Genomic DNA, 90,612 nt, shown 5'->3' with positions numbered 1-90,612 from the left:
AATCAACAGTTTTATATTCCTCATCTTGTTCTTCATTAATGGTTACTATACCCAAAAAGCTATTATAATCTTTCATAATATAGAGGTTACCATCTTCTATATCCTTTAACATTACTTCTTCATTGGGATAATTTTCATCCCATTGAAATATATTATTTGCTCTCATATTATTAACACAGTCATTAATTAGTTCCATAATATCAGCTATATCATCTATTTTTGCTTTAGTTATCTCTGCCATAATAATTCAATCTCCTATTCAATTTTGTTATATCAATTTTACGTATAACTCATGAGTTTAACATTTAAGCCTTCAATTAAACATATCATAAAAAATTATACCACAAAAATAGTATAGATTATAACTATTATTATCATATACTAAAAACATAATTTACCATATGAGTTGATTATTGTACTTGGTATAAATAAGAAATAAATACAAAAACTATATCTATATTTTGAAATAAGGTGATAATGTGAAAAAAGGTTATGTATTAATAACTGGTGGAAATAAAGGTATAGGATTAGAATTGGCTAAAATATTTGCAAAAAATAATTACCCATTAATATTAGTTGGTACTGATATCCTTGCACTCTATGAAGCTAGGAATACTATAAAAAAAACTTATAAAGTTCCAGTTTGTCTAATTCAGAGAGACCTGACCAAAAAAAATGCCGTTGATGAAGTGTATAAAATAATAACTGACAGGGAAATCCAAGTAGATATATTAGTTAATAATGCTGGATTTGGAACATATGGTCCATTCATCGAGACAAATCTTGATAAAGAATTAGAGCTAATCGAGCTTAATATAAGAGCCGTTACCCATATGACAAAACTATTTTCAAAAGATATGGCTAAGAGAAGACATGGAAGAATATTGAACATTTCGTCAACAAGTGCCTTCCAAGGTGGTCCTTACATGGCTGTATACTTCGCTTCTAAGGCTTATATTTTACACTTTACAGAGGCAATTCACAATGAACTCAAACCATATGGATTAAGAGTTACCGCTCTATGTCCTGGTCCTACTGATACTAATTTTACTGATTGTGCGAAAGGTTCAGGCAAAGCACGTATATTCCAATCAATGCTGTCTTCCAAAAGAGTTGCGACTGCCGGTTATAATGCTTTGATGAAAAATAAATTATTCAAAGTAGTAGGCATCAAGAATAATATCTTAAGACAGCTTAACAGGATTTTACCAAGAGAAGCAGCAATTAATATTGCTCAATATTGTTTATTGAAAGAAAAATGACAGTTAAAATAATAAGGCTGGAGTATTCTTAATATCCCAGCCCACTTCAATTCATTTAATGTTTTCAACTATCTTCGAGATAATTTCATCTCTATTTTTATATGCAAATGATGAGCAAACCTCAACAGTCCATAATTGGTCATCTATATAAATATAAGTATTATAAACAAGGCCATCTACCAAATATTCCCTACCATTAATTTCTCTTTTTTCAACATTATCAATATTCCTTTCTATTGAAAATTTATTATTAGAGATCGTAATACTTAATTCCGAAAAATTCATTTGTTCACTTTTTAGCTCTTCAGATTCCTTTTTCCTATAAATTAAAAACACATCTTTTAGATTTTCAGTTTTAATATCTTTAGAAACATCCAATTCTTTATAATAATACTCTAACCCCTCTGCTTTAGCCTCATTAAATAATTTATTGAATAAATCTTCATTACATTTTTCGTCAAAACACACACCCATATTTTCATGATAAAAATACATTCTACTTTTACTAAATGAATATTCTTTAGGGATATAATGTGGTTCAGGAAATTTTATATTACTCTTAATCATATCTTCATGACTATGGAATATTTTATTGCCTCCAAAAAAACGTGCACTATGAGGTAAATATGAATTATAATTTTTAACAGGTATAACTAATGCAAATTTACCATCTGGAATTTGTTGTTCGATAGAATTGTAAAACTTACTAAATATTTTATATGAATATACCCTAGATTCAAATTCATCTTTATCTTCCTTATATTTTCTCTCATCAGTAATACCATATTCCAATATTATATTACCATTTTTATCCTTAACATTTTTTCTTAATAATCCAAATCCTTCTGTTGCTATTGCTACTGAAGTTATAGATATGAATAATATAATTGCCGTACATGCTATTGCCATTTTTTTAGAAATTCTATAAGTTTTTTTATTTATATCTTTGTTCAACTCTTCTAGTATGTAAGATTTATGATTTTCAAATGGAACATTTTCTTGATTTAGATTGTCTAGAATATCATCCATAGAATGAAACTTTTCCTTCAATTTTATTCACTCCCTTCTTATTTAATTCTTTTTCCAATTTGTATTTAACTCTTTGAAATTGTTTCCTTACTGTAGTTTCTTTTTTATTTAATATCATTGAAATTTCATTGAAAGATAATCCATTTACTGTCTTTAATAAAAGAACACTTCTTTCATAATTACTCAGTTTCTTTAATATACTTTCCAATTCATAGCTATATTGATTATTTAAATATTTGTCTTCAGTAGATATCTCATAATTATCATCTTGTAATAAATTCTTGATAAATAAAATTTCTCGTCTTTGTTTTCTTAGAGAATCAATACATTTACTATGTGCAATAGAATATAAATAATTTGTATTATAATATTTTCTAGTGCACAACTGATAATATTTTATAAATATTTCTTGGGTCAGATCTTCTGCTGTTTCTTTATTTCTAACCATTTGATAACAATATTTATATATTGGAAATTGATATTTATCTATAATTATTTCAATAGACTCTGTCTTCAAGATTACACCTCCAATTTTATCATTAAATTTTTACTATACTTATATAACGAATTCTATCAAGTAAACGTGACATTATTTAAAAAAATAATTGTTTATCATCTAAATTCTATCATATATTATAATAAATCATTTACCTATTATAAAAAAAGCTGTTTCATATTATATTTTTGATAATATGAAACAGCTCTTAATATTATATTAACTTAAATATCTCCATTGAATTCCTTAACCGCGTTAAACATAGCAATAATATTTTCAGGTGGCACATCTGGCATTATATTATGCTCTTGATTGAATACAAAACCCCCATCTGGTGAAAATATCTCCAGATTACTAAGCACATGTTTTCTAACTTCTTCTGGTGTTCCTCTATTAAGCATCCATCTTGTGTTACAGCCACCACCCCAAAAAGTAATATCTTTTCCAAATTCTTTCTTTAGGGTAGCAGGATCCATTCCATTAGCAGTTGTTTGTACTGGATTAATCACATCATATCCAGCTTCAATCAAATCTGGAAAAAGTGAAGATATGGAACCGCATGAATGCAAAAATGTTTTCATATTACTATGTTTATGTACATACTCGCACAACATGGTGTGTCTAGGTTTGAACAGTTTCCTGTAGACATCTGGTCCTATCAATGGTCCACTATCCATTCCTAAGTCATCTCCAAAACGCAATATATCTACTATATCTCCAACAGACTCACATACTTTTTCTAGTGTATTAAGATGTATTTCCATTAGCTTATCCAATAATTTTTCAACATTCACTTGGTCTATATAACAATCCATGAGGAAATTATCAATACGTCTAAGAAAAGTACCCCATTCCAGTAGATTACAACCACATACTATCATTATGGCTTTGTCAGTAGAATTTCTTAAATCTATTGCTTTTTTTCTTAGATTCTCCCAAAAATCAGGCTCACCAGCATGATCCCAAGGACTATGAACTAGATATGACCATAGAACCTTATCCATAGCTTTATCTATATCTTTATAATTATCTGGATATCCATCAATATATGGAAAGATGGTTTGGTCAAAAAAAGTTGCTCCCTGAGGCATCTTTGCAATTAGTGTACCATCTGAGTGGTATGCTGTATAACTGCCATTAACCTCTTTCTTAGGTTGAAACCACTTAGGATATTGTGCTGTTGAACCATCAGCTAGTGTATAATCATACCAATCTTCATCTTTCTCATTGTAGACTCTGCCTAAGTCAACAACATCTACAGAAAATCTATCAATAATATCATCTTCCGGAATAACTACTTGTTGTACAACATCATATACTCTTGTATGACCTTTTTTTATATCTAATTTCTTCTTCAAATTATTATATGCTATCGCAGAAATATTAGAGCTAGGTGTAGCTCCTAGATCTACTGGTACTTTATCTGGTTGTTTATGGTTTATTGCTGCTAATATTCTCTCTCTAGAAGTCATTCTGTCACCTCCTTAATATTAATCTTGATGGAATACTTCTTCCATATCAGCCCACCATTCTCCTTTTTCTCTTGTTTCCAAAGGTTCTTGGCATGGTTTACACAGTTCCCACCATTTCTGTGTAACAGAATCCGCTTCCATCTTAGCTATATCCTCTTCATAGTTATCTCCAGTATACTCATAATAGCTGAACAAGTACCCGTCTTTATAATAAATGGAATAATTATCTATATTACATTCTTTTATTATCTTCAATACAGCTGGCCATACATTTCTATGTAGCTTTTTATACTCATCCAATTTTTCTGATCTTACTTTTATTACTGAACCATACCTTTTCATAGTATCAACCTTTCCTAATTACTGTTAAGCTTTTCATCCAACCTCTTTATTTCAGCACTTATCTTATCTAAATCTAGAGGATATTCTCCATATTCTCTAACTACTTTCAGTGCATAATGGTAACTCTCTGGTTCAACATCATTACTGATTGAATGGTCTGATTGAAAAATCCATCCACCTGTATTGGAAGCCTGCATCTTATATAGAACTTCACGTTTAATCTCATCAAGGTTATTTCTCTCTAAGACTCTCATGTCAATATTTCCACAAAAACCTAACTTGGCCCTGTATTCTTTTTCTAATTCAACCACATCAAGATCAGCCTTAGCTTCAAGAGGATTATAAAAATCCAATCCTAATTCAATCATATCCTCATAGATGATAGAAGCATTACCACATCCATGATAAATAACAGTTAGATCATTAGCATGACATATATCAATAAGCTGCATAGTTATAGGTTTAAAATATTTTCTCCATGCTTCTGGGCTGAACAACATACCATTACGATAGGCAACATCTCCCCATATTATCATTCCAGAAAGTCTTCCATTACCTTCTTCTATCTGAGCTTTTGTGAACTCAACTAAGAATTCTCCTACTCGCTTCATAAAATCTCCAAATAATTCTGGCTCAGCTAACATCCACATCAATGAATTTTCTGTTCCGACGATTCTCCAAACATATTCATACCCTTCACAAACAGAACCAAATACAGGTAATTTATCCACATAAGCATCTACACGTTCAGACCAAGCAGGTATATCTCTTAATAAAACATCTCCAACACCATTAATCTGGTCATCAGAGGCATTATGAAATCTTCTTTTGTCAGTAGGATCATCAAAAGTAAACTCTGCCATTTCTTCTGGTTCTTTTATGGAAAAGCTATCATAATGAGGCATTACAATATCTCCTGATCTATGAATAATAGCTTCAAACCCCGTTCTAATATATATGTCCTCACCATTTTGCTGAACTACCTCAAATGATTTTATATGAGGGTCCATATTTGGAGTTATAGGTATATAATCTAAATCAAAAAATAGGTATGGATCAAAATCTTTACCCCATTTATTAATACATTTATTTTTGAATCCTGTCCAGAAAAATTCTCCAACTGGTATTTTATCGCACTTATCACTGAACTTTGCAGCATTTTTGATTCTATTCAACTTCTTAAGAACAACATCATTTTTCTCCATAATCTCATATCCTCCTCATTCAACTAAGGTATGAGGCTATCTCACTTTAGAATAGTAAGACAGCCCCTACCTATTTCTATTATTTTACCATTGAGCTGGCATGTAATTGTCTACATCATCTGCTGTAATAATATGTCTTGGTAGATAAGCAACTGGATCCATCTCTTCTCCATTGAAATATCTAACTGCTGTAAATAATGCTATAGCTCCATCTCCCTCAGCTGATTGATATGTAATACCTGAACATACTTCATTTTTAACTGCATCCATACCAGTTTTACTGTTTCCTGCTGCAACTACTACGATATCTTCTCTTCCTGCATTTTTTAGAGCTTCTTCAGTACCAGTCATACTGAAACCATCACCTGCAAGAATCAATCCTTTTAATTCATCTCCATATTTAGTAATCCAATCAGAGACAAGCTGCATTGTTGCTTCTGCTTCCAAGTTAGCAGTATCCATAGCTAGTAATTTCATATCTGGAGCATAGTCAACTAACTCAGTTATAGGTGCAAATGTTCTAGCGAAATATGGTGATGAACCAGGCATATGTCTTACTATGGCATATCCCCCTTCTTTACCCATTTCATCAGCAAAATATCTAGCCAACATTCTAAATTGTCCCCAATCGTCTGGTCCAGTCCATGCTGTGCAATATTTCATGGCTGCTTCTGCTGGTATTGTATTTGAAGCAATTATTGGTATACCTGCTTGATTGATTTTTCTCATGAGTGGTGCACAAGCTGTAGCGTCAACAGGTGCAAATATAACAGCATCAGGTTTTTCATTAATGGCTTGGTCTACTTGTTGAGATTGTAAATCCATGTTCCAGTTACCATTCAGTATCTTTACTTCAATATCATAAGCTTCTGCTATTTGAGTAAAACCATTAACATACGCTGTCCAGTATGGATGGTCTCCTGCCTTTAGAAGTACTACTTTTTTACCTACAGCACCGTCTGCTGGTGACTTTGGTAAATTCTCTTTTTTTGTAGTCCAACCAGCATATTCAATATCCCACCAATGTCCTGCATCTTCTTCAGCCAAAGCTTTTGGGTCTTCTGGCCGATCTGGTACTTCTTTTTTCTCAGTTGGAAGAATCAATGGTTGACCATCACTACCTATTATGGAGAACACATCAATTTCTTTAGATTTTTCCAAGTTGGATTTTTCATTAGTACTGTCACTGACGGAAGCCTTATCACTATCCGACTTCTCTACCTTTTCCTTAGAACCACACCCTACAAACAAAGTAACTAGTAAACTCATAACTAAAATAACACTAAAACACTTTTTAAACATAATGTAACCCTCCTAGTATTTATAATTTTATTTTATTACCTACTACCGTATACTCTGTGCTTCCTTCAATAATTCTGGCCTCTGTCCTTTTAACAATTCATGTCTATAGTTTGTATAAGCTTCATAGAAAACCACTACTGCAAGAATTAGCCCATTAATGAATATCTGAATCTCAAAGCCAAGACCAAAACAGCCTATCATGTTGAATAGCACTTGAAACATCAGTACGCCAAAATAACTTTTCAGTATATTTCCTTTACCTCCAGTTAATTGTGTACCTCCGATTATTACTGCTGCAAGAGATGTCATGAGAGCTTTTTGAGCAAATATGAATCTAGCAGTCATTGAGCTTAATCTCATTGCGAATATTGAACCAGCCAAAGAGGCAGTAATACCACATATCACAAAACCTAGTATTATGTACATATCCTTGTTTATTCCAGCTAACCAAGCAGTTTCAGGATTACCACCCACTACATAGAATCCTTTTCCAAATCTAGTATGGTCAACCAAAAAAATCCCTATTGAAATAATGATGAAAGTTATGATTACTATTGGTGAGAATAATTTTGTAGTTAACCATAAGATAATAAATACTGCTGGAACTACTATGGTAGTTATTCCTTTTATTGTTTTCACATCAGGTCTGCTTAAAACAACAAATAGGATTATAGCCCCGATAACTATGATAATGAACCATATGGGGAATTGTCCTGTTTCTAAGAATTCACCTAATGAATAATTGTCAATGCTTTTTGTTCCTCCATCGCTATATAGATGGAGTACTCCTCTAATTATTGTCATAGTACCTATGGTTGCTATGAAAGAGTGTATCTTGAACTTTACCACTACTATTCCATTGAATAATCCGATTAAGGCACCAGCCAAAACAGCAATGATCAAACTCATAGTCCAACCTAATTCAGGTTGTAGTCCAACACACAACATACCGCAGAATTGAGCTGTTGCACCAATGGATAGATCTATCTGTGCCAGAATGAATACTAATGTAAATCCAACAGAGATGATGGCTAGCATACATCCAGAAATTAATATAGTGGATAAATTCATTCTATTGGCAAAATTAGGAGCAAATATTGCTGAGAAACAAGTTAATAAAATAAGTAATAATACTGCCCTATTTTGATCAATAACAGAAATAATATTCTTACTTTTATGCATAGTCTTTACCCACCTTTCTTAACTTATATGTATGTAGAGCAACAACTGCGATGAATACTAATCCAACAAATACATTCTGTACTGCTGTAGGGATACCTATGAATGTCAGTATGTTATTCAACAATCCCATTACCAACACACCACCAAGTACACCCCATATATTTCCTCTACCGCCTGATAACGCCATACCACCTATTACAATAGCTGTAACACTTTTGAAGTCATACCCTTCTCCTAGATAGAATACACCAAGCTTATTCATTGAAGTAATAAATATCCCAGCAATAGAAGCGGTAAGTGAACTTATTAAGAATGAATACAATACAGTTCTCCTAACATTGATACCTGTACATTTGGCAACATCATATGCAGAACCAACCAGTTTTAATTGATTACCGAACTTTGTCTTCTTCATGACGAAATTAGCAGCTATGTATAAAATAATCATGACAATGATCAGTAGTGGCACAGGACCAATTTCCATTCTGAAAATATTAACGAAAGCCGCTCCTGATGTACCTGGCTCCAAATCTGGATATAATTGATTACCAGACCAAACATATCTCATAATCCCTTCCATACCAAACTGCATAGCCAGAGTCCATAAGATTGCATTGGCTCTAAAATACCCTACCACAATTCCATTCACCAGTCCTATTAGCATTCCAAACATTATTCCAAGAATCAGAGCCGGTATAAGTCCAAAATGTAAAAACTGTACAGTTATTATCCCTGAGAATGCCATAGCTGACGGCACGCTCATATCCGCCATTTGTGAACTGTAGATTACAAAGGATAATCCACAAGCTGTAATACCTAACATTCCAACGGCTCTTAAAATATTTAACATATTATCCGGTGTCAAAAACTTGGTAGGTGCCACAATTATTCCTAGAATAATCAATAATAGAGCTATTACATATACACCTGCTTTGTCAAATAACTTACTGATACCATTTTTATCATCAACATCATTAAATCTGGATTTCACCAAAACTGTATTATCCTTAGCAGACATCGCATACACTCCCTTCTCCGTTAGCTGCAAGCAGTGCTGTTTCTTCAGTTAATTTATCTTTGCCTATTTCTCCTATAATATGTCCGCCTCTAATTACATAAGCCCTATCAGATAATCCAACAAGTTCTGGTAGATCTGAAGTCATTAATAATACTGTTGTTCCATTATCCGCTAACTGAGTAACTACATCATGAATTACTTGTTTAGCACCAACATCTACACCTCGTGTTGGTTCATCCAGTATCAGAACATCAGGTTCAGTGGCAAGCCATTTACCTAATAATATTTTTTGTTGATTACCACCTGATAAACTTCCAACTCCAACCTTAGGATTCGGAGGACTAACCTTCAACTTTTCAATCTGCTCCATAACAATATTGCCTGCATTACTTTTTTTATAAATACCACTCTTAGAATATTCAGGAATCAGAGCTGATAATATATTTTCTTCATTGGTCAACCTAAGAAATAGTCCTTGTGATTTTCTATCCTCTGATAGATATGCGAATCCTTTGTTAATACCGTCATCATAATTTTTTGGTGTCACATCTTCTCCATCTTTCATCACTTTTCCTTTATCTATGGGGTCAATACCAACTATACATCTAGCTAACTCCGTACGTCCTGCTCCAGACAAACCCATAAACCCTAGGATTTCACCTTTTCTTGCCTTAAATGAAATATTATGTACAAACCCATATCTAGTCAAATCCTGTACTTCTAGATAAGTATCACCTATTTTACCTTTTCTCTTACTATAGAATTTATCTATTGTTTTTCCTACCATCATCTGAACGAGTTCTTCTGGTTTAACATCATCTATACTTCTTGTATCAATTTTCTTTCCATCCCTCATTACAGTGACTCTATCAGCTATCCTGAATATTTCTGGAATATGGTGAGAAATATATATAATCGCCATACCCTTATTCTTCAAATCAGTGATAATATTGAATAACATCTCTACTTCTTCTCTTGATAATGCAGATGTGGGCTCATCAAACACTAGTATGTTAGGGTTATTTCCCATTACTTTTGCAATTTCAACTAGTTGAGCCTGGTGCTGACTTATCTCAGATATATTCTTCTCTGGATCTAGACTTTCCAATTTTACAGTTGCCAGACATTTCTTGGCTTCCTTTATCATTTTACTTTTGTCAAGAACGACTCTATATTTAACTGGTAATCTTCCTACTAAAATATTTTCTGCAATACTAATAGGTCTTGCTAGACTTAACTCCTGATATATCATACCAATGCCATTTTTCTTAGATATTGATGGAGAATGAAGTAATTTTTTCTCTCCATTTATCAAGATATCACCAGTATAATCATTATAAGAACCTGCAATCATTTTCATCAGAGTTGATTTTCCAGCTCCGTTTTCACCCATAAGAGCATGCACTTCACCTTGGTGAAATTCAACGCTGACATTATCTACAGCAAGAGTTCCAGGAAATCTTTTACTAACATTTTTAACTTCTAGTGCTACTTTGCCTGCCAAAACGTATCCCCACTTTCTTATATTTAATTAACTTATCCTGCCTAATTCTCCCAAACCATATTTTCTTGCTTCATTAAACATGGCAATAATATTTTTTGCTGGAACTTCTGGTAACAGATAATCATGAGAAGCCGCAACAATATATTTACCTTTACTACCTAATATATCAATTATTCTTTTGGTTTCTTCTCTAACTCTCTCTTCGGATTGATTTAATAAAATATCATTCTCATCAATACCACCAAAAAAGGTTATATCATTACCAAATTCATTCATCAACTCTTGCGGGTCCATATCAGAAGCATTAACCTGTATAGGATTAACTGCATCAAAACCAACATCTATTAAATCTGGAATGAGTTTTCTTATTGCTCCACATGAGTGAACAGCAGTTACAGCATTATTACTATGGGCTAAATCAACTATTTTCCTTATCCTAGGTTTAAAATATTTTCTCCACATCTCTGGAGATAATAATAATGAACGCTGTGTTCCGAAATCATTACCCATAAAAAATATATCAATCACTCCAGGATTTTGTTCAAAGCTTCTTTTGGTTAATTCATAATAGAAATCGAAACATTTTCCAACAAGAGTGTCTATAACTTTTTCATCTGTGTACATTTTGATAAAAAATTCTTCCATACCAATCAATTCAGTAGCATCATGAAAAAAAGGAGACCAAGTTCCACCGATGATTGTATATCCTTCTGCATCACGTAATTGTTTTTCAGTGATTTTACAATTATAATCATCAATATCAGGAAAGGGATAATCCATGATGTCTTTAACTGACCTTGCATATGCTAGAGGATGTGTAATTGCTTGCCCATAATGAAGCCCTGCTCTTCGTATACCCCAATCAGTATCAAAACTTCCATCTTCGTATATCTTGAAAGGCTTCCCAACATATTTAGGTCTAATAGTTTTATAATCAATATCTAATATGTCATATAATGCTTCATTTTCATCTTTTGCCCCTAGAGCTGCAACAATATTTTCAGTGGTCTTCGGGTCACCACCATACCACATTGGAAATCTATCCATGGTCTTATTCTTAATTGGAGCAACTCCTCTTTCCTTTGAAGTCATGAAATCCCTCCCTTACCATTGAGCCGGCATATATTTATCAACATTTTCTTCAGTTATGATATTACTAGATAGATAGTATATATCATCTATCTTCTTTCCATTCAACCAATCAGCTGCAACCTTTATAGGAAGTGCCCCATCTGCCTCTGCTGATTGATAGGTTATAGCAAACAAATCTCCTTTTTTAACTGCATCCATTCCATTTTTACCATTACCAGATGCTACAATAACTATGTCATTTCTTCCTGTTTCCTTACAGGCATCAATAGCGCCGATTGCTTGTATCGAATCATCACTACAAACGATACCTTTTAATTCTTCACCATATTCATCAATCCACTTAATTACTATTTCCTTAGAAATATCATAGTCAAAATCACAGTCCTTACTATCAAGTGTCTTAATATCAGGTGCATACTCCCTGAGCTCCGTAATAGGTGCCCAATTCCTTGCATAATACGGCGAACCGCCTACTGGTGTATGCCTAAGATAACAGACACCACCTTCTTTACCTAATTCATCAGCCAAACTCCTTGCTAACATACGAAAAGTTTCCCAATCATCTGGTCCAGTCCATGAAAGGCAATATTTTAATGCCTCAGATTCTGGTAGTGTATTGAAGAATATTAGCGGTATACCCTCTTCATTGATTCTTATAGCTTGAGATACAGCTTCTTTTTTATCAATGGCTGCTAATATAATCATGTCAGCACCATCTTTTATTGCATAATCTATTAATTGATTCTGCTTTAATATATCTCCATTTGGATTTAACATTCTAAAATCTATCCCATATGCATCTGCTACCTTTTTAGCTCCAATGCCAACAGCTGTCCAATAAGGATGTTCAGTAGTAACGATTACATATATTTTCTTACCTTTAGCTCCATCAGCAGGTGACGATGGTATATTAATTTTGTCTTGTACCCACCCAGGGAATCTAATATCATACCAATGCATAGGATCAACTAAAGGTAACAATTCAGGATTAGAAGGTCTTTCAGGTATTTCTTTTATTTTGGTTGGATAAATAAGTAACTGTCCATCATAGGACTTCAAATTTGATATATCAACCTGTAAATCAGTATTACCCTCATTTACTGATTGATCATTTTCAGAGAAATTGTTATCTTGGTAAATATCATCATTATATTTACAACTAATAAATAAAGTTGCTGCAAGAAAGATTGTTATAACAAGTGCTAATAATTTCTTCAAAAAACTCCTCCTTAAAAGTATTTATTATTATTGTTAATATTAGCACATCACTTACGATAGATACATTATAATTTGCTTACAGGAAAAAGTTAATTCAATTTCTTAAGATGTTTTGGTCCATTTATTAACAATACTTGTAAGCATATTGATTTTTTAACTATATGATGATATGCTTTTTTTAAGTTCTTAAAACTAAGACAAAAAGGTGGGGCATATATGTATAAACTTTTGATTGTCGATGACGAAAAATTGGTTCGTTCCTCTATAAGTACTATCATTGATTGGCATTCTCTTGGATTCACTGAAGTATATGAAGCTGAAGACGGAGAACAAGCTCTAGAAATAGCATTAGACAAAAAACCTAATCTTATACTAACAGATATCAAAATGCCTTTTATGGATGGTCTTGAATTAACCAAACAGGTCAGAAAATATCTTCCTACATCCTATATAGTTATATTAAGCGGCTATGATGAATTTGAATTAGCTCAAGATGCCATAGCTCTTGGGGTAAAAGACTATATCTTGAAACCAATAGGTGCAAAAACTCTATATAATAAAATTGCTCAACTATGCAAAGAAATCAATCTAGAAAATGACCAGCGTAATTACTTGACAAAAATGAAAACTCAATTGCATCAAAGTCTTCCTTTATTAAGAGAACGATTATTGAATATGCTCATATGTACTCCTGGCAATAATGACAGGATTATTGATCGACTATATTCCCTTGGAATAGAATTCAACCTTGCACCATATACAATATGTGTAGTAGAACCTGATCTGAATAGTATCCTGCCCAAAGATTCAGAGATATATTATTTTGCAGTAAAAAATATAATCTACGATACAATAGGAAAAAGCTATTATGTGTTTTCTGATAATAACAATAGAATAATAATTGTTTTCAACAGCAGTCAATATTTGAGCCCTATGGAAAATCGTAGCATCATATCAGTTACCCTTCAAGTAATACAAAACAACGTCAATTATCATCTTAACATACCTTTAACATCTTCAATAGGAATTACCGTAGACAGTATCTACAGGCTCTATTCATCTTATACAGAAGCTTTATCTGCACTTGAATGTAAGTATACATTAGGAAAGAATAATACCTATGATATTAATGACCTGGATTATATTCAACCAGAATTCTATTATCCTTTTGATACTAGCGGATATTTATTGGAAGCAATAAAAGCTGGTGAAGTAAATAGTATCAAACAAACATTATCCAACATATCTACTTTATTGAAAAATCAAGAAACCCTAACATGGGTTAATATCAAACTCATATTTATAGAAATAATTACAAGCATACTGAAAGTGGTAGTTAAAACCAGTGATGTTTCTTCCTCAACATGGGAAGAAGGTATATCTCTATATGATACTATTGAAAAAATGGACACAATAGATGAAATTGTTGCAAACGTTCAATCTTTTTGTATAAAAGCATCTGAGAAATTGGCATTAACCAGAAACAATAGTAATTATAATATCATAGCCAAAGTAAAAGACTATATCGACAATAATTATGAGCAAGAAGAACTTTCCCTTAACTCAGCTGCTGATTATGCCTCTGTAAGTTCTGTTTACTTAAGTTCTCTGTTCAAGAAAGAAACTGGAATCAATTTTAAGACCTACCTGATTAATAAGAGAATGGATAAAGCTATACATTTAATAAAATCCACTAATTTTAAGACTTATGAGATAGCACATTTAGTTGGATTTTCCAATCCCCATTATTTTAGTGTTTCCTTTAGAAAATACACTGGTAAATCACCTACTGACTATAGAAAATCCTTGGAGGAATAATAATGGTAATAACTAAAAAGTATCTTGAAAAAATAAGACATATCAGTATACGTACTAAAATACTATTATCTTTTTCTTTGGTTATTATTTTATTAATCAGTTCAACACTTATCTTTGCACTTAGTAAATATAATAATAAGCTCCTTAATAACAATATTGATTATTCCAAAAAAGTTACTTCATCACTTGTTGTCAATCTGGATGAATATATCTACCAGATTAAGTATATTTCTAATATAATTGCTTATAATCAATATGTACAAAAATACCTTAATAAACATGATTCTTATTATAGTATTGATTCATCTGATAGTTTTCAGCGTACACTGGAATTCCTATCGAATATTATCACTTCTCGAAGTGACATTGACTCTATACTGATTTTTGATAATGATAAATTATCAGTATTCAAGAGCACACACCTTGACCTTAATACCAATTATGATTATAAAAATCAGTTATGGTACAAAGACATATTAAAATCAGGCGTTACCCCTAAGATATCAGGTCCTCACAAACAAGAGTACTTAGATAATCCAGAAATCAATGTATTTTCGGTTAATAGAACCATTCAAAGATATGACGGACTAAAAAAGACAGGAGTTATACATATAAGTGTTAATCTATCAGAATTAAAGAAATTCTGTGAATCAGAGATATTATATAAGAATGGATTCATATTCATAGTCAACGATAATGGAGAAATAATCTATCAACCTGCTAATAATATTACTAACAGCAAAAAATTCACTTCATTGGGGAAGGATGTAACCAACATATTACCCAAACTAACTAATAATAAGATTAATATCTTCACTGATACAATATATGATGAAAAATATCAAATCGTATCAAAATATATGAGTAATGCTAATTGGTATATAGTAGCTGCAACTCCATACAAATCTATTACCGAGGATGCTGAGCATATTAAGAACATTATTGTTTCCATGGGACTATTATCTCTGATATTAGCACTTGCAATAACCTATATCCTATCAACTGCAATAACAAAACCAATACTCAACTTGCGAAAATGTATGGTTGAGGCTACAGAAGGAAATCTTACTATCAGGTCAAATATAAAATCAAAAGATGAAATAGGTATATTATCCTCCAGCTTCAATGGTATGTTATCTCAGATTGAAAAGTTGATGCGGCAAGCAATATCAGACCAAGAACAAAAGCGCAAGCTTGAATTGAAAACCCTTCAAGCTCAGATAAATCCTCATTTTCTTTATAATACACTTGATTCAATAATATGGATGGCAGAAAGTAAAAACGATAATATAGTTCCTATGACTGAATCATTATCCAAACTTTTTAGAATAAGCCTTAGTAAAGGTAATGATATCATACCTCTATCTTCTGAAATTGAACATGTCAAGAATTACCTATTTATTCAAAGCATGAGGTATACTGACAAATTTGACTACTCAGTATCAGTAAAACCAGAATTATTGCGTTATAAAACCATAAAACTTATTCTTCAACCCATAGTTGAGAATTCTATCTATCATGGAATAAAAAACAAAAGGGGTAAAGGTAACATCAGTATCAATTGCTGTATCAATGATTCAAAATTGTTAATTACAATAACAGATGACGGTATAGGAATGGACTCTGAGACCTGTACCAAAATATTATTTCCTTCTTATAAAACCCATGGACGCCTTAGTTCTGGTATTGGCGTACATAATGTTAATGAAAGAATAAAACTATATTTTGGGAATCAATATGGTCTTAGATATGAAAGTACTATTTCTGTTGGTACAACAGTTTACATTGACTTACCTCTAATAGAAGATTAACAGCAAGTAGATTAACGCTGTATGGCTCCATGGCCAAACAGCGTCAATCTCAATCTATTAATTACTATATTCCTCAGCTATTCTCATAGCGATCTTTTCCCATTCCCATAGTCTTTTTGGATGATAATTGACAGTAGATATATCCTTCATGATAAGTTCTACATGGCATTTTCTCTCTGTCCTGTCCATGAATTCTCTTATTTCTTTTTCAGCTTGTTTTACGGACCAGTTATTTTCAATAAATATTGCAGGATTTACTTTTCTACTCATAACATAATCTGTTTGTACTTCTTCAATTATTCTATCAATATTACACCATGGACTCACAGATAGTTTTCTAAGATTGGGTATTCTTCTAAGGAGATTCATCTTTCTATCTAGAGGTTCACAACATCCGTAATAAGTATGTCCCCATCTGCTTAACCATCTCATATCATGTTCAATAGCAAAATCCCAATGCATCTGTGGAGATACTTCACTGAATATCTGTGCGTTAGAACATCCCCACATATTATGAGGTTTTATATAATCAGGGTCATAATCTTCGCCTGGAAGAGAATTTATATAGCCATAACCACCTGAACCTATTCTTGTATTATTACAATCAAGTGATAATAGATTTTGGTCTACAAATTGGTCTAACTCAACCATCCAAGCATCAACCATCTTTTCTACTGCATCATGAACCATATCTGGTCTCATGACCAAATCCATCATTGCTTCCTGCACACCCCACCATCTGATTAGATAATCCCATGGAGTAAACCATATGTGTGTCTGTCCAACCTTCTTCACAGGAATTATACCTTCAAATATATCACACATTGCTTTATAAGCATATTCTGTAGCTTCTTTATTATGAGTTATTTTTGGCAATTTGATCTTTTCTATATCTTCAGGTTCTTTTATCTGGATTTTGAAATGCCTTGAATATATTCCATTGGCTTCATCTGTTTTTATGACATCTACTTCTTCTTTTATTCCGAAATCAGTGCTGTGAATAACCAATGGACATTCAATATATGGATTTACAATCATATCTCCTGGCATATGATTCCATTGATAAATAGTCTTTCTTAAATTATCCTCAAGATTCCTTGCCCACTCATGTTCACATTGTAAAGTCAATTCATCATTGACATTCATTTCATGCCAAGGTATCTCGTTAATCCATACCATTGGTCTAGCAGAATCAAGGTCATTAAGTTTCGTCCATAATACTGCTTTTTCTTTATGTATTGGTAAAGATGAAATTTCTGCAATTCTTGCCCCAAGTTTTCTTAATACCTCTTTATCTTTCTCCTTGAGTACAATCTCTTGTGCTACAGGTGGCATAGTATGATGACTCGGATCATGCAACATATGAATCTCCTCCTTAATATATATAATATTGACTTTTAGCAATTCACTATTTATACTAATAATATAATATACTTAACTGATTGTGAATTAATAATCTAAACTAATATATACATATTATTAACTTAAGGAGTTGTTTATGTGGATAATCTTAACATTAAAATTATAAGTGGAGGATATAATAATTGTTCCCCCAAATGGAGTTCCAAGGTTACAAAAGATAATTGTTACAAGATATATTTTCCTGTTCATGGAAAAGTCAATCTAATGCTAGATAATAATATTTATAATATTATTGCAGGTAATGTATACTTTATTAATGGATATAAACTTCAAGAACAGATTTGTCCTGAGTATATGGATGTATATTGGATTCATTTTCTGCCTAGCTCACTATTTTTAAATAAGATATTGGATTACCTTCCTCCTGTTTATTGTTGGGAAAAAAGCAGCAAAATAATAGATAATATCAACTACAAAAGTATTCCTGAGTTATTTGATAATCCCAGAAACGCTAGAAATAACGTGTTGGAAACAGCACCTTTAAGTTTGCCTATCTATATTAATTCTTTTATTCTCCTTTTGATATCAGATATGATGGAAAACCAGAAAGAATTGGTTGATAACATATCCTACGTTGAATATGAAAAACTAAAACCTTCCATAGATTTTATTAATAATAATTATGATAGGACATTAACTCTAGAAGAGATTGCAGGAAAAGTTTATCTCAACCCTATATATTTTCTTAGATTGTTCAAGAAGAATTTCAATATAACTCCCCAACAATATATTATGAAAAAAAGATTAGATGAAGCATGTAGTCTCCTTAGGGAAACAGAATTAACCATCAATGATATTGCCAACCAACTAGGGTTCTGTAACCAGTTTTACTTTTCTAAAATATTCAAAAGAAATTTTAACAAAACACCTTCACAATATAGGAAATTATTAATATTACCTTAAATTAATAAAGGATTCAAGATTTATTCATATACTGTTCATTATTTTGGTTTATACTTATAAGAAAGAAATGAGGGCTTGAAAATGAAATTTACATTTGGAAAATTACTTTTAATCTTTACAATAGTACCATTTGTTGAGTTATATATATTATTGAAGCTGGCTAACATAACATCTGCTGGCATTACATTACTTATAATAGTTATTACAGGTATAATAGGTGCTTATTTTGCTAAACACCAAGGAAGGGCTGTAATTCAGAATATACAATATGAAAGTAATAGTGGTCGTATGCCTGGTAATGAACTACTACACGGATTATGTGTTTTGATAGGCGGTATTTTATTAGTGACTCCAGGGATAATAACAGATTTAGTTGGATTCAGTTTACTGTTGCCATTAACTAGAACATTTTATGTTAATTTTATTAAAACATATTTCCGAAAAAAATTTGATGCAGGGAATATTAACATATATACATCGAACAAATTCTAAGTTAGGGGCTGTTTCATGATACATTATTTATATTGAATGTATTATGAGACGCCCCTTCATTATTGTATAATCTACTTATTATAATGTTTTTTACATTTTACCTAGTTTATACTTCTTCCAAGCATGCAATCCAAGTGATACACCTATTACCCCATATACTACAAATGCTCTGAAGAACTCACCTATCTGAGCATCTCCAAATAGTGCTTTACCAGCTGTTGGAGAAACAATGAATATCATGTGAAATAATACAACTCCCGTAATTGCATGACTAATCTTAGCATTGGTTACTGAAGCACCACCTATCAATATTGCTGCTATTGAGAACATAGCCACCTGCATATGACTGCCGTATGTGTTCATTGTACCTATATTTTGCAAGAATATTATTTGTCCCCATGAAGCAAGGACTGTTGATATTATTACCGCTTGTATTCTGGTTCTATTAACATTAATACCGGCTACCTTAGCAATATGCTGGCTATGACCTACTGTTCTGAAGTTCTGACCAATCTTAGTTCTCATTATGAGCTTATTGAACAAGCATAAAACAGATATTACAATCCATGTAATAAGTGGTATCTTAAGATTCTTGTACATATTATCCCCTAATAATATTAGTATACTGATAACTATCAACACTATACTTGAAACTACATATACTATATAAGTTTCTTTTGACTTCTTGACTATTCTATCTTTTTTGATTCTCTTTAGATTATATAATGAATAAATAATTAATAATACTGCTAGAATAATGATGAAATAGAATAAATTTAGCCTAAAGATTCCATCTAGAGCATATTTTATACCTCCATCCCCATTAACACCATTGAGAGCTATGGTATTCCTTAAGCCTATTCCATCAGGTTTTATCATAACACTATTTTTCATAGGAATAGCAGTACCAACCATGACAAGGAGTAAGAATTGATATAAGCCATTAGCAAAGAAACTGACTATAAGCCCTGCAATCATTTCTTGTCCTTTTGTAGCATTGAATAATCTTCCAGTCAAATATCCGAACAATATGGAGATTGGTAATGCCAAAACTATACATAGTAAAAAACCTAAAATCCCATCTACCTGCCAATAAGTGACTGCTATAATTGATAATTGTCCTGCCATGGCTCCTATTACTAATCCAAAGTTAAGTCCAAGACCTGCTAGGATTGGTATTAATAAGGATAATACCAAAAATGAATTTCTTGATATCCTATTTATCAATTCATTGAAGATATATACGGAATTGAGTTCTGATAACATCATGCCAATAAGTGAAAGTGCAATAAAAATAATAGATACAATATTACTTAGAACCAACTGCTTGATTGACGCCTTATTAAAGAATCTAGCCAACATATTTACCCCCTTTCACCTTAGTTAAAGCATATAGAATTATCCCATTCTGAACTACCATTCTTATCATTTCAGAAATATTTCCTTCTGGGAACATTTCATTCGCTACAGGCATAGAACTAGCTAATAGTCCTTGGAATAGTAGAACCCCTATAATAACATGAGATATTTTTGCTCTTTTAGCAGTTGCACCACCTATTAGTATTGCTGCTACAGCTGGAAAAGCCATCATAAGAGGTGCTCCATATAGTTGTACAAATCCGTAGCTTGAGGAATATATGATTATACCAATTGCTCCAAGAACTGTTGACAGCATATTTGCTATAATCCTTCCTCTATTTATGTTAACGCCAGATGCTTCTGCAAAATTTGGATTCATACCTGCTGCAAGGATAACAATACCTGTTTTACTCTTAGTAAACAAAAATACCAAAAAGCACATTAATAAGAAAAATAATATTAACCCTGTAGGAATATGTACACTGCCAATATGAAAATCCCAAAAATCATTCAATACATGACCAAAAGTAGTTTCTAATGTAAATGTATTTCTAAGTCCTTTACCTATAGGCCAAACCATTTTCTTGTTACTGAAGGGTAAGGCTATCCATGCTATACACATTAATTGAACCATTGAAAACCCTGTATATGTAGCTATAGTCATTTCAGAACCTTTTACCACATTAAGAAGCTTTCCATATAAATATCCAATCAGTAGCGCTATGGGTATAGCAAATAATATTGCAGCAATTAAAGCAATAAATCCCTCAAAACCGAATTCAACGCTTAATACTGCTCCCATTAATCCACATAAAATTCCAATAGGCAAAGCGAAATTAGGTCCTACACCAGATTGAATGGAAGGAACCATTGCCAATACTAATATTCCATACATACCAAATCTTTTTATTATATCAGTTAACAGCATACTCATAGGCAGTCCTTGAAACTTAGCTGCTACTAATACAATGATAAATAGAATAGAGATAATTAATCTGGGAATACCAATTTTTTTAATGACCTTCTTCATTGTTACGCCTCCTCTTCCATTATTTTATTTAATGGAATACCCGACATAAGTAATCCAAATTTTTTATTAGTATCGGAAGGTCTCAATATTCCAGCTAATTTCCCCTCGCTTATAATGGCTATTCTATCTGCTATACTTCTTACTTCTGCTAACTCAGAGGAAGTCATAATAATGGTCATACCTAACTCTTCATTAAGTTTTAATAAAAGGTCTAACACTAATTTCTTAGCACCTATATCTATACCTCTTGTGGGTTCTGAAACAAACAAGACATCCGGTTCTTGAGTAAGTGCTCTGGCAATACATACTTTCTGCTGATTCCCACCACTTAATCTTCCTACATGCTGTCTACTACTTGTACATCTAATATCCAGTTCTTTTATCCTTTTCATTGAATATTTTTTAATCTTGGTGAAGTTCTTCAGCTTAAAGAATCCAAGATTGATCAAAAACTGCTCTTTTATATTGAGTGCAGTAAAGATCATGTTAAGTTCAATGGATTCATCAAGAATTAAACCAACATTCTTTCTATTTTCTGATACAAAAGCAAATCCTTTTTTTAATGTATTTTTTGTATCGTTAAGTATTAATTCTTCTCCGTTATACAGGACTTGACCTTTTGATGGATACAGACCCATTATACCGTTAGCTAACCCTATCTTACCTTGACCTGCAAGTCCACCTATTCCAAATATTTCACCTTTACGTATCTGTAGATTGATTCCTTTCACTTTTTCTCCTGGCATATCAACATATAAGTTCTTGATATCCAGTATAATTTCCTGTGTAAAATCTTCACTAACCTGTTTGTTTTGTATATCTATCTTTCTTCCAACCATAAGTTCAGCCAGTTCCCCAACATCTGTTTCGTCTGCTCTTTTATTACATACTCTTACTCCATCTCGTAGAATAGTGACATTATCGGCTATTGATATAACCTCATCAAGCCTATGTGTAATAAAAAGAATGGCAATTCCAGAATTAGCAATCTTCTTCATGGCTGTTAATAGATTTTTTGCTTCACTCTCTGCTAAAACAGCTGTTGGTTCATCAAAGACAAGGAGTTTTACATTTTTTTTATCAATCTCTCTGGCAATTTCAATAAATTGCATATGTCCAACAGGTAATCCAGCTACTTTTATCCATTCATCAATATTGATTTCCAGTGTATCAAGAGCTTTTCTAGCATCTTTATTCATTTTTCTGAAATCTACTGTTTTTAGCTTTTCCCCTAGAGCACGGCTTACTAAATTGTCTTTCAAGATTTCTCTATTCAACTTTATATTTTCTGTTATAGTGAATTCTGGAATCAACATGAATTCTTGGTGTACCATACCAATACCTAACTGCATTGCTTCTTTTGGAGATTTCACATCTATTTTTTCTCCTTCAAAGTATACTTCTCCTTCAAATCCACCTGTATTATGAATTACTCCCATTCCAAAAAGTATATTCATCAAAGTAGATTTACCTGCACCGTTTTCTCCAACTAAGCAATGTATTTCTCCAGGTTTTACTTTTAGTTCTACATCTTTTAGAACCTGATTGCCTGAATAATTCTTACTTATATTTTTCATTTCAAGTAAATAATCACATTCCATTGTTCTCCTCCTATATTTTTAATTAGATAATAAAAAGAGCTGTCTCATAATACTTTTAATGGGTAAACTCTTGATAGATGTATTATGAGTCAGCTCCTACCTATATCAGTAATATTTTCTATAAGTCTATATAGTCTATAAGAACTAAGAAATAATTATCGAATTTCTTACCGTTTTCTTCTAGTAGAGTAACATTGATATCAATGTCATCACCATAATTACTTGTATAATCAACAAAACATTCTTTTAATTTTTCGTTATCTATCTTATCCCCCCATTTACCTTCAATCCACTGTGACGCATACTCTGCACCAGCTTCAATAAACATCATATTAACAGGAACAGGCCAAGTAGACATTCTGCCTGTCATATTGTTTTCAGCATTGATTCTTCTTATTTGTTCAATAACATAGTTAGCATCGCCTTTTTTGTCCTCTGGGATTTCAATTTGTAGAGCAGAAGGAAATCCATGATATGGAGATGGACAACAAGGTTGAGGATATATACCATGTTGTTGGTATATAGATTTTATCAATGGTGGCTGCATAGAACAGTTGGTTGAGAAGAATGCTGTATCTTCTCCATACTGCTTAATCTTTTTAGGTACATCTTCCAGGATGAATTGCTGTGCACCAGATATTCCTGCATCACCAGTTGGATCTGGAGCAGTAGCGTCAACAAATTCTATACCTTCTTTTTTACAGTTCTCTTTTAGTAGGTCTCTCCTTGCTGCAAGTAGAGCATATGACATATGTCTTGGGAATGAATAATGAACCAATGTCTCGGCTCCCTGTTTTTTTATCTGCTCAACTATAGCTGTGCCCATTCCAACTTCATCCATTTGGAAACATATATCTGCTCTGTCAGCTATCATGTTAGGATCTTCTCCTGATGTAGCAGCAATTATCAACAGATCATCTCTTGTCTCGAGAACCTTATCTATTGCTGCTGATGTACCAGGAACCGCTTGACATATAACAAGAGCCTTTACTTTTGGATCAGCTGCAATACCAGCTATATTGGCTATAACAGTTTCTTGTTCATCCATGAATTTTTCTGGATAAGTTTGAAGGATGACTTTATCTTCGCCATATCTCTCCATGAATACTTCTTTTGTCCTCTGTGCAGCCCTATATTCTTCCTCATTTTGAGCAACTGTACCAGTAATGATACCTATCTTCCAGTCACCTGAAGATTTTTTACCACACCCTACAAACATTGATACACCAAGGGCTAATACTAGAAAAATTGAAAACAATCTTTTTAACTGCTTCATTAATAATACCTCCCACAATCTCTTTTATTAATTGATAGTTAACTTATAGATAATAGTACCTATATAAAATCTAGTAACAAGTTGTCTAAAATCTGCTAAAAAAAATAACGTTGATTAATTTATCTCGTGTATCTTATTATTAATATAATATATTTTACTGGACATAGTATTATGTATGTTTTCAACAAAAATAATGAGGTATATAATAATTATCTTTATACATAATAAAAAACTCCTTAATCAATAATTTTAATTAAAGAGTTCTCTTGTTATAATTTATATTATTTTAGTTTTCCATAAACACTATAAGTTCCTTTTTCAGCCATATCGTCTGGAGAATTGCTATTGTTAATAATAATATTACAATACCATAAACCTTCTGATATCTTCACATCCACACAATCCTCGTAGTTGCTTCCGCTTTTTGTATATAGGATTTCATTTCCCTTATCAATAATCTGAATTGTAATATTCCCCTGTTCTACAGATGCACTACATTCAAATTTCAATATGGAATCTTTTTTGACATTGAAAGGTATAAATATACTGTCTGTGTACTTTCCAAAATCCACACTTTCCTCAAACGCCGCTTTGGACGTATGTTGTCTATTCATTAAATTGAATACAAAAATAAATGATATACATATCACAGTTAAGACCAATAATAGTTTTGTATCTCTTTTCATAGGCTTTCCCCCTATAACAATTTACAATCAGATATTATTTAATTACTTCACCATAGCTTCCATAGGATATATTCTATATGTCTTAAGTTTAATCAGAACATACTTGATGATTATAATAAACAAGCAAAGCCCTGCCATATATATGATGACTCCAGTATCCATAGAATATATGTTCATCTCATATCCTAAAAAACTAGTTGCACTACTATTCATTGCATTCAAGATCAAGGACACTAATAAAATGGAAATGACAAATACTCCTCCTACGACTATAGATAATCCTCCTACAAAGATTTTATTGATATATCTATTGGATAGTCCTAGAGCTTTTAACAAACCTATCTTTTTGGATAAGCCTTTCATCAGATACGATATCAATAAGAAAACTATAATAAAGTTGCTGACAAGCATCATAACAATATTTATTATTATGTTCCTATGCTTATTATTATTAGATTTAAAATTGGAAGATGTACTTCCCACATTATATTCTCCTATCATGTTAGTAAATTCAGAAATAGTATTTTTGTAGGTATTAATGCTATCATTATTCTTGAAATACACTATAACTTCATTTTCTATGACTTTTGTATCATTCAGATCTTCATATGTATCTATAGAAAGCATGATCGAAGATTTGAATTGCTCTACATTGTCATCCAATATACCTACTACTTTATATTGATTAGGTTCTACATCAGCTATATCTTTCTCTAATGTGACACTTAGATTCACCAAATCACCTATACCTAGATTATATTCCTTAGCTGAATATGGACCAATGACTACTTCTTTCTCACCACTCCTTGGCAACCTTCCTTTAGCAACACTGTTCTTTAATTCTTGTTGAAAGAATTTGTCTTCAACACCGGTAACTACATAATATATACTTTGAAAAGTAAGACGATCATCTATATAGTAAAGATTTCTTGTAATGTTTTTATATACGCTCATATCTTTTCCATATAGTTCTTTCAATGCATCTGATAATCCATCTACATCATGATATAACCAATAATGGAAGACTCCGTCCTGACTTGATTTACCTTTAAGGTTGATATCAGGTGTTAAAACAGATTTAGTCTGCTGTTTAATTATTTGATATTGTACTCCTCCATAGGTTAGAAGCAGAACAAGAAAAACAAAAAATATTATTAGAAATCTTTTCTTCTCAAAATAAATATCCATGAAAATCTTTTTGCTCATATTATTTCCCTCCCTACAGATTGATTACATAATCAGCACAATCATCAAAATAATCATCATGACTTGCCACTATTACAATTTTATTTTTGTTATGACAGTAACCATCAATGAATTCTACAATGTTGACTGCATTATCTTTATCAAGATTAGATACAGGTTCATCACATATCAAAACAGATGGATTTTTCAGTATAGCACGTGCAATACCTACTCTTTGTTGTTCTCCTCCAGACAATTCATATGGGTAATGGTTGATTCTATCTTCTAATCCAAGTAATTTAATTATACCTTTAGCTTTATTATATATTTCTTGTTTATTAACCTTGTTTTTCAATACGTCTACAATAACTACATTGTCCATTACTGTGAGATTATCAAAAAGATTGTAATCCTGAAATACTATACCTATCTCTTTTCTACGGAGATTACATTTCTCTTCTTGTTTTAGGTTACTGACTATAATATCATTAAAAATAATTTTACCGCCATCTTCTTTTTGTAAAAACGCAAGCAATGTCAGTAAAGTGGTTTTACCCTTTCCCGATTCTCCTTTAATCAAATATAGTTTTCCTGACTGGAATTCATAATTAAAATCATTAATAACATTAATCCGTCTCTTCTTCTTAACAAACTGTTTAGATAAATGTTCTACTTTTATCATAGCAATAGCTCCTTTACTTTTTTAAGACAACAAATTTCATTTTACCTGTCTCATAATTAACAGCATTCAAAGTATATGTTCTTTCATGCTTGAAGGCTGTTTGATCAATAATATTACTAATCATTTCATTATTTAATAGATATTTGGATGTTGAAGTAATGTATCTCTTAGTTTTATCATCTATATTGGTTTCACTGTAAATATTAACTATTGATCTATCCTCGAATATTTTTTCACTGATTATTGCATAACCTTTTTTATCTTTGTTAAATAAGAATGTTGGTCTTTTTTCTCCTAATTCAATTTCTTTTGGACAATCCAAGTAATTGAATACGAATACTCCTCCATCTCTCAGGTTGTTGTAGACATTATTGAATAATTTTATTCTTGTCTCATCATCTTCCAATAAACATATAGTAATCCTCGCTAGAATAATAATATCATATTTGGATGATGAAACATGTCTAAGCATGTCATCACATACAAGAGTAGGCTTTACATTCAACTTAGAACATTTCTCTTCTAATATCTCCAGCATATCTTGTGATATATCCAAGCCAGCAGCATCATATCCTCTTTTCAATAGTTCCACTAGAATTCTACCACTGCCACATGCAAACTCCATAATATGATTACCATATTCCCTTGCCAGCTTCTCATATAACGGTACATCAAATATATCATTTACATTAGTATCATAGAACTTGGCAAAATGTCCAGAATATATTTCCTCTTCATATACATCGGGTAAACCCATCTCTTTTATTTCTTTACAGAATCCAAAGTATTCCAATTATATTCACCTCTTAACCAGCATATTATTTTTTTCTAATTTCAGTATTATATCTATATAACGTTCATCATTAAACAAAATATCTTCCTTAAATCCCATTAAATATTTAGCTGTATCTTGTTCATCTTTTGTACAATATATCATGGTATTACTCTCTAAGTTGTAGATAATGGATATATAATCATATTCAAACATCACTACCTCATCCTTGAAAGAATATGAACCTCCTGGATTACAATCTTTGCATATAGTGAATCTTATCTTATCCTCACCTTCAATATTAAATAGATTAAAGGTGTAATAGTGATACAATATGTTTTTCATTCTAAGATAGTGCCAAAGCCCTGGATTACATCTAACATGTTCACAAAACATTTTACGGTTCAGGAAATGTGGTAAAAATGTACATTTAGAACATTTACTATAAAATTTACAGTTACTACACTCAGCACTACTGTTTTGTTCCATTTGTTTTGATAAGTTATCTACCAATTGATTGGTGGTATCAGTAATTAAACCAACTTGTCCATGATTAATACAAAGATTAACCTTTTCATCTGATAAAGTTACTCTATTAAATTGACTTAAGGTACAAATTCCACTGAACATACATGCATTATTAATAATTCCGTTCTTAATATCATTAATTGTGAAATAACCTTTACTCATAACTTCTGCAGCTTTGTTTTCTAGTTCTATCAACTCTTGTAGACTATTTAAACTTCTTGTTGTAATACTAAACTTTTTACTATCATATAAGTTATCTATTTGTATATTAGTAATATTGTCTTTGGTTCTAGTACTGATTATTGATGGTACATACTTATCTGATTTATAAGCTGTTTCTAGAGTATGGTCATACTCCTTGATACAGTATTTGATATTTTTTCTATCATCACAGAAAAGATAATCCTTACTTAATGAAAGCTTATTATTATTGCGAATAATCCTTCCATGCATATTAATATTATTATCAATAAAATCCAAATAGTCATTGGCATCATCTTTTACAAATACATTGTTAAACTTGCTATATCTGTTAGTAAAAGGTATTCCTGAATAATAATATAGGATATCTTTGACTATTTTGCTTTTTCTAGTTGACTGCTCAATATAAATATCATTAAGTATATTCTTCTGTTTCAGCAGATTATAAATTTTACCCATATCATAATTATGATAATAAGTTCTATAAGGTAATACTGTGGGTGACATATCCTTGTGGGTATCATATAATCTACTATTTTCAAAGATCCTGCTGTCGGGAAAACTTGTCATGAAACATACGCTTATATTGTCCATCTTTTTATCTTTCACATAATCTATAGTCCTAAATGCATCTTCTAACTTTTCAAAAGGCAATCCAAAGTTAATACTTATATATGGATTAATTCCTACCTCCTCACACTTTTTATAAGATTTTCTTACCTTTTCAATGAATTGGGATGAATTCTCTCTACCTACTACCTTACCAAGCTTAGACATAACTTTGTTTGATGCTGTTTCAAGACCAATCACAATATTTCTAAAGTTTGCTTCACTCATTAGATCAATTAATTCTTCAGATAATAAATCTGCTCTTGTACAACACCAATATGTATATTTTATTTTGTTATTAATTATCTCTTTGCATAATTCTTTGGTTCTATTGTTATTTATGGAAAAACAATCATCATAAAAATTGACTTTAAGACTGCTATAGGAAAAGTATTTTTTAATATATTTTAATTCATCAATGATGCCTTCAATGCTATGGGTTAAATATCTATTCTTTGTATAAGAACAAAAAGCACAATTACCGTAACATCCTTTTGATGTAATCAATCCTACGTTCTCCAATTCTTCTATTGGAACAGAACCACTGCTATAAGGGAATCCAATATCATCTAGGGTATAATCATAATATCTAATACCCTTTTCAACAATTTCAGTTCCTTTTCTGTAAATAATGTTATCTATATGATCCAAACTACAACTGTCGATAAGATTATAAATGGTCATTGGTTCTTCTTGTAAGACGCATATATCAACCATGACTTCATCAAGAAGGTTGTAACCTATAAAATTACTTACTGGTCCAAAAGCAATTATTTTATTATCTTTTCTACAGGCTTTCAATCCATTGATGATGACCTTTGAAATATAATAATTGTATTCATTAATATAGAAAATGTATGTATCTGTTTTATAATTGAACAAGTCATTAATCAACTCATGGTAATTATTAATATCTTTATTTATATATTGAATAACTTCAACATCATTCTTCCTTAAATAAGAAGAAACATATGCAGAATCAAGCTGATATTCTGCTCCTGTAATATATCCATTGACTACATTCATATAGATTAATACTGCATCCAACATCTCTGCAAAACCCCAATCAAAATACTAAACTAGAAAATACCTGCTCAAGAATACCTACTAATTCATCTACTTGTTCTTCATTCATAATCAACATAGGTAATAATGTCAATCCTGACTCAGCATGAGATACAATTAGACCTTTCTTCAATAATTCATACTTCAATATCCCTATCTGTTGTATAGAAAGATGACTATTATTCTTCTTTCCTCTTATAAGTTCTATTTGTAGAAGACATCCTTTGCCCCATATATCATTGACATTTTTATGATTTATAATATTTTTACTTAGCTTATCCATTAGATACGAATTAATATGTTTGACATTCTCTCCAATATTAAGTCTTGAATACTCTTCTATGGCAGCTATACACGCCGCACATGATGCTAGGTTACCTCCTTGAGTAGTTCCATGATATAATAATCTATCAGATTGATTATATACGGAATATATCTTTTCATTAAACATAACTGCACCCAAAGGAAGATACCCATTGTTGATTCCCTTAGCCATACAAATTATATCTGGTTCAATATTAAGGCGATTACTATATAATGCTTCTCCAGTTCTATAGAACCCTACTGTTACTTCATCTACTGTTATCAAGATATTATATTCTGTACACAATCTCTGTACCATTTCAATATATTTATCAGTAATAATAGATACGCCATTAGAAGCTAAAATAGGCTCAATCAAAATACCAGCTATTCTATCATGATTTTTAATAATATATTCTTCTATATCCTGTAATTCCTGATTATCTCTTTCAGTATCAGATATATCTTTTTGTTCTATCTCAGGGTCAAAGAATACAATATCATCTACTAATGGACCATATCCAGCTATATGTTTCCTGCTTAAACCACTTACTCCCATACTTCCATAATGTGTACCATGATATGAATTATTGAAACTGATTATTGCCTTTTTGTCATTACGTTTTCTGATAGTCCAATATTCCCTCATAGTTTTAATAGCCAGTTCTATACTTTCAGAACCTGAACATGTGAAAAATACTTTTTTCATATCACATTTGCTAAGGGATAGTATCTTATTAGCACAAGCAATGATTATTGGATTAGTATAATAGAAGAGTGAAGTAAATGGTAAGGCATATAACTGTTTATTTATTGCTGATATTATTCTCTCATTTCCATAACCTAAGGCGATATTCCACAAACCACTTGATGCATCAATATATTTTTTATTGTTTACATCAAATAGATAGATACCTTCACCACGAACAAAATTACGCATACTGAAATAATCTTTATTGACTGATGAATAGGGGTGCCATACAGGGTACTTGAAATCCATATCATGAGATATGACATTCCTTAGATTTAGATTGTTCATGTTATGCCCCCTCTTTATCAATGATAGGTCTTGTATAGTTCCATATTATCTCAAGCATAGCTTTCATATAATATTCACACAAAGGATCTTCTCCATCAATATTACCTTCATTACCAAGAGCACAAGCTCTACAACCTCCACCGCAAAAATATCTCATTTTACAATCTTTACATGTTGATATATTGTCTACAGAGTATTTATATGCTACTTCTTTACCCTTTTGCATAATATCTTCCATATCATCATCTAATATATTTCCTAATCTATATTCTTCATGTTGAAGAGAAGGACATGGATACACGTTATTGTCACTACTGATACTTATAGTCCCGCATCCTAGACTGCAATTAGTAACTTTATGCCTATTAATAACTTTCTTTGATTGATCCGCTGCCATGGATAGTTCAACATATTTTCTCTTCTTATCCTCTTCTAGGAAAAACTCTTCTGTCTCCCTAATATAATGGATACGTCTATTGATTCTTTCCATGTTTTTCATAAATTCTCTTACATTTGTTTCATATTCATCAGGATCTGATTCAATGACTGGTTTGTTGTCTACTCCTCTGCCGACAGGCATTAATCTAGTCAGATGAATACTATCTATATCATGTTCATATGCAAACTTTGGTATTTCCGGCAGATTACTTATATTATATTTAGTAGGTGTGAATGAAATAATCAATCTTTTAATGTTAAATTCTCTAGCTAATTTAAGGCTTTTTACCATCTTATCAAACGAACCTTTACCTCTTGTTTTTTCATGATATTCTCCTTGGGTACCATCAACAGATACTTGTAATGAATGGATATTAGGTAAGACTTCCTTATATATTTCATTACCAACAGTACCATTAGTTATTATTACAATATTCTTGTATTCTAGTTCATTCAATCTTTTTGTCAATGTTGGTAAACCCCCAAATAAAAATGGTTCTCCTCCACTGATTAAAACTGTACTACGATAATCTTTCGGTATTTTTTCTAGAAAATCTATTACAGCATCAATATTAACCTCTTCTTGCTCCACATCTGCACATGTTGAATTGGAATAACAAAATGGACATCTTAGATTACATTTTTCTGTAACATGTATCCATACATCATTAGGATACTCTGCCGAAGCTGGTTCCAAAATAGTCTTGGAATGACCTGATTCCAATAACAATTCTTTATTGATAGCTTCTTTCAAGAAATCGCTGAATTGTTCTTTTAGAAAATCAGTTCCAAAGGAATATAATTCTGATATTTGCTGTATAACGTTTTGCAAGGTTTCTTTTCCATCACATCTATTCAATATTTCTTTTCCAGTGGAATTAGTTCTAAGCCAATTGACATTATTATAATCAATAAACAAATATTTATTATCTTTTTCTATTATTTCAAACTCATTATCCAATGTATAGACTTTATCATAATCTAAGTTCATTTTTTATATCCTCCCCTTCAACTTTTTTTCCATCTGGATATATGATAGTCTTTATTTCATCAATGGGACACCATATCTTGATATCTGATTTTGGGCTGGTCTTCAATAATGCTCCCTTTTCATTTAACAGGTTATTAGTAACTATTTCTCCACAAAAACTCAAGTTGGATGTAGTTCTTAGAATTATTTTATTTATCATTTTACCCACTCTCTTTTCAAACTTTCTATTTTTACAGCTCTAGCTAGATATTTTGATGATTTATAGAATATTTCCCTTTGGTCGTTAACAGTAAAGTTATCAGTTTTAACGATAGGATCCAATAAAGAATATTGTTTGTATCTGCTAGCAGTTATTTCTAATCCAAGTTCGTCTTTATGAGTATGCTGCCATGTTCCAGGAAAAGGAGTATTAAATGACAGTGCAATTTCGGCTCTATATTTTTCATACATCTCTTTTATAAATAAATATGTTTCTTCCATGGTGTCTTTGGTATCGCAGAAATGACCTACCATGAAAGATAGACAAAGGAATATCTTTTTCTTGTAAGTATAATCAATTATTTTTCTTGCTTTGGTAAGATTTATTCCTTTCCTAATGCTATTCAAAACTTCTTGACTGGCACTCTCAATCCCATATTGTATAGCTATACACTTATTTTCTGACATGAGATTGAGTAATTCTTCTGACATCACGTCTATTCTTGATTCACAATGCCAATAGATGTCAGGGTCATATTCACTCATTAGTTCAGTGAATTTTTTAACTCTATCAGGAATAGCGGTGAATGTATCATCAACAATATATATTTTCATTACTTTTGTATTCAATAATGCTCGCATCATAACTATTTCCATGAATACATTTTCTATGTTTCTTACTCTATATGTAGCTCCAGATAATGTTGTTGCTGAACAATAAATGCATCTGCCAGGACATCCTCTGCTTGTAAATATGTTTATTATTTCTTTATACTTTGATATATCTACCAAATCTCTTTTTACTAGTGGGGCTATATCCAGATCTGTACATTGTTTTCTAAGCTTATTCTTAATAATCCTTCCATCTCTTTTAAACACTAATCCGTCTATATCCTCCAGCTTTATGAGACGCTCGTTGGTCTCTATGGCTTCAACCAATTCAAGCATGGTTGATTCCCCTTCTTTTCTAATAATATAATCAACATATTGAGATTCTATGCCATCTTCTGGTACAAGTGTGGGATGAGGTCCACCTAATACAATTGGTACATGGGGATAGACCGACTTTATTTTTTCAGCAAATAGTTTTGCTAAATCAATATTTTCTGTGTACACCGAAATACCAATTAAAATTGGCTGCAGCTGTTCAATATTGTGAATTACCTCTTTGAAAGGCATTCTATGATAGCATAAATCAATTACAGTTGCTAAGTAACCATTAAGTTCCAGCCATGTTCCAAGTGAAATCAGACCTAAAGATGGATTATATTGTGTATCACTAGAAAAATCTTTTTGTAGATAAGTTTGAATCGGTAGATTAATCAGTAGAATGTTATTCGTATTGTAACCACCCATCTATTTCATCCTCTTTCATATTAATAATGTTATTGTCAATCAATAATTGTATTGATTCCTCAACTATTTCTTCAATATAATGAGGTTCGTCAGTATCTTTATATTCATTTATCAAAATGTTATTGATATCATCAATAGTATTTATACCATTGATTAATTCAAGCACAAGTTTTACGGATTTATTTAGAAGTAATTTTTCAAAATTGTTATTGACTACTGCATAATCCCCCTCTCCCTTCCAATTGATTGTTTTCACTTCTGGTACCAAATTCTTATTCATAATATCCTCCTATCCATGAATCCATTAATTTACAAATAGTAATATCAAATTTAGGAATGTCCCATTTATGACTGCATGAAAAACAATACATGGGATAATACTTTTAGTTCTTTCTATTATCAAACAATTAGTTATTCCTAAAACCATAATAGCAATTAGATTGTAGATTGCTCCCATTGAATAATTGTTAAACGCATCAATAACTAGTGACATATGCCAAAATGTGAATATAAGTGAAGTTATGATTGTAGAACTAGTCTTACCAATTATATCTCTAAAAAAATTGTATAAGAATCCTCTAAAAAACAATTCTTCCAATAAAGCTGCCATAAAAATAAATTGAAATATATTTTGAATTAGATTATCAGGTGAAATATAATTATAGGCACCAACAATAATTCTTACTATACTAGTTATAATATTAGGTAGACATATAAGTATTGTAAATAGACCTATCTTAAAATTGATCTTCCACATATTTTTTAAATATATTGGTTGTCTTATTATCATATAAATAATAGGTATTATAAAATAATAAGCAAGTATATATGAAGGTATTAGATTAATCCCATTTATGACTAATCCTTCATTAAAATACCCTAAGTCAAGTAAAATTGTAATGAGATAACATCCTATTATGCTAAATATTATATATATGCTATCCACCCATTGTATGTAACCTTTTTTCATGTATACTTTTTTATTGAATCTCATTAATAATAATATACTGATAGCTGATATTAAGAATAGCAAACCATATATATCAACATAAAAAAACGGAATAATATATAGTATAATATATACATAATCATCTTTACCTTTTATTTGTTTGATAGCTTTTTGAATAAGTATCACCTCATATTTTTTAAAACGTTCTTACATTACTCTCAGGATATAATAATCCTGAGAGTATGTGTAATCAGCTAATCATTATGTTATTGCAATACCAACTGTAACACCAGCTCCTACAGCAGCACCGCCTGCTCCAATTCCTAATGTCCATCCGCATCCTGAACTATAGCTTGAATCTACACAGTTATCGCCTGATACGGGATGACATGAATAAGAAGTTTGACAAGTACCTAGAGCAGTAAGTTGAGCAGCTTTAGAACTGTATCCACTACCGCATCCATTCAAACCCATAAACATATTTGTAGAAGCATTAGGCATTTTGATTATGTTAGGTTTTGGTAACATATTACTGCACCTCCTTCCTTACATAATTTCATAAGATTATCCGATAAAATATGTATACTATTAAAAAGATAATGTTATGAAACCATGTTTATTAACTAATCTTAATTTATATTTAAGGATTAGCCAGCAATGAATAGAACTATTATTTTATAGCCCAGATTTTTCAAGTAGTATTGACAGCAGACTTTTTTCATCCTTACTCACTTGAAATTCATATAATTTGTCTGGATCAAATGTATTGACATTTGGTTGAAACTGTATCTTATATCTAATTACATCTCCTTCTTCAAGACCAAGTTCACTTTCATTTTTTTCAATAATTATCCCTTCATATTCACTATCCAAATAAAAATCATATGTCAGAAATGAAAGTGTCTCATTAACTTCTCCTAAACTGTTATCGTTAAGGATATTAGTCATAAAATATGTATCTTCACCGCTTCCAAAGAATTTACCATTAACAATGTATTTCTCTTGTATTTTCAGCATATTCAGACCTATCAAGAAAAGACAGGTTAGTATAAAACAAAGTACAAACAATACTTTAACTGCTATAATCATTTTTTTATTATCCAATGTTTTTCCCCCTATCCAATAATTCCTTGTATGTCTCTGACTTTCTCATAAGCTCATCACTACTTCCAATAGCTTCAATATTACCTTCTTTCAATACACAGATGTTATTCATTCCTTTTATCAAGTCCAAGTTATGTATTATAAATATTATTGTTTTATCCTGGAATTCTTTTAATATATTATTGTATATCTTACTTTCCAATTTTTTATCAAGATTAGAAAATGATTCATCGAAAATGTATATGTCAGAATTTCTGAGAAGACTTCTTGCTATACATATTCTTTGTTTCTGTCCGCTTGATAGATTGAAGCCATTTTCTCCAATTATAGTTTGTATTCCATTGGGCAATTGAATGATAAAATCTTGTATATAACATAGTTCCAAAATTTTCTGGAAATATCTTTCTTCCACATTACTGTTTCCATATAATATGTTTTCTTCAATACTGCCATTTATCAAATAACCTTCTTGAAATACTACGCTGATTTTTTGCCTGAGTTTATAAATATTAATATTTTTTATGTTCTTATTTCCTATTATGATATTTCCTTTGTCATCTTCAATGTCGTACAAACGTATTAGTAAATTGGATATGGTTGATTTTCCTTCTCCACTTTCACCGATTATTGCATATTTACTGCCTTTTTTAAATTGTAATGAAAGGTTCTTTATCACATCAATATCACTATCTGCTTCGTATTTAAAACTAAGGTTGTCCACAATGATATCAGAACCTTCTATAGTTTCATTTAATAATATGTTGTCCTCTTTCTTCATATTAAAAATAGATTCTATCCTGCCAAATGCTACTATGACATTCTGTATATTAATATTTATATTTATAAGTGCACTAGAAAATTGATTGAATCGTTCAACCAAAGTATCAAAAACAAAGAATACCCCTACGGTCATATTTCCCTTATATATCTCATATATAGCAATAATAAAAATTAACATAGAGCTTACAAAAGACACCAAGGATACAAAACTGCTATGCTTAAAAATTATTAAGAACCTATCATAACTTAGGTGAATTATTCTTTTTAATAAACTATCGTATTCCTCGGAATTGGCTTCTTCTTTACTGTAAGCCTTAATTATTTTTATACTAGACATAATTTGTTTTAAAAAACTAATATGTACAGACGCTTTTTCTCTAATCTCTTCTTGATTGATTTTTACTTTTTTGGCATATCTTGTTGATATATAAGTTTGAATAAGAACTGATAATATACCTATCAATGATAATTTCCAACTGAAATAGAACATAACTAGAGCTGTAATTATAACATTTGTCAAATTATTTATTATTGATATGATAGTATCTGTCATGAACCCTGTCACTGTACTAACATCATCAATACTCTTGCTTACTACATCACCTACTTTGATATTTTCCAAAACATGTAGTTTACATTTTTGCAGGTGATTCACTAAATCATTTCTAATATTTTTAGCTATGGATTGATTTACATATAGATTAAGATAACCATTACAAAATGACATCAAAAGATTTATTATAAAAAAGAATAAGAATATACCTATTACATAATTTAATAATTCAACTTCTTTTAGAATTAAAATTCTATCTATGATAACCTTGAATAATAATGGGTTAACTAAAGATATCAATGAACTTAGCCCTAGAATAATAAAAATCATAACTTCATAATTTATAAATGGTCTTAGATATTTGACATATCTCCTTAGATACTCTTTTAGCATATGTAAACAGCTCCATTCATCCACTTAACTTTTTAGCATTATATATAATATATATGCAAATTATATTTTTATATTTTTTTATTTATATCTTTTTTATTATTATATTATTTTATTATCAAATAATTTTTTTGGGAATTTTATATCTAATACATATGATAAAACTAATTATAATTAAAAATTTGATATTGCATTTGGAATTTACTTCCGCAAAGCCCAGAGATGTTAATGATAATAGATTATATGATAAATAAATATATATGTTTATATTTCTACAACTAATTTATTAATTCTAAATTTTCTTATATATTTATTATATTTTATTTTTACAAATAATACAAGCATTATTTATTGTAATTATATATATATGTGTGTGGTGTGTATGTATTTTCAGATTACTTTTTATGTTTTTTTTGCAATATTAAGTTTTTTAGTTTATTATATAAAATAAAAAACAAGTTCTTGCATTAAATTAATTAATACAAGAACTGAAAAATTATATTTTAAAGAGAATTTTTATAAAAATTAGATATATTAAAAAGATTCCTAATCCAAATGGAAGAACTGTAGTAAGTGCTGCTATAATTATAGCGGTAGTATCACCTCTCTCTAGTTTGGTTCCATTAAGACTACTATCTTCTTTTTTCCTTACTTTAGTACCCCTTGAATCATTATCCTCAATATTAATTGATATCAGCTCCTTTATAATGGCAAGCAACATATCTCCCCTTTGAAACTTCTTCCCATTGTGGTTTCTCTTTTACACATTTGTCAGTTGCAATAGGACATCGTGTGTGAAACTTACACCCTGATGGTGGATTAACATTAGATGGGATATCACCCTCTAATACTATTCTTTTCTTATTCTTTATTATTTCTAAATCAGTGACAGGTATAGCGGATAGCAGAGCTTTCGTATAAGGATGTAAAGGATTATTATATAATTCATCCTTAGTTGCTAATTCAACGAAATTTCCAAGATACATAACAGCAATTCTATCACTAATATGTTTTACTACACTTAAGTCATGGGATATAAATAAATAAGCCATTCCATATTTTTTCTGTAAACTATCCAATAAATTAATAATCTGAGATTGTATAGAAACATCAAGAGCAGATACTGCCTCATCACACACAACAAATTTTGGATTTAATGCAAGTGCTCTAGCAATACCAATTCTTTGTCTCTGCCCTCCTGAAAATTCATGAGGATACCTGTGAATCATATAACTATCAAGTCCACATGTCTCCATGATTTCCATAACATATTCCTCTAATTCAGTGGATTTTTTCTTATACATTCCATTAGCAACTAATGCCTCTCCAATAATCTGCCCAACTGTCATTCTAGGATTTAACGATGAATATGGATCTTGAAAAATTAGCTGCATCTCTTTACGTAATGGTAACATCTGCTTTACAGACCAATCAGTAATATCTTTATTTCTATATTTAATGGTACCTTCAGTTGATTTATATAATTTAAGTATCGTTCTACCAATTGTAGATTTACCACAACCAGATTCTCCTACTAATCCTAATGTTTCCCCTTCATATATCTGTAAGTCCACTCCATCAACAGCTTTAACTGATAATGGTTTTTTATCCTTATCTTTTTCCCCAGTTGGAAAATATAATTTTAATCCTTGAGTTTCTACGATTATATTTTTATTCATTATCCTTCCCCATTTCTGGATAGAAACATCTTACAAAATGATCTTCTTCCACCTTTTTTAATTCTGGCATTTCTTCATTGCATTTGTCGGTTGCATACTTGCATCTTGGAGCAAATTTACATCCTTTTGGCAAGTTAAGTGGGTGAGGAACACTGCCTTCTATTTGTTCAAGTTTTTCTACATCCTTATCAAGTTTCGGAATAGATTTTAATAAACCCCCTGTATAAGGATGCTCATAATCCTTATCACCAAATATCTTTTCAACTGGAGCCCTTTCAACAACTTGACCACAATACATGACTACAACATCATCTGCTAATTCAGCTATTACGCCTAAATCATGGGTTATAAACATTATAGCAGTATTTAGAGTATCTTTCAGTTGATTCATAAGCTTGAAAATCTGAGCTTGAATTGTTACATCCAACGCAGTTGTCGGCTCGTCAGCAATAAGTAACTTAGGTCTACAGGCTAATGCCATTGCAATCATAACTCTTTGACGCATGCCCCCAGAAAATTCATGAGGGTAACAATTAATTACTCTTTCTGGTGTGGGAATTTTTACACTTCTAAGAAGGTCTATAGCCTTTATCCATGCTTCATCTTTTGTTAAGTTTTGATGCAGCATAATTGGTTCAATTAATTGTTTTCCAATTCTTAATACAGGGTTGAGAGATGTCATAGGTTCTTGGAATATCATAGATATATTGTTTCCTCTTATCTTCCTCATTTCCTTCATATTAAGATCAACTAAATTCACTCCTTCAAAAATTATTTCCCCGTTTACGATTTCACCTGGATTTTCTACTAGATTCAAAATACTCATGGCGGTTACTGATTTACCACTACCAGATTCTCCAACTATACCAAGTGTTTTACCTTCTTCTATTATAAAATCTACACCATTTACTGCTTTCACAGTTCCTTTATCTGTAAAAAAATATGTACATAGATTATTAACCTCTAATACTTTGTTCACCCTTTGCACCTCCAAATGGTTTACTAAAGAATCTGCCAAATAGTCTAACGAAAACATTTTTCTTTTTAATTATCTCTGATTTAGGGTCAACTGCATCTCTAAGTCCTTCACCAATCAGATTTACACTCATTACAAGTAGAAATAGTAATATTCCAGGGAATAGCCACAACCACCAATAATTTCTCATAACTACTGATGAGGATGCTCTTTGAAGAAGACCTCCCCATGTGGCGACAGGCTCAGTTACTGAAAGTCCTAAATAAGATAAGGAAGCCTCTAGCATTATAGAAGATGCAAAAGTAATAGTTGCTGATACTATTACATAAGCAATTACGTTTGGAATCAGATGTTTGGTTATTTGCTGACGTGTAGAGATACCAAGTACTTTTGTTGCAGTCATGAATTCTTGCTCCTTCAGTGATAAAATCTGGGCTCTAACCATCCTAGCCAGCCCAGGCCAGCTTAATAAACCAATGATACATATCATTATGTATAGTCTAATTTCTTCTGGATAATCAATAAAAATTGCACTTACTGCAATTGCTAATGCTAAAAAAGGAAAAGAAATAACTATTTCTCCGATTCGCATTAAAATAACATCTACAATACCACCAAAATATCCAGAAATAGCACCTACAACTACACCAATTCCAATAGTTAATAAGGTAGATAATAATGCTACTTGTAAAGCTATGTATCCACCAGTTATGACCCTGTAGAAATAATCTCTTCCATATTTATCAGTACCAAACCAATATTTACTATTAGGAGCTGTATAAGAACCTTCACCAATCTGACTTAAATTAGCAAAATCATAATTAATTACTTTTGTATATATTGTAAAAACTAATACAATTACCACAATAGCTAAAAAAGTCCAAAAACCAAACATTGCCAGCCTATTTGCTCGAAATTTCAAAAACATAAGCCTAGTTGGAGATAATATTTGTTCTTTACCCTTTACATCCTTAGTTGTCATTACTTATTACCTCCTTCTCTAACTCTAGGATCAACTAGTGAATAACCAACATCCTGCATAAGATTCCCTAACAATGTCAATAAAGCAAAGAAAGTTAAAGCTACTATGAGTACACTTCTATCTCTGAAAGTATATGAATCTCTTATCAAACTTCCTATACCATTCCATACAAATATCTTCTCAACAATAATGGATCCACCAAATAATGCAGGTATATAAGCTCCAAGCAAAGTAACAACAGGTATAAGTGCATTTCTGAATGCATGTCTATAGATGACAACTTTTTCGCCTAACCCTTTAGCTCTTGCTGTTCTTATATAATCTTGTTTCAATACCTCTAACATTGAATTTCTAACATATTTTATCAATGGTGCAAGTGATGCTAAAGTGATAACTGATACTGGTAAAATATAGTATTGGTATCCAGGTCTTAATCCTAGAGGGTCACTCATTCCTGATATTGGTAACCATCCAAGAGTTATTGAGAAAATAAAAATTAATAACATAGCCATAAAAAATCTTGGTAATGATATTCCTGCTATAGAAAATACAGTCCAAAATTTATCAAATATTGAATTTCTCTTAACTGCTGATCTAATTCCTACAACAATAGCAATAATAAAAGCAAGTGCAAAGCCAAATAGATTAACTTTAAATGAATTCATAAAATGCTCTCCAATAAATTCTTTTACAGGTCTATTTTTTATAACAGAGTATCCGAATTCACCTCTTAAAATCTGTCCCCACCATCTGAAAAATCTGACAATAAATGGGTCATTAAGCCCGAGTTTTTCTATAAAGAATTGTCTTTTCTGTAATATTTCCTCAGTTGTACCTGTAAGCTGTTCAGGATTTAAAAAAGCATTCAAAGGATCACCCGGCATAAATTCAACAATCGTAAATATAATTAATGATATAATCAGAATTACAGGTATCATCAATAATAATCTTTTAAGTATATACTTAATAAGAGAGGAGTATTTTTCCATGAAAGTTGGTTTTTTATAAACTGCTTGTGATTTCATATCTACATTTTCCATCTTACCATCCTTTTCTAATAGTCCCTATCCTATGGATAGGGACTAAAAAATATATAAAATTATTTAACTGTACATTTTATAAGAGCAGGTACCCAATCCCAGAATGCGTTAGTTTCAAATCCTTTTATTCTCTTATTGTATAGATCATGATAATCATTAGAATATAAAGGTAATATTGGCATTTCTTCGTTTGTTAATTTTACCCATTCTCTATATGCTTTTTGATATATTTCATCACTATCTGCAGTTCTCATAGTCATTAATAATTCATCATTCTTTGCGTTGACAAAACGAGCTGTATTGGCACTTATAGCGCTTCCCCAAGGACTGGCAACATTGTCAGAATGCCAGCTGCCATATCCATCAAAAACTATAGCTGGCGAAGAAGCTAATGCAAACATATGATATTTTCTTTCATTTATATCAGAGATTTCTTTACCATAGTAGTGGTTCAAGAATATTGCCCAATCAATAAGAGAGATATTGAATTTTATACCATATTCTTCTCCTGTTTTACCAATTGTCAGGTTAAGGCAATCTGCCCAATCTTGCCCTGGTACTAGAACTTCTATTTCAAGTTTCTCATCACCTTTTGCCCAAATACCATCAGAACCTTTAGCCCAGCCAGCTCCTGATAATATCTCATCAACTTTTTCTTTATTAGCTGTATACTTATTCAAATTATCATCAACCCATTTTTCATCTATCATCCAATAGTTTAAAGTATAAGGTCCATCAGTACTTACAGAATATTTACCTAAGAATGCTTCACGGAATATTTTTCTATCAATTGTATAACATATTGCCTGACGAACTTCTTTGTGATTTACTGGAGCAAAGTCATTATGGAAAGTAAGATGCCCATAACCTTGTCTTGGGTAATGACAAAAACTAAATTTATCCGAGTCAGCTTTTACTGCATCAATATTTTCTGCTTTTACTGATCCTGGTAAAACATCTACATTTCCTGTTAATAATTCATCAAGCTTTGTTTCTTCTGATATAACTTTTACTATAACATCTTTTATCTTAGGTTTATCTCCATCCACATCTCCTATGAACTTATCATTTACAGTAAGTTTAACATATTGATTTTCTTTATATTCTACAATCTTATAAGGACCATAACCTAGAGGGTTATTAATCAAACTATCTTTAACATGTTGTTGAATAGTCTTATCTTCTGGTTTATCTTTAGTTGCCCACTCTTCACATATGATATTTTCTATAAACACTAGACTATCAGTAGCATAATATTTATCTAATAAAGTGAATTTTACAGTTAGATCGTCTACTTTTTCTACTTTTTCTAGGTATTCAGGATAATCAGTAGATCCTCCAGCTTCTGTTATTGCATCAGCATCTAGATAGAATTTATATGTAAATACAACATCATCAGCAGTTAATGGAGTTCCATCTGAATATACTAAATCTGGTTTTAATTTGAAGGTATGAACTAATCCATCATCACTTGTTTCTCTTGAATCTGTAATTGAATTTAATACAATTTCTCCTTTTATATTACTTGTCATCAATCCAGCTGGACTATTGCTGGCACCACCAAATACAAATTTTCGAATACTGCCGTCATAAGAATTATTACCCCATCCATCAATAAAATCTCCATTAAAATTAGGAGTTCCTATTGTAACATGACCTGAAACTTTTCCTCCTCCAGTTTCTTCAGTTTTATTACATGCTGTTATGGAACATAACATAGTAAGAACTAGCAAAATCATTAATATTTTTTTCATTTTTTTTCCCCTTTCATAATTTTTTATTTTAAAGTATAAGAAGATATTTGATATACCCACTCAACATTAAAACCATAGTATTAAAAATTAGTATACTAACAAAACTTTTCCGAAAATCCTAAAATTTTTTAGGACGAAAAGCTCACTACAGTAAAAAATATGAAATTAAAAAAGAGTACAGAATCAGTATCATTTGGGAAATAATAAGTCAATAATAAAGATATAGTTATGAAAAATATCAGCTAGAGCAAGCATAATGTAAGAATAGTTTCAGAATAATTCAGTATAAAAAGAGATTGATAAACATTTAATATATCTCTTTTAATTTATTAGTAGAATATTAATATTACATATACAACTACGTAATAATCTGTATAATATTATTAATATACATAAAATAATATTTTTTTTATGTTTTTATATAATTATACTAACTTATCTACATATAATTTGTCAAGTTAGTTTTTATGTTTTTTAGATTATTTTATAAGTATTCTCAATTGAATAAATTAAATTAAGCTGATAGTTAACAAGAACCATCAGCTTTTTTAAAATCTATATTAAGATTAATATTGCCCCAGCAAACCTCTCTTTCTTGCTATCTTACTACATTGATTGAATACTATTAACCCAATAGTAAAATAAACAATTGAATTAGCTATTAGTATTATATAATCACTAGCTGGGTAATCAGATAATTTATTCCCTATTAATGTTGTTGCATACACTTTATCAATACTTGGTCTAAATGGTAATATAGATGCTGCTAATTTACTCAATGATCCTTGACCTGTTATAACTAGAGCAATGAGAAAATACTGAATCACATTCAATAAGGATTGAACCCTCTTAAAAATAAGTGCTAATCCTCCGAATATAAGCCCAATCCCAAACATGCTAAAAATCCCTAATAATATTATTATTAATAATTGAAGTACATTAATATCTAACCAATAATTGGTTGTTTCCATAATCGTTAATAAGACTACAAAGCAGATTAACAAGTTTATTATTAAATTGCTTATACTCCTTACAATCAATACCTTATGTAATCCTTGATTCGTCATACTTATTTGCTCTAATGTACCTCTATTGGCATCATTGGTTATACTGTATGCCGTATCTTCATATACCATAAGCATTATAGTCCAAAGAAAATACCCAATTACAAATCCTTCTATCGTTTTCCCCAGTTTGATAGGACTTACATTCATAGTAGAACCAAATACCTTCACTCCTAAAAACAAAGCAATAAAAAGAAAGTATAAGCTTAGCACACTAGAAATTGTATTGAATTTGTATCTAATCACATCTTTAAAAGATTTTTCAATAGATACCTTAAATAAATAAAACAGCTTCATATTTATTTTCCCTCCCCACTGGTAAGATTTAGATATACTCTTTCAAAGTTAATATTCTTCTGTTTTACCTCTCTTATTAATATCTTTTTCACTTTCAAAATATCTATTATCTTATATATTTCCACTGAATCTGATATATCTATTTCAAGGGCGTCTCCATTATTAATAAGATAAAATTCATATTCTAACTTGGATAGGTATTCTTTTTGTTCTTCAGTGATAGTATCTTGTAAACTAATTTCATAAGTCATACTTCTAAACATATCCAACAGATTCTCCATTGTATCTTGTGCGATTATATTGCCTCTATTCAATATGATAATATCTTTGCAAACTTCTTCAACCAGATTCATATCATGAGTACTTAGAAGAATTGTTTTTTTCATATTACCAGCTATATATCTCAACATGTCTTTTATTTCCATAAAACTCTTAACATCTAATCCAAGTGTAGGTTCATCTAATATAATAATCTCTGTATCACATATTAATGTCATAGCGATAGCTACTTTTTGCCTCATTCCCCTTGATAAATTATTTACTACAGTATCTTTTTTATCTTTTAAATCAAATCTATCGAGTAATTCGTCTATTTTTTTTTCTATTTTCTTGCCACCTAATCCTCTGATACCAGCAAAATATCTAAGATTTTCTCTTGGTGTCAGTCTCCAATAAAGATTTCTTGTTCCCTCAAAAAGGGCTGCTACCTTATCTATAGCTTTTTTATTTTCTTTACCAAAAAGTTTAATATTACCTTCATCTGGAATTATAAGATTACATATACTTTTGATAGTAGTAGTCTTACCAGAGCCATTAGGACCGAGTATTGCACATATACTACCTTGATTTACAGAAAAAGAAATATTATTTACTGCTGTTAAGTCCCCATATTTTTTAACCAAATTATTGACTTCTATAACTTTCAATTCTTGCACCCCCAAAAATTATAATCCAGCTTCTTTTTTAATCTGTCTATGCTATCCTCAGTCAAATGAATACACATTTCATAATAATACTTTCCATAATACCCAGTAATCTCTCAATAAATATCAATATTATCAGGAATATATTTTCCCGATTATTGCCTTCAAGATTAATATTATCTTCCAGCTCCTTTTCACACCTTATTTTTAAAAGTATTGTGAGACTCAAATTAATCTATGTTTTCATCTTCTTCTTTTTGTTTCTCTTTCTCTATAGCCATTTTTTCTACTCTTTTACCGTATACAAATACTGCTAATGCAAGAACCATTAAGAATGTTCCTGCGTTTTTAGTTTTAGATGGATCAAGTTCTATATCAGTTATAAGTTGAAATAAACCTATCCCCATGTACAATATTGCAATAAATATAACTACAGCCCTCCAATGTTTCTCAAAGAAATCTTTTAGTCGTTCCATCTGTTGTCTCCTTTGTATTTTATTAGTAATCCCCGAACATTTATCAATACTCTACCTTATTATCAGCAGTTATTTTATTTTATCATATAATTATTATTGTGAACAGGGGTAGTTTATATACTCAAATTAACCATTGTTTCTTAAAAAAACTAGCCAGAACTTAAGATGCTCTCTGGCTAGTTTAATATCTCTTACTAATGTTTCTTATTCATATAATAATGCTTTTATTTCATCTGAATCAATTGAAGTTTTATCATAGTAATGGAATCCTGTATCTATATTCTTCTCTATTTCTTCACCATTAATAGCTTTAACTGCAGCTTCAACAGCTTTATATCCAATACCGATAGGGTCCTGTGTTACTGCTCCTGCTTGTTGACCATTTCTAATGGCTTCTTGTTGCTGCTTGCCTGAATCATATCCTATTACTACTATATCTCCAACTTTATCAAGTTCATTTATTGCATTAAGTACACCGATGATAGAACCTTCATTAGCACCAAACATACCTTTGATATTTGGATGAGCTTGAATAATGGATTTAGCTATATCTGTAGATTTTAATTGGTCTCCATCTCCATATTGAATATCTACAATTTTAATGTTTTTATACTTCTCTTCGATTCTATTTTTGAAACCATCTCTTCTGTCTATACCAGTACGACTAGTCTGGTCATGAACAACTAATGCGATTTCACCTTCACCACCAATAAGTTCTGCCATTTTATCAGCTGCTTCTGCTGCTGCTGCAATATTATCAGTTGCCGCTGTAGCAATAGGAATTTCACTATCTACACCTGAGTCAAATCCTATAATAGGAATACCTCTCTCATCTGCTTGTTCTAGTAATGGTATAACCGCTTGACTATCAAGAGCTGCTAAACATATAGCACTAGGATTTTTACTTAATGCAGCTTCTAACATCTCTATCTGTTTATCAACCATAGCTTCTGATTCTGGACCTTCAAAAGTAATCTCTACATTATAATCTTTTGCAGCATTTTCTGCCCCTAATTTAACTGCTTGCCAAAATTGATGTTGGAATCCTTTTGATATTACAGGTATATATATCTTTTCTTCACTACTTGAATCACCATTGTCATTACCAGAATTACTAGGCTTTGTATCCTTAGAACTACAACCTGCTACAACACTCATCATGTAAATAATCAGTAATAATGAAATTAACTTCTTCATAAAACTCCTCCTTAAGATTAATTATTTTTATTTTTTATTTTTTCTAGCAACATCAGCAACTACCGCAGCAATAACAATAATTCCTGTAACCACTGTCTGCCACTCTTGGGGAACAGACAATATCCTTAGTCCATTAATCAACACACTCATAATAAATGCACCAATGATAGTACCTAAAATCGTTCCTTTACCTCCACTAAGTGAAGTTCCACCAATAACTACCGCTGCAATAGCATCAAGTTCATACCCTTGACCTAATGCAGGATGAGCTGAGTTAAGTCTTGCAGCCATCAATATTCCAGCTACACCACAAAAAGCTCCAGTTAGTGTATGTATAATTATCAGCCATTTATCAGTATTGATTCCTGATAATCTAGTAGCCTCTTCATTACTGCCGATAGCGAAAGTGTATCTTCCAAGTAAAGTTTTATTTAAGAGAATGCCACCGATACCTGCAACTACGAATAGAATAATAACCGCATTAGGTATTCCCATAATTGTACCAGTAGATATATCTGAGAATTTATCTATAAATATTCCTTTAGCACCAGTAAAATATATGGGTTTGGCATTAGATATTACAAGAGATAATCCCTTGGTTATCATCATCATTCCTAGTGTAGCAATAAATGCAGGTATTCGAAATTTTGCAACATTGAAACCATTAACAAATCCGCATAAACTTCCTGCTAATATTGCTCCTAAAAGACCTATCCATATAGGCAGCCCCCACATAGATATTATTACTCCAGCGATTACTGAAGAAAATGTCATAACCGTTCCGATTGATAAGTCAATCCCACCTGTTATAATAACAAAAGTAACTCCCACAGCTAATACACCATTAACCGCCGTTGCCAGCAATATACCTTTTATATTCGTTCCAGTAAAAAAGTTAGGTGATGCAATAGAAAAAATAATTAATAGCAATATCAAACTACTGAATGCCAATATTTTTTGAGTAGTATTTGAATTAAATAATTTTTTCTTTAATTCAATCTTATCCATTTCTCTACCTCCACATATAATTAGTTAGCTTATTATAATCTATAAAGTATATCTATCTTGCAGTTGCATACTGCATAATCTTTTCTTGGGTAGCTTCTTCGTTATTAAGCTCACCTGTTATTCTTCCTTCACACATTACAATGATTCTATGACTCATTCTAAGTATCTCAGGTAATTCTGAAGAAATCATTATAATTGATTTTCCCATACTGGCTAGTTCATTAAGAAGCTTATATATCTCACCTTTCGCTCCAATATCAATACCTCTAGTTGGTTCATCGAAGATTAAGATATCACAATCTCTAGTTAGCCATTTTGCTATGACAACTTTTTGTTGATTACCTCCAGATAGGTTCTTAACTTTTTGAGAAATACCCGGTGTTTTTATTGCTAAATCCTTGACACTTTCAGTAGCTGTATCCGAAGTTTTGCCAGTCTCCACAAATCCTATTGGATTAATATAATCACTGAAATTAGCCATAACAATATTAGTTTCAATATCAAGCCCTAATACAAGCCCATATCTCTTTCGATCCTCAGATAAATAACCGATACCATTTTTTACTGCATCTTTTGGTGATTTTATATGTATCTTTTTATTATTCAGTATAATTTCTCCTGAATCTTTTTTATCTGCTCCAAATATTGCTCTAGCCACTTCTGTTCTTCCTGCTCCCATCAACCCTGCAAAGCCTAGTATTTCTCCTTTTCTCAATTTAAAGCTTACATCTTTCACTTTGTTGCCTTGATTCAGGTTATTGACTTCCAATACAACTTCATCTGAATGAGTAATTTCTTCAAGGGCAGATACATATAACTCACGCCCAACCATCATATTAATAATTTTATCTATAGTTACCTCATTCATATTTTTTGTATCAATATAACTTCCATCACGCATTACTGTAACTCTATCGCATATTTGCTTTAATTCTTCCATTCTATGGGATATGTAAACTATCCCTACACCTTTTTCCTTTAACTCTTTTATAATACTAAAAAGTTCTTCAATCTCCAGTTCCGTTAATGCAGCAGTTGGTTCATCCATGATAAGTACATCTGAGTTATAGGATAATGCTTTCGCAATTTCCACCATTTGCTGTTTGGCTACTGACAGATTCTCTACCTTTTCATCTGGGCTAATATTAAGGTTCATTTGATTCAATAATTCACTTGCCTTATCATTGATTTCTTTATTGTCCAAAAATAGATTCAAACATTTTTTAGGTTCTTTACCAATAAAAATATTTTGAGCTACTGTCAAATCAGGCATAAGGTTCAATTCCTGATGGATTATACTTATACCTAAATCCCTAGCCATTCTAGGATTAGTGATATCAATGTCTTCACCTTTATAAAAAATTCTTCCTGCATCTTTTTTAAAAACACCTGTTAGAATTTTCATTAATGTTGATTTTCCTGCTCCATTTTCTCCTATTAAAGCATGAATCTCACCTTTTAATAATTGAAATCTACAATTATCAAGAGCCTTTACACCTGGGAAACTTTTATCTATACCTTCCATTAAAACCAAGGAATCCTCCATATACTTAACTCCTTTCATTTTTCTTGAATTACGAGATAAATGCAGGATTTCTATTTATTCTCGTTATTTGAAACATCAATTACAGGAAATTTATAATAAGATTATATAATTATTACTTCAAAAAATAATTGAATATTCTACTTAGAAAGTTGAAATTTATGTACATAAGAAAAGAGGATAAGCGAACTTTTCTATAAGAAAAAAATCACCTTTGATAAGGCGATCTTTTTAATCAATCTCTTTGTTCTCGAAGGAAAACAATAATTTTTGATTTTCTGGTGTATACAAGTTACTTTTATCTATCAGTACTGCTCCTGTATCAATTACTTCTGGTTTTTTTTCTCTATTAGCTATTTTAATAGCTTCTTTTATTCCTTGATATCCCATATTAAAAGGTTTCTGGACCACTATCTTATCAATGACACCCGATTCTATTCTACTCACTATCTCTTCATTGGAATCAAATCCTACTACAACAACTTGGTCTTTTAATCCAAATTCTTGTATGGCTCTCCCTATTCCTACTATACATATTTCATTTGCACCGAATATAGCTTTTGTATCAGGATATTTTTTTAATATTTCTTTTGTTTTTTCGTAAGCAATATCTATTGAACCATTACTATACCAAGTCTCTTCAATAAGATCAATATCAGGATATTCTTTTATAACTTCTCGAAAACCTGCTTCTCGTTCAATTGATGTTGATGTTCCATACACATATGACATAACAGCCACTCTGCCTTTGTTATCTATCATATTGGCTAATTCTTTTGCAATGGTTTTAGCTGCTCCAATATTATCAGTCCCAATAAAACTATGATTAGTATCAACATCCACTTCTGAATCAATAGTAATCAATGTTATTCCATTGGATATAACCTCTTGTCCCACTTCACGTAATTTCTTGTAATCTGTAGCTGCTAAAACTATTGCTGTGGGTTTTTGCTTTATAGCATTTCTTATCAATTTGATTTGTTCATCAACTTGAATTTCATTTTCAGGACCAGTAAATACAACATCAACATCTAATTCAATAGCTGCTACATCAGCTCCCATCTTTACTATTTCCCAGAATTCAAAACCTTCACTTGGTTTACTGGATTTAACAATCATATATACTACAGGTTTCTCTTTGGAATGGAGTTTAAATGACTTTGCCAAATCAAACCCTATTATCAATAACATCGCTAATGAAATACAAATACTTAAGGGTACTATATATTTTTTCAAATGCTATCTCCTCCCATAATGGATATATTTGGTAACCAAGCTTTAACAGTAGTTCCTTCATATATCTCACTCTCAATCTCAAGTCCATAATCTTCCCCGTAATACAGCTTTATTCTATTATCAACATTTCTAACTCCTACACCACCTAGTTTTTTCTCTTTTGGTAGCTCTTGATTTTTACTGAACAGCAGATTAATTTCTTGTTCAGTCATACCAACTCCATCATCACCAATTGTAATTAATATCTTATTATCATATTTTTTCACACTTATATCTATCATACCACCACCAGGAACATTTTTAATTCCATGATAGATAGCATTTTCTACTATAGGTTGTATTATAAGCTTGATAATCTTATTTTGTTTGATGTCTTCCTCTACATCAATATGATAATCAAGATGGTCGCCATACCTTATCTTTTGTATCTTCAAATAATTCTCTACGTGTTCAATCTCTTCAGCTACAGTTATATATTGCTCTCCTTTACTTATACTAATCCTGAACAATTTCGCTAGAGCTGAGGTCATAGTCACTACTGCCTTATAATTCTTTGATTCCGCCATCCATATGATTGAATCCAGAGTATTATATAAAAAATGAGGATTTATCTGAGCCTGTAATGCTCTCAATTCATTTTTTCTCTTATTTATCTCTATCTTCTTATTTTGATTGACTAGATTGTTAACTCTGTTTGTCATAAGATTAAAAGCTTTTGCTAATTCTCCTATTTCATTATCATTTTTTATATCTATTGATACATCAAGATTACCTTCTTCTACTTGATGCATGGTATTAACTAATTTTTTGATTGGATGGAGAATACTTCTTGATATTAGTACAGATATAAATATAGAGATAAAGATAGCAAGAGTTCCCATAATGAAAAAGAATCGATCCAAGTTAGGTTTATAGGATAATATATCCTCCATATATACTGAACTGACTACTTTCCATCCTGAATATTTGGATGTGGTAATCGTATACTGTTTCTTTTTTCTATCTTCTACAACTGTCTTGGTACCGTCCTCAGAATTTAATATGGTATCCATATCTTCAGATTTCAAACCACTGTACAAAAGTTGTTGTTTTGGATGATAGACTATATCTCCATTATTGTCTACAATGAACACGTAGCCTTTTTGTCCTAATTTTATTGAGCTAACCATATCATTGATAAGATTATAATTTATATCAACAAGAAGGACCCCAAGATTTTCTTCATAATATGGACTTTTCAGTAATGTACTACATGAAACAACCCATTTATATCTTGATTCAAACAATCTTTGGATATGTGATTCTGATACAACGAATTTCTCTTCGTTCTTTGCTTTCTTATACCACTCAAAGTCCTCAAAATTCATATCATCTTTTAGTTTTAGATGTAGATTATTATGAAATACTTTACCTTTATTAGAGATGAAAACAATATTAATAATGTCATTTCTTGATTCAACGTATGTATTTAAATCTGATATTATATCTTTTTCCAGTTCTTGATCTTCAGTTCTTACATACTCGTTTAAATCATTATTATATCGTATATTCTCAGCAATGGTTTCTACTGTTTTGAGATAATAATCAATATCATTATTAACTTGTTTTACTAACTGATAAACATATTCGTTGGTATTTTCTTCTACAACTGTCCCTGTTATATGATAAGACAAAAATGCTATGGTACATATGATAAAAAATATTAATATAGAAAATGAAAATGTTATAAGTACCTGAATACTTTTTAAATTATATCTATCAATTAATTTGATAAGTAGATTCTTCAACATTCCACCTCTTTTTTTCTATATTGTGTTGGTTTCACTCCTGTCTTCTTCTTAAAATTATAACTAAAGTAATGAGGGTCTTCATATCCAACTTTTTCAGATATTTCATAAACTTTATAATCTGAATTTATCAGCAGGTCTTTAGCTTTTTCCATTCTTACTTTTGTCAGATACTGCATAAATGTTTGATTTGTCTCTGTTTTAAAAATTCGGCTAAAATAACTTGAACTTATATTGAGATGATTACATATCATGTTGATGTCGAGACTCTTGTTTTGATAATTATTATAAATGAATTGATACGCTTTCTGCATCTGAGAGGTTTTAATATCTATTCGTTCTTTGTTTATTTCATTAGATAAATTCTTACATAGCTTTTTGTAATAAGTCTTTACTTCATCTATTCTTTCTTTTCCAAATACTTCATTAAATTGATTGAAATCAATTATTACATCATTAGGTGATCCACTGCAAATATCTTCATAAGCCTTCAATATTGTAGTTGTTATCTTAAGAAGTATTGTTCTAAATTGTGATATATGAACATTGGAAAATATTATGATACTAAATATATAATCGATGATTTTATCTGTTTTATTTCCACCGATTTTTATGGCATATTCTAATTCCCTAAGATATTCATCAATTTTATGATAAGAGAATGATGAAGTCTTTTCAACATCCATTTTATAAATTATCTTATTACTTCCGTTTAATACCCTATATTCTAGAGCATTTAAAGCATCTTTATATGAGAAATGCAAATCCTGCAATTCAGCATAGTTGTCTCCCACACCAATATACATACCTATGCTGTAGAATTTCTCAACACATACAATAATTTTATTCATTATCTCATAAATAGTATCTCGAAACTCTATTTCATCTTGTCCATCATTAACAAAAAATATTATTATCTGGTCGTCATTCCCTAGTATACAAATGTTTTGACCATAGTTAGTTAACACTTCATTACAAATGTTTAGTATAGCAAATTCTAATAATTGATAATCACAATCCCAGTTTGAATCAGCTATTTCTTTTATATTTTCTGGTTGTAGTACCGCTACAATGTATTTAGTTCCTTCTAGTTTGATACCAAGACTATTGATTTTCTCTCTGATTATATTTGAATTTATTTTATTGTATAATAAATTCATCAAGAATTTATCTCGAAGAATGTCTTTATGGGTTTCTACTTGTTTTTTCAATGCTATTAGATTTCTCTTTTTAGCGAATTCATTATCCAATTCATTTTTTATTTCTACAAGCATTTTGGTAAATTCATTTGCAGTTATTGGTTTCAATAAATAATGGTCAACACCTATTTCTACTGCTTTATGTGCATATTCAAATTCATTATATCCAGTGATGATAACAATTTTTACAGTGGGTAATATTTTTTTTGCTTCATTAGACAGTTCCAGACCATCCATAAAAGGCATACATATATCGGTCAAAATAACATCTATCTGATTATTTTCTATGTATGTTAATGCATCTTGTCCATCACCTGAAACATAGACTAGTTCATAACCTAATTCTTCCCACTTAATAATATTACATATAGCATTTCTAACAGGTATTTCATCTTCCACAATAATTATTTTATACATACCTCTCCTCCTAGATATATATTTTTATTTACCTTAATAATTATACTATTTGTTTATTCTTTTTTCATTTTTGGTTTGGTTATATATACAAAATAATACCACGAGAACAAAGATTTTTCAAATGGGTTATTTAGGTTACTCAAAATAAAAAATGCCCCTTAAAAAATTAATTTTAAGAAACATATTTACTAATACTCAACCTACTATACTATTTACTTAAGCATTTATTTTTTTGACAGAATCTCTTATGATAAGATTTGTTGGAATTTTAATATTTGGCTTTTCTTTATTATTTTTTTCTATCATATTAATCAAGTTCTCAGCAGCTATTTTCCCTTTTGCAATGATATCCTGATTGATAGTTGTAAGTTTGGGATTGACAAGTCTAGATAAATACACATTATCAAATCCAATTATTGAAATATCTTCTGGTATGCTGTAGCCTTTACTTCTTAGTAATTCCATAATTTCAATGGCTAATATATCGGCGCTAATACAGATACCAGTTTTATTCTTAACAAAATCAAGTATCTTATTTTCACATTCTTTACCAATAGGATCAAATCCTACTATTTCTAATACATTCTCAGAATAATCAAATGGTAATCCTTTACTTTCAACAGCATCCTTGAATCCATTAAGTCTCATACTAATAACACTTGGATAATCTATATGATAGGATATAAACCCTATTGATTCATGTCCCATTTCTAATAGATAGTTAGCAGCTTTAAACTCACCTTGATAATCTTCAGAACCAATATTTATGTATTTAAGTTCTTCATAATAGGTATCAATAAAAACTGCGGGAACATTTTTGAACTTTTCCAGCTGGGGAAGTTGATACCCTATAAGACTAAGTATTATAAAACCATCAACACTCCAATTTCTCATCAATTCATAGATTTCTTCGTAATTATCTATTGATTTTATCATGAGATCATATTTCTTAGCACCAACAATCTTCTCAATACCTGTTAATATTTGAGAGTGAAAAGGGTCTTGCATAAATCCTTCTGTTGTTTTTGGAAATATGACTCCAATTATTTTTGATGAATTATTTGCAAGGGCTCTAGCATTTTTATTAGGAACATAACCTGATTCTTGTATTACTTTTTGAACTTTATCTATAGTTTTCTGGGAAACTTTATGATAATTCCCATTTATAACATTGGAAACTGTAGTAGGAGTAACTCCTACGGCATTAGCAATATCTTTTATAGTCATATATTTTACCCCTTCATTCATTTATATATATGATAGTAATAGTACAGCTAAACGTTACATATGTCAAGCGATTTGTTTACCGTTAAACCAAGAGTACTTAAAAAATTTGGACGTTTATTACTGAATAAGTTGAATATAGCAGGACTGTCATATCACAGCCCTGATTATACTAGAATTTGAATAAATTCAGTCCTATCTCTTCACTGAATTCTCTATCTATCTCTCCATTAACAACATCAATAATCATCTCACATGTTGCTGATACGATTGCTGAATTAAGATGTCCACCGAATATCTGTTTATTATGATTAGCTACGCTAATATGTAGATGTAGATAAACTTCACCATCCATAGTAGATATATTACCTATAAGATTTGCTATTTCATGATCTCCCTTTAGGATATAGGAATTGTATGATTTATCTGTAGTATTTAATACACCTAATTCTACTTCACTAGTTGCTCCTATAGCACTTACTGAACCCAACTTGATATTTTCTTTTTTACACAAATCAGTTAGTGTAGCTATGATTTCTTCACCTTTATCAAATCTTACCACATACTTGCTTCCAAATTTTTTAAACTCCATTGAACCTCTCCTTTCGTTTAATTCTTGACATACTTCAAATTACTGTATTATTTAAAGGTTTGAAATATGTATATCTATATTTCTATTCTATCTCTACCATTTCCCTTTGCTTTATACAATAAACGGTCAACCTTTTTAATATATTCAGATATATTTAGTTGACTGCTATTTGTATCAATTTCTACTATACCAGCACTAAAAGTTAATTTCAACTCTTTTTCTTTAAAAGAGTGATTTTTTATAATATTTTTTATTCTATTTAAACTTGAATAAGCTGAATCTATATCCGTTTCTGGAAATATAATAATGAATTCTTCTCCCCCATATCTTCCAATATAATCCATATCCCTGATATTCTGTTTGAAGGTGTCTGCAAAATATTTTAATATTTCATCTCCATATGTATGACCATATGTATCATTGATTGATTTGAATAAATCAATATCAATCATTGCCAGTGAAATCGGTTTATCTTTTTTGGTGTGATTGTTTATATCTGATTTAATCTGACTAATCAAAAATCTTCTATTATAAACTCCTGTTAGTTCATCTACAAGAGCTAACTTTTCAAGTTTCTTTTCGTAGTTTATTCTTTTAGTCAAATCTCTTAGATAGGCAATGTAATACTCTTTTCTCCTTATTTTAGTTAACTTTATATGTATTTCAACAGGAATCTTTTTACCTTTTTTATTTTCTAATATACTATCGATATAGACATGTTTCCTATTAACTAGTTTTGATATTATGTTATCTCTGAACATTTGAAAAATATTAGTACCATTCACTTCTCTACGAGTAATACCAATTAATTCAAGACCTTTTTTATTAATATCCAGTACCTGCCCACTTGAATTAATTATTAGTATTCCATCAACTGATAATTCTGTTATAGTAGAGTAAAATTGAAACAATAGTAACATAAATACCAACAAACCAATAACTAAAAGTACTCTTAAAAAATTACCTCTCATTTCTTTTTTAAGATCACCTTCAATAGCTATCACATTGGCTTCAATATTATCTTTATAGACACCTGTTCCAATAATCCATTCCCACTTGTTATATAATTTAAAATATGAAAGCTTAGAAAATACACCTTCAGAGAAAGGCTTAGTCCAAAAATATTCAAAATAACCTTCCCCTTTTTCGTTTACCCTATCAATTATTTCTTGATAGATATTTGCACCTTTGATATCTTTTATTAGGGTAATATCTTTTCCAATATAACTCTTATCAGAAAAAGCTAGAGCAGTTCCATCGCAATCTGTTACATAAAAGTATCCGTCAGTATCATATTTGATATCTTCAATTGTGTCTAGCAATTCTTCTTTTACTTCACTCTCCAAATCATTTGCATTAATACCTGAACCTATTAGTATGTTCAAAGGTTCAAAATATTTGATGAAAGATAGCTCGCTTTGATTTTCATCACCTGTTTGTTCTAGGATAGAACCATTGAAACTAGTGTATGATTCTCCCTCTTTTTTTACTAGGTCAACAATCTCATCAATCTCTTTATATTCTATTAATTCTAATGTACTAAATGTATTTTTATCAAGTTCTTTTTTTGGTATTATTATTTTCTCTTCATCCAATTCTATTGCAAAATAATTGGTTAATGGTCTTGGAGTTACTCCAGTCAGAATATCTAAAAGTTCTTTTTTTATCTCCTGTTTTGATTTGGAATCATTAGTTCTGTAATGATGATCCATAATATCATATATTGTATATACCTGCTGTTTGATATCACTTTTGTAAACCTCTTCTGATTTATCTATGTAATAATCCATATACTTACATATATTATCAACTTCACTCTTTATAATCTTTTTATGATAGGAATAATATTGTTCTCTTATTTTTTTACTATCAGATTCAAATTTATTATATGACATGGTAATAATAAAAAGGGTTATAGATAACGATATAATTATCATAAATAAAAATATAATTTCTCTTATATAGGATAGCGGTTTTACTCTTAGAAATGTTCGCATTCTTATACCCCCAGCAGAATCAACAGTCAAGATTAAGTCATTTTATTTATTTATTACTACAATGTTATGTCTTTAGCCAAAATATGTAAATCAATACTTATCATTATATAATTATTACATATTTTATGCAAATGTAATTTTGTACATGATTTATATATACCCCGAAGTATTTCTTCAAAAAACACGAAAAAAAAATAAAATTAAACATATAATTTTATTAACTATTACCACAAAGCATATTAAAACAAAAATAATAGGAGAATATATATACAAAATAGCTAAATGAACTCTGAAATAAAATAATATGTTGTCAAAAATATTCCAACAAAAAGCTAATTTATACTTCTATTCTCCTAATAGACTCTGAAACTATATATTATGTTAATGCTACAATTCTATTTTACCTAATATTTCTTTCTCTTTATTGGTTGCATTCATTTCCAGCCAGCTTACTTCACTATCAACTTTTTCTACATAGATATTATCTTTTATGGATGAAAGATTTATCTTTACATTGTATATAGCTGATAATACAGCTGTCCTAGCCATCATTGCAGACACAGCACCATCAGTGACGGCGTTTCTATTACCACTTTCTACAACTCTCATGGATAGTTCCATAATATCATAAGATTTTTTTGCAACTTCCAGCGGCACAGATGCAGCATATTTCATGGCATTTTGTATAGTCATTTTCCTTACAATCTTTTGTTCCTCTGTATCTTTTGGCAGCTTATAAGCATTCATAACTCTATTAAATGCCTCTGAATCGATATCTATATATTTTAATAATTGCTGTCTTAGATCATTAGCTTTTTTAGATATTTCTTTCATCTCATCATTAACGTCTTCATATTTTTTCTTACCAATAGTTAAATTGGCTACCATTTCTACCAAAGCTGCAGCTGTTGCACCACTACTGGCAGCTATTGACCCTCCCCCTGGAACTGGATCATTAGACGCTGTTGCATCCAAGAACTGAGAGACACTTTTATCTATCAACATTTTATTAACCTCCATTTACATATATATATGACTTCTTAGAATATCTATTGTTCGTATTTATAATAGACCATCTGTCCATCTTTAATAACTTTTTCTGCTGTACTGACCCCTATATGGTATGGAATAAACTTATAAGAAGGATATTCATGTATTACAACATCACCTTTTTTACCCACATCAATACTTCCTATATTATCTGCTTTATCAAGAGCTGCGGCACCATTGATTGTAAGAGCAGTTATAGTCTCTTCTATGGACATTTTCATATATAGAGTTGCTAGAGCAATTATTAATGGAATAGATTCTGTAAAACAGCTGCCTGGGTTAAAATCAGTAGCCAAGGCTACAGCCAAGTCATTATCAATCATGTATCTTGCTCTTGCAAAATCTTCTCTTAAACTAAATGCAGTACCAGGAAGAAGGGTGGCTACTACGTCGTTCTTAGCCATTTCTCTTATTCCTTCATCAGATGCCATCAGTAAATGGTCTGCTGAAACAGCACCTAACTTGGCAGCAAGATCTGCTCCGCCTAACTGAACTATCTCATCAGCATGGATTTTCAATTTCAATCCTTTTTCCTTAGCCGCTGACAGCATTCTCTCTGATTGTTCTAATGAAAAAACTCCTTTTTCACAAAAAACATCACAGAATTCTGCTAAGTCTTTATCCACTACATGAGGTAATACTTCGTTAATCATAAGATCTATAAATTTATCTTCTCTGCCTTTGTAATCCTGTGGTACAGCATGAGCTCCTAAAAATGTAGGAACTACATCAATTTTATGTCTGATATCAAGTTTTTTCATTACTTCCAACTGTTTAATCTCTGTATCATAATCCAAACCATAACCACTTTTACCTTCAACAGTGGTTACACCAAACGAAAGCATGGAATCTAATCTTTTCATACCTATCCTTATCAGATAATCTTTTGAAGCCTCTTTCGTCTGTCTTACACTATTTACTATCCCGCCACCCTTTTGCATTATTTCCATGTAGTCGTCGCCTTTTAATCTCCAAGAATATTCTTCTTCTCGATAGCCTCCAAATACAAAATGAGTGTGTGAATCAATAAATCCAGGAAGAACAGTTTTATTAGTTGCATCAATGACTTCAGCAACTTTTTCGAATTGTCTAGGAATATCTGGTGTCTTACCAACCCATTTTATGATACCTTCCTCAATAACAACAGCACCGTTTTCTATTATACCTAGATCATTCATTTCTTTACCTTTTTTAGCCTTGAATCCACTGCATGTTACTAGTTGGCTGGCATTTTTAATAATCGTTCTTTTCATACTTTTTTCACCCTTTACTAATTATTAATTAAGGTTACTAGGAACATGTTATAAAATTGATTACTCCATCAGATTTGTTTCTATGACTTTATCCATTGAAAATCCATACAGACCTAGATAATATGCCGTCACATCAACTAAAGCTTCCATAGGAACCAACCCAACTATTTCACTACCTAAAACATTCACACCATATCTTTTTGCTTCCATCTTAACTGTTTCAAACACACGATAGATGGATGTCTTAGTATAATTAGTGATATTCATTGTTACTTGAGTTATACCTCTTTCTTCGACTTTGACACCACCTGCTTTAATATATCTGAATCCTCCGCTAGAATGTCTAATGCATCTTGATATCTTATTGGCTATTTCTACGTCCTGAGTGTCTAAATCAATGTTATAAGCTACTAAAGGCATTCTGGCACCTACTGCAGTCGCTCCAGCAGTTTCATGGATTTTTGCTTCACCAAAATCGGGTTTCCATTCTTCCTGCTTAATCTTGTCTTTCATTCCTTCAAACTGTCCCTTTCTGATTTTCGCCAGATTGGTTCTGCTTGGAGAATTAGCAGCATCTTCATATAAAAACACAGGTATACCATATTTATCAGCTATTTCTTTTCCTGTTTCATTAGCAAGTTTTACACATTCTTCTGTTGTCATATTTTTTATTGGTATGAATGGAACTACATCCGTAGCACCCATTCTTGAATGCTGTCCTTCATGCTTATTGAGGTCAATAAGCTTTGTAGCTACTCCAATAGCTTCAAGTACTGCATTCTTAACAGCTTCAGGTTCTCCCATTACTGTAACTACAACTCTGTTATAATCTTTATCGGCTTCATAGTTCAACAATTTCACATCTTTTTTACCGCGCAATGGTTCAACTATTTTTTCAATCTTATCAAGGTCTCTTCCTTCACTAAAATTAGGTACACATTCTACAATTTTGTTTTGCATGATTTTCTCCTCCTTATTTACCGTAAACTTTTTTGACTTCCTTGGAAATCATTTCATCATCAGCTATAAAAGGTAGTGTAATATGGTCAAGTCCGTTCATCATATCGTTGTATCCTGCAGAAGTCTCAATTGCATTTTCACATCTTGCCCAAGCTCTTCTTGCTACACCTCCCATAACATCCCATAGGATAGCGTTCTTAAGGATTTCATCCACTCTTCTGCTGCCATCAAGAACCATTCCGAATCCACCATTAATTGATTTACTGATTCCTACTCCACCGCCATTATGTAGAGTAACCAAGCTCATGCCTCTAGCACTGTTTCCAGCGAATATATGAGTAGACAAGTCAGCCATTATATTACTACCATCCTTAATATTGGAAGTTTCTCTAAATGGAGAATCGGTTCCTCCTGTATCATGATGGTCACGACCTAGCATAATAGGACCTACTTCCCCTTTTCTAACCATTTCATTGAATCTTAGAGCTATCTTCAATCTTCCAAAAGCGTCTTGATATAATATTCTTGCCTGAGTACCAACCACTAATTTATTCTTCTGTGCATCCTTTATCCAAACATAATTATCCTTGTCTTGATATCTCCTTGAAGGATCAATACAATCCATGGCAGCTTTATCAGTCTTGATTAAATCTTCTTCTTTACCACTTAAGCAAACCCATCTAAAAGGTCCATATCCATAATCGAAAAGCCCAGGTCCTAAGATATCTTCTACATATGAAGGCCATATAAATCCATCTTTATCATTTCTACCATTTTTAGAAATTTCATTGATACCTGAATCATAAATAGCTTTCATAAAAGAATTACCGTAATCAAAGAAATAAGTTCCTTTTGATACAAGTTTTTTAATTACTTCATAATGATTCTTAAGAGTTTTATCAACCAAGATTTTAAAATTGTTTTTATTCGTTGCTAACATCTTAGTTCTTTCTTCAAAAGTAATTCCCTGTGGGCAATATCCACCGTTATATGCTTCGTGGCAAGATGTTTGATCTGATAACAAATCTATATGTATATCTTCATCTACTGCATATTGTAGTAAGTCAACGATATTACCGTGGTATGCTATGGCATATGACTTGTTATTTTCTATGCATTCTTTTGCTAGAGAAAAAGCCTCTTTTGGAGTATTGGTAATCTCACTTATCCAACCTTGTTCATATCTAGTCTTTATTCTTGAATAATCCACTTCAGCAATGATACCAACACCGCCTGAGATTTTAATTGCTTTTCCTTGTGCTCCACTCATCCCCCCAAGTCCGGAAGAAACGAATAATTTGCCTGATAGATCATCATCTTCTCCAATATTAAGTTTTAATCTTCCTGCATTAAGCAATGTACTATATGTTCCATGAACTATTCCTTGAGGTCCAATATACATCCAACCACCAGCGGTCATCTGTCCATAATTAGCAACTCCTAGTGCAGCTGCTCGATTGAAGTTATCATAATCATCAAAAGCTCCCACCATGAGACCATTTGTTATCATAACTCTTGGTGCATCTTCTCTTGAATGGAATAATCCTAGAGGATGACCTGATACTATTACCAATGTTTGGTCTTTAGATAACTCTTTTAGATATTTCTTTATCAGCCTATATTGCATCCAATTCTGAAATACACTGCCTGATTCCCCGTAAGTAACTAATTCATATGGATATAGAGCTATATCAAAATCCAGATTGTTATCTATCATAACTTGGAAAGCTTTACCTTCTATACATTTCCCTTCGTATTCATCAATAGGTTTTCCCACTATTTTACCTTCTGGTCGAAATCTATAACCATATATACGTCCTTTGGTCAATAACTCTTCTAACAACTCTGGTACAAGCTCTTCATGATATTCTTCTGGAATATATCTTAGCGCATTTTTAAGTGCTAATTCTGTTTCTTCTTGTGTCAATGTAAACTCTCTCTTAGGTGCTCTTCTTATTCCATCTTGGAACTTTGGATATTCTGGTAAACCCTCTCTAAAATCCAATTTGATATCCATCATATTGTATACTTCTGAATTACTTAACATTAAACCATCCCCTTAATATAATATTAAATATGTCTACAGCAATTCTCCTATACTAACTTCTACTTCATCAATCATTTTATTGCTTGTAACTAAAGTAATAATTTTTTCAATGTCCACATACATGATTCTATCTTCCATCAATTTATCTACTTCTGTTCTAACTAATTCATATGCTACTTTTGTACCTTTTCCTAATGTTTTACCTTCCCTAAATTCTAATGCTTGTGAAGCCGCTAATAGCTCAATAGCAATAACTCTTGTAGTGTTATAGAGTATATCTCTTGCCTTTCTAGCAGCTATAGATCCCATACTTACATGATCTTCTTGATTAGCTGAGGATGGTATAGAATCAACACTTGCAGGATGAGCTAACACTTTATTTTCAGAAACCAGTGAAGCCGCTGTATATTGAGCTATCATAAAACCTGAATTAAGTCCGCCATGCTCTGTTAAAAATCCTGGCAAGCCGCTTAGATTAGGATTAACTAATCTTTCTATTCTTCTTTCAGCTGAATTAGCTAGTTCAGCAAGTGCAATACCAAGAAAATCAAAGGCTAATGCCATAGGCTGACCATGAAAATTACCGCATGATATGACTTCATCTTCATCTGGGAATATTAATGGATTGTCAGTTGCTGCATTTATTTCTTTATTAACCTTATCAAGTACATAATTTATTGCATCCTTACTTGCTCCATGTATCTGAGGAACACATCGTAAAGAGTAAGGGTCCTGTACTTTTATTTCCCCTTGTCTTGTTGTAAGATTACTGCCTTCCAATATTTTCAACATGTTTTTGGAACATTTCATTTGACCTATATGATTTCTTAATAGATGTACTTTTTCATCAAAAACATCTGTAATACCTCTTAAGGCTTCAAAAGTAAGAGAAGCTGATACATCTGACAGTTTTGCAAGTTTTATTGCATCATATGTAGCTAGTGCACCTACTGCCGTAAGTACTTGAGTTCCATTAATTAATGCTAGACCTTCTTTTGCACTTAGACTAATTGGCTCGATACCAGCTTGATTCATAGCCTCTTTACCACTTAGCAACTCGCCTTTATAGTACGCTTCGCCTTCTCCTAACATAACTAATACCATATGGGCTAAAGGTGCCAAATCGCCACTTGAACCAAGAGAACCTTTTTCTGGAATAGCTGGATGAACTCCCTTATTAATCATTTCTACTAATGTATTAAGTGTTGTAAGCTTTATACCTGAATAACCTTTTGTAAGTGCATTAACTCTAAGGAGCATAATTGCTCTGACAGTTTCAATAGGAAAATGATTCCCAACACCACAAGCATGACTTTTGATTAAACTTGATTGGAGATTTTCCACTTGATCTTTTGAGATAACTACATTACTAAATTTACCAAATCCAGTTGTGATTCCATATACAATCTTTTCTTTGTCAACTATTTCATCAACATACTTCCTTGATTTACTCACCTTTTCTATTGCTTCTTTTGAAATCTCAACCTTTTTGTTGTGCCTAGCAACATTTATTACTTCTTCTAATGTTAAATTATTTCCGTCAACATAAACAGTATCCAATAAAAACACCCCACTTATTTTTTAGTATATTCTTTAGAAATATTTTGCCGTTATATTTACAAAATGGTATTTTCCTCTTTGTAAATAATCTTTTTAAAGTGTCTAATTAAATTGTAAACCATCCCAAGAATATAATCAATATTTTTTGAAATTTCTATTATAAGTTAGAGTTTTACCATGATAAAGAGGTGATAGGGTAATATTTTCAAGAATATTTTAAATATAACAATATCTTATTTAGATTAAATTACTTTATAAATTAATAACTATTATTAACTTGATAGCTTAACATATTTTGAAAAATTAACCATATCTAGATTTTTACAATTCTTTGTTAATTTAGCACTCTATCGCTTTATTAAAGCAGAACATAAGAAGCATACCTCGTTACATTTTTATAAGATAAAAAAAGAGCTAGATAATTCTAGCTTGGATTGGTTATTCAATGTTAATCTAGTGAACAAAAAAAATTCTAACAGTTTACTCACAAGGATTAAAATCTTCAAATACAGCATTTTTACATTTATTTAAAGCATTATCATATTCAGTCTTATTTCTAGCTGTCCAGCCAAAAATAAATTTGCCTCTACGTTTTAAAATTTTAATTGGTAATTTATGCAAATAATTTATATCGTAATTAACAAAATCAGGTTTACTTAAGAAGTTTAACAAACAATTTCTGAGTATTATTTTAGCTAATAATGATAAATTATCATCTTTAAAATTACCAGAAAGCTGTCCTCTTATAATTTCTGGTGCATTTTTATGAAACCACGCTACTGAAAAAGGGTTAAAAGATTGTATTATAAATCTTCCTTTATAATTCTTAAGCATTTTATAAGTTTTTTCTTCTAGACAACCAGCCTTACCCCCATTTTTGAATTCTATCATAATGCCTACTTTTCCATTTACTTCATCTAATACATCTTTAAATAAAGGAATAGTTTCATTTGAATCTAACAACTTAAGATTTTTTATCTCTTCATATGTACATTTTTCTATATCCTTATCTACACCTGTCACTCTCTTTAAATTATCATCATGATAAACAACTATCTCTCCATCTAATAATATATGTATATCTAACTCAATTGAAAATCCATGATCTATGGCTCTCTTGAAAGCTCCCATAGAATTCTCTGGGTATCTGCTATTATGATAGCCCCTATGAGCTATTTTATCCTCAGCTAACCATTTCATTCTCGAATCCATATTAAATCCTTCTTCCTAAAATTTATTGATAATCTATAAATAATATGATAATAAAATTATCTTAGTTTTTCAATAGAATACAATAACTTTAACATAATAATTAAATATATTTAACAAAAAGCTAAGATTTATTATTAAATTATACATGCAAAATAGAGCTTTCTATTAACGTACTCTGGTTAATAAAAAGCTCTTAATACTTTAATTAATATATAATTATATATCTGCTTATAAATTATATTTCATAAGATTTACCCATTGCAACTCTATCAAATTGACCTTCCCAATTTCCTGTAGTTTCTTGATAATATTTTTTATCCTTACCTTCTTTAATGAGTTTTCTTATAATTTCTTCTTGTTTTTTCACTTTTTCATTGAATATCTTTACTCTCACGATACTTGGTGCGCAAGTATACTTACCTGCTTTCAATATCTCAACTAATTCAGCATCATCTTGTGGTGTATAATCCAAATCATTATAATAAATACCAACATGTTTGGAATCATGTCCGTCAGAATTACTTATTAATCTAGTATTCAACCTTTTTGCCAGATTTTTGATGTTTTGCTCATCATCTTTACCTATATTGGTTGAATGAATCTCTATAGCATCTGGTATATAATTTTCTATGTCTACATTTACATAGTCTTTATATCTATATGGATGGGCTAATGCTATGAATCCATTATTTTCTTTTACATATTTGTATAGTTCTTCATATGACCAGTCTTTCTCTTCCAATATCTTATCATTAATACCAATAACCAAGATATCTTCACCTTTATCTTTTATAGTGATTTCAATCCCACTATATATCCTGAATGGCTTGTATTTCTTGTTTAATTCATCTATATGTTCTTTTGAAGAAATCCTGTTATGGTCTGTAAAAACCAATCCATCTAATCCAAATCTAATTGCGGATTCTATATGTTCTTTTTCACTTGCTATACTACAAGCTGAACGTTCCTTAGCATGTACGTGTAAATCTATTTTCATGTCAATCTTCCTTTCTATAGTTATTCTTTAACGGCTCCTACAACAATTCCAGTTACAAAATATTTTTGTATGAATGGATATATCAGTAGTATAGGTACCATGGAAACAATAACTTTAGCTGAGTTGAAGGTTAAACTAGACATTGCCATTTGTCGCTCAATCTGTTCTGGCGTCATGTTAGCCATTCTTTCAGGATTCAAATCAACTGTCAAGGATTGAATATATGTCTGTAATGGTAATTTTGCTGGAGAATTAATATAGATTTTACCATCAAAGAATGCATTCCAATGAGCTACTATAGCAAACAATGCAATTGTAGCCAAAGCTGGTTTTGAAATAGGTACGAAGATTTTCCATAAAATCTGCATTGGATTAGCTCCATCCACTTCAGCTGCTTCTTCCAATGAATTAGGTACACCTTTGAAGAAGTTCATAAGAAGTATTACATTAAACACTGGAACAGCAGTTGGTAGAACTAATGACCATATTGTATCCATTAGACCTAGATTCTTAATAACTAAGAATGTAGGAACTAAACCACCATTGAACATCATGGTAACAATTATTATCCACATATATACTTTCTTGTATTTAAAAGCTTTTGTACTCTTAGATAATGGATATGCCATCAATATTGAAAGCAACATATTAATTGACACACCTAATAAAACTCTATATATTGAATTGAAGAATGATACTATAAATTGACTTTCATGTATCATAGCCTCATAAGCTGCCATTGTGAAATTAACTGGCAGGTAATATACTTTTCCTAATGCTGCACTGGTTCTATCACTAAAAGATATGGCAATAGTATTAAGTATAGGCATTAAACAGGAAAAAGCACATAAAATGAGGATGATACCTATAATAATATCAGCGGTTGTAATTTTTTTTCTCATTTTTGTTCCTCCTAGAAAATTCTATAATCCGAATACTTAGCTGCCAATTTATATGATACGAACAACATTACAAAGCTGATTACTGATTTTAATAAACCTACTGCTGTACCAAAACTGTATTGCAGATTTACTAAACCAACTCTATAAACATATGTATCTATAATATCACCAGTTTCATATACCAAAGGACTATACATGTTGAAAATCTGTTCAAAACCAGCGTTCATTACCTTACCCATGTTAAGGGTTGTCATCAAGATAATAGTAGGTAAAATACCTGGTATTGTTATACTTTTGATTTTCTGCCAACGAGTCGCCCCATCAATATCTCCTGCTTCATAGAGTGTAGGATCAATACTGGTCATGGCTGCAACATAGATGATTGCGTTATAACCAAAGTTTTTCCAAACATCTCCACCAATCATAATGGACCTGAACCATTTATTACTAACCAGATACATTGATGGCTCACCGCCAAAAAATGTTACTACTTGATTAACTATTCCTGTATATGAGAAAATGTTACTGAACATAACTGCCAATATTACCCATGACAAGAAATGAGGTAAGTACACAATAGTTTGTACTGCTCTTTTAAATAGTAATATTCTACATTCATTCAATAGAAGAGCAAATGCAACAGCAACAATCATTCCTATAAGTATTTTAGCTACAGCAATTATTATTGTATTAAAAAATATTTGTTTTGCATCAGGCAATAATAATATACGTTTAAAATTGTCCAATCCTATAAAATCAGAATGTAAAATTCCTTTTGCAGGTTGGAAGTTTTGGAAAGCCATGATTATTCCACCCATAGGAATGATGCTGAAAATAATTAATGCTATCATCCCTGGCAATAACATAGCATGATAATATAATTGATTAACCTTACTTCTCAAAATATGTTCCTCCTAATAATTTAATACACCATCATAGACAACCAAGGATATTTATATAAATTTCGTAATCATTAAATTTCTACCCTATTATAATATTAACCGCCTAATCTATAGGCGATTAATATGTTTTGTCTATATATTATTTCAAGATATCCTCTACTTCTTTAGTTAATACATCTCCACCTAATTTGTACCATTGTTCTACGAATTCATCAAAATAATCAAGTGGTTTTTCACCAATAATGATTTGTAAGAACATTTGATCTTCCAATTTGTCAAGTGTAGGCTTTAATCTTGCAGATGATTCAGTTGTATAACAGTATGCTGCATCAACTGGATTGTTTTCTGGTGTATCTAAAATATTAGATGATAAATATCTTCTCTCATATGCTTTAAAATGATTTTTATCTTTATTAACGCCATCTACATAATCTTTTGCATATTGAGCTTGAGCTCTGTCATAATCTGATGTAGTTTCATCTTCATGTAATTCTCCAGTTTCAATAAGACCTTTAGTTAATTTACCTAACTTAGGTACTACATCATAATAATCAATATTAAAGTTTCCTGTTGGGAATAAAGCTACTCTACTGATACCTTTATCAATAAGTGGTTGAATTGCTTTATTTCCTTCTACGTTAAATCCTCTATACATATCAAATGATAAGTTTACAATCTTGAATAGTGCTTCTGGATTCTTGAAGTTCTTATTAATTGCTAATAAGTCACCTGTTGGTGATGGATTAAGGTGATTGAATTTTCCATTAGCATCAAGTGGTGCATTTACTGGAATAAATTCAGCATTTGGATCTGTTTTTATTATATCACCAGGTACTGACCACCAAGGTCCAAAATACGCTCCTGATAATCCAGAAGTCAATAATGCTTCTGTTTCACCAGTTCCAAGACGTGTTAAGAATTGCTTATCAATCAAACCATCACTATACATTTCTCTTAAAACTTTTAAACCTTCTTTTACTTCAGGTGCTGTTGAACCATAATAGATTTTTCCGTTCTCATCTTGCATCCATTGTGCTGGATAAGCTCCTAAACTATGAAATATTGGTTCAGCTCCATATTGGTTAGCATATCCCCCAACAGGTTTTACTGCACTTAATGCTAAACCAACTGTATTACCGGCTCCATTGTTTCCTGGGTCTTTATCAATGAACTCTTTTAAAACATGTTTTAGGTCTTCGATTGTTTTAGGTTCTTCTAACCCAAGTTTGTCCATCCAGTCTTTACGTAACCATAAAATGTTATGTCCATAACCTAAGCTGGCACTAGAGATAGCTCTTAATTTTCCATCAATAGTTAAAGGCTCTAGGTTTTTGCCATTGTATGACTCATATGTACTCTTCATATATTCACCAGCACATTTATCATATATATCAGTTAAATCTGCTAATAGATCATTATCTACCATTTGTCTGAATGTTAAATAGTTTTCTGCAGGAATAATGAACATATCAGGTAAAGCTCCTGCTGCAATGTTTAATGAAAGCTTATTATTATACTCGCTTCCCTCTGCCTGCCATGCAACTTTTACATCAACATTTAATTCATTACGAATCCAGTCTAGTAAGATATTATCTTCTGGAGTTTGTCCATCAACTAGATTAGGATTAGCTGCAATAGTTTTCGCTACGTTTATAGTTACCATTTCAGGGTATTTACCCAAAGGTGTCATTGCTTCAGAATCTTGAGTTACCGTATTCTTATCGGATTCGTTATCCTTTGGTTTGCTATTTGATGTACCACATGCAGATAGTACCATACTAACTATTAATAATAGTATTAATAAACAGCTTTTCTTGTTTTTCATTATCTGATCCTCCATGTTTTTAATCAATTAATATTTTCATACCATCATTAGCAACTTATCTCCTAGGGTGAATCATGTTTATAGATATCTACCATGTCTCATGGGTAAATTCTTGTTTAATATGAGATATAGACAAAACATTTGATAGTAGTTAAGGCTTCTTATATCTAAATGGGAGTAGGCATTTCTCCCTTATCAACGCAACCGTAAGTTCTCTTAACCACAATTATCAACTTTTATTTTACTATCCTTACACATATCATTAATAGACATTTCATTCACCCTTGCTTGCTATATATATATAATATCTGATATAAATATTTATATAAATAAACAAACATGTGGTGTTTTGTGTACAAATCCGACATTAATTATACAATTCTTTGTATTCCTTTGGTGTATATCCTGTATTTTTTTTAAATATCTTACTAAAATATTGTGGATTATGTCCTAACCCTATTTTCTCCGCAACCTTATATATCTTCTCATCTTCACTCATTAAACTTATAAGAATCTTAGCTCTTTCAATGCGTTTATGATTAAGGTAAGATGTAAAATTCTGACCTACCTGCTTAGTGAATGCTCTACTGATATAATCTTCATTAAGAAAAACTAATTCCTTTGCACACCACTTCAAAGTAAGATTTGAATCATCTAAGTGTTCATTAATATATTTAGTTATTTTATCTACAAAATTTTCATCTTTATTATCTAGACGAATCAAGCTACATATAATATTGTTCAGAATAACTATTACTTCATCTGTGTCATTTATTGCATATACTTGATTCAAAACACTTGTCAAATGCTTTGTATCAAGCAACCCTGCAGATGAATATTTAATTAATAATTTTGTACATACCATAACAGAAAAATTTCTATCATATTTGTAGAATAAAGATTGTACATGATTGTTGATACTCTGCTTATCACCTTGTGTAATGTATTTCACAAATTGCTCTTGAATATGAGCAATATCCACATCATTATATGCTCCTTTTATATCACATGGACTTATACCATCACTATTAATTATTAGATAGTATGATGATTTTTTGTATATCTTAGTGATAATACCGCATAACTCATTAGGTGAACATTTTATGACCTTGTTAAGAATAGGCATACTGCCTAATTGCTCGAAAAGTTTTTTCTGCAAAAATGTAAGTTCATTGTAAGGTAATTCATCGTTTGTAGAAAAGTAGAAACAGCCTAGAGTATTATTTATTTTCATTACTGATGAAATGACTGTAGATGAAGTTGAATCAGCAAATTCTAAAAAACTATCATAAACACCCTCTGGATTATTTACATCCTCATCCCAATTGAAGCTGACCCAAAATAATTTATCATAATCAGAGAATAATATATTAAGCCAATGTTCCATTTCTAGATCTGGTTCTTTATTCTGTAATACCAGGTTTATGAATTGCTGCAAAAAGATATGTTGTACAAATTGTTGTGCTTCCATTTTCTTTTCTATGATTCTTTTACTATTTATATCTGAGATAGTTTTCAACAATGCTTCTTCTATCTCCTTTTCACTACAAGGCTTCAAAATATAATGCTTCACGTTCTCCTGCATGGCATTTTTTGCGAATTCAAATTCATTATAACCTGATAAAATAATAAACTCACAATCAATACCCAGTGCTTTTATATTCTTAATAAGTTCTATACCATTCATTACAGGCATTTTGATATCAGTAATAATAATATCTATTTTGTTTTTCTTTGCTATATTTATTGCTTCAATAGCATTAGAACAACTTCCAATAAGAGTTATATTATATTTCTCCCAATTAATCAATTTACTTATACTCTCTCTTACAATACTTTCATCATCAACTAATAATAGTTTATACATGATAATCCTCCCAGTAATCTACTAATTATAAGAATTTCATAATTGAAAATCTCTCAATTATTATAGTTGTAAAATGTATTATTAATGTTTGAAACTATACTTTTGGTAATTTTATTATTACTCTCGTTCCATGTCCTGTATTATGAAGTTCAAGACCATAGTCATCTGAAAATAATAATTGTATTCGTTTATGAATGTTAGTTAATCCAATACCTAGTCCTGAAGGTTTTACAGTCTTATTTTCTAACTTTTCCAGCATATTATCTTGAATTCCAGGTCCATTGTCTTCTACTATCAAATTAAATGAATCACCTGTATCTTCTGTAGTAATCTTGATAATACAAGTCTCTAGCATATTTTCAAGGGCATGATTAATAGCATTTTCTACAATAGCCTGTAATGCCATTTTGGGTATTTTTTGATTATATAAGAATTCTGAAACTTCTACTTCAGTTTCCAGTCTATCTTTATACCTTATTTTTTGAACCACTATATAATTTTGTGTATTCTCCAATTCTTTTTCTAATACTACAACATTATTTTGTTCATCCAATGCAAATCTCAGCATTTTCCCCACTGATTCAACTATAATAGATATTTCCGTTTGATTATTGGCTTTAGCCATCCAATTCACAGTCTGCAATATATTAAACAAAAAGTGAGGGTTGATTTGTTGCTGTAAAGATTTTATATGAGCATCCTTTATTAATAATTGTTTCACATAATTATCATTAACCAATTGCCTGATATCATTAACCATTTCGTCGAAACTTCTATGAACAAACCCTAATTCATCATTCCGATTGGTATAGTCATACTCACAATCAATAGTAAAATTCCCTTTTTTGAATGTATGCATTTTATTAACAAGCGTATCAAAATGTTTAATTATCTGAGATACTATTTGAATACTCAATCCAAACGCCACTATCATGACAATGACAAGTACAACTGTCATAACTAACCTAAGGGATTTTATTGAACCTCCAATAGAATCAAAAGGAATATACATTGTATATTTCCATGGCAAGAAAAGATTTTGGGTTTCTGTAACAAAATACTCGCTCTTACCGTTTTTCATAATGCTGTAAGTATTATCCAAGCTCTTACTCTTAACCTTCAAATCTATCTCTAAGTTACTGTACAATACCTCATCTTCTGAAACAATGCTAATAAGTGGGTTATAGTTAAGCTTTTGGTAATATACTAATTGTTTCTCTAAAATGTCTTGCAAGTCAACATGAACAACTAATACTCCCATGCTATTTAAGGAAAGATTTTTCACCTGTCTTATATCTCTGGCACATATAACACTTGAATCACTTCTACCACTTGATAACCATACAGTTTTACCTCCAGCATTTTTAGCTTCTAAAATAGCCTTTTGTATCACTTCATGTTTATCATCAAGGAAATTCCAACCGCAATTGATACGTAGATTATCTGTATAAATTGCCATGGAGATAATATTTTCATCTGAGTAGTATTCATTCAATGTTTTGTTGATATTAGCGATGGACTCGCTGTACATAATATTCATTTCTTTTGTTTGAATAATGGGCATTTGGGTTTGAATAACACTATCACCAATTATAGAATCTGTTATTTTTTCAATTTGTTTAAGATCGTTTTCTATATTGACAATAGTCATTTCGAGAATATGAGATGTGTTATGATATAGTAATTGGTTATATTTCCCAAAAATATAAAAGGAAAATATTGATGTTACCCCAACACATATTAATACAGAAACAGTTATAATTACCGAAAATTTATGATTAAGACTTATATTCCTTAGAGTTTTTTTTATGTATTGCACAATCTTATTCATTCAGATATCCTTTCATTTAATAACATTTACTACTAATTCATCAACATTTTTCGCTAATTACCAGCAATTTATTTATATTATACATTGTAGCACCGATAGTTATTAAAATACAATAACTTTTATTTCAAAATAATATTTCTAATTATTATAATATATCATTCTAATTAAATAGGAACCAGATATATGCCTACATACAGGCTATATATTCTAGTTCCTATTTTAATTTTTTATTATATTCATTGGGTATTTTATCTTATATCAAAAAATTACACATTGAATATTCATCTAACTTTTGATTTTTTTCCCTTATGGCTTCTTTTATTCTCTTTTTGGTTTGATGATTTTTACTTTTTTTCTTAACTAGTTCGTCACTTTTATTAACAGTCAAATTTACTTTAAAAGTTCCTATATTCATTGCCATACTTATAACTGACATTCTTATTCCCTCCTTGATGCTGTCCTTATATTCCGCACTATTTCTATTATCTATATCTTGTATTATTGATATGTCACTCATGATATCAACTCCTGTTATTCTTAGATTTATTATAATTTCATTCTACACTTTTCAACATTGTTCCTTATCTACATATCTAATCCCAATGTTCGGTTTATTCTATTCATAAGTATCCTCCCATAAAATTCTAGCCTACATTTTTAGTTATAATTTTATCACCATCATATTTATTTAACCTCCTTTATCCTAAGAATTATATGCAATCCTATAAAGGTTACAAACATAGAAAAAGCCATAGGTACTACCCTATGGCTTATTTTGAAAGCTATTTTATGCATAAAAAAACCATAGAGCATTATACATGACCTATGGCTGTTATTATCTATAATTAATTCATGACTATCTATGAATTCTTAAAAGGTCTAAGTCGTGTATAACATTATTACAATATGAAGTTTGTTTTCTGTTCATTACTATTATATTTAACATTTGTACACAACCTCCTTTTTTCTCTTTTACATTTTTACGTCTTTTAATATCTTAACCGATAACTATTATATACCATTATCTAGTAAATTGCAACCTTTTATTAATAATGTAATATTTTTGTAATATTTTACCATTTAAACTTAACTAGATTCCCATTCTAAAATTCTTTGGTGACACACCAACAATTTTCTTGAATTGGTTTGAAAAAGAATATGAATCATAAAATCCTAACATATCAGCTATTTCAGATATAGTAAGATTAGGATCATGGAGCATACTCTGAGCTTCATTAATACGCTTTGTTATAAAGTATTTATGGGGAGAGACTCCTATCCTCTGCTTAAAAAGTTTTCTTAGCTTTTCATAACTCATATTGTATTTCTTAGCTTCTTCTTTTATATCTATCTTCCTATGGAATCCATGACTTAATGTATCGCACAACATTTCAATACATCTCTCTTCTTCATTTAATATATATAACTGTTCATTGATAGAATTGATTAATACCAAAAAACTTTGAACTTTTATAAATAATTCTTTCATGTCCTTTTCCTTTGCTTCCTTGAAACTGGTTAACAACTTACAACATTGATTAATAAGCATAGGACTAGGCTTAGTCTTAAACACAGGCTCAACCGTATTAAGAATCCCGATATCTCCTAATGTTCTATATATAGAAGGACCCATACAAATATAAAATTCCAACCAGGGTTCAGTTCCTTCTACAACAGTTGTATGTTTTACATTAGGTCTTCGCTGAACAAAATAACCTGGCCTCAACTCAGTCTCACATCCATCTGCACTGATATATTTTCCCTTGCCGCTTAGAACAATAAAACCCCCATAATAAATGAAGTTATGTAATTTCTTCTCAGCATTTTTAGTTAAAAATCCACATGATATTATTCCTTCAATAGATTTTTGATTAATATGATAATAACAAGTATCTGTCACAAAAAGTTCCTTTGGAATATTCACTCCACCACCTCAATACCATTTTTTACATTATTTGTACCATTTATATCATTCTTACTAACAATAATACCATATATACTTATAACCATAATACCATATTATACATATAAGGAGGTATAATAATGACAAAAAAAGATAATTTAATCTCATTAATCAAAAGACAAGGCTATGAAGAGGCTCCTGTCTTTTTCGACTTATGTCCATCCTTGATAGAAAAATATAAAGAGAAAACGAAATCTGATATATCTTACCAAGAATACTTTGATATGCCTTGGCGTTGTATCGAAGACAGAAAACTGATTAATCATGATACTGAAAAATACCGCTCTTACTATAACTTTCAACTAAAAGAAGGGACTTATATTGATGAATGGGGAGTTGCTCATGAACCAGGTAGCGAAGCAGCTATGCATATGACATATATGCGTCATCCCATGAAAGACTTGACAACCATGGAAGAACTTGAAGCATATCCATTTCCTGACTTCGCTAATGCTGAACATGCACATCAAAAAGCACAATGCGATGAATATCACGCAAAAGGCTTAGCAGCTATGGGTAACATGCAATGTACAGTTTGGGAACTATCATGGTATATGCGAAGTATGGAACAACTAATGATGGATATGATTGCCGATCCTGAAAAAGCAGCATTTATCCTTAACCGCGTTACTAAATTATCTATTATAAGAGCAGTATCATTCGTCAAAGCAGGTGCAGATATGCTCTTCTTCGGAGACGATGTAGGAATGCAAAACAGCATAATGCTCAGTGAAGATATGTATGTAACTTGGTTAAAACCTAGATTAAAAAAGATTATAGATACTGTTAGAGAGATTAATCCTGATATAATAATCTTCTATCACAGCTGCGGTTTCATCACACCATTCATACCACACCTTATTGACGTAGGTGTAGATGTACTTAACCCAGTTCAACCAGAATGTATGACTTTTGATGAAATCCACAAGAAATACAACGATAAAATCTCTTTCTACGGAACCATAGGTACTCAAACCACTATGCCATTCGGAACACCATCCGAAATCAAAGAAGAAGTAACCAAAAATCTAACTCTAGCCGGTAAAAAAGGAGGATTAATATGTGCTCCAACCCATTTATTAGAACCCGAAGTACCCTGGGAAAATATACTAGCTTACGTAGAAGCGTGTAAAAACTTCAAACCAATATAATTTTAAATTAAACTACATAATAATAGAACTAGAACACTATAAATATGCTAAATAATCAATAATTGCACATAGAAGAAAAAGTGTTTTGTAACTAAATTGACGGTCACTAGGAGCAAAATAGTATATGTATATGTGGAATAGTGAGGCAGGAAGCCGAACCCAGCATTTAACCTGACAGCCCTACTGGACTGTCAGAAATAAAACTGGACTCGATGTCCAGTTTTATTTGTTGAGCTCAGGACGAGCAAGTAGCTGGCGTAACATATACATATACTATTTTGCAGAACCCAAGTCCGAACAAAACACTTTTTCTGACCTACTTTAAACTAACATTAATTCCTCTCCTTCATCTGTGTTACCACAAAAGAAGCCACATCATCAGCATACTTACCTGGTCCAAATCCTGCATCAAAACCTATCTCCTTCGCCAATTCATGGGTAATCCTTGGTCCACCACATACAAGTATAATCTTATCTCTCAACCCTTCAGCTTCCAGTAATTCAACAAGATTAGTCAAATTAGCTATATGTATATTCTTTTGTGTAACTGTCTGAGAAACCAAAAGAACATCAGCTTTCAACTCTATAGCCTTTTTTATAAACTCCTCATTAGGTACTTGACTGCCAAGATTATACGCATCAATCATATCATATCTCTCTAATCCATAATGCCCAGCATAACCCTTCATATTCATAATTGCATCTATACCTACAGTATGAGCATCTGTACCAGTACTAGCTCCAATTATTACAACTTTTCTTTTGATATGCTCTCTTATGTAATTATTAATCTCTTTCATATCCATAGTATTTACTTCAATGCGCTCAACATGAATTTTTGTATAATCTACTCTATGACTTACACCACCATATACTACATAAAAAGTAAATTCTTTATCTAAAGCATTATGGCAAACCACTGAAGGCTCGGTAATACCCATTTTCTTAGCCAGAATCTTAGCTGCTTCCATTCCATTTTCATCATCAACAACTGGTAATGTAAAACTTAACTGTACCTTACCATCATTCATTGTATCTCCATAAGGAGCTAACTTACATAGATCAAGGGTTGTATCATAATCCCTTTTCTCCATAGAATATAAACCACCACTCATACATACCCCTCCTATCTATTTATCTAACATCAATTCAATGAAAGGATTATAATATTCTCTATCCTTCATTATTACTCCATCTAATCCTTTACCACCATCTATAGGTCTCTTAACTCCAGCAAATATGCCTTTTTCAAGAGTCTTGAAAAGTCCTTCTTTTTCTATTTCAACTAACAGATCATTAGTTTTTGCAAGAACTTCTTTTGCTCTATTTTGAATAATGCCATCTTTTTTATAAGTTATCTCCTCTCCAAGAGAATGCATGTTGTTAAAGATATACCTGGCATTTTCTATTGATAAGGCTCTATCTGCCATAAAAGGCGTATGTATGGCTTCTGTAAGCATACCTAATAAATGTATCTTTTGATTGGTTAGAATTGAAACCATATTAAACAATGTATTCTGAACATGCCCTTTGAAAATATTACCTGTCATGAATTTTGTTGGAGGCATATATTTCAACGGAGCTTTTGGGAAAATCTCTCTTGCCATTTGGGCTTGAGCAAGTTCCATCAAAAAACCATCCTTCAATTCTGGATTCATTTCAAATGCATGACCAAGTCCCATTAATTCTTCTTTTAACCCTGCAAGCAAAGCAAATTGCTCATTGATGAATTGTGAAGCCAGAACAGTATGTGCTTCTTCAACTGCATCCGAAGTAGTTAAATAATTATCTTCACCAGTATTGATAATTACACCTGCAAAACCATTTATGATTCTGGAAAAGTGCTGGTCTATCATTGTTCTCTGCATATTGATATCCCTGAAAAGTATTCCATACAAGGCATCATTGAGCATTACATCCAATCTTTCAATAGCTCCCATTGCCGCTATTTCAGGCATACATAATCCTGAACAATAATTACATAATCTTATATATCTCCCTAGTTCTATAGAAACCTCATCTAGAGCCTCTCTCATTAAGCGAAAGTTTTCTTGTGTAGCATAAGTACCTCCAAATCCTTCTGTAGTTATTCCATATGGAACATAATCAAGAAGACTCTGCCCTGTTGTTCTTATGACAGCAATGATATCTGCTCCCTGCTTAGCTGCTGCTACAGCTTGAGTTATATCTTCATATATATTACCTGTAGCAACTATGACATATAGATAAGGTTCTGTCTTGTCTCCAAAATCTTCTAGTAGCTTTTCACGTCTACTACTATTCTTTCTTATCTTGGCTACTGTTTCTTTTGCCGTCTTATCAAGTTCTAATTTTATATCAAATATATCCCCCATTGGAATCTTGGGCAAATCAAGTTCCTCATTTGCTACTTTTTCTGCCACCATTTGTGGTGTCATAGAATACTTGAGCATAGCATTACCTATGTAAACAGCCGCACCACTGGATAATCCTTCTCCCTTTTTAATATTATCAACTACAACATTAGGAAGTGGAACCATATAATCATTGACACCATCAATACCTAACAATCTACATACAGTTCTTTCTACAGAAACAGTTGTATGTCTTTCAATGAATTCCTGTGTTTCCGTAGCAATGTTTCTTGCTGCGTTTCTGCAATCATCTACTAACTCCATGTTAAGATTTATTTTACTTTCCATCATACCCACCAACCTTCTCTAAAATAAATATTACTAAGAATTTTTTATCATTGCTTCTGTATAGTCTAATATTTTTTCATCAAGTCCTAATAGCTTAGCCACCTTAATGGCATCCTTTGGAACAGCACAATGCTCATCTACAATCTCTAACCTATAATCCATTTTGTCTTGAATAATACGAGTTGAATCTTCTCTGTCCACATTTATTTTATTCCTTAAATTAATCTCATCAACATTCTTAAGTCCTACAACTTGATAATGTTTCATATCTCTATCAATGATGCCATCATAATGTGTTGATATAAGACTTACCGTATTATAATCTTTAAGGAATTTACATAAAGCCCTTAAAAGAATGACTCCTTCTCCTGGATTGGTTACTCTTGCGAATTCGTCTAATCCTATGAAGCCATTACCTGTCTTAATATCTTTAATAGCTTCATTTATCTTGATAATCTCTGCGCCAAAAGAACTAAGACCTTTACTTATTGACTGCATATCATCTGATATCAAGTATACGAAGTCCATCATAGCTACTTCAGCTTCTGCTGCAAATACATAAAAACCCATTAGGGCCAATAATAGATTAAGAACCATTGTTTTTATTGTAACGCTCTTTCCTCCCATATTAGCTCCTGTAATAACAGTAACCCCTTTTTCTAAACTAATACTTACAGGTATATAATCTTTATTGTTCTCTCTTAGATAATTTATCACTTTTGGATTTTTCATATCCTTAAAACAAATATTGACTTCTTCCAGTATCTTAGGTTTTACAGCCAAATATTTTATTGCAATCCTACCTTTTGCAATAAGCATATCCAATCTTCCTATTGCATCAATATTATGCTTTATATCATCTATATAATCATAAATCTTTTCACTCAAACATTTCTTTATGCTGCTCTCTAACTTCTCTTCCTCAACTACTAAATCCAATCTTTCACTTTTCAGCAATTTTATTCTTTCTTGATTTTCTTCCTTGAATATAAGTTTTTCTAACTTTATCTTCTTATTTCTAACCTCTTCTAGTTCTATGCTATAAGCATTATATATAGAAAAAGTATGGGAAGTCTTATTCTCTGGATTCAACAGTTTAATAATACTTTTCATAGATTGAAATTTTATATCTATATCAAGATCAAGATTCTTATATGTACTCAACAACTTTTGTGTATTTATTGCAAAACTCTTGATTTCAAACAATTCCACTTCATCTAGTATATAATTTCTGTTATATCTTTTAATAAGATTAGTTATATCCTTAAACTCCATCATCGTTCTTTCAATTTCACTATATGCCTCTTTGTTTCTGTGTAAACTATCAATGATTTTTTCAACATTGTCTAGTTCATTACGGAGTAAATTATATTCTTCTTTTCTATAGACCCTGTTTTTTTTCTTAACAGCCATTCCATAGGGAGTATTGATAGATAATTCATTCAATATATAGTTAAAACCAATCTCTTCTTTTATCTTATTATCCAAATATTTTATTATAACCACCTCCCTAATATTTTTCATCATCCATTACATTATAGACAGGTAAATTGATTTCTCCACTAATTAATGACTTAAGTCTATCTTTGTCAAATTCATAACCATATGGTGAGATTGGATTAACGGTAACTCCTATTAGATTTATCCTATTCAATGCCTCAATTGTTCCACCGCTTCTTAGAAATATATCATACACTTTTTTACTAACGAACATCTTAGTACCATCTTCAATAATAATCTTTATTTGTTTGTATAACTGTGTGCTTCCTATAATTCCCTGAAGTAATCTATCCGATATAATTCCTTTGATAACTATATATTTTGTATGTTCATTGATATTATTGACGATATCTCCTGATGCTTCTAATGCTGTTAGAATAGGAAGATTTCTTATACCATAATCCTTATCAACTAAACATACCTTGTAATCACGGTTTTTCTTTAATAGATTCAATAAATTGACATCTTCATTTTCTTTGATAGATAATAAATTTACTGTGTGTACAGTTTCATATACCACTTTGTTTATATCATTGCTCAAAGATGCACCAGTACATAATATGGTTCCATCAGTAATCGTTGGTGATGCAAATGTTTTTCTTGAAACGGCACCATCACATAATACATAGTCACATCCATAATCTTTCAGCTTGATGCAAATATCTTTCATGTAGTTATTTACCGAAGGTCCAGCTAATTCTATATAACCATCACTTAACGACTTAATGATTATAATTTCTCCCATTGGTGTGTCAATACCAGTAGTATCAACAATCTCCATAGTTACGTCACTTGTCAAGAGACATTTCTTGGCTGTTGCTACATAAGTATTTTTACTAATGTATATTTTTGGCTTGTTAGTACCTGTAACCATATCTTTTTCTTCTCCATCTCTTCCAATGGAGGTAAGGCCAAGGGTATAACTACCCCTAGCCTTGTTTATTATGAAATTTAATGTAGTTGTCTTTCCAACATTTTTATCCATACCAATAATTGATATGCTGTTATATTCAGTTAACCTTTGCAGTAGTTTCTTCAAGGTGTCCATACCCTCTCATTTTTCTTTCCAGACCTTCTGGCTCTATCAATGATTTTTCATTATTAGATAATAATTCTGCAACTCCAACCATATGGGTTTCTTTTTCATGTCTGCATACCTCACAATTACATGCTGGTTCATAATGGTTTGGTTCTTTATAAGTTGTTATAACTCCTTCAAAGTTTCTAAGAACAATCTTATTATGCCCCTGTGAAATAAGGTAATTAGGCATTACTGGTATCTTTCCGCCTCCACCAGGTGCATCAACAACAAAAGTAGGTACACAAAGTCCAGATGTATGTCCACGTAGCCCTTCAATGATTTCAATACCTTTTGCTACAGAAGTCCTAAAATGTTCTATGCCGACTGTAAGATCACATTGATATAAATAATATGGTTTTACTCTTATCTTAACCAATTCATTTACCAATTTTCTCATTACGAATACACAATCATTTACACCCTTAAGCAAAACTGATTGATTACCAAGTGGAATTCCTGCATCTGCTAATTTTTCACATGCCTCTTTTGATTCTTTCGTAATCTCATTAGGATGGTTGAAATGTGTATTAATATATATTGGATGATATTTCTTTAACATACCTACAAGATTATCTGTTATTCTCTGAGGCAACACAACAGGTGTCCTAGTACCTATTCTGATTATCTCTACATGAGGGATTTCTCGTAATTTCTTTATTATAGATTCTAGTTTGTCATCTGATAATAATAGGGCATCTCCACCAGATAACAATACATCTCTAACAACTGGTGTATTAGCAATATATTCTATGGCGGTATTTATTCTATTCATTGGCAGTTCTTTATCTGTATGTCCTGCAAATCTTCTACGAGTGCAGTGTCTACAATACATAGAACATTGATCAGTTACTAAAAACAACACTCTATCAGGATATCGATGAACCAACCCGGGCACAGGTGAGTGTGCATCTTCTGATAGGGGGTCAATGAAGTCAACTGTTGATGTGTGTAATTCTAAGCTATTAGGTACAGCTTGTTTTCTGATAGGGTCATTTTCATCATTCTTATCAATAAGGGATAAGTAGTATGGTGTAATGGCCATCCTTAGTGATTGCAAGCATTTTTTGATTCCTTCTTCTTCAGATTCATTAAGTGGTAAGTATTTTTTTAGCTCTTCAACATTTCTTATCCTATTTTTTATCTGCCACTTCCAATCATTCCAATCGCTATCACTAACATTACTATAATATTCATACCTTCTGCTCTTTTCCATTTTACACCCCACAAAAATTTCCTTCCTATAATTAGTTTAAATACATTTTTTCAAAGATATTTCTGATTGTTTTACTTTCTCTAACATCTTCTAGTGTAATATCAGCATGATTCTTAGAATATCCATTTCCAATAATCATGTTAACGTCTTTTCCAATACCTTCTGCTCCAAGTGCAGCTTTTGTAAAGCTTGTAGCCATTGAGAAGAAATATACTATTCCTTCTTCTCTTACAGGAAGTATTGTTGACATCTCAGTATTTGGGATATTAACGCAGTTTATTGCAACATCAATTTCTTTTCCACCAGTTACTTTCATAACTTCTTCTAATACTTTTGTAGGATTAGTAGCATCAGCTAGGATGATATCATGACAGAATCCTGTTTCTTCCAAGAATTTTCTCTTGCTTTCACTTCTAACCATACCAATTACTTTACCATTTTCGCCTACTTGTTTTCTTGCTTCGTAACAGCATAATAAACCTGATTTTCCATTAGCTCCTAATACAAGAACTGTTTGATCCTTTTTAACTAGTTTTCTAGTTTGAGCTGGTGCTCCTGCAACATCAAGCGCTGCAAGTGCTAATGTTTCTTCCATATCATCAGGAAGCTTAGCATATATACCGCTTTCAAATAAAATAGCAGTACCTTTCACTTCTACACGGTCAATGTCCATCTTAATATCCAATATTTCATCAATCTTAAGTGGAGTAAGAGTAAGTGATACCAATGAAGCTATTTTATCTCCAACTTTCAAGTCTCTGTCTTTTAGGTCACTTCCCATTTCTTTTATTGTACCTATTAGCATACCACCAGAACCAGTTACTGGATTCTGCATCTTACCTCTTTTACCAACAATCTCCATTATCATAGCTTTCATTTTTTCTTTATCTTTATTACAAACATCTTTGATTTGAGTGAAGCTTGCTGAATCTATGTTAAGAGCTTGGATATCAATAAGCATTTCATTATCATATATTTTCATATCGTTAGATATTTTCTGTGCAGCTTGTGGTAATACTCCTTTTGGTTCTATAACTCTGTGTGTTCCGTATTTGCAACCTCTCATAATTTAATCAATCCTTTCAAAATAATATATTCATAAAAACCTTTACTCTAAGTTATCAGCTAAAACATTGTATCACTATATAAATAACCCATAAAAACCTTATTAACTACTTATACTTCCATCACTTGTAAATTATCATCAATAATAAGTTCACAAGCTGTTAAAGATTTTATTTCTTCTATTGTTGTATCTTTATTTATTTCTTTTAACACTACTCCTTTGTCAGTTACTTCCATTACTCCAAGTTCTGTTACTATAAGGTCTATAACTCCTTTTGCTGTTAACGGTAATGTGCACTCATCTAATATCTTAGGTTTACCTTTTGCAGTATGAAGCATAGCTATTATTACTTTTTTGGCACCTGTAACAAGGTCCATAGCTCCGCCCATACCTGGAACCAATTTCCCTGGTATAATCCAGCTTGCAAGATTACCCATCTTATCAACTTCAAGCGCTCCAAGAACAGTGAGATCCACATGTCCTCCTCTTATAAGTCCAAATGAGAAACTAGTATCAAAAAAAGCTCCATCAGGTAATACACTCACGTATCCTCCACCAGCATTTATGATATCTTTGTTTTCACTTTCCTCTGGAGATAGTTTACCCATACCTGTCATACCGTTTTCTGATTGAAAACTTACCTCTATACCTTCTGGAATATAGTTGGCTATTTTAGTTGGAAGACCAATCCCCAGATTAACCAGTTGACCACTCTTCAGTTCTTTTGCTACTCTCTTAGCAATTATTTCTTTTCCTAACTTTTTATCTATCAAAAAATCCACCCCCATCTTAGTTAATAATGTAGTCAACCACAACACCTGGTGTTATAATACTTTCTTTATCAAGCTCTCCTGTCTCAACTAATTCTTCGGCTTCTACTATAACAGTATCAGCTGCCATAGCTATCATGGGATTAAAGTTTCTTGTAGTTCCTTTATAAATTGTATTGCCGAATTTATCAACAACACTTCCTCGAACAATTGCTAAATCAGCTCTTAGAGGCATTTCAAGTAAATAATCCTTATCCTTAACTTTTATAATTTCTTTACCTTCTTCAACTAAAGTACCGACTCCTGTAGGAGTAAGAACTCCACCTAATCCAAATCCACCTGCTCTTATTCTCTCTATAAGAGTTCCTTGTGGTGACAATTCTACTTCTAATTCGCCACTATTCATTAATTCTCCAGTAACAGGATTAGTCCCAATATGTGATGTTATTACTTTTTTAACCTGTCTATTAACTATTAACCTACCTATCCCTTTATCTTCATAACTAGTATCGTTGCCAATTATTGTAAGGTCTTTGATTCCCATTTCAATTATTAAATCTATAATTTTTTCTGGGGTACCACATCCTAGAAATCCACCCACCATAATAACTGAACCATCTTTTAACAAAGGCTTTAAATCATCTTTGCTAACTAATTTATTCACCTTTTCACCTCTTTTAAAATATTATTTATATAAACCTTCTCCTTATTTGACTCTTAACCTATACCTAATATTTTTCTTGCTTCATCAGGAGTTGCTATCTCTCTTCCAAGTTCTTTTGCTAACGTCACTGCTTTTTCCACAAGTTCTCCATTGGAATTTGCTAACACACCTTTTTTCATGTAAATATTATCTTCATAACCTACTCTGACGTGTCCACCCATAATAATACTTATTGTAGCCATATTAAATTCATTTCGTCCTATACCAGTTACTGTATAAGTTGCATCATCTGGAATACTGTCTACTAAGTATATTAAATCTCTAGGTGTTGCCGCTATTCCTCCATTAACTCCTAATACAAAGTTAAAATGGAGTGGCGCTTTTAGAATACCTTTTTTGTATAATCTAAGTGCCATATCAACCATACCTTTGTCAAAAACCTCTATTTCAGGCTTTATACCTAGACCATAGATTTTTTCTGCAAACTCTATTATTGTGTTTTCAGTGTTAACAAAAATATCGTCACCACCAAAATTACATGTTCCACAATCAAGTGTTGCCATCTCTGGACCAAGATATATTGGCTGTAATCTCTCTTCATTTGTCATTCCAACTGCCCCACCAGTGGATGGTTGAATGATTACATCTTTACATTTTTCTTTTATACCATCTATGCATTCTTTGAATCTATTTTTATCTTGTGTAGGAGTTCCATCATCTTCTCTTACATGTAGATGAATGATACTTGCTCCAGCTGTGTAAGCTTTCTCGGCTTCACTGACAATTTCATCTACTGTGTAAGGTACAGTAGGATTATGTTCCTTGGTAACTTCTGCTCCACAAATAGCTGCTGTAATTATTAATTTTTCCATAACTACTTCCCTACTTTCTTTGTTTGTCCTTAGGAACTACACATGTTCCACTTGCCTTACATACTACAACAGACTCTTCCATAACCTCAGCTGCTGAATCATTTATATCTGGTCTTTGTCTTATAACTTTCCTTGCTTCAAATACCATTTTCCTTGAAGTGTTTCCAAACCCAGTGATCTGTCCTTCGCATTCTATGTAATCACCAGCATATACAGGAGCTATGAATTCAATATTGTCATATGCTTTGAATAATCCTTCGTCCCCATCGTTTTTAATCAATAATTCTGTTGCTACATCACCAAAAAGTTGTAAAATCTTAGCTCCATCAACTAGATTTCCCCCATAATGAGCGTCATGACAACTCATTCTTACTCTTATTAATGATTTCATCTACCTAACTCCTTTCTCCCAAACCTAAGGTATTCCTAAGTAATAACTTTAAAAAGTTCTTTATCAACTCCCTTTTATCAATTTTTCACCCTAAATCCAGTCACATAACGCAAGAAAAGCACTGAAAATAAGATTTCAATGCTTTTCGTTAATAAAAGCTATTTATGTAATGAAATCTTATTTTCAATACATAAATAGCTCTCCATAAAACTCAGGATATCTAATCATCCCTTATGGCAGTGATAATGTATTAGTATTATCACCAAGAATATATTTAAGAACCAACATACTCTTTCGGCAAAGGAACCATTCATCTTTAATATTAGAGGTTCTTCTCCTTAACAATTAAAGATTACCCTCTCCTTCGCGCCTCTATTCATGTTTTATATAATATTTATATAGATTGTTATATGAATCTATATAATAATCATATTCAATTTATTATTTAATTGTGTTTGTCAAATTACTATTTCATATAGTTATAATATAATCATGATATAGTTAGCTTGGGGTCATTTTAGTATGTTATTAGACTTATTACATTATAATATTTAAGATTACTATTATAATTATTTTTAGAAGACTTAGGGGTATGTTTTTATATTATCATCTTCTATTTTAATATTCAATTATTATGATAATACTTTTATCATTTGAAATATTTTTTTAATGTTTAATAATTATAATAAAATAGAACTGCATTTTTTATTAACTTTTTTTAAGATATGACTATTTTTTTAAGTTCATTGACATATACTATAGACATATGAAGGTGGTGTTTTTTATGGATGACCATAAAA

General features: G+C 31.1%; 78 protein-coding genes, 1 pseudogene and 1 riboswitch. Of the genes and pseudogenes, 6 read left to right on the top strand and 73 right to left on the bottom strand.

The annotated features are described in order from the left end of the window. Positions 1–241: pseudogene (locus tag AACQ14_RS01550) on the bottom strand (hypothetical protein); the annotation flags it as partial. Between the two features lie 238 nt (positions 242–479). Here AACQ14_RS01550 and AACQ14_RS01545 point away from each other — a divergent pair. Then, a complete protein-coding gene (locus AACQ14_RS01545) occupies positions 480–1,262 on the top strand; it encodes an SDR family NAD(P)-dependent oxidoreductase (RefSeq protein WP_339361808.1) in 783 nt (260 codons plus the stop codon). Between the two features lie 51 nt (positions 1,263–1,313). Here AACQ14_RS01545 and AACQ14_RS01540 read toward each other — a convergent pair whose 3' ends face one another. The 11 genes from AACQ14_RS01540 to AACQ14_RS01490 all read right to left on the bottom strand — a co-directional run bounded on the left by AACQ14_RS01540 (position 1,314) and on the right by AACQ14_RS01490 (position 13,122). After that, complete coding sequence (locus AACQ14_RS01540) at positions 1,314–2,312, bottom strand: hypothetical protein (RefSeq protein WP_339361807.1); 999 nt, start codon at positions 2,310–2,312, stop codon at positions 1,314–1,316. Beyond that, positions 2,284–2,808 carry an RNA polymerase sigma factor gene (locus AACQ14_RS01535; protein ID WP_339361806.1) on the bottom strand — a complete coding sequence of 175 codons (525 nt, stop codon included), beginning with the start codon at positions 2,806–2,808 and terminating at the stop codon, positions 2,284–2,286. The genes AACQ14_RS01540 and AACQ14_RS01535 overlap by 29 nt, the downstream gene beginning before the upstream one ends. A 203-nt stretch (positions 2,809–3,011) precedes the next feature. Beyond that, a complete protein-coding gene (locus AACQ14_RS01530; protein WP_339361805.1) occupies positions 3,012–4,259 on the bottom strand; it encodes a uroporphyrinogen decarboxylase family protein in 1,248 nt (415 codons plus the stop codon). An 18-nt stretch (positions 4,260–4,277) separates the two neighbouring features. Next, entirely contained in the window at positions 4,278–4,601 is a 324-nt protein-coding gene (locus AACQ14_RS01525) for an L-rhamnose mutarotase (RefSeq protein WP_339361804.1), read from the bottom strand. A gap of 14 nt (positions 4,602–4,615) precedes the next feature. After that, the gene (locus AACQ14_RS01520; protein WP_339361803.1) at positions 4,616–5,806 is read right to left on the bottom strand and encodes a uroporphyrinogen decarboxylase family protein; all 1,191 of its coding nucleotides are present in this window, start codon (positions 5,804–5,806) and stop codon (positions 4,616–4,618) included. Positions 5,807–5,890: 84 nt separating this feature from the next. Further along, positions 5,891–7,108: a sugar ABC transporter substrate-binding protein gene (locus tag AACQ14_RS01515; protein WP_339361802.1), complete on the bottom strand. Its 1,218-nt coding sequence runs from the start codon at positions 7,106–7,108 to the stop codon at positions 5,891–5,893. Between the two features lie 42 nt (positions 7,109–7,150). Further along, on the bottom strand, positions 7,151–8,290 hold the full coding sequence (locus tag AACQ14_RS01510; protein ID WP_339361801.1) for an ABC transporter permease: 1,140 nt from the start codon (positions 8,288–8,290) through the stop codon (positions 7,151–7,153). After that, complete coding sequence (locus AACQ14_RS01505; protein WP_339361800.1) at positions 8,283–9,308, bottom strand: ABC transporter permease; 1,026 nt, start codon at positions 9,306–9,308, stop codon at positions 8,283–8,285. The genes AACQ14_RS01510 and AACQ14_RS01505 overlap by 8 nt, the downstream gene beginning before the upstream one ends. Beyond that, positions 9,298–10,812, bottom strand: a complete 1,515-nt coding sequence (locus AACQ14_RS01500) for a sugar ABC transporter ATP-binding protein (protein WP_339361799.1) — start codon at positions 10,810–10,812, stop codon at positions 9,298–9,300. Before AACQ14_RS01500 ends, AACQ14_RS01505 begins: the two co-directional genes overlap by 11 nt. Before the next feature lie 27 nt (positions 10,813–10,839). After that, positions 10,840–11,904, bottom strand: a complete 1,065-nt coding sequence (locus AACQ14_RS01495; RefSeq protein WP_339361798.1) for a uroporphyrinogen decarboxylase family protein — start codon at positions 11,902–11,904, stop codon at positions 10,840–10,842. A gap of 12 nt (positions 11,905–11,916) precedes the next feature. Next, entirely contained in the window at positions 11,917–13,122 is a 1,206-nt protein-coding gene (locus tag AACQ14_RS01490) for a sugar ABC transporter substrate-binding protein (RefSeq protein ID WP_339361797.1), read from the bottom strand. 216 nt (positions 13,123–13,338) lie between these two features. Here AACQ14_RS01490 and AACQ14_RS01485 point away from each other — a divergent pair, with 216 nt between their 5' ends. Beyond that, entirely contained in the window at positions 13,339–14,940 is a 1,602-nt protein-coding gene (locus AACQ14_RS01485) for a response regulator transcription factor (protein ID WP_339361796.1), read from the top strand. A gap of 2 nt (positions 14,941–14,942) precedes the next feature. Next, positions 14,943–16,751, top strand: a complete 1,809-nt coding sequence (locus AACQ14_RS01480) for a cache domain-containing sensor histidine kinase (RefSeq protein WP_339361795.1) — start codon at positions 14,943–14,945, stop codon at positions 16,749–16,751. Positions 16,752–16,808: 57 nt separating this feature from the next. On the opposite strand, the gene AACQ14_RS01475 is transcribed toward AACQ14_RS01480, so the two are convergent. Then, positions 16,809–18,113: a hypothetical protein gene (locus AACQ14_RS01475; protein WP_339361794.1), complete on the bottom strand. Its 1,305-nt coding sequence runs from the start codon at positions 18,111–18,113 to the stop codon at positions 16,809–16,811. Between the two features lie 138 nt (positions 18,114–18,251). Here AACQ14_RS01475 and AACQ14_RS01470 point away from each other — a divergent pair, with 138 nt between their 5' ends. Further along, positions 18,252–19,076, top strand: a complete 825-nt coding sequence (locus AACQ14_RS01470) for an AraC family transcriptional regulator (RefSeq protein ID WP_339361793.1) — start codon at positions 18,252–18,254, stop codon at positions 19,074–19,076. Between the two features lie 81 nt (positions 19,077–19,157). Next, positions 19,158–19,568 (top strand): FxsA family protein, encoded by a 411-nt coding sequence (locus AACQ14_RS01465; protein ID WP_339361792.1) that lies wholly within the window; start codon positions 19,158–19,160, stop codon positions 19,566–19,568. Positions 19,569–19,658: 90 nt separating this feature from the next. Here the strand turns inward: AACQ14_RS01465 and AACQ14_RS01460 are convergent, their stop codons facing one another. From AACQ14_RS01460 to AACQ14_RS01215, 50 genes are all read right to left on the bottom strand, one after another. Beyond that, positions 19,659–20,930 carry an ABC transporter permease subunit gene (locus AACQ14_RS01460; RefSeq protein WP_339361791.1) on the bottom strand — a complete coding sequence of 424 codons (1,272 nt, stop codon included), beginning with the start codon at positions 20,928–20,930 and terminating at the stop codon, positions 19,659–19,661. Beyond that, on the bottom strand, positions 20,920–21,957 hold the full coding sequence (locus AACQ14_RS01455; RefSeq protein WP_339361790.1) for an ABC transporter permease subunit: 1,038 nt from the start codon (positions 21,955–21,957) through the stop codon (positions 20,920–20,922). Before AACQ14_RS01455 ends, AACQ14_RS01460 begins: the two co-directional genes overlap by 11 nt. 2 nt (positions 21,958–21,959) lie before the next feature. Next, a complete protein-coding gene (locus AACQ14_RS01450; RefSeq protein ID WP_339361789.1) occupies positions 21,960–23,558 on the bottom strand; it encodes a sugar ABC transporter ATP-binding protein in 1,599 nt (532 codons plus the stop codon). Positions 23,559–23,676: 118 nt separating this feature from the next. After that, the gene (locus AACQ14_RS01445; RefSeq protein ID WP_339361788.1) at positions 23,677–24,834 is read right to left on the bottom strand and encodes a DUF3798 domain-containing protein; all 1,158 of its coding nucleotides are present in this window, start codon (positions 24,832–24,834) and stop codon (positions 23,677–23,679) included. Positions 24,835–25,115: 281 nt separating this feature from the next. After that, positions 25,116–25,520 (bottom strand): hypothetical protein, encoded by a 405-nt coding sequence (locus AACQ14_RS01440; RefSeq protein WP_339361787.1) that lies wholly within the window; start codon positions 25,518–25,520, stop codon positions 25,116–25,118. Between the two features lie 42 nt (positions 25,521–25,562). Then, on the bottom strand, positions 25,563–26,726 hold the full coding sequence (locus AACQ14_RS01435; protein ID WP_339361786.1) for an ABC transporter permease: 1,164 nt from the start codon (positions 26,724–26,726) through the stop codon (positions 25,563–25,565). 13 nt (positions 26,727–26,739) lie between these two features. Continuing rightward, positions 26,740–27,387: an ATP-binding cassette domain-containing protein gene (locus tag AACQ14_RS01430; RefSeq protein WP_339361785.1), complete on the bottom strand. Its 648-nt coding sequence runs from the start codon at positions 27,385–27,387 to the stop codon at positions 26,740–26,742. Positions 27,388–27,400: 13 nt separating this feature from the next. Next, entirely contained in the window at positions 27,401–28,180 is a 780-nt protein-coding gene (locus tag AACQ14_RS01425; RefSeq protein ID WP_339361784.1) for a class I SAM-dependent DNA methyltransferase, read from the bottom strand. Between the two features lie 6 nt (positions 28,181–28,186). Further along, the gene (locus tag AACQ14_RS01420) at positions 28,187–30,547 is read right to left on the bottom strand and encodes a B12-binding domain-containing radical SAM protein (RefSeq protein ID WP_339361783.1); all 2,361 of its coding nucleotides are present in this window, start codon (positions 30,545–30,547) and stop codon (positions 28,187–28,189) included. A gap of 16 nt (positions 30,548–30,563) precedes the next feature. Then, positions 30,564–31,904 carry an aminotransferase family protein gene (locus tag AACQ14_RS01415; protein ID WP_339361782.1) on the bottom strand — a complete coding sequence of 447 codons (1,341 nt, stop codon included), beginning with the start codon at positions 31,902–31,904 and terminating at the stop codon, positions 30,564–30,566. 1 nt (position 31,905) lies between these two features. Then, entirely contained in the window at positions 31,906–33,333 is a 1,428-nt protein-coding gene (locus AACQ14_RS01410) for a PqqD family peptide modification chaperone (protein WP_339361781.1), read from the bottom strand. Then, positions 33,317–33,532: a hypothetical protein gene (locus AACQ14_RS01405; protein ID WP_339361780.1), complete on the bottom strand. Its 216-nt coding sequence runs from the start codon at positions 33,530–33,532 to the stop codon at positions 33,317–33,319. The genes AACQ14_RS01410 and AACQ14_RS01405 overlap by 17 nt, the downstream gene beginning before the upstream one ends. After that, on the bottom strand, positions 33,529–34,887 hold the full coding sequence (locus AACQ14_RS01400; RefSeq protein WP_339361779.1) for a B12-binding domain-containing radical SAM protein: 1,359 nt from the start codon (positions 34,885–34,887) through the stop codon (positions 33,529–33,531). The genes AACQ14_RS01405 and AACQ14_RS01400 overlap by 4 nt, the downstream gene beginning before the upstream one ends. Next, positions 34,865–35,167: a hypothetical protein gene (locus tag AACQ14_RS01395; protein ID WP_339361778.1), complete on the bottom strand. Its 303-nt coding sequence runs from the start codon at positions 35,165–35,167 to the stop codon at positions 34,865–34,867. The genes AACQ14_RS01400 and AACQ14_RS01395 overlap by 23 nt, the downstream gene beginning before the upstream one ends. A gap of 24 nt (positions 35,168–35,191) precedes the next feature. Then, positions 35,192–36,022, bottom strand: coding sequence for a CPBP family intramembrane glutamic endopeptidase (locus AACQ14_RS01390; protein WP_339361777.1), 831 nt, complete (start codon positions 36,020–36,022; stop codon positions 35,192–35,194). Positions 36,023–36,097: 75 nt separating this feature from the next. Continuing rightward, the gene (locus AACQ14_RS01385; protein WP_339361776.1) at positions 36,098–36,364 is read right to left on the bottom strand and encodes a hypothetical protein; all 267 of its coding nucleotides are present in this window, start codon (positions 36,362–36,364) and stop codon (positions 36,098–36,100) included. Between the two features lie 147 nt (positions 36,365–36,511). Further along, complete coding sequence (locus AACQ14_RS01380) at positions 36,512–36,940, bottom strand: hypothetical protein (protein ID WP_339361775.1); 429 nt, start codon at positions 36,938–36,940, stop codon at positions 36,512–36,514. Continuing rightward, entirely contained in the window at positions 36,933–38,666 is a 1,734-nt protein-coding gene (locus tag AACQ14_RS01375) for an ABC transporter ATP-binding protein (RefSeq protein ID WP_339361774.1), read from the bottom strand. Before AACQ14_RS01375 ends, AACQ14_RS01380 begins: the two co-directional genes overlap by 8 nt. Before the next feature lie 493 nt (positions 38,667–39,159). Continuing rightward, positions 39,160–39,381, bottom strand: coding sequence for a hypothetical protein (locus tag AACQ14_RS01370; RefSeq protein ID WP_339361773.1), 222 nt, complete (start codon positions 39,379–39,381; stop codon positions 39,160–39,162). Beyond that, a complete protein-coding gene (locus AACQ14_RS01365; RefSeq protein WP_339361772.1) occupies positions 39,347–40,342 on the bottom strand; it encodes an ABC transporter ATP-binding protein in 996 nt (331 codons plus the stop codon). Before AACQ14_RS01365 ends, AACQ14_RS01370 begins: the two co-directional genes overlap by 35 nt. Continuing rightward, positions 40,335–41,321, bottom strand: a complete 987-nt coding sequence (locus AACQ14_RS01360; protein WP_339361771.1) for an ABC transporter ATP-binding protein — start codon at positions 41,319–41,321, stop codon at positions 40,335–40,337. Before AACQ14_RS01360 ends, AACQ14_RS01365 begins: the two co-directional genes overlap by 8 nt. After that, positions 41,299–42,300, bottom strand: a complete 1,002-nt coding sequence (locus AACQ14_RS01355; RefSeq protein WP_339361770.1) for an ABC transporter permease — start codon at positions 42,298–42,300, stop codon at positions 41,299–41,301. The genes AACQ14_RS01360 and AACQ14_RS01355 overlap by 23 nt, the downstream gene beginning before the upstream one ends. Next, a complete protein-coding gene (locus AACQ14_RS01350; protein ID WP_339361769.1) occupies positions 42,300–43,340 on the bottom strand; it encodes an ABC transporter permease in 1,041 nt (346 codons plus the stop codon). The genes AACQ14_RS01355 and AACQ14_RS01350 overlap by 1 nt, the downstream gene beginning before the upstream one ends. A 59-nt stretch (positions 43,341–43,399) precedes the next feature. Then, a complete protein-coding gene (locus AACQ14_RS01345) occupies positions 43,400–45,094 on the bottom strand; it encodes an ABC transporter substrate-binding protein (RefSeq protein ID WP_339361768.1) in 1,695 nt (564 codons plus the stop codon). Between the two features lie 566 nt (positions 45,095–45,660). Then, a complete protein-coding gene (locus AACQ14_RS01340; protein ID WP_339361767.1) occupies positions 45,661–46,455 on the bottom strand; it encodes a hypothetical protein in 795 nt (264 codons plus the stop codon). A 2-nt stretch (positions 46,456–46,457) separates the two neighbouring features. Then, positions 46,458–47,381, bottom strand: coding sequence for an ABC transporter ATP-binding protein (locus AACQ14_RS01335; protein ID WP_339361766.1), 924 nt, complete (start codon positions 47,379–47,381; stop codon positions 46,458–46,460). Between the two features lie 227 nt (positions 47,382–47,608). Continuing rightward, entirely contained in the window at positions 47,609–47,854 is a 246-nt protein-coding gene (locus AACQ14_RS01330; RefSeq protein WP_339361765.1) for a hypothetical protein, read from the bottom strand. A gap of 204 nt (positions 47,855–48,058) precedes the next feature. Continuing rightward, positions 48,059–49,051, bottom strand: a complete 993-nt coding sequence (locus tag AACQ14_RS01325) for an ABC transporter substrate-binding protein (RefSeq protein WP_339361764.1) — start codon at positions 49,049–49,051, stop codon at positions 48,059–48,061. A 27-nt stretch (positions 49,052–49,078) separates the two neighbouring features. Then, positions 49,079–50,059, bottom strand: a complete 981-nt coding sequence (locus AACQ14_RS01320) for an ABC transporter permease (RefSeq protein WP_339361763.1) — start codon at positions 50,057–50,059, stop codon at positions 49,079–49,081. 52 nt (positions 50,060–50,111) lie between these two features. Then, a complete protein-coding gene (locus AACQ14_RS01315; protein WP_339361762.1) occupies positions 50,112–51,605 on the bottom strand; it encodes a sugar ABC transporter ATP-binding protein in 1,494 nt (497 codons plus the stop codon). Positions 51,606–51,833: 228 nt separating this feature from the next. Then, complete coding sequence (locus tag AACQ14_RS01310; protein ID WP_339361761.1) at positions 51,834–52,838, bottom strand: substrate-binding domain-containing protein; 1,005 nt, start codon at positions 52,836–52,838, stop codon at positions 51,834–51,836. Beyond that, a complete protein-coding gene (locus tag AACQ14_RS01305) occupies positions 52,835–54,628 on the bottom strand; it encodes a sensor histidine kinase (protein WP_339361760.1) in 1,794 nt (597 codons plus the stop codon). Before AACQ14_RS01305 ends, AACQ14_RS01310 begins: the two co-directional genes overlap by 4 nt. Further along, a complete protein-coding gene (locus AACQ14_RS01300; protein WP_339361759.1) occupies positions 54,622–56,241 on the bottom strand; it encodes a helix-turn-helix domain-containing protein in 1,620 nt (539 codons plus the stop codon). The genes AACQ14_RS01305 and AACQ14_RS01300 overlap by 7 nt, the downstream gene beginning before the upstream one ends. 216 nt (positions 56,242–56,457) lie before the next feature. Next, positions 56,458–57,468, bottom strand: coding sequence for a LacI family DNA-binding transcriptional regulator (locus AACQ14_RS01295; protein ID WP_339361758.1), 1,011 nt, complete (start codon positions 57,466–57,468; stop codon positions 56,458–56,460). Between the two features lie 169 nt (positions 57,469–57,637). Then, positions 57,638–58,057 (bottom strand): PPC domain-containing DNA-binding protein, encoded by a 420-nt coding sequence (locus tag AACQ14_RS01290; protein ID WP_339361757.1) that lies wholly within the window; start codon positions 58,055–58,057, stop codon positions 57,638–57,640. A gap of 74 nt (positions 58,058–58,131) precedes the next feature. Further along, positions 58,132–60,054 carry a cache domain-containing protein gene (locus AACQ14_RS01285; RefSeq protein ID WP_339361756.1) on the bottom strand — a complete coding sequence of 641 codons (1,923 nt, stop codon included), beginning with the start codon at positions 60,052–60,054 and terminating at the stop codon, positions 58,132–58,134. Between the two features lie 387 nt (positions 60,055–60,441). Continuing rightward, entirely contained in the window at positions 60,442–61,059 is a 618-nt protein-coding gene (locus AACQ14_RS01280) for a cyclodeaminase/cyclohydrolase family protein (protein ID WP_339361755.1), read from the bottom strand. 44 nt (positions 61,060–61,103) lie between these two features. Then, positions 61,104–62,357, bottom strand: coding sequence for an imidazolonepropionase (hutI, locus tag AACQ14_RS01275; protein WP_113671464.1), 1,254 nt, complete (start codon positions 62,355–62,357; stop codon positions 61,104–61,106). A gap of 60 nt (positions 62,358–62,417) precedes the next feature. After that, a complete protein-coding gene (ftcD, locus tag AACQ14_RS01270; RefSeq protein ID WP_339361754.1) occupies positions 62,418–63,317 on the bottom strand; it encodes a glutamate formimidoyltransferase in 900 nt (299 codons plus the stop codon). Between the two features lie 13 nt (positions 63,318–63,330). Continuing rightward, on the bottom strand, positions 63,331–65,364 hold the full coding sequence (locus AACQ14_RS01265) for a urocanate hydratase (protein WP_339361753.1): 2,034 nt from the start codon (positions 65,362–65,364) through the stop codon (positions 63,331–63,333). Positions 65,365–65,397: 33 nt separating this feature from the next. Further along, on the bottom strand, positions 65,398–66,924 hold the full coding sequence (gene hutH / locus AACQ14_RS01260; RefSeq protein ID WP_339361752.1) for a histidine ammonia-lyase: 1,527 nt from the start codon (positions 66,922–66,924) through the stop codon (positions 65,398–65,400). Between the two features lie 480 nt (positions 66,925–67,404). Beyond that, positions 67,405–68,136: a glycerophosphodiester phosphodiesterase family protein gene (locus tag AACQ14_RS01255; RefSeq protein ID WP_339361751.1), complete on the bottom strand. Its 732-nt coding sequence runs from the start codon at positions 68,134–68,136 to the stop codon at positions 67,405–67,407. Positions 68,137–68,371: 235 nt separating this feature from the next. After that, complete coding sequence (locus AACQ14_RS01250; protein ID WP_339361750.1) at positions 68,372–69,133, bottom strand: PHP domain-containing protein; 762 nt, start codon at positions 69,131–69,133, stop codon at positions 68,372–68,374. A gap of 20 nt (positions 69,134–69,153) precedes the next feature. Next, positions 69,154–70,035 carry a carbohydrate ABC transporter permease gene (locus AACQ14_RS01245; protein ID WP_339361749.1) on the bottom strand — a complete coding sequence of 294 codons (882 nt, stop codon included), beginning with the start codon at positions 70,033–70,035 and terminating at the stop codon, positions 69,154–69,156. An 11-nt stretch (positions 70,036–70,046) separates the two neighbouring features. Continuing rightward, positions 70,047–70,937 carry an ABC transporter permease gene (locus AACQ14_RS01240; RefSeq protein ID WP_339361748.1) on the bottom strand — a complete coding sequence of 297 codons (891 nt, stop codon included), beginning with the start codon at positions 70,935–70,937 and terminating at the stop codon, positions 70,047–70,049. 139 nt (positions 70,938–71,076) lie between these two features. Then, on the bottom strand, positions 71,077–72,762 hold the full coding sequence (locus AACQ14_RS01235) for an extracellular solute-binding protein (RefSeq protein WP_339361747.1): 1,686 nt from the start codon (positions 72,760–72,762) through the stop codon (positions 71,077–71,079). A 367-nt stretch (positions 72,763–73,129) separates the two neighbouring features. Next, complete coding sequence (locus tag AACQ14_RS01230; RefSeq protein ID WP_339361746.1) at positions 73,130–74,629, bottom strand: response regulator transcription factor; 1,500 nt, start codon at positions 74,627–74,629, stop codon at positions 73,130–73,132. Between the two features lie 94 nt (positions 74,630–74,723). Next, positions 74,724–76,460 carry a sensor histidine kinase gene (locus AACQ14_RS01225; protein WP_339361745.1) on the bottom strand — a complete coding sequence of 579 codons (1,737 nt, stop codon included), beginning with the start codon at positions 76,458–76,460 and terminating at the stop codon, positions 74,724–74,726. Between the two features lie 253 nt (positions 76,461–76,713). Further along, positions 76,714–76,977: a hypothetical protein gene (locus AACQ14_RS01220; RefSeq protein WP_339361744.1), complete on the bottom strand. Its 264-nt coding sequence runs from the start codon at positions 76,975–76,977 to the stop codon at positions 76,714–76,716. Positions 76,978–77,550: 573 nt separating this feature from the next. After that, a complete protein-coding gene (locus AACQ14_RS01215; RefSeq protein WP_339361743.1) occupies positions 77,551–78,384 on the bottom strand; it encodes an AraC family transcriptional regulator in 834 nt (277 codons plus the stop codon). 119 nt (positions 78,385–78,503) lie between these two features. On the opposite strand from AACQ14_RS01215, the gene AACQ14_RS01210 reads away from it, so the two are divergent. Next, complete coding sequence (locus tag AACQ14_RS01210) at positions 78,504–79,574, top strand: uroporphyrinogen decarboxylase family protein (RefSeq protein ID WP_339361742.1); 1,071 nt, start codon at positions 78,504–78,506, stop codon at positions 79,572–79,574. Between the two features lie 332 nt (positions 79,575–79,906). On the opposite strand, the gene kamE is transcribed toward AACQ14_RS01210, so the two are convergent. The 10 genes from kamE to kal all read right to left on the bottom strand — a co-directional run bounded on the left by kamE (position 79,907) and on the right by kal (position 89,812). Next, positions 79,907–80,689, bottom strand: coding sequence for a lysine 5,6-aminomutase subunit beta (gene kamE, locus AACQ14_RS01205; RefSeq protein ID WP_339361741.1), 783 nt, complete (start codon positions 80,687–80,689; stop codon positions 79,907–79,909). Positions 80,690–80,704: 15 nt separating this feature from the next. Then, positions 80,705–82,255 (bottom strand): lysine 5,6-aminomutase subunit alpha, encoded by a 1,551-nt coding sequence (kamD, locus tag AACQ14_RS01200; RefSeq protein WP_339361740.1) that lies wholly within the window; start codon positions 82,253–82,255, stop codon positions 80,705–80,707. Positions 82,256–82,288: 33 nt separating this feature from the next. Then, positions 82,289–83,779, bottom strand: a complete 1,491-nt coding sequence (gene kamC / locus AACQ14_RS01195; protein ID WP_339361739.1) for a lysine 5,6-aminomutase reactivase ATPase KamC — start codon at positions 83,777–83,779, stop codon at positions 82,289–82,291. Next, entirely contained in the window at positions 83,766–84,794 is a 1,029-nt protein-coding gene (gene kamB, locus AACQ14_RS01190; RefSeq protein ID WP_339361738.1) for a lysine 5,6-aminomutase reactivase subunit KamB, read from the bottom strand. The genes kamC and kamB overlap by 14 nt, the downstream gene beginning before the upstream one ends. Continuing rightward, entirely contained in the window at positions 84,766–86,049 is a 1,284-nt protein-coding gene (gene kamA, locus AACQ14_RS01185) for a lysine 2,3-aminomutase (protein ID WP_339361737.1), read from the bottom strand. The genes kamB and kamA overlap by 29 nt, the downstream gene beginning before the upstream one ends. 31 nt (positions 86,050–86,080) lie before the next feature. Continuing rightward, positions 86,081–87,115 carry an L-erythro-3,5-diaminohexanoate dehydrogenase gene (gene kdd / locus AACQ14_RS01180; RefSeq protein ID WP_339361736.1) on the bottom strand — a complete coding sequence of 345 codons (1,035 nt, stop codon included), beginning with the start codon at positions 87,113–87,115 and terminating at the stop codon, positions 86,081–86,083. Positions 87,116–87,225: 110 nt separating this feature from the next. Further along, positions 87,226–87,888 (bottom strand): 3-oxoacid CoA-transferase subunit B, encoded by a 663-nt coding sequence (locus tag AACQ14_RS01175; RefSeq protein WP_339361735.1) that lies wholly within the window; start codon positions 87,886–87,888, stop codon positions 87,226–87,228. A 16-nt stretch (positions 87,889–87,904) separates the two neighbouring features. Then, positions 87,905–88,549 carry a 3-oxoacid CoA-transferase subunit A gene (locus AACQ14_RS01170; RefSeq protein WP_339361734.1) on the bottom strand — a complete coding sequence of 215 codons (645 nt, stop codon included), beginning with the start codon at positions 88,547–88,549 and terminating at the stop codon, positions 87,905–87,907. 53 nt (positions 88,550–88,602) lie between these two features. Further along, positions 88,603–89,421, bottom strand: a complete 819-nt coding sequence (kce, locus tag AACQ14_RS01165; RefSeq protein ID WP_339361733.1) for a 3-keto-5-aminohexanoate cleavage enzyme — start codon at positions 89,419–89,421, stop codon at positions 88,603–88,605. 10 nt (positions 89,422–89,431) lie between these two features. Then, the gene (gene kal / locus AACQ14_RS01160) at positions 89,432–89,812 is read right to left on the bottom strand and encodes a 3-aminobutyryl-CoA ammonia lyase (protein WP_113675963.1); all 381 of its coding nucleotides are present in this window, start codon (positions 89,810–89,812) and stop codon (positions 89,432–89,434) included. A gap of 187 nt (positions 89,813–89,999) precedes the next feature. Beyond that, positions 90,000–90,195: riboswitch (Lysine riboswitch) on the bottom strand. Between the last annotated feature and the right edge of the window lie 417 nt (positions 90,196–90,612).

It is taken from the genome of Vallitalea maricola (assembly GCF_036985595.1).
GTDB classification, from domain to species: Bacteria; Bacillota; Clostridia; order Lachnospirales; family Vallitaleaceae; genus Vallitalea; species Vallitalea maricola.
The sequence above is the reverse complement of the archived record's forward strand: the minus strand, read 5'-3'. Positions and strand labels throughout refer to the sequence as shown.

Bases quoted from the DNA above. Each gene is read 5' to 3' on its own strand.
- AACQ14_RS01290 (WP_339361757.1), bottom strand. From the start codon at position 58,057: ATGGAGTTTAAAAAATTTGGAAGCAAGTATGTGGTAAGATTTGATAAA.
- AACQ14_RS01495 (WP_339361798.1), bottom strand. From the start codon at position 11,904: ATGACTTCAAAGGAAAGAGGAGTTGCTCCAATTAAGAATAAGACCATG.
- hutI (WP_113671464.1), bottom strand. From the start codon at position 62,357: ATGAAAAGAACGATTATTAAAAATGCCAGCCAACTAGTAACATGCAGT.
- AACQ14_RS01350 (WP_339361769.1), bottom strand. From the start codon at position 43,340: ATGGAAAATGTAGATATGAAATCACAAGCAGTTTATAAAAAACCAACT.
- AACQ14_RS01445 (WP_339361788.1), bottom strand. From the start codon at position 24,834: ATGAAGCAGTTAAAAAGATTGTTTTCAATTTTTCTAGTATTAGCCCTT.
- AACQ14_RS01245 (WP_339361749.1), bottom strand. From the start codon at position 70,035: ATGAGAAAAAAAATTACAACCGCTGATATTATTATAGGTATCATCCTC.
- AACQ14_RS01365 (WP_339361772.1), bottom strand. From the start codon at position 40,342: ATGAATAAAAATATAATCGTAGAAACTCAAGGATTAAAATTATATTTT.
- kamD (WP_339361740.1), bottom strand. From the start codon at position 82,255: ATGGAAAGTAAAATAAATCTTAACATGGAGTTAGTAGATGATTGCAGA.
- AACQ14_RS01510 (WP_339361801.1), bottom strand. From the start codon at position 8,290: ATGCATAAAAGTAAGAATATTATTTCTGTTATTGATCAAAATAGGGCA.
- AACQ14_RS01330 (WP_339361765.1), bottom strand. From the start codon at position 47,854: ATGGAACGACTAAAAGATTTCTTTGAGAAACATTGGAGGGCTGTAGTT.
- kdd (WP_339361736.1), bottom strand. From the start codon at position 87,115: ATGAGAGGTTGCAAATACGGAACACACAGAGTTATAGAACCAAAAGGA.
- AACQ14_RS01420 (WP_339361783.1), bottom strand. From the start codon at position 30,547: ATGTTGGATGCAGTATTAATCTATATGAATGTAGTCAATGGATATATT.
- AACQ14_RS01485 (WP_339361796.1), top strand. From the start codon at position 13,339: ATGTATAAACTTTTGATTGTCGATGACGAAAAATTGGTTCGTTCCTCT.
- AACQ14_RS01430 (WP_339361785.1), bottom strand. From the start codon at position 27,387: ATGATAAAAGTAGAACATTTATCTAAACAGTTTGTTAAGAAGAAGAGA.
- kamC (WP_339361739.1), bottom strand. From the start codon at position 83,779: ATGAAAAATATTAGGGAGGTGGTTATAATAAAATATTTGGATAATAAG.
- AACQ14_RS01325 (WP_339361764.1), bottom strand. From the start codon at position 49,051: ATGAAGAAGTTAATTTCATTATTACTGATTATTTACATGATGAGTGTT.
- AACQ14_RS01225 (WP_339361745.1), bottom strand. From the start codon at position 76,460: ATGAATAAGATTGTGCAATACATAAAAAAAACTCTAAGGAATATAAGT.
- kce (WP_339361733.1), bottom strand. From the start codon at position 89,421: ATGGAAAAATTAATAATTACAGCAGCTATTTGTGGAGCAGAAGTTACC.
- AACQ14_RS01345 (WP_339361768.1), bottom strand. From the start codon at position 45,094: ATGAAAAAAATATTAATGATTTTGCTAGTTCTTACTATGTTATGTTCC.
- AACQ14_RS01340 (WP_339361767.1), bottom strand. From the start codon at position 46,455: ATGAAGCTGTTTTATTTATTTAAGGTATCTATTGAAAAATCTTTTAAA.
- AACQ14_RS01285 (WP_339361756.1), bottom strand. From the start codon at position 60,054: ATGCGAACATTTCTAAGAGTAAAACCGCTATCCTATATAAGAGAAATT.
- AACQ14_RS01465 (WP_339361792.1), top strand. From the start codon at position 19,158: ATGAAATTTACATTTGGAAAATTACTTTTAATCTTTACAATAGTACCA.
- kamE (WP_339361741.1), bottom strand. From the start codon at position 80,689: ATGAGTGGTGGTTTATATTCTATGGAGAAAAGGGATTATGATACAACC.
- AACQ14_RS01295 (WP_339361758.1), bottom strand. From the start codon at position 57,468: ATGACTATAAAAGATATTGCTAATGCCGTAGGAGTTACTCCTACTACA.
- AACQ14_RS01305 (WP_339361760.1), bottom strand. From the start codon at position 54,628: ATGTTGAAGAATCTACTTATCAAATTAATTGATAGATATAATTTAAAA.
- AACQ14_RS01210 (WP_339361742.1), top strand. From the start codon at position 78,504: ATGACAAAAAAAGATAATTTAATCTCATTAATCAAAAGACAAGGCTAT.
- ftcD (WP_339361754.1), bottom strand. From the start codon at position 63,317: ATGCAAAACAAAATTGTAGAATGTGTACCTAATTTTAGTGAAGGAAGA.
- AACQ14_RS01395 (WP_339361778.1), bottom strand. From the start codon at position 35,167: ATGAATAAGAATTTGGTACCAGAAGTGAAAACAATCAATTGGAAGGGA.
- AACQ14_RS01415 (WP_339361782.1), bottom strand. From the start codon at position 31,904: ATGAACAATCTAAATCTAAGGAATGTCATATCTCATGATATGGATTTC.
- AACQ14_RS01280 (WP_339361755.1), bottom strand. From the start codon at position 61,059: ATGTTGATAGATAAAAGTGTCTCTCAGTTCTTGGATGCAACAGCGTCT.
- AACQ14_RS01410 (WP_339361781.1), bottom strand. From the start codon at position 33,333: ATGAACTTAGATTATGATAAAGTCTATACATTGGATAATGAGTTTGAA.
- AACQ14_RS01375 (WP_339361774.1), bottom strand. From the start codon at position 38,666: ATGCTAAAAGAGTATCTAAGGAGATATGTCAAATATCTAAGACCATTT.
- AACQ14_RS01355 (WP_339361770.1), bottom strand. From the start codon at position 42,300: ATGACAACTAAGGATGTAAAGGGTAAAGAACAAATATTATCTCCAACT.
- AACQ14_RS01385 (WP_339361776.1), bottom strand. From the start codon at position 36,364: ATGTTACCAAAACCTAACATAATCAAAATGCCTAATGCTTCTACAAAT.
- AACQ14_RS01255 (WP_339361751.1), bottom strand. From the start codon at position 68,136: ATGGATTCGAGAATGAAATGGTTAGCTGAGGATAAAATAGCTCATAGG.
- AACQ14_RS01440 (WP_339361787.1), bottom strand. From the start codon at position 25,520: ATGAAAAGAGATACAAAACTATTATTGGTCTTAACTGTGATATGTATA.
- AACQ14_RS01480 (WP_339361795.1), top strand. From the start codon at position 14,943: ATGGTAATAACTAAAAAGTATCTTGAAAAAATAAGACATATCAGTATA.
- AACQ14_RS01475 (WP_339361794.1), bottom strand. From the start codon at position 18,113: ATGTTGCATGATCCGAGTCATCATACTATGCCACCTGTAGCACAAGAG.
- kal (WP_113675963.1), bottom strand. From the start codon at position 89,812: ATGAAATCATTAATAAGAGTAAGAATGAGTTGTCATGACGCTCATTAT.
- AACQ14_RS01450 (WP_339361789.1), bottom strand. From the start codon at position 23,558: ATGGAATGTGATTATTTACTTGAAATGAAAAATATAAGTAAGAATTAT.
- AACQ14_RS01455 (WP_339361790.1), bottom strand. From the start codon at position 21,957: ATGAAGAAGGTCATTAAAAAAATTGGTATTCCCAGATTAATTATCTCT.
- AACQ14_RS01515 (WP_339361802.1), bottom strand. From the start codon at position 7,108: ATGTTTAAAAAGTGTTTTAGTGTTATTTTAGTTATGAGTTTACTAGTT.
- kamA (WP_339361737.1), bottom strand. From the start codon at position 86,049: ATGGAAAAGAGCAGAAGGTATGAATATTATAGTAATGTTAGTGATAGC.
- AACQ14_RS01235 (WP_339361747.1), bottom strand. From the start codon at position 72,762: ATGAAAAACAAGAAAAGCTGTTTATTAATACTATTATTAATAGTTAGT.
- AACQ14_RS01300 (WP_339361759.1), bottom strand. From the start codon at position 56,241: ATGTATAAAATAATTATTGTGGAAGATGAAATACCTGTTAGAAATGCT.
- AACQ14_RS01435 (WP_339361786.1), bottom strand. From the start codon at position 26,726: ATGAGCAAAAAGATTTTCATGGATATTTATTTTGAGAAGAAAAGATTT.
- AACQ14_RS01520 (WP_339361803.1), bottom strand. From the start codon at position 5,806: ATGGAGAAAAATGATGTTGTTCTTAAGAAGTTGAATAGAATCAAAAAT.
- AACQ14_RS01460 (WP_339361791.1), bottom strand. From the start codon at position 20,930: ATGTTGGCTAGATTCTTTAATAAGGCGTCAATCAAGCAGTTGGTTCTA.
- AACQ14_RS01230 (WP_339361746.1), bottom strand. From the start codon at position 74,629: ATGTATAAACTATTATTAGTTGATGATGAAAGTATTGTAAGAGAGAGT.
- AACQ14_RS01265 (WP_339361753.1), bottom strand. From the start codon at position 65,364: ATGTTAAGTAATTCAGAAGTATACAATATGATGGATATCAAATTGGAT.
- AACQ14_RS01250 (WP_339361750.1), bottom strand. From the start codon at position 69,133: ATGAAAATAGATTTACACGTACATGCTAAGGAACGTTCAGCTTGTAGT.
- AACQ14_RS01530 (WP_339361805.1), bottom strand. From the start codon at position 4,259: ATGACTTCTAGAGAGAGAATATTAGCAGCAATAAACCATAAACAACCA.
- AACQ14_RS01400 (WP_339361779.1), bottom strand. From the start codon at position 34,887: ATGGGTGGTTACAATACGAATAACATTCTACTGATTAATCTACCGATT.
- AACQ14_RS01405 (WP_339361780.1), bottom strand. From the start codon at position 33,532: ATGATAAATAAAATAATTCTAAGAACTACATCCAACTTGAGTTTTTGT.
- AACQ14_RS01315 (WP_339361762.1), bottom strand. From the start codon at position 51,605: ATGGAGGATTCCTTGGTTTTAATGGAAGGTATAGATAAAAGTTTCCCA.
- AACQ14_RS01505 (WP_339361800.1), bottom strand. From the start codon at position 9,308: ATGTCTGCTAAGGATAATACAGTTTTGGTGAAATCCAGATTTAATGAT.
- AACQ14_RS01220 (WP_339361744.1), bottom strand. From the start codon at position 76,977: ATGAGTGACATATCAATAATACAAGATATAGATAATAGAAATAGTGCG.
- AACQ14_RS01320 (WP_339361763.1), bottom strand. From the start codon at position 50,059: ATGGATAAGATTGAATTAAAGAAAAAATTATTTAATTCAAATACTACT.
- AACQ14_RS01525 (WP_339361804.1), bottom strand. From the start codon at position 4,601: ATGAAAAGGTATGGTTCAGTAATAAAAGTAAGATCAGAAAAATTGGAT.